This is a genomic window from Glycomyces sp. NPDC050141 (genome assembly GCF_055586545.1).
Genome location: NZ_JBVJHZ010000001.1, coordinates 55,977 through 169,536, shown reverse-complemented (window position 1 = coordinate 169,536; position 113,560 = coordinate 55,977). Strand labels below are relative to the sequence as shown.

Genomic DNA, 113,560 nt, shown 5'->3' with positions numbered 1-113,560 from the left:
GTCGGTGAAGTTCCGGGCGCCCATGAGCTTGGTGAGCTCTTCGTCGAAGTTGTCGTTCACGTAGTGGCGCGTGGCCTCGACACCGGCGCGCTCGATGAGGCTGAACATGCTGCGGTTCTGGTGCGGCAGCACCAGGGTCGCCACATGCCCGGACTGCCCGGCGCGCGCGGTGCGGCCGGCGCGGTGCAGGTAGTCCTTGTGGGTCTTCGGCGGGTCGACGTGGAGGACCATGTCGACGCCGTCCACGTGGATGCCGCGGGCCGCGACGTCCGTGCAGACCAGCGCGTCCAGGCGGCCGTTCTTGAAGCGGTCCAGGACCTTCGAGCGGTCCTGCTGCGACATGCCGCCGTGCAGGCCCTCGGCGTTGACGCCGGCCTCGCGCAGCTCCTCGGCGATGCGGTCGACGGCGAGCTGCGTGCGCACGAACACCATCGTCAGGCCCGGACGGGACGCGACGGCGGCGGTCATCGTGGCCTTGTCGCGCGGGCCGATGAGCATCAGGTGGTGGGTCATGGTGGTGACCGAACCGGCCGGCGGGTCGACCGAGTGGACGACGGGCTCGGACAGGTACTTGCGGACGAGGACGTCGATCTCCTCTTCCAGCGTGGCCGAGAACAGCATGCGCTGGCCGCCGGTGGGGAGCTGGTCGAACAGCTCCTCGACCTCGGGCAGGAAACCCATGTCGGCCATCTGGTCGGCCTCGTCGAGGATCGCCAGCTCGATGTCCTCGAGCGAGCACTCGCCGCGGCGGATCAGGTCGCGCAGGCGGCCCGGGGTGGCGACGAGCATGTCGACCCCGCCGCGCAGCGCGTCGATCTGGCGGTTGAACGCGGTGCCGCCGCAGACGACCTTCATGTCGATGCCGACGGCGTCGCCGAAGGTCTGCAGCGACTCGGCGACCTGGATGGCCAGTTCGCGGGTCGGGGTCAGGATGATCGCGCGGGGGCGCTTGGCCTTGGTGCGGCCGCCCGCGGCGAGGCGCGCGAGGGTCGGCAGGCCGAAGGCGAGGGTCTTGCCCGAGCCGGTCTGGCCGCGGCCGAGGATGTCGCGCCCGGCGATGGCGTCCGGGATCGTCGCGGCCTGGATCGGGAAGGGCGTGATGATGCCCTGCTCGGCCAGCGCGGCGGTGATCTTCTCGGGGAGGCCGAGCTCGTCGAAGGACGGGCCGGTATAGGCCGGGACCTCGTCGGTCTCGACGGTGAACTCCTCGGCGGATTCCGCTTCGGCCGCAACGGCTTCGACGGTCTCGGCCGGGGCGGCCTCGGTGGTTTCCGCGACGGCTTCGGCAGCGGTGTCGTTGGTGCTGTCGTCCGCGGCGGGGGCCTCGGTCACGGCAGCGGCCTCGACGGCCGGAGCTTCGGTGGTTTCGGGGGTTTCAGGAGTTTCGAGTGCAGTGTCGGATTCACTGACGGCAGCATCCGGCACAGTTTGGTCAAGGGTCATGGTTCGCCTTCCGCGAGAACGACTTCGTAAGTGACGCACGTTCCGCGGAGATTTGGTTCACCATGAGCCGACGGTGATGGGGCGGGACGCGCCTGATCGGGCCACTAAGAGGGCCAGCTAAGAACAATAGCCGACCGTGGAGGAGGCTCGCCACCTCTACGGTCGGCTTGTGCCTAGAGACACCATTTCGAAGCCGTGTCGCTTTCAGTTCCGGCCCCGCGGGGACTAGGCGTTCGCTTGCACGCGCTAGGCCTCGAACTTGCGCTGGAACTCGCCTCCGGCGTCGACGATCTCGTACCCGAGGGTGACGTTGATGTCGATCATGGGGGCGTTGACGTCGGCGTTGTCCGTCCAGATGGCACGGATGTGCGGGAAGTTCCGACGCACCAGCCGCAGGTTCACGATCTTCAGGAGCAGGCCGAGGCGGTGGCCGCGGTGGTTCTTGTCGACGATCGTGATGCCCTGGTAGGCGTCCGGGAAGACGCCGTCGTCGTGGATGAACACGCACGTGTTGGCGACGACCTCGCCGCTGGCGCGGTCGCGGGCGACGGTCTGGACCGCCTTCATGCCCATGGCCTCGTTGCGGTCGGCCTTGGCGTTCTTCAGTTCGGCGTCGACGGTCTCGGGTTCGAGTTCGAGGTCGCCGAGCGGGACTTCGGCCATGATCGTGGAGTCGATGCGGGCCATGGTCTCGACGAGTTCTTCGGGGGTGCGCCCGATCCAGGAGATGATCTCGTAGTCGTCCCCGGCGGCGGCCTGGGCCTTCTCCAGGAGGGCCTGCTCGGTGGCCTCGTCGAGGGCGTCGACGTAGCAGCGGCGGTTGATCCAGGTGAGGGCGAGCTTGAAGCCGTGCTTCTCGTTGAACAGCCGCCCGGCCTTGGAGCGTTCGTGGCCGCCTTCCCAGCTCATATGGGTGTCGAGGGTGAGTTCGGTGCGGCCGCGCTCGCGCGCGTACGCGATGAAGTGGTCGGCGAGGGCCGAGCCGATGCCGTTCCGGCGGTGGTCGGGGTGGACGTTGATCCAGGCCCAGGCGAAGTGGCGGTTGGCGCGGTTGGGCATGCCGATGCCGAGGATGCCGACGACCTTGCCGTCCTCGATGGCCGCGAAGTAGGCCAGGTCCTCGTCCGGCGGCGGGTAGCTGAGCCCGGCGATGAAGTTGGCCCGGTGCGGGGCGGGGTTCTCGGGGTGGTCGGCCGCGTGGGTCGCGGTCATGACGTCGAAGAAACCGGAGACGAGGTCGCCGTCCGCGGGGTCGAGTTCGATGATTTCCATGACGTCAGTGTGGACATCGGCGGTGACCTGCGGCAACCGAATTACCGATTCGGTGTGCGGGCGGACCCTCGGTTGCGGCGGGCCCGCCCGCGGCGGTCAGTCGCCGAGTTTGCGCTTGTAGGAGACGCGGGCGTCGACGGGACGGAAGCCGAGCTGGTCGTTGATGGCGACCATGTTGGCGTTGGTGTCGGCGTTGCCGGTCCAGACGGTGTGGACGTGGCCCTGGTGCTCGCGGAGCTGGCGGAGGTTCGCGAGTTTGGCGAGCAGGCCGAGGCGGTGGCCGCGGTGGGCGGGGTCGACGATGGTGATGGCCTGCTGGGCGTGGTCCTGGCCCTCGTGGGCGTAGATGAGGGTGTTGGCGGTGACCTCGCCGGTGGCCTTGTGGACGGCGATGGTGCGGATGATGATGTGGCCCTGGGCTTCGGCGCGTTCCTCGCGGGTGCGCACGAACTCGGCGTCGATGGTGCGGGGGCGCAGGTCGACGTCACCGAGGGGGATCTCGGCGAAGATCTGGGAGTCGATGCGGCCGAGGCCTTCGACGTACTGCTCGGGGCAGCGGCCGGTCCAGGAGACGAGTTCGTAGTCGCTTGCGGCGCCTATCGATTCGTCCCAGAGGCGCGCTTCGGCGGCCGGGTCGAGGGTGTCGGTGCGGAGGCTGCGCTCGATCTCGGTGAGCGCGGCGGTGAAGCCGCGTTTCTCGAGGAACCGCGCGCCGTCGTCGGGGCGGGCGGGGCCGTCTGCGACGGCGGCGCGGGCGAGGACGATGAGTTCGCTGCGTTCCTCCTCCCTGGCGACCTGGAGGAGGTGGTCGAGGAGGGCGGTGCCGATGCCCTGGCGGCGGTGCTCGGGGTGGACGGCCAGCTCGGTCTCGCTGTAGTGCGTGTTCTCTTTGAGCGGCAGGTAGATCAAGAGCAGGCCGAGGACGCGGCCGTCCTGTTCGGCGGTGTAGCAGCGGATCTCGGAGTTCGGCGGCGGGTGTTGGAGCGCTCCGGCGTAGCGCTCGGCGGGGACGGGCGCGTTCTCGGGGGTCTCGGCGGCGCGCACGGCCTCGAAGACCTCGTGGACCTGGCGCAGGGCGTCCGTGTCTTCGGGGTGGACGCGGCGGATTTCTAGGGTCATGCGGCCCCCAGCTTCAGCTGGTACTCGGCGTTGGCGTCGACCGTGGCGTAGTTGAGGAGCTCGTTGATGGCGATCATGGGCGCGTTGACGTCGGCGTTGTCGGTCCAGATGTACTCGACGTGCGGGAAGTGCTCGCGGATCTGGCGGAGGTTCGCGAGTTTGAGGAGCAGGCCGAGGCGGTGGCCGCGGTGGGCCGGGTCGACGATGGTGATGGCCTGGTGGGCGTCGCGGTAGTCGCCTTCGTCGACGGCGACCTCGGTCCAGGCGACGATCTCGCCTTCGGCGTCGAGGGCGACGGCGTGGGCGGTGGTACGGCCTTCGGCGGCGTAGACGGCCTCGCGGGCGCGGAGCTTCTCGGGGGTCATGTGCTCGATCTCCATCTCGATCTCGCCCAGGGGGATCTCGTTGATGATCGTGGTCTCCATGCGGCACATGGTGTCGAGGAGGTCATCGGGGACGGGCCCGATCCACTGGCGCACTTCGTAGGCGTCTCCGGCGGCGGCGAGGGCCTTCGCGTACTGCTCGGCTTCCTTCTCGGGGCCGAGCGGGTCGACGGGGCTGCGGCGGTTGACGGTGGTCAGGGCCTTGGCGTAGCCGCGGTCTTCGAGGAGCTTCGCGAACTCGCCGTCGCGTTCGGGGCCTTCTGCCCAGTAGACGGGGGCGCCGGTGAGGACGGTGGTGCGGCCGTGTTCGGCGCTGACGCGTTCGGCCTGGTCGAGGAGGGCGCTGCCGACGCCGCGGCCGCGGTGGCCGGGGTGGACGGCGCCGAAGCGGAGCATCGCGAGCTCGCGGTTCTCGTCGGTGAAGAAGGTGACGCGGGCGTGGCCGAGGAGCTTGCCGTCTTCGACGCAGGCGTACCAGCGGTTCTCGCGGCCGGGGAAGGCGTGGGTGAAGAGGGCCGTGAAGAAGCGTTCGACGGGGGCGGGGTTCTCGGGGGTGTCGGCGCGGTGCGCGGCGGTGAGGACGGCGAACGCCTGGTCGACCAGTTCGGTGTCGGCGGCGCTGAATTCGATGATTTTCACTGGGACAGTGTGCCGCGCGATGGCGGACGGTCTCAATCGCATATCGGTGGATGCCCGGCTCCTGTCCGTTCGGACAGGTGTGGCTGACCGTTCGTAGGATGCGCGGCGGTGCCCGTTTGCTCGTCTTAGCGGGTATCCACACCGCATCGTCACGATAGAAACGGAACCGACCGTGAGCGGATCGACTGTCCACCCAGGGGCACCGCCCGGGCCCCCGCCCCGATCGCCGCAGAGCGAGTTCGAGGACTTCGTCCGGGCCAGGTCCGGGGCGCTGTACGCCTCGGCGTTCCTGCTCACGGGCGACCGGGGGCTCGCCGAGGACCTGGTGCAGGACGCCCTGGCGCGCACGTGGCGGTCGTGGAAGCGGCTGCACCGCACCGCGAACGCCGAGGCCTACACCCGGCGCACCATGTACCACCTGCACGTGAGCCTGTGGCGGCGAAAGAAGGTCGCCGAGATCGCGACCGAGGCGCTCCCCGAGCGCCCTGACGACGAGCCGGACACGGCGCTGCGGATCGCAGTCCACGCGGCGCTGCTGTCGCTCCCGGCGACGCAGCGCGCCGCGATCGTGCTGCGGTACTTCGAGGACCACACCGAGGCTTCGGCAGCGGCGATCCTCGACTGCCCGGTCCCCACCCTGCGGGCCCGCGTGCAGCGGGGCCTGCGGCGGCTGCGGACCGGATTCCCCGAGCTGGTCCTCGGCGGCGACCCCGGGACGCACCTGGCGCGCTGGGAGACCGAGTTCGCGAACGTGAGAGGAGAGGCCAATGCCTGACTCGATTCGCGAAGTGCTGCAAGGCATCGCAGACGGCGAACCGCCGTCGCGCGACCTGGCCGCCGGAGCGTACCGGCGGGCGCGGTCGATCGCGCGGCGCCGACTGGCGACGATCGCGGTCACGGTGATCGCGGGGCTGGCCATGGCGGGCGGGGCGACGGCCGCGATCGTCGACCGCGACCGGGTCGAGGAACCGCCCCCGGCGGACGACCCCACCGCAATGGTGACCGATCCGGAGACGCCCCTGGAGGAGGACGCGACGCCCACCGGCACGGGCCCGTGCCAGCTGTCCTGGTCCGGTTGGGGGCCTTCGGATTCGATGATCGACCTCGACGGGCTGCCCGACGGACTCGTGTTCGAGGTGCACCAGGACGCCGCCGAATCCCTGCCGACCTTCGTCCGGTTCGAAGGCCAGGAGCCGGTGCCGGTGCTGCAGAACGACGGCGAGTACCACATGGCGCCCGACGGGAGCCGCTTCGTCGTCGGGAGCGCCGACGAGTGCACCGGGACGATCGCGACTCTCACCGGCGACAAGACCGACGGGATCGCGGCGTTCACCGTGCAGTGCAAGCCGTCCTGGTCCCCCGACTCGGACAGGGTGGTGCTCAACCAGGCCGATGCCGAGAGCACCGGGGCCTACGTGCTCGACCTGTCGACCGGCGAGGCCTCGCCGGCCCTGCCCGAGGAGATCGGCTGCTCGCCGCGCTGGTCGGCGGACGGCCAGTACCTGGTCAGCTCGGACGGCTCGGTCGCGATGCGCCCTGACGGGAGCGACCGGACGGAGCTGGCGGGAGCCGGCGTGTGGAACGCGGACGAGGAGTTCACGGGCCTGTCGTCGGTCTCGGCCGACCTGAGCCGGGCGTGCCTGCAGTTCGACGACGCCGAGACGGCGCAGGCCGGGCACACGCAGGCGAACCGCTGCGACCGGTACGTGGACACGGCCACCGGCGAAGAGCTGGAACTGCCCGTGGAGGCGGAGCGCCCGAACGTGGTGTTCCTGGCCGACGGTTCGATGATCGTGTGCGACGACCGGTACGGCCAGATCGTGCTCACCTTGACCGACCCGGACGGGGCCGTGGCGGACACGCTCCAGCTCCCCGGCCAGAGCGCGGGCGGGACGATCCTGCGGGGCTACTACACCGGCTGACCCCGGCATGGAAGAAGCCGCTGTCCTTCGCAATGGAAGGGCAGCGGCTTCGGCTAGTTGGCTTAGAGCGCGCGCAGGTTGGCGGCCTGCGGGCCCTTCTGCCCCTGCTCCACGTCGAACTCGACCCGCTGGTTCTCTTCGAGCGAGCGGTAGCCGCTGCCGGTGATAGCGGAGAAGTGGACGAAGATGTCGGGGCCGTCGCCATCAGGAGCGATGAAGCCGAAGCCCTTTTCGGAGTTGAACCACTTAACAGTGCCTTGCGCCATTACTGCGTTTCCTTGCGATGTTGATGTCCAGGCCCGCCGCCCGCCCGCTCCGGGAACCGGGGCGGCCTGCGGCGCGGCCTGCGTGTGCTGCCATTCCTGGCCTTCCGCCAGTTCGGTGAATCTTCCTCCGAACCGGTTTCTGCACCCTACAATACCCCGGCTCCGTCGAACTGGGTCTTGTAAAGCTCGGCGTACAGGCCCCCGAGGCCAACGAGCTCGTCGTGGGTGCCGGACTCGGCGACCTTCCCGTCCTCCAGGACCACGATCCTGTCCGCCCGCCGCACCGTCGAGAGGCGGTGCGCGATGACCAGGGACGTGCGGCCTTCCAGCGCCGAGTCGAGGGCGCGCTGGACGGCCGCCTCCGACTCGGAGTCGAGGTGCGCGGTGGCCTCGTCGAGGATCACGATCGGCGGGGCCTTGAGCAGGACCCGCGCGATCGCGAGCCGCTGCTTCTCGCCGCCGGAGAACCGGTAGCCGCGCTCGCCCACCACGGTGTCGAGCCCCGATTCGAGGCGCCGCACGGTCTCGCCGATCTGGGCCCGGTCCAGGGCCTCCCAGATCTCGTCGTCGGTGGCTTCGGGCCGGGCGTAGCGCAGGTTCTCGCGGACGGTGTCGTGGAACAGGTGCGCGTCCTGGGTGACCATGCCGATGTGCGCGGCGAGCGAGGCGGCACTGAGCTCGCGCACGTCGAAGCCGCCGACCTCGACCGCGCCCGCGGTGACGTCGTACAGGCGGGGCACCAGGGTCGCCGTGGTGGTCTTGCCAGCGCCGGAGTGGCCGACGAGCGCCACGAGCTGGCCCGGGGCGACCTCGAAGGACACACCGTCGAGGATCTGGCGGCCGTTGTCGGAGCGGTCGGGCCGCGCCAGGTCCTCCAGGCTCGCCAAGGAGACCTCGTCGGCGCCCGGATAACGGAACTGGACGTCTCGGAACGCGATCGAGGAGGCCCCGGCGGGCAGCTCGAGGGCGTCGTCCTTCTCGCGGATGAGCGGCTTGAGGTCCAGGACCTCGAAGACGCGCTGGAAGGACACCAGGGCGCTCATGACGTCGACGCGCACGTTCGACAGGGCCGTGAGCGGGCCGTACAGGCGCGTCAGCAGGAGCGCCAGGGTGACCACGGTGCCCGCGCTGAGCTGCCCGGCGAACACCAGGGCGCCGCCGAGCCCGTACGCGAGGGCCTGCGAGAGGCCCGCGACGAGCGTGAGGGCGACGATGAACGTGCGCGCGTACATCGCGGTGGTGATGCCGATGCCGCGCACCCGGTCGGCCTTGTCCGCGAAGTCCGAAGACTCGGTCGCGGGGCGGCCGAAGAGCTTCACGAGCATCGCGCCGCCGACGTTGAACCGCTCGGCCATCTGCGTGTTCATGGCCGCGTTCAGGTCGAATCCCTCCTTGGTGAGCGCCGCGAGCTTGCGGCCGACCCACTTGGCGGGCACCAGGAACACCGGCACGAGCACCAGCGAGAGCAGCGTGATCTGCCAGGACTGGAAGAACATGACGCCGATGATGAGCGCGACGGCGATGCCGTTCGAGACGAGCCCGGAGAGGGTGCTCGTGAACGCCCGCTGCGCGCCCATCACGTCGTTGTTGAGCCGCGACACGAGGGCGCCGGTCTGCGAGCGGGTGAAGAACGCCACGGGCATCGACTGGACGTGGTCGAACACGACCCGCCGCAGGTCGAAGATGATGCCCTCGCCGAGTTTCGCGCCGTACCAGCGCATGGCGAGGTTCAGGATGCCTTCGACCGCGGCGAGCCCGGCGATGATCGCGGCGATGCGGACGACGCCGCGCTGCGTGCCGCTCGCGCCCGTCAGCTCGTTGACGATGTCGCCGGCGAGGACCGGGGTGGCCACGCCGATCGCGGCGATGAGCGTCACGAGCGCGATGAAGAACGCGATGTCGCGCCGGTAGGGCCGCGCGAAGCGGAGGATGCGGCGCTTCACGCCGCGGGAGAGTGTGACGCCTTTGAGGTCGTCCGCGCGCCGCATGGAGCGCATCGCGTCCCATCCGGCAGGTCCCATCGATGACACCGGGCCTCCTGTGTTCAGGTGTGCGCCCAAGTTCGTCGTCGGCCGCGCTCTCGACTGCCTGCAAGGCGGAGCGGGGGTGGGCTTGGGCAAGCTGCTGTCTAGTCGACACCGTCAACGCCCGGCCCGGCCCGGTTTATTTCCGCGGGCCCTTCCTCGCGCCTCCCCGGGTGCGCAGCTCGGTGCCGGACTCGGCGAGGAGCCGGTGCACGAAGCCGTACGAGCGCCCTATGGTTGAGGCGATGTCCCGGATGCTCTTCCCTTTCTCGTACTCGACGCTCACGAACTCGGTGAGCTCGCGGCGCTCGGTGCCCCTCACCTGCCGGTTCGGGTCGGTCCTGGTGGACTCGGCCGCGGGGAGGCCGGGAACACCACTGCTGCGGGGTGGAACCTCTGGTGCCATGTGTCCTTTCCTATGCACGGAGGGTAATGAAGGTGCGTTGTGAAGTTTGCCGGAGTTTTCTCGCCCGGCGGTCGCTTGTGTCGGATACCCGATAGTTTCGTAACGTGACCGCACCGCAGACCTCATTCACCGACCGGGTCGACGCCCTCGACCCGGCCCGGCGGCGCCATGCGCGCCTGCGGGACGTCGGCATCTGGATCACGCTGCTCGTCGCCACCTTGACGCTGGCGTCGGTCGCGGTCGAGACCTCGTCCGAAGTGGTCGGCCCCGCGACCCTCCCCTGGTGGCCCGCCCAGGACCTGCAGTTCCACGTCACCGCCGGGATGGTCGTCGCGCCGCTGACGGCCGCGGCGGTGCTCGCGGTCGCCTCGCGGCCCGTCGCCGCGCGCATGTCCTGGAACACGCTGCTGGTGCTGTCGTACCTGGCCGCGATCGCGTGGGCCGGGGCCCTGCACACCAATGTGGACCCCACGACGATGACGACGGCGACCGCCGGGGCGCGGCAGGCCGTCGCGCTCCTGGTCTCGTACACCGGATCGCAGGCGGGCCTGGCGATCACCGTCGTCGCGATCTCGTGCCTGGCGGTGCCGCTGACGCTCGTCGCCGTCAAATCGGTGGCCGGACCCGTTGCGGCGCGGGCGCTCTCGCCCGTGCTCATCCTCGGGCCGTGGGCGGCCTGGACCACGCTCGGCATCGACGGGATCTCGGCGGCCGCGTGCGCGGCCGTGCTCGCGTGCGGCGCGGTCGTCTCGGAGCGGAAGGTCCGCGGCGCGGACGCGTTCTGGGGCGCCGCGGCCGCCGGCGGCCTGCTCGGCATCGCGGCGCTGCTCTCGTACGGCGCGGCCTGGTTCGCGGTGTCGCTGCTGTGCCTGTTCTACGCGCGGCGCCGGTCCGCGCAGATCCTCATCGCGGCGGCCTCGGCGCTGGCGGTGCTCGCGCTGGCCGCGACGCTGGGGAACTCGTGGCCGTACGGGCTCGTCGACACCTACAACGCGGCGATCGGCGAGATCGCCGCGCACCCGGGGCAGCTGTGGTGGCTCCTGCTGATGCCCGCGCTCGTGTGCGTGGCCTGCGGCCCGGCGGTCATCGAGAGCCTGCGGCGCTTCGGGTCGAGCGCGGCGTGGCCGCTCATGATCGGGCCGCTGCTGGCGCTCATGATCGCCCCGCTCAGCGGCTCGAACCCCGAGCAGCCCGAGTACGGCTGGATCGCCTTGTGCCCGTGGCTGATCGTCGCCGCGACCGCCCCGCGGATCTACGGCGCCGACGCCGCAGGGAAACCCGGAGCGCCGCGCACCCGCTCGGTGCGCGTGCCCCTGGTGACCGCGGCAGCGGGCGCCTGCGCGGCGATCGTGCTGATGTACTCGGGCTGATTACGCCAGCTCGACCAGTTCCATCAGGTCGTCGGACCACAGGTCCTCGTCGCCGTCGGGGAGCAGGATCGCGCGCTCAGGCCGCAAAGCCTGGACCGCGCCCGGGTCGTGGGTGACCATGACGATCGCGCCGGTGAAGCCGTCGACCGCGTCGAGCACCTGCTGGCGGCTCGCCGGGTCGAGGTTGTTCGTGGGCTCGTCGAGCAGCAGCACGTTCGCGCCCGAGCACACCAGGCTCGCCAGCGCGAGCCGCGTCTTCTCCCCGCCCGAGAGCACGTGCACGGGCTTGTGCACGTCGTCGCCGGGGAACAGGAACGCGCCCAGGATCTTCCGCAGGTCCGCGTCCGGCAGGTCCGAGCCCGAATCGGAAGCGGCCGACTGCATCTGCTCCAGCACCGTGCCGGTGTGGTCGAGCGTGTCGTGCTCCTGCGCGAAGTAGCCGATGCGCAGGCCGTAGCCGGGTTCGACCTGGCCCGTGTCGGGTTCGAGGGTCCCGGCGAGCATCCGCAGCAGCGTGGTCTTGCCCGCGCCGTTGAGGCCGAGGATGACGACGCGGGAGCCGCGGTCGATGGCGAGGTCGACGCCGGTGAAGATCTCGAGCGAGCCGTAGGACTTGGAGAGGCCGGAGGCGGTGAGCGGGACCTTGCCGCACGGGGCGGGCTGCGGGAGCCGCACGTCCGCCACCTTCTCCTGCAGCAGGTCCTCTTCGAGGTTGTCGAGCATTTCCTCGGCGCGGCGGATCATCCCCTTGGCGGCCTTGGCTTTCGTGGCCTTCGCGCCGAGCTTCGCGGCCTGCTTGGTGAGGGTGGCGGCCTTCTTCTCGGCGTTGGCGCGCTCGCGGCGGCGGCGTTCGGCGTCTTCGGCCCGCTGGCGCTGGTAGGCCTTCCAGCCGAGGCTGTAGGCGTCGATGACCGAGCGGGTGGGGTCGAGGAACCAGACGGTGTTGACGACCTCGTCGAGCAGTTCGACGTCGTGGGTGATGAGGACGAGGCCGCCCTTGTGCCCGGCGAGGAAGCCGCGGAGCCAGTTGATGGAGTCGGCGTCGAGGTGGTTGGTGGGCTCGTCGAGCAGGAGGATGCCGTCGCCGTCGTCGGAGAAGAGGATGCGGGCGAGTTCGACGCGGCGGCGCTGACCGCCGGAGAGGGTCTCGAGCGGCTGGGCGAGGATGCGGTCCTCGAGGCCGAGCTTGGAGCAGATGCGGGCGGCCTCGGACTCGGCCTGGTAGCCGCCGCGGGCGGAGAACTGCTCTTCGAGGCGCGAGTAGCGGTTGACGAGCTTGTCGCGTTTGGCGTCGTCGGCGACCTCGGCGAGCGCGGCCTCGGTCTTGGCGAGGTCGGCGATGAGCTGGTCGAGGCCTCGTGCGGAGAGGACGCGGTTGGACGCGGTCTGGGAGAGGTCGGCGAAGCGCGGGTCCTGCGGGAGGTACCCGAAGGGGCCGTTGTTCTCGATCTTCCCCGAGTAGGGCTGGGTGAGGCCCGCGAGGACGTTCATGGTGGTGGTCTTGCCGGCGCCGTTGCGTCCGACGAGGCCGATCCTGTCGCCGGGCTGGATCCGCAGATCGGCCCCGGACAGGAGGATGCGCGAACCGGCGCGCAGCTCAAGACCGGTGGCGGTGATCATGGGGCACTCCTTCAGGCGATGGCGGCCGGAAACGGCGACCGGTGAGGCGGCAGATTTGCCGCAGACTTTCCAAGTTTAGGCGGCGTCGTACGTCACGGTCATGTCGATATGGTCGGTGCCACCATGAGGAGGCGCACGGTCACAATCCGTGTTCAATATCCACCGTTCGGTGGAGGCGCGGCCGCCCCGGGGTGCCGACCTCTTCCGCAAGGGGACCAGTTTGGGCGTTGTATCGCCTGGTCGTGGGCTTGTTGTCCATTTCGGGTCTGTTAGGTTTCCCGGCGCTATGGGCAAACATGACGACACCAGCGAATCTGCTGGCAGAGAAATGACCAGCCGCCGACTCCGGGCCGCTCGTAGGCGCCGCCGTATCCGTCGCGAACGTCACAGTTGGCGTTTCGTGAACGGTGGGCTCGCCGCAGCGATCCTCATCGGCTCCGGGCTCGCCGCCCTTTCGGGGCAGAACGCAGCGGCGCAGGCCGCCGAGGCGGAAGAGCAGCAGAACGACACGGTCGTGCAGACCGACTGGCAGGTCGACACCGTCCTCGCCGGGATGGAGACCGAGTGGAAGGCCGAGCAGGCCGAGCGCGCGGCGGCCGAGCAGAAGGCCGCTGAGGAGGCGGCCGCGAAGAAGGCCGCCGAAGAGGCCGCGGCAGCTGAGGCGGCCCGTGTGGCCGCTGAAGAGGCCGAGCGCGCCGCCGCGGAGGCCGCCGAGGCCGCGAACCCGTGGACGGCTCCTTCGGACGCGTCGATCACGTCCTACTACGGGATGCGCAACGGCTCCCTGCACGGCGGCACCGACTTCGCCAACAACGAGGGCGACGAGATCTCGGTCGTCGGCGCCGGCACCGTGACCTACGTGGGCTACGAGGCGGGCGGCTACGGCAACGTGGTCTACGTCGACCACGGGAACGGGATCGAGACGCGCTACGCGCACGCCTCCGAGGTCCTGGTGAGCGTCGGCGACGAGGTCGCCAAGGGCGACTCGATCATCCTCGCGGGCACCACGGGCAACTCGACCGGGCCGCACCTGCACTTCGAGGTGCTGCTCGACGGCGAGAAGGTCGACTCCCTCGCCTGGCTCGAAGAGCAGGGCGTGAGCGTCGGCTAGTCCTACGGCTTTGCTCTCTCCTATAAGTAAATATGCGGCGGCGGCCTAGGGTTCATCTCCCCTAGGCCGCCGTCTTTCGTTCTAGCGCAACGTGAGCTGCGGTTCCAGGAGGGTCAGGGCGGGGACGTCGAGGCCGTCGAGCTTGCGCGTCAGGTGCCGCACGGCGGTCTCGGCCATGACCTCGGCCGGGATGAGCACGGACGGCAGCTGCGGGTGGGTGCGCTCGGCGACCTCGTCGGGGCCGATGACGACCACGTGGAAGTCCTCCCCCACGCGCTTGCCCGCGTCGGCGAGGGCGTGCATGACGTGGCCGACCGCCGGTTCGTTGTGGACGGCCAGGCCGGTGAGGTCCGGTTTGGCCGCGAGGAGTTCTTTCACGGTGCGCTGCACCGAGACCGGGTCCTCGGGGCAGGCCCAGGCCTCGGCGCTGGGGCCGCCGCGGCCGAGGAACCCGTCGCGGACGCGCAGGGCGAAGCTGGTGCGGCGGGCGTAGACCGCTTCGGGCGCGCCGAGCAGGACCACGTCGCCGCAGCCGCGCTGCGCCAGGTAGTCGACGCAGACGCGGCCCGCGGCCGTGAAGTCGAGGTCCACGCAGGTGAGGCCTTCGGGGTCCTCGGGGATGCCGAGGAGGACGCTCGGGAGTCCCAAGCGGCGCAAGGCGTCCACGCGCGGGTCGGCCAGCTCGACGTCCATGAGGATGAGGCCGTCCACAATGGCCGAGGCGGCGACCCGGGCGAGCCCGGACGGGCCTTCGTCGGCGGTCATGAGGAGCACGTCCTGGTCGTGGCGGCGGGCCTCGGTGACGGCCCCGGACGCGAACTGCATGAGCACCGGCAGGTGCATGCCCTCGCGCAGCGGGAGCATCATCGCGATGACCCCCGCCCGCCGGGAGGCGAGCGACCGCGCCCCGGCGTGCGGGTGGTAGCCGAGGTCGGCCACGGCCGCCATGACGCGGTCGGCGGTCTCCGGGGAGATCGACCGCTTCCCGCTCAGCACATAGGAGACGGTGCTGGCGGCGACGCCCGCGCGGGACGCGACGTCGGCGATCGTGACGCCTCGGCCCGCCATCAGGACTCCCGGCCGCTCTGCTCAGAAGAGAAGCTGAGGGAGGCGAGGCGGACGGGCCCCGACTCGAAGGTCACGTACAGGTCCTTGACGCCTTCGATGCGGCCGAGTTCGACGGTGGCGTCGGTGTAGTCGTAGACGCCGTCGGTGGCCGGGGTGTCGATCTTGGCGAGCACGTCGCCGTCGAGCGGGTCGTCGACGCGCAGCGTGATCTGGGAGGCGTGGCCCGCCACGCGAGCGGTCACAGTGGAGTACTCGGGGTCGAAGTCGCAGTCGCCCAGCATGATCCAGCCGCCCGCTTCCTCGGCGGCGATCACGTCGCCCGAAGTGCGGTCCTCGTCGCGCCACAGAACGCCCTCGTAGAGGTCGTTCGCGGTGGCGGCCAAGGGCTTCGAGAGGTCGCGGGCACCGACCGTGGTGCCGTCTACGCGGACCGACGCGGACAGGACGATGTCCGTGGCGGAGCGGCCGACCATGAGGCGCTGGCGGGACTTCTCCACGATCATGCGGTCGGTGACGTTGTCCCAGTGGGCGAGTTCCGCCACGGGGACGGTGAAGGCGACGGTGCGGGTCTCGCCCGCGGCGAGGCGGACCTTCTCGAAGCGGCGCAGCTGGCGCAGCGGCTGCTTGACGCGGGAGCCGCACTGGTGCGTGTAGAGCTGCACGACCTCGACGCCGTCCCGGTCGCTGGTGTTGGTGACATCGACGTGGACGTTCAGTTCGTCGCCCGGCCCGGCGTGCGCCTTGTCGGCCTTCAGGTTCGCGTACTTGAAGTCCGCATAGGACAGCCCGTGCCCGAACGGGTAGAGCGGCTGGCCGAGATAGTAGAGGTAGGTCGCGTCGGAGGCCACGATGTCGTAGTCGAGCATCGCTGGCAGCTCGGCCGCGTCGGTGTACCAGGTCTGCGGGAGGCGGCCCTCGGGGTCGCGGTCGCCGTAGAGCACATCGGCGAGCGCATTGCCCCACTCCTGGCCCCCGTGGCCCGACCACACCACGGCGCGCGCGTGCTTGGCGGCCCAGTTGGCGGCGTAGGGGTAGGAGGAGGACATGACGAGGATCGTATTCGGGTTCGCCTCGTGGACGTGGCGCAGGAGCCATTCCTGGGCGTCGGGGAGGCGCAGGTCGGTGCGGTCCTCGGTCTCGCGGCCGTTGACGAGCGGGTGGTCGCCGAGGACGGCGATGACGACGTCGGCGTCGCGGGCGAGCTCGACGGCCTTCTCGGCGCCCTTGGAGACGAACTCGAAGTCGAACTCGGCGGCGTCGGCTCGGTTGTCGCTCAGGACGATCCGGGTGTCCTGGAGGGCGAACCACTTTCCGGCCCCGGCGCCTTCGGCGCGGTGGATCTGCTGGACGGCGACCTTGCCGCCTTCGAGCTCGACGATGCGGAAGGTCTCGTGCACGTCGAACTCGTGCGGGCCGACCGAGTCGGCGCCGACGGTCCCGTCGAGGCGGCCGTCCACGTAGAGGCCGGTGGCGGCGTTGCGCGCGGTGTAGGACCAGCCGCCCCAGTCGAACAGGTCGAACTGGGCGGCCGCGCCGGTGGTGTCGGTGATGTCGAGGGCCTTGCCGTCCTCGACGGCGGTGACGTAGCCGCTCTTGTGGCGCAGGCGGATGCGGTCGACGCCTTCGCAGTAGACGACCTCGGCTCGTTCGGCGAGGGCCTGGCGTGCGGTGACCGAATACGGGAGGGTCCCGGAGTACCAGTCCTGCATCTGGAGGTCGGCGAACGGGCCGACGACCGCGATCTTCTTGGGGGACGGTTTTCCGGGGCGCAGCAGGGGCAGGACGCCGTCGTTCTTCAGGAGCGTGACCGACTGGGTCGCGGCCTCGCGGGCGAGCGCCTGGTGCTCGGGCGAGTTGACCGCCTCGGGGCCGATGTGCGCGTACGGGTCCTCGGGGTCGAACTCGCCGAGGCCGAACCGCACGTGGAGGTTGCGGCGCACGGCCGTGTCGATGTCGCCCTCGTCGAGCAGGCCCCGCTCGAGGGCGGTCTCGACGTGGACGAGGACGCCGCGGGAGTCCAGGTCGTCCTGGGTGAAGGAGTCGAGCCCGGCCTTCACGGCCGCGGCGTACGCGGTCGGGAGGTCTTCGAAGTAGCCCTGGAGGATCGCGAGGTTGTTGGGCGCGTATGCGTCCGAGACGATGAAGACCTCGTCGTCGGTCCACGTGCGCAGTTCATCGTTGACGAGGGGGGTGACGTGCGCGGGGCGGCCGTTCACGAGGTTGTACGAGAGCATGACCGCGACCGCGTCGCCGCTCGCCAGTGCCGGGCGGTGGGCGGCGAACTCGTACTCGCGGAGGACCCGCGGCGGCATGTTCGAGGAGGTGGTGCAGCGGTCGGCCTCGTTGCCGTACGCCAGGAAGTGCTTGACGGTGGGGGCGGTCTTCCAGACGCCGTCTCCAGAAGCAGAGCCGTTGTCGCCCTTGAGGCCGCGCGCGTAGGCGGCGCCCATGAGGCCGGTCATGCCGGCGTCCTCGGAGTAGCCCTCTTCGTTGCGGCCCCAGCGAGGGTCGCGCAGGGGGTTGACGGTGGGGGCCCACACGTTGCGGCCGACCTTGACCGGGTCGTCGTGGTTGAAGGCGAGCACCTCGTCGGCGACGGCCGCGCCGACCTGCTCCACGAGCTCGGGGTTCCAGGTCGCGCCCAGGGCGACCACCTGCGGGAAGACCGTGGCCTCACCGAGCCACGCGAGACCGTGCAGCGCTTCGGTGCCGGTCTTGAAGGGGCCCATGCCGAGGCGTTCGGCCGGGCGGTGGTACTGGTGGAGGAGGCCGATCTTCTCGTCGAGGGTGAGACGCGAGAGGAGGTCGGCGACGCGCTCGGCGCGCGGGAGGCTCGGGTCGCGGAAGGCGGGGCGCGGGTCGTGATCGCTCATGGGTTGACTTCCTTGCTGGGACGTCGCTGTCGTGTGAAGGGGCCCGTCGAAGCGCTTCGATGACCGGTCGATTACCGCCTTGGCGGCTTTTCGGAAACAGTCTTGTCGAAGCGCTTCGATTGAGGATGCAAGATTTCTACACCTCAGCTGTGACCGGAGTCAAGCCGGGTGGGGTGCGACAGCGTGCTCGAATGACGGGTTTCGCCCGTTCCGCAGGCGTGCTGCCTGCGGAAACGGACGGGGTAACAATCGTGAAACAGACGCACTAGGAGCCCATCGGCGTGGGCATCCTCCCGGCGTCGATGTCGTTGAGGATGCCCGTGGCCGCGCCGAGCGCGGGGGCCTCGTGGCCGAGCGCGGAGACGACGATCTCGGCCCCGCCCGCGCCGGAGGCGTGGGTGCGGGCGGCGAGCTCGCGTTCGGCGGCCGGGCCGACCCAGGGGCTCAGCGCCTGGTAGTGGCCGCCGAGGACGACCGCCTCCGGGTTGAGCAGGTCGACGGCGAGCGCGATGCCCGCCCCGAGCGAGCGGCCGATGCGGTCCAGGGCCTCGATGACCTCGGGTTCCTCGGCGCGGGCGCGGGTGACCACGTCCTCGACCTCGGCCTCGACTTCCGCTCCGGCGATGTCGTCCGATTCGGACAGTGCCTTGAGGACGGCACTGATGCCCGCCATGTCCTCGACGCGGCCGACGCGGCCGTCCACGTCGATGAGGAGGTTGCCGATCTCGCCCGCGAAACCCGTTGCGCCGCGGCGCAGTTCGCCGTCGACGATGAGGCCCGCGCCGAGTCCGATCTCACCGGTCAGGTAGATCATGTTGGACACCCCGGCCCAGGAGCCGAAGCGCTGCTCGGCGACCGCGCCGAGGTTGGCGTCGTTGTCGGCGGTCACGGCGTACTTGGGGTCGCGCATGGCCTGGCGCAGGCGGCCGGTGAGGTCGAACTCGTCCCAGCCGAGCATCGGCGCGCGCTGCACGACGCCGTCGTTGTCGATCATGCCGGGGACGGCGACGGCGAGCCCGAGGATCTGGCGCCCTTCGGAGTCCATCTTGTCGACCGCGCGCTTGGCGAGGCCCGCGAGCGCCGAGACCGAGCGGCCGGGGGTCGACCCGGCGCCGTCGTGGGCGCGGCGCCAGGACAGGAGCCGGTTCCCGGCGAGGTCCACGGCGACGAGGGTCATGTAGTCCACATTGACCTCCACGCCGAGCGAGGCGTAGTAGCCGGTGTCGACGCTGAGCAGCACCGCGGGGCGGCCGATGTTGCCGATGACCGAACCGGACTCGCGCAGGACGCGCCGCTCGATGAGCTCGGCCACGAGCGAGGAGACCGTGGCCTTGTTCAGCCCGGTCTTCGCGGCCAGATCCGCACGGGAGCAGCGGCCTTCGGCGCGGACCTGGCGCAGCACGAAGCCGAGGTTGTTGGCCCGCACGTCCGTGAAGTCGGCGCGCTTGGCCCTGCCGTGCGCGTCCTCGCCGACGGTCCCGGCCGACTTCGACGCTATGCGCATCGCCATGTGTTCCTCCTGTGCAAGTGCCGGACCCCTCGGCGACGCTTGTGAGTCGCCAGTTGGCATTGTCGTGGATCGCGACCAGGGGTCGTCGGGCGGTCCCTGACCGTTGCGCAGCGAAGCGTTTCACCACAAGAGCCGTTCCCGAATCGTGATGATTCCGCGTCCGTTTCGCCTGACCCCCGGCTTGTGCCGGGTGTCACCGTGCGCTACTTTAGTTTATCGAATAGCCGAACTAATTATCGGCCAGACCCCCCACAAGACCCCCCGTTAGACCCTCACAACTCAGTACGACCGAAAGGACAGCAACGTGGCTACTCCCTCAGACGGGTCGATCTTCCGGCGCCGCTCGCTGCTCAAGGCCGCGGGCCTCGGCGCCGCCGGTGTCGCGGGCCTTCCCGTCATCGCCGCTTGCAGCGACATCGAGTCCGGCGGAGGCAACTCCCAGGAGACCTCCGGCTTCGACTTCCTCCCCGAGTACAAGGAATGGAAGCTCCCGGTCGAACCCGACCTGGTCGGCGAGCCGCCGAACCACCCCTCCGGCTTCACCACCTACCCCGAGCCGGTCCCCGCCCTCGAATCGGTCCCCTCCAACAGCGGCTCGTTCGAGATCACCGTCCCGATGTGGGGCGAGGCCCCCTCCGGCGACGAGCCGTACTTCGCGGCCATCACCGAGGCCAGCGGCGGCACCCAGGTCAACCTGCGCCAGGCCGACGGCATGACCTACGCCGAGACCTCCGTGCAGTGGCTCAACGCCAACGAGTTCGGCGACGGCATCATGTTCTTCACGTGGATGATCGGCTCGCACCCGAACTTCCAGGAGACCGTCGTCAACAGCTTCTACGACCTCACTGACATCGTGAAGGGCGACATCTCCGAGCGCTGGCCGCTCCTCGCGGGCCTCCCGACCGCCTCCTGGGGCCAGTCGGTCTGGTCGACCGACCCGGCCGACCCCAAGACCGCCCGCGTCTTCGGCATCCCCGGCTCGTTCTCCGGCGGCCCCGGCAACGCCGTGTTCGCCCGCACCGACCTCCTCGAGGCCGACGGCCTCGCCCTGCCGACCACCGTGGAAGAACTGCTCGACGTCGCCCGCGCCTGGTCCGACGACGCCGCCGGCCGCTGGGCCTTCGGCGGCCTCGACTACTACACCCCGTCCTGGTTCGGCCTCGCGTCGGCCGACGGCTGGGCGTACATCGACGGCAAGCTCGTCCACAACTGCGAGCGCCCCGAGTTCACCGAGTGGCTCGAGTTCCGCCGCACCGTCTGGGACGAGAAGCTGATCCACCCGGACATCCCGTCGGGCACCCTCGACGGCCAGGCGCTGCACAAGGCCGGGACGATCCTGTTCCAGCTCGACGGCATCTCCTGGTGGCAGGGGTTCGTCGACCAGGTCGCCGCCGAGAGCGCCACCGGCACCATCGCCCCGCTCGGCGCGCTCACCGCCAAGGGCCGCGAGCCGCTGGCCTACGTCAACCAGGGCGTCGACAGCTGGACCTTCCTCAACAAGGACCTCTCCAAGGAGCAGGTCGAGGAGTTCCTCGACTTCTGCAACTTCGCGTCAGCTCCGTTCGGCACCACCGAGTACGAGCTGCTGAACTACGGCGTCGAGGGCACGGACTTCAACTACGGCGCCGACGGCGTCCCGGTCTACACCGAGTCCGGCGCCAAGGTCGTCCAGGCCCCGGTGAACCACAAGACGATCTCGGGCCACGTGCAGCAGTTCATCACCGGCGTGCCCGACATGGTCCAGGCCCGCTTCGAGTACAACGCGTCCCTGAAGGACTTCGCCGAGGTCAACATCTTCGAGGGCATGCGCGTGGAGGGCCCGGCCGACTTCAAGGCCGCGGCCCAGGTCCTCAACGACCAGTGCAACGACATCGCCTACGGCCGCGCGGACCTCTCCACGATCCCGGACATGGTCCAGACGTTCCTCGACAACGGCGGCGAGGCCGCCCGCGCGCACTACACCGCCGCTTACGACAAGCTGCACGGCTAAGACGCCCAGCCGGGCCGCGACCACCGGTCGCGGCCCGGCCCTTCCGTCCCCTGCACAGGCAACTCACCGACTGGACTCTCACAAGCGATGGCAGCACTCCAGACCTCAGCGCCCCCGGCCCCGAACGCGGGGGGCGAACGCCGCACCATAGTGAAGCGCAAGCGGACCGTGGCCCAGCGGCTGCGGCACGACTGGCCGCTCCTGCTCATGACGCTCCCGGCGGTCGCGCAGCTCGCCGTGTTCTTCTACTGGCCCTCGGCCTGGAACGTCATCGCGTTCATGGACTACAGCCCGCACCGCGCCTTCTGGGAGAACCCCCTCGTGGGCTTCGCGTGGTTCGAGCGGCTCTTCGCCAACCCGTACTTCCTCCCCGCACTGCTCAACACGCTGAAGTACTCCTTCGCGAACCTGCTGTTCCTGTTCCCGCTGTCGATCGTGCTCGCGCTGCTCATGCACTCGGTCGTCTCGACGAAGATCCGCAGCGTCTTCCAGTCGGTCGTGTACCTGCCGTACTTCTTCTCCTGGGTCCTCGTCGTCACCGTCTTCGTCCAGACCCTCGGCTCCGACGGCCTGGTCTCGAACTGGCTGCTCGGCTTCGGCGGCGACCGCCTGACCTTCACCTCCAACCCCGACACGTTCCTCTTCCTCGCGTGGCTGCAGTGGGCCTGGAAGGACGCCGGCTGGGGCATGATCATCTTCCTGGCCGCCCTCGCCTCGATCAACCCCAGCCTCTACGAAGCGGCTGCGGTCGACGGCGCGAGCCGGTGGCGGCGCATGTGGCACATCACCCTCCCGGGCATCCGGCCGGTGATCGTGCTCCTGCTGATCCTCCACATCGGCGGCATCCTCACGGTCGGCTTCGAGCAGTACCAGCTCCAGCGCGACGCGGTCGGCTACCAGACCACCGAAGTGCTCGACACCTTCATCTACTACCGCAGCGTCATCGGCACCGAAGGCCCCTCCTTCGGCACCGCGGCCGGCTTGTTCAAGGGCGTGATCGGACTGATCCTCGTCCTCATCGCCAACAGCGTCGCGCACCGCCTCGGAGAGCAAGGGATCTACCAGAAGTCATGACCGCCACCGACATCAAGCTCAAGCCCCGCAAGAAGAACGCCCGCCCCGCCTGGGACGAGGAACCCTCGTGGTTCGGGAAGATCACCAAGGCGCTCTTCCTGATCTGCTACGCGGCGGCCATCGTCCTGCCGATCTGGGCGGTCGTGGCCACCAGCTTCGCCAGCGAGGAGTCGCTGTCCAAGGCGGGCGGCAACCTGCTCCTGATCCCGACCGACCTGAGTCTCGCCGCGTACCAGGAGATCTTCGACGGCGGCGCGCTCACCAAGTCGCTCCTGCTCACCATCGGACTGACGGCGGGCGGCACCGCGCTCAGCATGGTCCTGTCGATCGGCGCGGCGTACGGGCTCTCCCGCCCCGGCTCGCTCCTGCACCGGCCGCTGCTCATGCTCGTGCTCTTCACGTTCCTGTTCGCGCCCGGCCTGTACCCGAGCTTCCTGGTGGTGCAGAAGCTCGGCCTGTTCGACAGCTACCTGTCGATCATCCTGCCGATGGCGCTCAACGCCTTCAACCTGATCGTGCTCCGCTCGTTCTTCATGAACAGCGTCCCCACCGAACTGCTCGACGCCGCCCGCATGGACGGCGCGGGCGAGTTCCGGACCCTGTTCAAGATCGTGCTCCCGATGTCGAAGGCGATCCTCGCGGTCATCGCGCTGTTCTACGCGGTCGGCTACTGGAACATCTACTTCTCCGCCGTGCTCTACATCCCCGGCATGGAGACCCAGCCCATCCAGGTCGTCCTGCAGCGCATGCTCATGTCCACGCAGGGCCTGCCCGGCGCGGCCGCGAACGTGAGCCAGTACCAGACCGCCGCACCGGACTCGGCGCTGAAGATGGCCGTGGTCGTCTGCACGATCGTCCCGATCGTGATCATGTACCCGTTCATCCAGAAGCACTTCACCAAGGCCGTCATCACCGGCGCCATTAAGGGCTGATTTCAGCTCCCCCTGGTGAAAAGGGCCGCTTCCGCACTGCGGAGGCGGCCCTTCCGCGTCCTGACTCGACGGTCGGCGATTGCTACGATGCAGACTGCCGCTCGGCCCTTCCCCTACGCCTCAGAAGAGTCCCGTATGCACCCACGGCTCGACACCCTCGTCAGTGCTTCCCGCAGTGCGCTCGCCAATGCCCTCGACCGCTTGCAGCCGCACGCGAGGAGGCTCGTCCGCGCTTTGCGGCTGAAAGCGCTCATCCGCGTCGTGCGCCGCCGCAAGCGGCTCTCGGCGGTTGTCGCCGCTTCGGCCCTGGCCCTGATAATCGCACTCGTCGTCGCCCTGGCCGGTCCGGACCGGGTCCTCCTGGGCAGGACGGCGGCGGCGCCGCAGTTCGAGGCGCTGCCCGGGCCCGCGCTCGCCGCCGAGGAGATCATCGCCTCGACAGGTGTCAAGGGCGACTTCAGCTTCGTCCTCTACGACTCGGTCGCGGACAAGTACCTCCTCACCTACCGGGCCGACGAGACCCACAACACGATGTCGACCTCGAAGATCTTCATCGCCATCGGGGCGCTCGAGAACGGGGCGGACCCGGCCCAGATCGCCACGATGCTGAGCTACAGCGACGACCCGATCGCGAACTCGCTGTGGGGCGTCGTCGGCGGCCCCGACCTCATCACGGAACTGGCGGGGAAGATGGGGCTCGAGCACACGACGCCCGCGGCGGACTGGGGCCGTTGGGGCGACGTGCAGATCTCGGCCTCCGACATGGTGCGGGTCTACGAGTACGTGATGGCCGAGCTGCCCGAGGACGACCGCACGGTCATCATCGACGCCCTCAAGGCGACCGCGCCGCTGGGTTCGGACGGGTACGACCAGACCTTCGGCATCCCGACGGCCGCCGCGGGCATGGACTGGGCGGTCAAGCAGGGCTGGGGCTGCTGCAAGCCCGACCGGTTCCTCGTCTCGGCCGGGACCATCGGCGCCGACCACCGCTACATCGCGGCGATCTTCGGCGGGTTCGACGAGACGACGTCGACCGAGGAGCAGTCCGCAGCCGAGATGACCGCGATCGCCGAAGCGCTCGTCGCACGCCTCCCGGCGTGAGCTTTCGCCTACGCGGGGAGAGTGAAAGCCGAGTGAGACCGGAGTGAAAGCCGGGGCGCGCACGCTGGTTCGCACAGGAAGCGAACCAGGAGGGCACACCCCATGCGATACGCCATCGAAGTCCGGGGACTGAAGAAGTCCTTCGGCGAGGTCCACGCCCTCAGCGGCGTCGACCTCGCCGCCGCCCCCGGCACCGTCCTCGGGGTCCTCGGGCCCAACGGGGCCGGGAAGACCACGGCCGTCCGCGTCATGTCGACGCTCGCGAAGCCCGACTCCGGGACCGCCCGCGTCCTCGGCCTCGACGTCGTCACCCAGGCCGCACAGGTGCGCGAGCGGATCGGCCTCACCGGCCAGTACGCCGGGCTCGACCCGAACCTCTCGGGCGAGCAGAACCTCGTGCTCGTCGCGCGGCTCCTCGGCGCGTCGCGGCGCCAGGCCAAGGCCCGCGCGAACGAGCTCATCGAGCGGTTCGACCTCGCGCACGCAGCGACCCGCGCGGCGGGCAAGTACTCCGGCGGGATGCGCCGCCGCCTCGACCTCGCCGCGTCGATCGTCCGGCGGCCCGAGGTCTTGTTCTTGGACGAGCCGACCACGGGCCTCGACCCCCAGAGCCGCAACGGGTTGTGGGAAGTCGTGCGCGATCTCGTGGCGGCGGGCACCACGGTCCTGCTCACCACCCAGTACCTGGAGGAGGCCGACCAGCTCGCCGACTCGATCGCCGTGATCGACACCGGCCGCGTCATCGCCTCCGGCACGCCGTCGCAGTTGAAACAGGCGGTGGGCGGGCAGGTGCTGCGCCTGTCCCCCGCGCACCCCGAGGCCGCCGGGCAGCTCGTGCAGCTCGCCGAATGGGCCGTAGGTGTCAAGGCCCGCACCGAGGACGGGGCCGTGATCGTCCCGGTCGCCCACGCGGGCGAGGCCCAGGCCGTCATGGCCCGCGTCGCGCAGGCCGGGGTCGACCTGGCCGGGTTCGGGCTCCACGAACCGACCCTCGACGAGGTGTTCCTCCAGCTCACCGGACACCGGACCAATGAACCCGCGAAGGAGATGGCGGCATGACGACCACTACGGAAACCACCTGGACGACCACGCGCGGGACGCTCGCCCAGTGCGCCACGATGGCGGGCCGCACGCTCGCCTCGATCAGGCACGCGCCCGCGCAGCTGGTCGACTACTTCATGATCCCGCTGATGATCCTCTTGTCCATCACCTTCTTCATGGGCGGCCAGATGATGGGGTCCTGGCAGGACTTCCTGCAGTACGCGGGGCCGACCATCGTGGCGATGGGCCTGTTCTTCTCCGTCACCTCTACGGGCCTGGGCCTGTTCGGCGACATCAAGGACGGCGTCTTCGACCGCCTCACCGCCATGCCCGTGTCGCGGTTCGCGCTGCTCGCCGGGCGAGTCGCCGCCGACATGGTGAAGTACGCGTGGGCGCTGCTCGTCGTCGGCGGGGTCGCGTTCGCGATCGGCTACCGCGCAGAAGGCGGCGTCCTCGGCACGGCCGCGGCCGCCGGGGTGCTGCTCCTGTTCCTGTTCGCCGCTTCGTGGTCGATGGCCCTCGTGGGCCTCACCGCCAAGAGCGAGGAGCAGATCCAGACGTGGATGGTCAGCCTCCTCATGCCGCTCGCGTACACCTCCACGGTGTTCGTGGAGATCGACACGCTCCCCGGCGCGGTCCAGTGGTGGGCCGAGATCAACCCGCTCACGGCCCTCGCGGACTCGATGCGGGTGTTCCTCGACGGCGGGGACCCGGGCGGCGAAGTGCTCGCGCTCTTCGGCTGGTGCGCCGCGATCATCGCGGTGTTCGTGCCGCTCAGCCTGCGGGCGTACCGCCGCAAGCTTGCAGACTGAGCCCCTCGAACGGCTCCGCCGTTATGAACTGAACGGCCAGGTGCTCTGCGCGAGCATCGAGGCGGCCCGGGCCTCCAGGTCCGGGTCGCCTTTCTCGCGTGCGAGGACGATGAGCTGCCGGTAGAGCTGCATCGTGACGTCCGAGAAGCCCTGGAAGCGCGGCAGGTCCGCCTCGGCGTCGAGCAGTTCGTGCAGCGCCTCGTCGAGCCTTCCCATGCGGCGCAGGCAGATCGCGGCCGCGTTCCGGGTGGCGAGGACGTTCTCGGTGTTGCCTGCGAGCTCGACCCGCTCCCGCTGCACCCGCATCCGCGCCAGCATCGCCTCGGGGTCGTCCCCGTGCTCGGCATCGATCCGCCACAGGTGCTCGGCGATCACCGAGTCGGCCAGGTCGGCCCCGAACTCCGCTTCGGCCGCGATCGCCCGCAGCAGCAGGTCGCGGGCGCCCTCGTAGTCTCCGGCGGCCATGCGGTCGGACGCGAGGCCCTGCCAGGAGAGGATGAGCCCGAACCGCTCGCCCAGCGCCTCGAAGATCGCGTTCGACTCGGCCAGCTCCGCCGCCGCCTGCTCGGGACTGCCCGACTGCATCGAGAACTCCGAGACGAACAGGAGTCCGATCCCCCGCACCCACGAATGCGCTTCGACGTCGAGCCCCTGCATGATCGCGCGCAGACCGGTCGCATCACCGGCGATCATCGCCCGGATCATCGGGATCATCTGCAGCAGCGGCTCGACCTCGTAGAGGCCGTGCTCCTCGCTGATGCGCTGCGCCGCAGCGTACTCCCCGTCGATCTCGGCCGGGTCCAACCGCCCCGACCACAGGCCCCAGCTGCCGGCCATCGAGACCTTCGCGCGGTGCAGCGGGTCCACGTCGCCGCCTTCCGGCGGGATCGCGCGGACCTGCCGGGCCAGCTCCATGCCCTCCTCGCGGTAGCCGCGCATCCACCAGTACCAGGAGAGCGGCGCGATCACGCGGTACGCGGTGCGGGCGTTCCCGGCGGCGACCATCCGGCGGATCGCGGCGAAGAGGTTGGCGTGGTCGGTGCCGAGCCGGTCCAACCAGTCGACCTGCTCGGCGCGCATAAGATGCGGCTCGGCCTGTTCGGCGAGGTCCGCGAAGTGCTCGGCGTGCCGCTCGTACCGTTCGGCGGTCTCGCCCGCTTCGGCGAGCCGCGCGGCGGCGTACTCGCGCACGGTCTCCAGGAGCCGGTACCGGCCGCCGGGCAGGCGCTGCACCAGCGACTTCTCGACCAGGCCGGTGATCTCGTCGTCTTGGGCCGAGCAGACCTCGCACGCGGCGGCGAGGTCGGCGCTGCCGCTGAACACCGAGAGGCGCGCGAGCACGAGGCGTTCGGCCGGGTCGAGGAGGTCCCAGCTCCAGTCGACCACCGCGCGCAGGGTCCGCTGGCGCGGCTCGGCCGTACGCGGGCCCTTCGCGAGCAGGCCGAACCGGTCGTCCAGGCGCGCGGAGAGATCGGGGAGGCTCATGGCGCGCAGGCGGGCGGCGGCGAGCTCGATGGCGAGCGGGAGCCCGTCGAGCGCGGTGCAGACCTGAAGGACCGCTTCGGCATTCGACTCGTCGACGGTGAACTCCGGGTCGCTCTGGCGGGCCCGCTCCTCGAACAGGGCGACGGCCGCGTGCGCGCGGAGATCGGCGACCGGACCGGCGTGCTCGGGCAGCGGCAGCGGGCCGACGCCGAGCACGGCCTCACCGGTGATGCCGAGGGCCTCGCGGCTGGTGGCGAGCACCCGCAGGCCCGGGACACGGGCGAGCAGGTGCGCCAGCAACTCGGCTGCGGCGTCGACCAGGTGCTCGCAATTGTCCACGGCCAGAACGAGTTCGCGCCCTGCGAGGGCGTCGGTGAGACGCGTCCGGGGGTCGTCGCTGCGGCGGGCGAGGATCGACTCCCCGAGGCCGATCGCGTCGCCGAACACCTCGGGCAGGCGCCCGGGGTCGGCGACGGGCGCCAGCTCCACGAGCCGCACGTCGCGGCCCGCGTCGGCCAGCCGGTGCGCGGTCTCGACCGCGAGACGGGTCTTCCCGGTCCCGCCCGGACCGGTGAGGGTCACGAGCCGGTTCGCGGCGAGCAGGCCGGTGACGGCGGCGATCTCGGACTCGCGGCCGATGCACGCGGTCAGAGGCTCGGGCAGTCGGTGCGGCTTGTACTGGGCCGCTTGCGGTTCGACGCCCCGGAGCACGTCGAGGTGGGCGTCGCGCAGCACCGTGGACGGGTCGACACCGAGTTCGTCGGCGAGCCTGGCCCGCACGGCCTCGAACACGCCCAGCGCTTCGGCCCGGCGGCCCGCGGCGGCGAGCGCGCGCATGTACCGGGCCGCGTCGGGCTCGTTCAGGGCGTCGGCGTCGTGGCGGGTAGCGAGTTCGGCGAGGACCGCGTCGGCGCCGTCGAGGCGGAGCCTCGCGTCGAGGTGGAGGGCGGCGACGGCGTCGCGGCGCATCGTGAGCCGCGTGCGGGCGGCCTCGGCGAACGGGTACCCGTCGAGGTCGGCGAGGACCGGACCTCGCCAGAGCGCGAGGGCGGCTTCCGCGTCGGTGCGGGCGGCGGCGGGGGCGTCCTCTCTAGAGGCCGTCTCGGCTTGCGCGGCATGGTGCTCGAATGCGGCGAGATCCGTTTCGACCGCGGTGAGCCGGTACCCGCCGGGGCCGTTCTCGAGGCGGTCGCCGAGGAGTGCGCGCAGGCGCGACAGCTGGGTGTGGAGGGCGCCGCTGGCGTTGGCGGGCGGGGCTTCGGGCCAGACGGCGTCGATGAGGGCGGCGGCGGGCACGGCCCGGCCGGGGTCGAGGGCGAGGCGTGCGAGGAGGGCGCGCTGGCGTCCGGCGGGGACCGGGACCTCGGTCCCGTCCCCGTCGAGCACCCGCAACGGTCCCAGCAGCTCCACTCGCATGCGGTCTATCTTGCCGCGCTGGGGATGCCGGGCGGGAGCCGGTCGGCGGAGCGGCGGCGCGGGCTCCCTATTGGAATCTGCTACTTGCATGAACAGGTTGTCACGGCATATCAGTGGTTTATCGGTGCTTTTCTGTCGTGTTCCCGACTGATCGAACATACGGCCCGATCGCGCACGTACTGTCGTTCACAAAACCCCGGAACAGTACGACCCCATGTGAGGTGCGGTGTCCGCCATGGCGATCAGTCTCGATTACCACAACGATTCCCAGTCCCGCACTGCCGAGTCACACGACCCGGAAGGAGAACCCCCCATGAGCGCTGGCCCCGCGGGCGCCCATATCGCCGGCTACTGCGTCGAATTCCGGCTCGAGACCCGCGACAACGGAACCCGGGTCCTCCTCGCCCAGGACCCTGACGGCGTGGCCGCCGCCGTGGCGACGATCGTGGCGGCCGACCTGCTCCAGGTCGCGACCGCGCTCGTGCGCGACCGGCCCGGGTACGAGCCCGGCGGCCGACCCGACCACGGCCTCAAGATCACCGCCGACAAGGCCGCCGAGATCGGCGCGCTCGCGTACTACGGTCCGGGCGGCGAGGACTACGGTCCGGGCGCCTGGGTCACGTTCTCGAACGAGCTACAGGCCCCGCACCTGCGGCTCTACCGGGACATGGACACGGCGAGCACGTTCCCCCCAGACGCCCACATCGCCTTGAGCACCCTGGCGCGGGCGGTGGAGGACTTCCGGGCCACGGGCGGCCTGCGTCCATCGGGCTGCATGTGGCGGCCGAGCACGGTGTGGTGAGTAACTTCCGTTAGACGGGATCGAGGCCCGGCACCGGCCCTGTCTTTGGTTACCCTTGCCCTCTATGAGCATCAGTGACGCCGTGACCGTGCGATTCGCGCAGGTCGGGGACGCGCCCGCGGCCAGCGCGATCCTGAACCACTACATCGCCGGTTCGAACGCCAACTTCCGGACCGATCCTTATACGGCCGAGGAGTGGGCGGCGCAGCTGCGCGACAACGAGGAGCGCTTCCCGTACCTCGTCGCCGAGCACGACGGGGCGGTGGCCGGGCTGGCGTACGCGAGCCCGTGGCGGCCGAAGCAGGCGTACGCGTGGACCGCCGAGTCCACGGTCTACGTCTCCCCGGACCACCAGGGCCTGGGCATCGGCTCGCTCCTGTACGCCGAACTCCTGAAGCGCCTGGAGCAGCAGGGCTTCCGCAGCGTGATGGCGCAGATCTCGCAGCCCAACCCGGGCAGCGAGGCCCTGCACGCGCGCTACGGGTTCGAGCTGCTGGGCAGCATCCGCGACGGCGGGTACAAGCACGGCGCGTGGGTCGGGGTCGGGATCTGGCAGAAGACCCTGGCCGAGCTGGCGGACCCGCCCGCGCCGACGGCGCCGGTCGAACGCTAGTCCCCCGCTGACGGCATTCCCGCCGTAGACTGTGCCGCGCAGTAGTCCCCTCAACTGAAACGGCTTGGCCCACAACAGCATGGAATTCCTGGACACCTTCGACCCGAACAATCTCATCAAGGACGGGCTCAAGTCCCTCGGCGTGCCCGCCTTCCTCATCTTCCTGCTCGCAGCGTGGTGGTTCATCACCGCGTGGATCGAGCAGCTCAAGCAGATCAAAGCGACCGGCGAGAAGGTCGGCAAGGCGATCAGGACCGCCGCGCGTCACGTGGGCGGCTACCGGCCCAAGACATTGCTGGGGAAGCTCCCGCTGACGGCCGCAGTGGTCGGCCTGCAGCTGTTCCTGGCGGCGATCCTGTACGTGGTGGCGTCGCTGTTCTCGGTCATGAGCGACGCGACCGGGCGGTTCCCGGACTTCAACGGGGGTCCTGCCCCGTTCACCGACTGGGGCGGGCTCGTCCGGTACGTGCTCACTCCGGACTGGATCACGGGCGCGTACGTGGTCCTCATGGCGCTGATGCTGTGGATCGCCTACCGGCGCGAGCCGCGCCGTTTCCCGCTGATGGCGACGGCCGCGGCGTTCGCGGCCCCGGCCTCGATTGTGGTGGTGCCGCTGGCGCTCTGCTCACCGTGCCTGGTGCCGTACGCGGTCTTCCAGGCGAAGCAGGAGACGGACATGTACGAGATGATCGGCGAGTCGCCAGAGGCGGCGCGGGCCGCGTGGTGGGATCAGAACGCTTGGATGGTGGTGCTGATCGGGGTCCTGGTGGCCGTGGTCCTGCTGTCCTGGGTGGCGCTGCGCCTGTCGAGCCTGGTCAAGGACACGTGGCTGGAGGCCCCGGACGGCCCGCAGCGGTTCCAATGAACCTCTAATGGTTCTCGCGTGGAATGCTGAGCCGCGACCCCTAATGTTCTGTGCAGGGGAAAGAAACCTCCTGAGGGTGACAAGCCGCAAGGCGAGTATCCAATTGATGGGTGTGGGGTAGAGATCGGGCCCGGAGCTGAAGCTCCGGGCCCGATTTCAACTGTGCCTCTGAACGACACTCGTGCTTAGCGAACGCCGTAGAGGTGCTCCAGGGCGAGCTGGTCGAGGTGCTCGAAGGCCATGCCCTTGGCGGCGAGGCCGTCGACGTCGACCTTGACGTCCTTGAGGTCGGCCCAGGTCTCGCCCTCGCCGAGGGTGGGGATGGCGAGCTGGTCGACGCGGGCGTCCTTGAGGGCCTGCTGGACCTCGGGGTCGGCGCGGAAGGCGCGGACCTTCTCCTGCAGGATCTTGTAGTTGCGCATGCACGCGGCCGCGGAGACCCACACGCCGTTGTCGTCCTCGGTGCGCGGGGGCTTGAAGTCGAAGTGGATGGGGCCGTTGTACTGGCCCTTGGCGATGCCCTCTTCGACGGCGTCGACGGTCCAGAACGCGCCGCCCACGTTGCCCGCGCCGAAGCGGAGGTCCTGGTCGTAGCGCGGACCGGTCTGGCCGTTGAGGTCGATGTGGTAGAGCTTGCCGTGCCACAGCGCCTGGCGGATGCCGGCGGCGTAGTCGAGGCCGGCCATCTCCTCGTGCCCGATCTCGGGGTTGAGGCCCGTGAGCTCGGGCTGCTCGAGCTCGTTGATGAACGCGAGGGCGTGGCCGATGGTCGGCAGCAGGATGTTGCCGCGGGGCTCGTTCGGCTTGGGCTCGATGGCGAACCGCAGGTTGTAGCCCTGCTCGGTGACGTACGCGCCGAGGGTGTCGAAGGCTTCCTTCATGCGGGCCAGCGCGGACTGGATGTCCTTGGAGCCGCCGGACTCGGCGCCTTCGCGGCCGCCCCAGGCGACGTAGATCTCGGCGCCGAGCTCGGCGGCGAGGTCGATGTTGCGCATGACCTTCGAGATGGCGAAGCGGCGCACGTCGCGGTCGTTGTGGGTGAAGCCGCCGTCTTTGAAGATCGGGTGGCTGAAGAGGTTGGTGGTCGCGGTGGTGACCTTGAGGCCGGTCTCGTCGAGGGCCTTGCGGAAGGCCGCGATCTTGGCGTCCTTCTCGGCTTCGGAGTCATCGAAGGCGTACACGTCGTTGTCGTGGAAGTTGACGCCGTAGGCGCCGATCTCGGCGAGCTTGCGCACGGCGCGGTCGGCGCTCATGGCCTCGCGGGTGGCCGAGCCGAAGACGTCCTGAGCCGCCCAGCCGACCGTCCAGATACCGAAGGAGAACTTGTCCTCGGGCACCGGTGCGTATTTGTCGGTCATGATCTGTCCTTTTCCTAGTGATGTGCGGCCCAGGACGAGGTCTCGTCCCGGAGGGTCGCGTACTGCTCAGACACTTCGGCGGCGGCGGAGCCGGTGAGCCGCGCGGTGTCGCCTGTCTTCCACTGCGGCGGGGTCTTGGCGCCCGTCAGCGCCCATGCTGCCTGCTTGGCGGCGCCGAGGGCGACGTATTCGGCCGACGGGGGAACCTCGACGTCGACGCCGAAGACGCTCGGGGCGATCTGGCGCACGGCCTCGGAGGCGGAGGCTCCGCCGATGAGGAGCACGCGCTTCGCCTGGAGCCCTTGGGCGGCCATGGCGGCGAGCCCGTCGGCCTGGGCCGAGAGCATGCCTTCGACGGCGGCGCGGGCGAGGTCTTCGCGGGTCGACGCCGTGGTGAGCCCGCTGATGACGCCCGTGGCACTGGGGCGCTTGGGGGTCCGTTCGCCGTCGAGGTACGGCAGGAGGGTGAGGCCTCCGGCGCCGGGTTCGGCGGCGAGCGCGAGCCGGTCGAACTCGGCGTGGTCCACGCCGAGGAGGGACCGGAACGTGTCGAGGACGCGGGCGGCGTTGAGGGTGCACACGAGCGGCAGGAACCGGCCGGTGGCGTCGGCGAACCCGGCCACGAGCCCGGAGGCGTCGGCGGCGGCCACGTCGGAGACGCCGAAGACGGTGCCGGAGGTGCCGAGCGAGACGGCCACGTCGCCGGGCCCGAGGCCCAGGCCGAGCGCGGCTCCGGCGTTGTCGCCGGTGCCGGGTGCGACTGCCGCGCCGGAGGCGGTGCGGCCGACGATCTCGTTCGGGGCGGCGACGCGCGGGAGCGCGAGGTCGCGGCCGAAGGCCTGGACGAGGCGTTCGCGGACGTAGCCGCCTGTGGCGGGCGACCAGTAGCCGGTGCCGGAGGCGTCCGAGCGGTCGGTGGTCGCCTCGGCCGCGGTGACGCCGCGAAGCTTCATCGTGAGCCAGTCGTGCGGGAGCATCACTGAAACAGTTTTCGCCGCGTTTTCGGGCTCGTTCTCGGCGAGCCAGGCGAGTTTCGTGGCGGTGAAGGAGGCCGCGAGGACGAGGCCGGTGTCGGCGGCCCACGCTTCGGGGCCGCCGTGCTCGGCGGTCAGGCGCTCGGCCTGCGGGGCCGAGCGGGTGTCGTTCCACAGCAAGGCCGGGCGCACGACCTGGTCGTCCTTGTCGAGGGCGACCATGCCGTGCTGCTGCCCGGCGACGGCCACGGCCTCGGCCCGGTCGAGCAGGCCTTTGCCGGCCTCCTGCAGTGCCTCCCACCAGGCTTCGGGCGGGCACTCGGTCCCGTCCGGGTGGGAGGCGCGACCGGAGTCGACGATCTCGCCCGTTTCGGCTTCGACGAGCAACACTTTCGTCGACTGCGTCGACGAGTCGACTCCGGCCACCAGTGTCATCTACTTACGCTCCAGCTCCACGTTCGCGGGCTTGCCCGCAACATCCATGACGCTCACCTTAGCGATGTCCGCCGGGCCGGTCGCACTCAGGGTCACAACAGTTTCGGAAACTGTTTCAAGAGACACGGTCGTGTCGCCGTCGACGTCGCTGATCGTGATGCCGCGGTCCGGCACACCCCAGACCTCGAGGGTGATCGCCTCGAACGCGCCGTCGCCCACCGTCGCGCCCGGCGCGACGCGCGGCACGATCGCGCCGTAGCGCACGAACACCGGGAAGGTCTCCAGGCCGTGCTTCGTGTCGATGTAGCGCCCGCCCTCGTGGACCTCCTTGGTCCAGTAGTCGATCCACCGGCCCTCGGGCAGGTACACCTTGCGCTCACCGGACGGGTCGTTCACCGGCGCGACGAGGAGGTCCTTGCCGAAGCGGTACTCCTGGTCGGCGTTCCACGAGACCGGGTCCGACGGGTCGTCGACGTTGAGCGCGCGCAGCACCGGCTCGCCCGTGCGCGAGGCGTGCACCGCCGCCGAGTAGATGTACGGCATCAGCGAGTACCGCAGCCGCAGCGACTCCACCGAGAGGCGCTCGGCCAGCTCGGAGAACTCCCACTGCTCGCGGGTGGTCGTCCCGTGGTAGCGCAGCAGCGGCGAGAGCGCGCCGAACTGGGCCCAGCGGATGTACAGGTCGTCGGTGGGCGTGCCGTTGAAGCCGCCGGTGTCGTGCGACCAGAACGGGACGCCCGACAGGCCGTGCGAGAGGCCGCCGCGGATGGTGCCGCCCAGGCCCGCCCAGGTGGTCTGCACGTCGCCCGACCACTGCGCGGAGTGGCGCTGCCCGCCGAGGAACGACGAGCGCGCCCAGACGAGGTCGTGGCCGTTGACCTCGCGGGTCACCTCGACCACCGCGTCGTTGTAGAGGAGCGTGTACACGTTGTGCAGCTCGGTGCCGGTCATGCCGTTGAACGCCACCGCGTCGGCGGGCACGCCCTCGGCGAAGTCGGTCTTGTACAGCGCCGCACCGGCCTGCAGCGGCCCGCGCAGCAGGTCCTTCCACCACGCCACCGCGTCGGGGTTGGTGAAGTCGACGATGCCGCTGGCCTGGTGCGAGCCGTGCCAGACGTCGGCCACATAGGTCTCGCCCTCGGCGTTGCGCAGGAAGTACCCGCGCTCGTCGCCCTCGGTGAACACCGGGGACTTGGCCGAGATGTACGAGTTCATCCACAGGCAGACCTTGAAGCCCTGCTCCGCGAGCTCGGCGAGCATCCGCTCGGGCTCGGGGAAGTTCTCGCGGTCCCACTGCATGTCCGACCAGTGCGGCTCGTGCTGCCAGAACGTGTCGAGGTGCAGCACGTCGCAGGGGATGCCGCGCTCGCGGATCTTCTTGGCCCGCTCCATGACCCGCTCCTCGGAGTCCACGAAGAAGCCCGAGGAGATCCAGGTGCCGAAGGCCCACTTCGGGGGCAGCGCCGGACGGGAGGTCAGGCCGTCGAACCGGTCCAGGACCTCCGCGGGGGTGCCGCCGAGCACGAAGTACTCGAGCGCGTCGTCGGGCACGATGAACTCGACGGCCGCGTGCGTCTGCTGGGCCATGTCGAACTCGACGGGCGCACCGGAGTTGACGACGATGCCGTAGCCGCGGTCCGAGACGTACACGGGCGCGTTCTTGTACATGCGGATCGACTCGGAGCCGAACGCGTCGAAGTTCCACATCAGCGGGCGCTGGCCGCGCGCGTTCAGCGGCGCGAACCGCTCGCCGAACCCGGCGAATGCCTCGTCCGGTGCGGCCGTGAAGGACTCATGGAACGCCACGGCCTTACCGTCCACAAGGGACCGGCCGAACGGGAGGGTGCGCAGGCGCCCGGAGATGTCCTCCTCGCCGGGGTTCTGGGCGACGAGGGTCTTCCCGGCGGCGTCGGTGTACTTCAGGGACCAGGCGCCGAGGGTGGCGACCGCGCGCACGGCGCCCGCGTCCACGACGACCGTGTCGCCCTCGACCGTGACCTTCGCGTCGGCGTAGGAGCCGGGGCGGACGAGCTCGATGATCTTCTCGGCGGCCGGGCGGGCGGCCGGGTCGGCGGTCAGGCGGGTGCCGATGACGCCCTCCCCGGCGGCCGCGATGGCGACGTACAGCTCCTCGCCCGCGCTCGTGGCGGCCTTGAGCAGGACCGCGTCCGGGAAGGTCTTGACGACCTCGGCGCTCGTGACGGCCGAGAGACCCTGCTCGCCGACGGCTCGCTGGGGAAGCTCCGGAGGGTCGGCGACGAAGAACTCGCGGGCGACCAGCGGCGGGCGGTAAGGCATTCGAGGCTCCAGCCTGTTGAGGGTACGGACGACGGCGCGGCCGGGGTGGGTCGGCACGACGCTCATTAGTTTATCGACTATCCGAACAAATTGCGACCGGGGGCACAGGGATTCCGCAGGCCTTTCCCGCGCCCCGCGCGGAAGCGGGATTTCCCGCACCCGCACGCCCCGTGCGACGAGTCGCCCGCGCCGCGGGCGCGGGAAAGCTACCCTGGGCGGTGCGACCGCCCGAAGCTCACTGTCGCGCACCGCTGTTCCGAGCCGCCGCCAAGAGCCCAGCCCGATGCGAGGTACCGAGATGTCCACCGTCCGCTCCAGCCTTTCCGACGAGAACCGCGAGACCACCGCGAAGGCCCTGCAGGGCGCGCTCGTCGACCTCATCGACCTCTCCCTCGTCGGCAAGCAGGCGCACTGGAACGTCTACGGCAAGAACTTCCGCTCGCTCCACCTCCAGCTCGACGAGATCGTCGTGTCGGCCCGCAACGCCGCCGACCTCGTCGCCGAGCGGGCCATCGCCATCGGCGTCAGCGCCGACGGGCGCGCGGCCACCGTCGCCGACACCTCCTCGGTCCCCAAGATCCACGACGGCCAGATCAGCGACACCGAGGTCGTCTCGCTGTTCATCGAGGCCTACGCGGCGATCATCGCCAACATGCGCGAGCGCATCGAGGTCACCGAGTCGGCCGACCCGGTCACCCAGGACCTCCTCATCGGCGTCACCGCCGAACTCGAGAAGCAGAGCTGGATGTTCCAGGCCGAACTGGCCTAGCGGCAGCGGTGAGGGCCGGGACGCTTGCGGCGTCCCGGCCCTCACCTGTGCGAAGAGACTGGTCTAAGCGGGCGTGCACGTCACCGTGGGGACGGAAGCGGTCGAGCCGTCGTTCTTGGTGATGTTGAACCCGAACGTCGTCGACTGCCCGGCCGCGAGCGTGCCGTTGTAGGCGGCGTTCGCGCCGTTCACCGTCGCCCCGGTCAGGGTCCCGGTCACGCTCCAGGCGTTGGAGATCCGCTCCGAGCCCGGCCAGGTCCACGTCACGTTCCAACCGGTCAGGGCCTGGTTGGCCGTCACTGTCGCCGAATAGGTCGCGCCGGTGTTCCACGGGCTCTGGACGGCCAGCACCGCGGTGCAGCCCGAGCCGGTGGGCGGGGGCGTGGTGGTCGCGGGGTTCGAGGTGGCCGGGGTCGTGGTCGGGTTCCCGGTGCCGTCGCCGCCGAGGGCGTTCAGCGTCGAGGTGTACGCGGGCTTCTTGGAGAGGTCGTCGTTGAACAGCAGCGGCGCACCGTAACCGGGGAAGACGCTCGGGACCCAGGAGTCGCCGTCGCGCAGGCCCCACACCGTGACGCCGGAGCAGTCGGCGAGCTCGGCGCACATGGCGACCACGCGCTCGTAGTCGGCGGCCTGCTGCGCGAGCTCGGTCGAGTCGGCCGGGGTCGGGAGCCGGATGTCCAGCTCGGTGATGCGGACCTTCAGGCCCAGGTCGACGAAGCGCTGCAGGTTCGCCTCCATCGTGGAGGGCACCTGGCCGAGGATCAGGTGGGACTGGAAGCCCACGCCGTCGAGCACGTTCTGCGCCTTCAGGCCCTGGGCGATGGTGTAGATCCGGTCCGACTTCGCGTTGTCGGCCTCGATCGAGTAGTCGTTGATGTACAGGTCCGCGTTCGGGTCGGCCGCACGGGCGGTCTGGAACGCGGTCGTGATGTACCCCTCGCCGAGTCCGTTGAGCCAGAACGAGGAGCGCAGGGCGCCGTTGGAGTCGCTCACGACCTCGTTGACGACGTCCCAGGAGTCGACGCGGCCCTCGTAGCGGTTGGCGAGCGTGTTGATGTGGTCGACCATCGCGGTCTGCAGGGCCGTGCCGGAGAGGTTCTGCACCCACGAAGGGGTCTGGCTGTGCCACACGAAGGTGTGGCCGTGGACGGTCTGGTTGTTGTCCTCGGCGAAGTCCACGATGGCGTCGGCCTGCGTGAACGTGTAGTTGCCGTCGGAGGGCTCGGTGGCGTCCCACTTCATCGCGTTCTCGGCGGTGAGCGAGTTGAATTCCGAGGCCACGGTGTTGCGGTAGGACTCGTTGTTCATGAGCTGGGAGTAGGACACGGCCACGCCGATGTCCTTGCCGAGGGCGTCGGCCGCGCCGCGGAGGGTGGTCTGGGCGCTCGCGAACTGGGTCGAGAGCCCGATGCCGAGCGCCGCGGTCGCGACGGTGACGACCCCCGCGATCACAGCGCGGCGGCGTTGACGGGATTTCAGCACGGAATGCTCCTCAGGGTGGTGCCGCGCCGTGAGGGTACGAGGCTGTTCGAAGGATGGGCCCCAGCGGGAGCGGAGCGCTCCCAGCGAGGTGAGCACAGCCTAGCCGGAACATAGATGCTGGTCAATACCGACGCTCGCCGGATGAATTTTCGTCGAACCGACGAGAATAATCTCGTCATGATGACGATAAAGAAGTATCCTGTGAATATGACACCCCTGCAAGCGAAACCCGCATACCACCGCCCGATCCCCTGGCAGGTCCTCGCCGCGCTCGCGCTCATCTGCGGCAGCATCCTGTCACTGGCCGTCCAGGCCTCCCTCCTCTTGAACCTCCGCGGAGCGCTCCCCGAGCCCGGCCCGCAACTGGTGCTGGGCATCCTCATCGGCACCGCGATCGCCGCGCTCGCCAGCACGGTCCTCGCCGTGGGCATCGCCGCCCGCCAGAACTGGGCGAGGGTCCTGGAGATCGCGCTGTGCGTCCTCTGCTGCTTCTACAACCTGCCCGCCGCGGTCGGCTTCAGCATCGCGCCCGTGCGGACGAGCCTGGGGTTCGACGGCGTCGACGCACTCTCGGCCTACGGCGCCCTCACCCTGTGCCTGGTGCTGCTCTTCCTGCTGCACAACGAGAAAGCCGCGGCTTACACGTACCGGGGCGGCGGGGCGAGCTGGCCGGAGGAATGACGAAGGGCGGGTCCGCCCAGAGCAGCCGATTTGTAAGCGCGGCTTCGCCGCGCTTACAGGCTGTTCTTCCGGGACCCGCCCCTCACTCTCGGCTTACTTGGCGACGATCGAGACCATCTTGCCCGCCACCACGATGACCTTCTTGACGTCCTTGCCCGCCAGGTTCGCGGCCACCTTCTCCTCGGCCAGCGCGGCGGCCTTCACGGCCTCCTCGTCGGCTCCGGCGGCGACCTCGATGCGCCCGCGCACCTTGCCGTTGATCTGCACCGGGTAGGTGACGGTGTCCTCGACCAGGTGGCGCTCGTCGGCGACCGGGAAGTCCACGTAGGCGATGCCGCCCTTGTGGCCCAGGCGCTCCCACAGCTCCTCGGCGATGTGCGGGGCGATCGGCGCGGCCATGGCGACCAGGGCCTCGGCGGCCTCGCGCGGGACCGGGTTCAGGCCGGTCAGGTGGTTGTTCAGCGTGATCAGCTTGGCGACGGCGGTGTTCATCCGCAGGTTCTCGTAGTCGTCGCGGACCCCGGCGATGGCCTTGTGCAGTTCGCGCAGGGTCTCAGGCGTCGGCGCGGTGTCGGCGACCGTGACCTCGCCGGTCTCCTCGTCGACGATGTTGCGCCACAGGCGCTGCAGGAACCGCTGGGAGCCGACGATGGCGCGGGTCTCCCAGGGCTTGGAGTCGGCCAGGGGGCCCATCGACATCTCGTAGACGCGGAAGGTGTCGGCGCCGTAGGACTCGCAGACCTCGTCGGGGGTGACGACGTTCTTGAGGGACTTGCCCATCTTGCCGTACTCGCGGTTGACCTTGGCGCCCTTGTAGGTGTAGACGCCTTCGGACTCTTCCTCGACCTCTTCGGCCGGGACGTAGACGCCGCGGTCGTCGGTGTAGGCGTAGGCCTGGATGTAGCCCTGGTTGAACAGGCGGCGGAAGGGCTCGCGGCTGGAGACGTGGCCCAGGTCGAACAGGACCTTCTGCCAGAAGCGGGCGTACAGCAGGTGCAGGACGGCGTGCTCGACGCCGCCGATGTACAGGTCGACGCCGCCGACGTCCTCGGCGTCCTGCGGGCCCATCCAGTAGGACTCGTTGGCGGGGTCGGCCAGGGTCGCGGCGGCCTTGGGGTCGGTGTAGCGCAGCTCGTACCAGGAGGACCCGGCCCAGTTGGGCATGGTGTTGAGTTCGCGGGTGTAGGTCTTGGGTCCGTCGCCCAGGTCCAGTTCGACCTCGACCCAGTCCTTGGCGCGGCCCAGGGGCGGCTCGGGGGCGGAGTCGGCGTCTTCGGCGTCGAAGGTCTTGGGCGAGAAGTCGTCCATCTGCGGCAGGGCGACGGGCAGGTGCTCGTCGCTCAGGGCCACGGGCAGGCCGGTCTCGTCGTAGACGATCGGGAAGGGCTCGCCCCAGTAGCGCTGGCGGCTGAACAGCCAGTCGCGCAGGCGGAACGTCGTGGCGCCTTCGCCGCGGCCGTGCTCGTTCAGCCAGTCGATCATGCGGGCCTTGGCGTCGGCGACGGCCAGGCCGTCGAGGAAGCCGGAGTTGACGCAGGTGCCGGTGCTGCTGGTCAGCACGGCCTGGCGGTCCCATTCGGCGCCTTCGGTGAGGACCTGGACGATCGGGATGCCGAAGGCGGTGGCGAAGTCGAAGTCGCGTTCGTCGTGGGCGGGGACGGCCATGATCGCGCCGGTGCCGTATCCGGCCAGGACGTAGTCGGCGATGAAGACCGGGACCGTGTCGCCGTTGACGGGGTTGGTGGCGTAGCCGCCGGTGAAGACGCCGGTCTTGGTCTTGGCGTCGGCCTGGCGCTCCACGTCGGTCTTGGCGGCGGCCTGGGCGCGGTAGGCGGCGACGGCCCCGGCGGGGGTGTCGTGGCCGCCGGTCCAGGCGGCGGGGACGCCGGCGGGCCAGGACTCGGCGGTCAGGGACTCGACCAGCGGGTGCTCGGGGGCCAGGACCATGTAGGTGGCGCCGAACAGGGTGTCGGGGCGGGTGGTGAAGACGCGGATGTCCCCGGCGTAGGTCGCGAAGTCGACGAACGCGCCGGTGGACTTGCCGATCCAGTTGCGCTGCATCGACTTCAGGGACTCGGTCCAGTCCAGGCCGTCCAGGTCCGACAGCAGGCGGTCGGCGTAGGCGGTGATGCGCATCATCCACTGCTTCAGGGTGCGCGTGTAGACCGGGAAGTTGCCGCGCTCGGAGCGGCCCTCGGAGGTGACCTCTTCGTTGGACAGCACGGTGCCCAGGCCGGGGCACCAGTTCACGGGCGCTTCGGTGACGTAGGCCAGGCGGTGGCCGTCGATGACGCGGCGGCGCTCGACGCTGCTCAGCTCGGACCACGGGCGGCCGTCGGCGGTCGGGCGCTCACCGGACTCGAAGGCGTTGATCAGTTCGCTGATCGGGCGCGCCTTGTCGGCGTCGGTGTCGTACCAGGAGTTGAAGATCTGCAGGAAGATCCACTGGGTCCACTTGAAGTACTCGGGGTCGGTGGTGGCGAACTCGCGGCGGTTGTCGTAGCCCATGCCGACCAGGCGCAGCTGGCGCCGGTACCGGTCGATGTTCTCGGCGGTGATCTCGGCGGGCTGGCGGCCCGTGGCGATCGCGTACTGCTCGGTGGGCAGGCCGAACGCGTCGAAGCCCAGCGGGTGCAGGACGTTGAACCCGGCCATGCGCAGGTAGCGCGAGTACGCGTCCGTGGCGATGTACCCCAGCGGGTGGCCCACGTGCAGGCCCGCGCCGGACGGGTACGGGAACATGTCCATGACGAACTTCTTGGGCGCCCCGGCGCGCGGGTGGTCCGGCTCGGCCAGGGCCCCGGACGGGTTGGGGGCGCGGAAGGTCTGCTCGGCCTCCCAGCGCTCCTGCCAGCGCGGTTCGATCGCGTTGGCCAGCTTGGCGTCGTAGCGGTGTGCGGGTTCGGTCATGGCTCGTCCTGTGGTCCGGTGATGGCTTCGGGTTCGGGCTGCGGTTTCCGGGTATGAACCCTAGACAGCAAAAAACCCCTGGCATGCAGGGGTGGCCGTGTCGGTTCTCTCCGACACGGCTATCTAAGGAGCACGGAAGCCCGGGACATGCGACCAGTGTAGCGGAGTGGCGCTGCGGTGGCGCGTGACATAGGGTCTGGGCGCGTCCGAGTAGGATGGCGGACAGGCGACCGTAACGCGGGACGGCGTGTCAGGTCGCGCATTTCCGCAGACTTTCCCCCCGGGAGGACCATTGACCTTCGAGTCGTCCCCAGGCCAGCCGCCGCAGGCCCCCGCGCCGCTCTCCCCGCAGGAGTTCAAGGCGACGGCCGAGGGCATCCTGACGAACGTCGAGTGGGTGATCGAGGGCAAGTCCCACACGATCAAGCTCGCGCTCGCGGTGATGCTCGCGGAAGGCCACCTGCTGCTGGAGGACGTGCCGGGGGTCGGCAAGACCCAGCTGGCGAAGGCGCTGGCCCGCTCGGTCGACTGCTCGGTGCGGCGCATCCAGTTCACGCCGGACCTCCTGCCTTCGGACGTGACGGGCGTGAGCATCTTCGATCCCGAGAAGCGCGACTTCGTGTTCAAGCCGGGCGCGATCTTCGGGAACCTGATCCTGGGCGACGAGATCAACCGCGCCAGCCCCAAGACGCAGGCCGCGCTCCTGGAGTGCATGGAGGAGCGGCAGGTCACGGTCGACGGGAACACGTACAAGCTGCGCAGCCCGTTCATGGTCATCGCCACCCAGAACCCGGTGGAGATGGAGGGGACGTACCCGCTTCCTGAGGCGCAGCGCGACCGGTTCGCGGCGCGCCTGGCGATCGGGTACCCGGACGTGAACGCGGAGCTGGCGCTCCTGGACCGCCGCGAGGAGTACAACCCGCTCGACGCGCTGCGGCCGGTCGCGGACGCGGAGATGATCGTGCGGATGATCGCGGCGGCGCGCGCGGTGCACATGGCGCCCGAGCTGAAGCGGTACGTGGTCGACCTGGTCGCCGCGACGCGCACGAACGCGCAGGTCCGGTTGGGAGCGAGCCCGCGGGCGACGCTGCAGCTGCTGCGGTGCACGCAGGTGCTCGCGGCGATGGACGGCCGCGATTTCGCGTTGCCTGACGACGTGCAGCAGCTGGCAGTGCCGGTCCTTGCGCACCGGTTGATCCCCACGACGGAGACGACGATGGGCGGCGGCGACACGAAGGCGATCGTGTCGGACATCCTCCGGCACGTCCCGGTGGTGTCCCACCCGGGGAGGTATTAGGCGTGGAGCTCACCGGGCGCGGCAAGACTCTGCTGGCGGTGAGCGTGGTGGTCGGGCTCGTCTCGCTGGTGGTGGGCGAGGGCGACCTGCTGCGCGCGGCGCTGCTGGCGTTCATCGCGCCGCTGGGCGGGCTCGTGCTGCTGCGCTGGTCGCGGCCGTCGCTGGAGTCGAACCGGGTGCTGAACCCGGCGCAGGTCGAGGCGGGGCAGCCCACGCAGGTGCGCCTGGGCATCCAGAACACGGGCCGGGCGCGGCCTCCGGCGCTGATGCTGGAGGACCGCATCCCGTACCGGCTGGGGAACCGGCCGCGCCTGGTGCTGGAGAAGCTCGCGCCGGGCGCGCGGAGCGTCGTGAACTACACGATCACGCCGGGCACGCGGGGCGCGTACGAGCTGGGGCCTCTGACGGTGCGCACGTCCGACCCGTTCGGGCTGGCCGTCTCGGTGCAGGAGTTCCCTTTGACGACCGAGCTGATCGTGACCCCGCGCATCCAGCCGCTGCGGAGCCTCCTGCTGCCGGGCGGGGCCGGGATGTCCTCGGGCGAGTCGGCGGCGCACGCGGTCGCGATCACCGGCAACGACGACATCGCCGTGCGCGAGTACCGCCACGGCGACGACATGCGGCGCGTGCACTGGAAGGCCAGCGCGCACCGCGGGCAGCTCATGGTGCGCCGCGAGGAGCAGCCGTGGGAGAACAACGCGGCGATCCTGCTGGACGTGCGCCGGGGCGCGCACCGCGGGGAGCTGTCGAGCTTCGAGTGGATGGTGGACGCGGCCGCTTCGGCGACGGTGCGGCTCTCGCGGGACGGCATCGACCCGTGGCTGATCACCGCGCACCGCGATTTCGAATGCCGCCAAGGCGATTACAGCCAGGCGATGCGGTACCTGGCGACGGTGGCCGCGGCCCCCGAGGCGCCGGTGTCGCACATGGTCGAGAAGGCCCAGCGGCCGCGTTCGGTCTCCGGGATCGTGGCGTTCCTAGGGCATTTGAGCCCTGAGGACGCGGCGACGCTGGGGCAGCTGGCGAAGCGCGGCGGGGCGTGCACGGCGCTCGTGGTCGACCCGGTGCGGTGGATTCCGAAGGCGCCGTCGAGCCGGCAGGACCCGCGCGAGCGGGCGTTCGCCGAGCAGCACGTCGCGGCCGTCTCGACGCTGTCGAACGCGGGCTGGCAGGTGATCCCGGTGGTCGCCGGGACCGAGCTGCGCCGGGTGTGGACCCGCCTGGGCGCGTGGAGGACTCTCGCATGAGCGGACAGCGGCACGCCACGATGGTCGCGGCCGCCACCCTGGCCCTGACGCTGACGCCGCTCATCGGCATCTTCGAGGGCCTGGGGTGGACGGTCCCGGTGCTGCTCACCCTCACGGTGATCGCGACCTGCGGGTCGCTGACGCGCGCGGCCGGGCGCGGGCAGGGCCTGCAGACCGCCGCGATGTGCGCGGGGCTGCTGGTCGTGCTGACCGCCGGTTTCGGGGACGGCACCGGCTTCCTGTTCATCATCCCGATGCCGGACACGTTCGCGCACTTCGGCGCGCTCGCCGGTGAAGGCGTCGCGGGGATCGTCCGGGAGGCCCCGCCGGTGGCCGCCGAGGGCGGCATCCTGTTCCTGACGCTCCTGGGGATCGGGCTCGTCGCGATCCTCCACGACATGTTCGTGGTCGGCCTGCGCACCCCGGCGCTCGCGGGGCTGACGCTCCTGACGATGTACCTGGTGCCGGTCTCGGTCGCGCCGGACGCGACGGCCTGGTTCTGGTTCATCCTCCCCGCCGTCTCGTACCTGTGGCTCCTCGCCGACGACAACCTGCGGCGCGTCTCGGCGTTCGGGCACCGGTTCACCGGGACGGGCCAGCTCGTGTCGCAGCGGTTCCCCTCGCCGATGGCGCGCACGGCCCGCTGGTCGGCGACGGGGTTCATCGTCGCCACGCTCCTGGCGCTCACCGTCGTCCCGACCAACACGTCCGGGTTCATCGACCGGGTCGCCGACGGCTACGAGGGCGGCGGCGACGCCGGGCTCGGCGACGTCAACCCGTGGGCGCAGCTGTCCGGGTCGCTCAACCGGCCCGAGGAGGTCGACGTCCTGCGCGTCGCGACGGACGATCCGAACCCGCGCTACCTGCGGATGCACGTCCTCGACGAGCTCACCACGGACGGCTTCGGCCCCAACGACTACGAGAGCGGCGAGCCCCTCGGCACCCTCGCCGACAACGCCTCCGGCGACGGCGACGTGTACACCGCGAGCATCGAGAACCTCGCGCTGCAGGCCCCGGTCGTGCCCGTCTACGGCGACCCGGTCGACCTCTCGATCGAGGGGAGCTGGGTCGTCGACGACGAGACCGACGTGATCAACGGCGACGGCACCGACATGGGCGACGTCGACTCGTACTCGCTCTCCTATGTGGACTGGGAACCGGACGCGGCGGTCCTCGCCGGCGCCGACGGCATGGACTCCTCCGACGACCGGTGGGAGTCCAACACCCGGACGCCCGACGTGCCCGAGCTGACCGAGATCGTCGACCGCGAGCTCGCGGGGGCGACCACCGTCCACGAGAAGGTCCTCGCGGCACTCGAGTACCTCTCGGTCGGCAACGGCTTCCAGTACTCCCTGGAGACCACCGACGCGGGCAACGACGAGGCCATCCTCGACTTCCTCGAGACCAAAGAGGGCTACTGCCAGCAGTACGCGGCCGCCATGGCGTGGATGCTGCGCGAGGCCGACGTCGCCGCGCGCGTCGTCATCGGCATGTCCCAGGGCACCCGCGACGGCGAGGACTGGGTCCTCACCAGCCACGACTACCACGCGTGGGTCGAGGTCTACTACGACGGACCGGGCTGGGTCACCTACGACCCGACCCCGGTCTCGGGCGTGCCCGGCGCCGTCACGTTCCCGTGGGCGACCGAGCCGCTGCCCGAGGACGAGCAGACCGCCGAGCCCGGCGCGACCACCGAGCCCGGCACCGAACCCAGCGAAGGCGCCAGCACCGCCCCGGCCGACCCCTCCGAAGGGGCCCCCACCACCGAAGGGCCCACCGCGCAGGCCGCAGACGGAGGCTCCGGCGGCGGCTTCGGGTTCAACCCGGCCTGGCTGCTCCTGCTCCCCGCCCTGGCCCTCCCGTTCCTGCCCGCCGTATGGCGCGGCCTCCTGCGCCGCCGCAGACTCGACCCGGCCCGCGTCACCGCCAAGACCGCGTGGGACGAGACCCTCGACCTCGCCCTCGACTACGGCGTGGGCCTCAGCGACTCGCTCACCCCCAGGCAGGCCGCCGGGGTCCTCGCCCAGGCCGCCCCCGCCGCCAGGGAGGCCGCGACCGCCCTCGGCGCGGCCATGGCCCGCCACCGCTACTCCCCCCACGGGGCCGACCCGGCCGGGCTCGCCGACGCCGTGCGCGACCTCCACTCCGAACTGGACAAGACCGCCGAGCCGCGCCGCCGCTACAAGGCCGTGTTCTGGCCCGCGTCGCTCCTGGCGAAGCTCTCCGCGAAGCAGGCCGAGGAGAGCGCCCGCCTGGCCCGGCGCTCCGCCAGGGCCACTGACCGGGTCCGCTCCGCAGTGCGGCGGCCGCGACGTTCGAACAGCCGCAAGGACCGGTCTGTCACAGGCCGCCCTTAGGCTGGCGGGCATGTACAGACGCGGCGCTGCCGAGAGCGACGGTGCACTCACCGAGACCGGCTACACCCAGCCGACCCTCGACAGCCTGGGCACGGCCCTGTCCGAGGTCGTGTTCTGCGTCGTCGACCTGGAGACCACCGGCCTCGCCGCCGACGCGTGCGGCATCACCGAGATCGGCGCCGTCAAAGTCAAAGGCGGCGAGGTCATCGGCGAGTTCGGGACCCTCGTCAACCCCGGCGAGTCCATCGACCCGCGCGTCACCCGCCTCACGGGCATCACCGACGCGATGGTCGCCGACGCCCCCGGCATCGAAGCGGTCCTCCCCGCGTTCCTCGAGTTCGCGCACGGCGCCACCCTCGTCGCCCACAACGCGGGCTTCGACATCGGGTTCCTGCGCCACGCGTGCGAGCTCACCGACACGCGCTGGCCCCGCCCGCCCGTCATCGACACCGTGGTCCTGGCCCGGCGCCTCACCGAGAAGAGCGAGGTCCCCAACCGGCGGCTCGGCACCCTCGCGCGGTTCTTCGGCTCCCCCGTCACCCCCAACCACCGGGCGCTCGACGACGCCCGCGCCACCGTCACCGTCCTGCACGCCCTCATCGAGCGCGCCTCCGGGCACGGCGTCACGACCGACGCCGAACTCGCCGAGTTCTGCCGCGCCATCCCCTCCGAACTGCAGCGCCGCAAACGCCACCTCGCCGACGGGCTCCCCCACGGCCCCGGCGTCTACATCTTCCGCGACGCCGACGACCGGGCGCTCTACATCGGCGTCTCGGTCGATGTCGCCGCCCGCGTCCGCTCCTACTTCTCCGCCGCCGAGCAGCGCCGCCGCCTGCGCGACATGCTCGCCTCCGCAGAACGCGTCGAGGTCATCGAGTGCGCCCACCGGCTCGAGGCCGGCGTCGCGGAGCTGCGGCTCATCTCGGGCGGCAAACCGCCCTACAACCGGGCCGCGAAATTCCCCGAGCACCGCTCCTGGGTGCGCCTCACCGACGAGCCCTACCCGCGCCTCCAGGTCTCCCGCACCCCGCCCGGGCCCGGCGCGCCCCGGCTCGGCCCCACCTCGGGGTCGCAGGCGCAGGCCGCGATCGCCGCGATCGAGGCGGCCCTGCCGATCCGCTCGTGCCGCACCCGCCTGTCCCCCAAGCGGTTGTCGCCCACGTGCGTGCTCGGCGAGATCGGCAAGTGCGTCGAGCCGTGCCGCCACACCGTCTCCGTCGAGGAGTACGCAGCGGTCGCCGAACGGGCCGCCCGCGCCATGGACGGCGACCCGGCCCCGGTCGCGGCGGCCGTCACCGAGCGCCTCGCCGAACTCGCGGCGGCCGAGCGGTTCGAGTCCGCCGCCGAGAAGCGCGACGAACTCGGCGCGTACCTCCAACTCGCGGCCGCCACGCACCGCACCAGGAGCCTCGTGGCGGCCGGGGAGATCGTCGCCGCGGGCCGGGCCAAGGGCGGCGGCTGGGAGGTCGCCGTGATCCGCCACGGGCTCCTCGCCGGGGCCGTCCGCACCCCGCCTCGGGCCGACCCGATGCCGCACATCGCGAAACTCCGCGAGACCGCCCGATCCGTCGACCCGCTCGCCGACGTCGCCGACGCCGCCCACGCCGCCGAGACCCGCCTCCTCCTCGAATGGCTCGCCCGCCCCGACGTCCGCCTCGTCATGGTCGAGCACCCCTGGGCCAGCCGCCTCGACGGCGCCGAACGCTGGAACGGCACCGTCCCCCACGACCCGTCCCCCTGGCGCCGCAGCACCGGCGAACGCTGACCACATACTGGGACCGCCCCGTGGACTTTCCGCTGTCCCAAGCGAACCCAGCGTGCCAACTTCTGAGACCGGCGCAACTGCGCGAATCGGACGTGAGTCGTCTCGCATTCATTTGCGGCGCTTGGGGTTTCCGGCAAGCGCTCGACACGGGTACTGTGTGTCATCCGCCGATAGCGGCGGCCCTGCCGAAATCCGACAGTGTCTAGTGTCGATTCTCTCCAAGAATCGTTGTACATCTAGAATGCGGTCAACCTTGGGCATCGGAGGCTTTCATGTTGCGCGCATTGCTTTCCGCTACTCGATCTGCCAAACCCGACGACCCGTGGGACCTCGCGGGGAAGGTGGCGCAGCTCGAAGCGGCCCACCGTGCGCACTGCGAGCAGCCCGACATGCTCCTCGTCCGCCGCGCCTACCGCATCGCCGAGCAGATGCACCGCGGCCAGGCCCGCCGCTCCGGCGAGCCCTACATCACCCACCCGATCGCGGTCTCCACCATCCTCGCCGAGCTCGGCGTCGACACCGCGACCATCGCGGCCGGGCTCCTCCACGACACCGTCGAGGACACCAGCTACTCCCTCGAAGCCCTCCGCGGCGACTTCGGCGACGAGATCGCCGTCATGGTCGACGGCGTCACCAAGCTCGACAAGATCCACCTCGGCTCCGCCGCCGAGGCCGAGACGTTCCGCAAGCTCGTGCTCACCGCCGGGCGCGACATCCGCGTCATGGTCATCAAGCTCGCCGACCGCCTCCACAACATGCGGACCATCAAGTTCAAGAAGCGCCCCAGCCAGATCCGCATCGCCGAGGCCACCAAGGACGTCCTCATCCCCCTCGCCGACCGGCTCGGCCTCTACGTCATCAAGCGCGAACTCGAGGACATCGTCCTCGAGACCCTCGAACCCGAGGTCTTCCAGCGCATCCGCGAGCACCTCGGCTCCGACACCGACCGCAACCGCCAGGTCGCCGCCATCGCCCCCCAGGTCCGCCGCGCCCTGCGCGAGTTCAAGGTCGCCGCGCGCCTGCTCGACCGGCCCCGGCACCCGTACTCGATCTACCGCGAGATGCAGAAGCACCCCGGCACCGGCCCGGCCGACCCGCCGCGCCTGGTCATCGTCGTCGACGGCCCCGCCACCGACTGCTACGCCGCGCTCGGCGCGATCCACAAGCTCTGGAAGCCCGTCGGCGGCAAGTTCCGCGACCTCATCGCCGCCAAGAAGTTCAACCTGTACCAGTCGATCCACACCGCGGTCGCCGGACCCGGCGGCCTCCCGATCGAGTTCCTCATCCGCACCAAGGAGATGCACGAGACCGCCGAGGTCGGCATCGTCGCCGGGCTGCGCCAGTCCGGCTCCAACCCGGTCGACTTCCAGCTCCCGTGGCTCCAGCGCCTCCTCGACTGGCAGCACGAGGTCGCCGACTCCGGCCAGTTCCTCGACTCGCTCCGCTGCGACCTCGCCGACCAGGACATCCTCGTCTTCACCCGCGACGGCGAGCAGCTCATGGTCCCCAAGTCCTCCACCCCCGTCGACGTCGCGTACTGCTCCGGCCCCGCCAAGGGCCACCGCCTCATCGCCGCCTACGTCAACGGCGAGATCGCCCCGCTCGCGCAGAGCCTGCGCGACGGCGACACCGTCGAGCTCGTCCTCACCAACGAACAGCCCTACGGCCCTTCGAAGCAGTGGCTCGACCACGCCAAGACCCCCGAGGCGCAGCTGCACATCAACGACTGGTTCGGCGCCGTCGAGGACGTCGACTCCACCGGCGAGCTCCCCGTCATCCCCATGCAGCGCTTCGAAGACGAACTCAAAGCCGGAAAGAACCGCCTGTGGCGGTCGCTGATCGCCCGCGGGCGCGGACTCTCAGGCGAGCAACCGCTCCACGGCGTCGCGTCCTCTCTGGGCTTCCCAGACCTCGACTCGCTGTACCTCGCGCTCGCCCGGGAGAAGCTCGACCCGGACGAGCTCGCCGACAAGCTCATCACCACCGTCGACCGCTACTGACCGCAGCGCGGGCGCCCGCTCAGCCGTGCACCCACACCCGGAGCGGGCCGATCGGCTCGAAGCCGTGGCGCACGGCCGCATCCAGGTCGTCCCCGTGCTCATAGCCGACGACCGGCATGTCGGGGAACAGCCGGTGCACCGCCTCCAGCACCACGGGCCAAGCCGACTCGGGCCCGTCGGCGGCAGTGAAGACGTTGGAGATGCCGACGACCTCCTCGCTGCGGCTCGCGACGGCTCCGGCGAGGACGCGGTAGTCCTCATCGCAACCGAAGAGCACGAACGTGTCCGGGTCCTCGAGCAGCTCGGGCCGGAACAGGTCGGCATGGCCCTCCCCGCCGTCCCAGGCGGCCGCCCACTCGCGCAGCGTCTCCGGTTCGGCCACCGCCTCCCAGGAGAGGCCGGCCGCGGTCGCGGGCGGGCCCGCCGGGCGGTGCATCCACTGCGCCTCGAACAGCACCCGGAACCCCGCCGGGGCCAGGTCGAGGTCGGCGAAGCTGTCCTTGACGGAAGCGCCCGGCGAGACGGTGTCGATCCGGGACACCAGCACGCCCGGGTCGACGCCCGGTGCCAGCGTCACCGCGTCGGGGTAGAAGAGCGGCGTCCGGAAGGGCGCCGCCCAGGCGTCCGGTCCGGACACGCTCGGAATCCCGTGCGAAAGGCTCATGGACGCACACCATTCCGCGTTGTTGCGCGCGGCGGCCTGGATCTGGGGGTACTGCGGCATCGTCACGAGAACGCATCCTAGCCCGCCCAGCCGAAAGCGGGGCCGCACCTTTCGGTGCGGCCCCGCTTCGCTTGTCTCGCTTAGTGCTTGCCCGACTCGATCTCGTCGCGCCGCTCGGCGCGGCCGTCCTCGGACGGCTCCTCGATCGACTTGAAGAAGCCCTTGTCGGCGGGCGGCAGCGCGCCGATGCGGTTCATCTTCTTCGGGACCACCCAGCCGTTGTACTCCAGCTCGGTGTGGCCGTGCTCGTCCGGCTCCGCGAGGGGCTGGTGCACCTCGTAGAAGCGGCCGTTCGGGTCGCGCATCAGGATGCCCGTCTCCAGGCCGTGCGCCAGGACCTCGCGGTCGTGCTGCTGCAGGCCCAGGCAGATCCGGTACGTCACGTAGTACGCGATGATCGGCAGGACCACGAGGCCGATGCGGCCCGCCCAGGTCATGGCGTTCAGGCTGATGTCGAACTGCTCGGCGACGACGTCGTTGCCGCCGGAGATCACGCCGATGATCCAGAAGACCACGACCATGACGCCCAGGCTGGTGCGGCCCGCGTTGTCGCGCGGACGCTGCAGCAGGTTGTGGTGCCCGCGGTCCTTCGCGAAACGGCGTTCGAGCGCCGGGTACAGCAGCGGCAGCATGACCGAGAGCCCCATGCCCACGATGCCCGGCCAGAACACCGGCGGCAGCGTGAAGTACGGCGGGAACCGCAGCTCCCACGCGGGGAACAGGCGGATCAGGCCGTCGAGGTACATGACGTAGAAGTCGGGCTGCGAGGCCGAGGAGACGACCGAGACCTCGTACGGGCCGAACAGCCAGATCGGGTTGATCTGGAACAGCCCGGCCATCGCCCCGAGGACGCCCCAGATGAACAGCATGAAGCCGACCTGCTTCATGACGTAGTTCGGGAACATCCGGAAGCCGACCACGTTGTGCTCGGTGCGGCCCGGTCCGGGCCACTGCGTGTGCTTCTGCGCGAACACGAGCCCGATGTGGACCACGATGAGGCCCAGGATGAGCAGCGGGAACAGGAACACGTGGATGATGTAGAGCATCGAGATCACGCTCGTGCCCGGGAACTGGCCGCCGAAGAGCGCGGCCGAGGCCCACGGGCCGATGAACGGGATCGACTCGGTCATGCCCTCCATGATGCGAAGACCGGTGCCCGAGAGGCCGTCGTCCGGCAGCGAGTAGCCGAAGAAGCCCTCGAAGAAGCCGAGCCAGAACAGCACGATGCCGATCATCCAGTTCGTCTCGCGCGGCGCGCGGAACGCGCCGGTGAAGAAGATCCGGAGCATGTGGACCAGGATCGAGGCCATGAACAGCAGCGTCGACCAGTGGTGCATCTGGCGCATGAACAGGCCGCCGCGCACCTCGAACGAGAGGTCCAGCGCCGAGTGGTACGCCTGCGACATCTCGATGCCCTGCAGCGGCACGTACACGCCGTTGTAGGTCACCTCGACCATCGAGGGCTCGAAGAAGAGCGCCAGGAACGTGCCCGAGAGCAGCAGCAGGATGAACGAGAACAGCGCGATCTCGCCCAGCAGGAAGGACCAGTGGTCCGGGAAGACCTTGTTGAACAGGATTCGGGCGGGGAGCGCGAGCTTGAAGCGGTCGTCGAGCTCACCGCCGGCCTTGGTCAGCAGGCTGTCGCTCGTGCCTTTGCGGCGTTTCACTTCTCATCCTCCTCGGGGAGGGACGGGCGGTTCCAGAACGCCGGCCCCGGGGGCACCAGGAAGTCCGACTTGGCGACGAAGACGCCCTCTTCGTCCACGGTGAACGGCAGCATCGGCAGGTGCCGCGTGGCCGGGCCGAAGACGGGTGCGGCGTTGTCGATGACGTTGAACTGCGACTGGTGGCACGGGCACAGCAGGCGCTGGCTCTGCTGCTCGTAAAGGCTGGTCGGGCAGCCGACGTGGGTGCAGATCTTCGAGTAGGCGACGAAGTTGCCCCACAGCGCCTCGGCGTCCTGGTACATCGGGTACAGGTTCTTGCGCAGCGTCGCCGCGTCGGATTCCCGCAGGTGGATGAGCAGGACCGGCGAGGTCGGGAACTGGTTGGTGGCGCCGTGCGGCAGGGCCGGGTAGATGGTGATCTGACCTCCGACCGAGACCATGTCCGGGCGCACCAGGGCGCCGTCCTTCATCATGAAGCGGACCGGCTCGCCGTCGTTGTACTTCTCGGCGTTCCAGCCGGTGACGGTGAGCATGTCGCCCGGGTCCTTGATGAGCGCCCCGAGGGGCGCGATCGCGGCCAGGCCGAGCGGCGCGGCACCCAGGAGGGCGGCCTTCACCAGGAACGGGCGGCGCTTGACGCCGATGTCCTCGCCCATGTTGTCGACGGTGGCCTCGGCGATCTTGCGGTCGTCCGAAGAGGACCCGCCGTCGTGGCGGTCCTGCACGAGCTCCTCGATCGGGAGGAGCTTCTTCGCCCAGGTGAGCACGCCGACGGCGAAGAGCAGCAGCGAGAGTCCGAGCGTGGTGCCGAGCACCGGCGTGTACCAGGTCTGGAGGTCGCGCCAGGTGGCCGCGCCTTCATACTCCCAGGGCCACCAGATGTAGGCGACCACGAACGCGGTGGCGAAGAACCCGGAGAACAGGAACAGTCCGCCGACGATGCGCTCCATGCGCTTCTCGGCCTGCGTCCCCGGCTTCGCGAAGCGCGGCTCGTAGTGAATGATCTCGATGTCGTCGCGACGCAGGCCCTCTTTGTAGACCTCGAAGCGGCTGAGCTTCGGGTTGCTCAGGTCCACCGGTTCGGGCGGGTTGCTGTCGTTGTGGGCACTCACGATTTACCTGCAATCCAGAGCGTGGTCAGCAGGAGCGCGGTCATGCCGACCAGGAAGATGGCCAGTCCTTCGGTGGCCGGTCCGAAACGGCCGAGAGTGAACACGCCGCCCGGGTCCTTGTCGTCGTTCACGAGGTACTGGACGTAGGCGATGAGCTCGGCCTTCTGTTCGGGGGTGAGCTCGTTGTCGGCGAAGACCGGCATGTTCTGCGGGCCGGTGAGCATCGCCTGGTAGATCTCGTCGTTGGTGACGCCCTCAAGGGAGGGCGCGTGCGCGCCCGAGGAGAGGGCGCCGCCGCCGCCGGCGTAGCCGTGGCACGAGGAGCAGTTGACGCGGTACAGGTCGCCGCCCGCGGCCACGTCGGCCTCTTCGACCATCGCCTCGAGGTCGTCGGGCATGCCCGCGCCGCCGCCGAGGTACTCGATGTACGCCCCGAGCCACTCGGCCTCTTCTTCGGTGAAGACCGGGTAGTTCGTGCTGGGGGCCTGCGCGCCCTGCGCGGCCATCGGCATGCGGCCGGTGTTCACCTGGAACTCGACGGCAGCGGAGCCGACGCCGATGAGGCTCGGTCCGCGCCCTTCGACGCCCTCGCCGTTATCGCCGTGGCAGGAGATGCAGCTGGTGTCGTAGAGCTCCTGGCCCTTGACGGCCTCGGAGTCGATCGCGTTGGACTCGGCCTCCTGGGCGTACAGGCTCGGGGAGAACGCCGAGTAGAGCCCTCCGACGATGACCAGTGCGCCGGTGAACCTGGCCAGCGCGCCGAGGCGCTTGCGCCAGCCTCGCCGGCGTTTTCCTGATGCAGCCACGGTTGTTGCCTCACCTTTTATCTAGCTCTCGGACCGGGCCGGGCCCCTGTGAGGTCCCGGTTCGGCCGGCGGCCGCCTTCCGGGCGGCGGCCGTCGCATTTCTCGGATGCGGCTCCGGCGCTTGGCCGGGGCCTGACTTGCTTTGGGCCGGTTCACAAGGGACCGGCCGAGGTGTTAGTACTGGGCCATCGGAAGGAAGTAGATCACGGCGAAGAGCGCGATCCAGACCACGTCGACGAAGTGCCAGTAGTAGGACACCACGATGGACGCGGTGGCCTGGGCGGGGCTGAAGCGGCCCATCGTCGTCCGGATGAGGTAGACGATGAACGCGACGAGGCCGCCGGTCACGTGGAGGCCGTGGAACCCGGTGGTCAGGAAGAACATCGTCCAGTAGCCGTCGGCCGAGATCGAGTGGCCTTCGGTGACCAGGTTCCGGTACTCGTTCACCTGGCCGAGCACGAAGACCAGGCCCATGACGAAGGTGACCGCGAACCACAGGCGCAGTTTGTAGACGTCGCCCCGCTCAGCGGCGAAGACGCCCAGCTGGCAGGTGATCGACGAGGCCACGAGGATCACGGTGAAGACGAGCGCGTACGGGATCTTGAGGTGCTCGTATCCGGCTTCGTACATCTCAGGCGCGGCGGCCTGGATGGAGAAGTACATGGCGAACAGGCCCGCAAAGAACATCAGTTCGCTGCTCAACCACACGATGGTGCCGACACTGACGACGTTGGGCCGCGTCAGTGAGTGGATACGGCTGGGGTCGATAGTTGCTTCGGCGGCAGTCACGCGCACATTATTACGGTCCGGCGGGCCCAAGCTGCGCATGGGGTGTGTTTTTCGCGCGTGTCGCGCGGCGGTAGGCTCCCAGGCTCTTCACACCGTGTGCCCAGGTCATTCCAGGTCGGGCCAATGTGGGCACTGGTTCGGGGGGAAGTGGCCGCGCCGGTCTTCCCATTTCAGTGTGGCCGGTTTAATATGCGAGGCGTGAGTATCTCAACGTCTGAGTACGCGGTCCTGCTGTACAGCCATCGACCCGCGGTCATCGAGCAGATGCGCTCGGCGATCGGCGAGGAGCCGGTGGAGGGGGTGAGGATCGAGTACGCCGTCGCGGGCGGGTACGACGAGGCGGTGTCGCTCATCGACAAGTACGCCGTGGACCTGGTGCTGCTGGACGGCGAGGCGCAGCCTGCGGGCGGGCTGGGGATCGCCCGGCAGCTGCGGGACGAGTTCGACGAGCCGCCGCTGCTGGCGGTCGTCGTGCAGCGGGCCGCCGACAGGTGGCTTGCGGCGTGGTCCCGGGCGGATGCCGTGCTGATGCACCCGCTTAACCCCGTGACAACCGGGCAGACGGTAGTAGACTTGCTGGTCAGCCGCGCAGAAGGCGTGGCACCGGCGCAGCGCGCCGCCTGACCTCCCCCTTTCAGGAGACCTTATGTCCAGCCCGACCTGGCCTGACGTCCTCGGGCGTCTTTCGAACGGCGACCACCTCGATGAGGCCAGCGCCGACTGGGCGATGGCCGAGATCATGGCGGGGAACGCCGATCCGGCGCAGTTGGCGGCGTTCGCGGTGCTGCTGCGCTCGAAGGGTGAGACGGCCGAGGAGATCGGTGCGATCGCGGGCCGGATGCTGTCGGAGACGACGCGGCTGGACCTGTCGGACCTGGGTGTCGCGGTCGACATCGTGGGGACGGGCGGCGACGGCTCGAACTCGGTGAACATCTCGACGATGGCGGCGATCGTGGTTGCGGCGACGGGTGTGCCGGTGATCAAGCACGGGAACCGCTCGGCGTCGTCGAGCGTGGGTTCGGCGGACCTCTTGGAGGCGCTGGGCGTCGACTTGGATGCGACGGCGGAGCGGGTCGAGGCGTCGGTGCGGGAGGTCGGGATCGGGTTCGCGTTCGCGCGCACGTTCCACCCGGGGATGCGGCATGCGGGGCCGGTGCGGGCCGCGCTGGGTATTCCGACGGTGTTCAACCTGTTGGGGCCGTTGACGAACCCGGGTCAGCCCGCGGCGGGCCTGATCGGCTGCGCGGACCCGGTGAAGGCGCCGTTGATGGCGCAGGTGTTCGCGGCGCGGGGCGCTTCGGTGTTCGTGGTGCGCGGTGACGACGGCCTGGACGAGATCTCGACGTCGGATACGACTTCGGAGTGGATCGCCTCGGGCGGTCGGGTCTCGCAGGGTTCGATCGACATCACCGAGTGGGGTCTGGAGAACGCGGGTCCGGATGCGCTGCGCGGCGGTGATATCGAGTTCAACACGGCGGTGGCGCGCGAGGTGTTCGCGGGCGGGAACCGGCCGGTGCGGGACGCGGTGCTCATCAACGCGGCGGCGGCGCTGTCGTCGCGGCAGGGCCTGATCGACGGCGTGGACCTGCATGACGAGAAGACCCGCAAGGGGTTGATCGAGTCGAACCTGGTGTTGGCCGCGAAGGCGATCGACGAGGGCAAGGCGACCGGGCTGATCGAGCGGTGGGCCGCGTTCAGCAAGCAGTAATAGGCAGACGTCAAGGGCGGGAGGCGCGTTCGCGCCTCCCGCCCTTTTTCGTGTTCGTCTACGTGTACTTCTTGAGCTCGTCCTCGGAGGGGAGCGTGCTCGGCTTCGACTGGGGCAGTTCGGTCCTGATGAGGATGCTGCCGCATTCCTCGCAGCGCAGCACCTCGTCGATCGGGGCGGCCTTGATGGGGACCATGTCGCCCGGGGACTTCTCGACCCGGCAGGAGCCGCAGCGGCGGCCGACGAGTTCGGCGGCGGCGACGGGCTGCTTGGCGTGGATGCGCTCGTAGAGCTCGACGAGGCGGTCGGGGATGTTGATGACGAGCGCTTCGCGGGTGGAGGTCGCGTCGGCGGCCTCGGCGTCGATCTCGCCTACTTGGCGGCCCCGGTCGGCGTCAGCGTCGGCGAGGACCTGGCGGGCCTCCTCGACCTGGCGGCGCAGGTCGGCGAGTTCGGCGTCGAGGGCCTCGCGGCGCTCCATGAGCTCGAGCTCGTCGTCTTCGAGGACGCCTTGGCGGCGGGCGAGGGACTCGAGTTCGCTCTGCAGCCCTTCGAGTTCCTTCGCGGTGGCGGCGCCTGAGGCCATGCGGGCGCGGTCGGCGTCGGCGCGCTTGGTCACGAGTTCGACTTCGCGTTCGACGCGTTCGATGTCGCGGTCGAGGTCGGCGAGGTCGCCGGTGAGGTTGGCGGCCTTGTCGGCGAGGGCCCGCTGGCGCTGGACGGCCGTGGCGTAGGCCGGGTCGGCGTCGAGTTTCTTGCGGCGCTGGCCCAGCTGGGTGAGCTGGGTGTCGACCGCCTGGAGTTCGAGCAGTCGGCGCTGATCGAAAAGGTCGGCTTTCAACCTAGTTCACCCCGGTTTTCTGGTGGATGGTCCACGGGTCGGTGTCGAGGTCGGAGACGAGGACGTCGTCGACCAGACGGGACAGTTGCTCGGCAACGATATCGAGCCACGGTCGCTCGGTGGCCCAGTGGGCGGCGTCGATGAGGGCCGGGCCGCTCCGGGCGAGGTGCTCGCTGGCCGGATGGTGGCGCAGATCGGCCGTCAGGTAGGCGTTGGCGCCGGCCGCGGCGGCGTCGGCGAGGTAGGAGTCGCCTGCGCCGCCGCAGACGGCGACGGTGCTGATCTGCCGGTCGGGGTCGCCTGCGGCGCGGACGCCGCTGACGGTGGCCGGGAGGGTCTTGGCGACCTTGTCGAGGAGCGCGGCGAGGGTGAGGGTCTCGGGGAGTCGCCCGATGCGGCCGATGCCGCGTCCGGTCCCGTGGTGCTCGGTGTCGGTGAGGGGCCGCAGGGGGCGGAGGTCGACGAGGCCGAGGCGGTCGGCGAGGGCGTCGGAGACGCCGGGGTTGGCGACGTCGGCGTTGGTGTGGGCGACGTAGAGGCCCATGCCGGACTCGATGAGGGTGTGGACGAGGTCGCCCTTGTAGTCGGCGGCGGGGTCGAGGCTGGAGACGCCGCGCAGGAGGAGGGGGTGGTGGGCGACGATGAGGTCGCAATCGTTCTCGATGGCTTCGATGACGGTGGCGGGCACGACGTCCACGACGCAGAGGATCTTGCGGACCGAGTTGCCGCCGCGTCCGCAGACGAGCCCGACCCGGTCCCAGTCCTCGGCCCAGCGGCGCGGGTACAGGTCGTCGAGGGCGGCGGTGATCTCGCTCAACGTGCGCATCCTTGCAGTTTAGGGCTGTGCCCGGAGCTCGAGCAGCGTGGCTCCGGGCACAGCCTGCGCTCGGCGAAGCTTGCGAGCCGTAAATTTGGCCCGCACCAGTGCCGGTGCAGCCGATGGATGGCTAGTTGAGGGCGCCTACCTCTTCCGCGAGGCGGCGCAGTTCCTGGCCGGGTTCGCCTTTCGTGCGGTGCAGGATCTGGTCGATGAGCTCGATGGCGACCGGGCGGCAGCGGACCTCGGCCGGGGCGTGGCGGTCGGCGGTGACGAGGTGGCGGCTGGCCCGCTCCATGTCCCCCACCTGGACGCACGCCCGCGTCATGTCGAGGTGGTGGTGCGAGCGCCGCTCGGCGACGAGGTCGGCGAGCGCGGCGGGCGGGATGCGGTCGTGGACGGCGAGGGCGTCGCCGCCTTCGCCGAGTTCGACGAACGCGGCGGCGCGGTGGAGCATGACGTTGGTCGGCCCGAAGGACGTGTAGTAGTAGTTGGCGTCGCGGCCGAGGATGTTGGCGGCGCGGGAGGCGCTGTCGAGCAGGTCCTCGCTGGTGGTGCTGTCGCCGCCGAGCGCGGCGGCCATGGCCCCTTGGAGCAGGAGCGCGCCGTAGACGCTGATCTGCGCGGGGCTGGAGCGCTCGCCGCCGGACTCGGAGATGAGGCCGTGGGCGACTTGGACGTTGAGGTCGAGCGCGGCCTGGTAGCGGCCGAGCGCCCTGAGCGCGTTGGCGACCCGGGTGGTCGCGATGCCGGCCAGGAGCGGGTCGTTGCCGCGGTTGGCGGCGGAGATGGCGCGGTCGGCGGAGAGCCAGGCGAGCTGGGCCTCACCGAGTTTGCGCAGGACCGTGGAGGCGATCTGGTAGACCTGCGTCATGAGTTCGGCGGCGTCGGCGCTGGTGCCGCCGACGGGCCGGTCCTCGGCCACGGGGGTGTCGCGCAGGAGCTGGATGAGCGAGCGGGCGACGACCGGGTAGTGGCCCTTCTCGAAGGCGAGCCAGCAGTAGTTGACCGATCCGCGCAGTTCGGGGATCGGGGTCGGTTCGATCGGGGCGGCTTCGAGGAAGCGGCCGAGGCGTTCGTAGCGTTCGAGTGACTGGCGGATGGACTCGACCTCGACCTGGTCGAGGCAGCCGCCGAGCCCGGGGCGGCGCTTCGGCTCGCGGCCGAGGAGCTGCCCGGCGTCGACGCTGAGCGCTTCGGCGAGTTCGGTGATGACGGAGTACTTGTCGAGGCGGCGGACGCCGCGTTCGATCTTGTCGACCCAGCTCTTGGACTTGCCGATCCGGTCGGCGAAGACCTGCTGGGACATGCCGCGGCGTTGTCGCCAATAGGCGACGCGCCGTCCCATCGGTTGCGTTTCGGACTCCATGTCAGACCCCACCGTCTATATAGGAGTTGGATGCGGATTTCGAGGACGTGCACTTGCTGTTCGGTTGTGGCGGCCGTTCCTCCGGCCATGAGTCACGGCCGCCGTGCCGGTGCGCCGGGCGGTTGTCAGCTGTGCCCGGTTGTCTTGACCCGCACGAGGTCCGGTGCCTTCTCGGGGGCTTTGCCCTTTGCAGACACCGGGTTTGTCGCCTGTGGCGCGCCGACACTAACTGTTTACCGCCTTTTCCCTTCCGGCACAACGGCCGCCAACTGCCAATATCACGCTGCGCTCGACACCGCTTACAGTCTTGCTCGGGCCCGGAGGCGAGTAGTCGCCTATCTGGGGTTATGCCGGGTTTCGGTCGCCCGTTAGCGGGAAAACTGCACATGCAACGTGTCGATTCAAGGGCCTGACTCGTTGTGTCAGATATGAGACACAACCGAGTCGTCGCGCGCCGCGAACATCGACGCGCCTTCCGCAGGGCCTTCGTCACCGCCGCCGTCGCCACCGCGTCGGCGGCCGTACTGGGCTACGCGATCGCCTTCTCGCCGCTCGCCGGATGGGTCACCATGGGCCTCGCCGCGGCCGCGGTAGCGACCCTCTGGGTGGAGTCGCGCTTCAGCCGCGCCGACTCGGCCCCGCCGGTCACCCGGGTGTACTTCGTGGGGCAGCAGCCGGGCGACAACTGACTTTCGCAAGGCCGGGTACACGGACAGCGGGGGGCGCTCCCCCAGGCGGCCGCCGCGTCTCGTTAGCGAGTTAGTTGAGGCGGACCACCAGGCACTTGCCGCCCTGGTAGACGCCGCCGTCGACGTTGAGGACGAGGCCGTCGCAGTAGCGGCGGGCCTGCGTGACCTGGCTCGGCTCCAGCTCGGTCGTGTCGGGGATCGTCGAGTGGCCGTGCACGAGCTCCTCGCCGCCGTACGAGCGGAGCATCCCGCGCACCCGCGCGGGGCCCTCAGGCCCCATGAACTCGTGGCGGCGCGTCAGCTCCCGGAACAGCTGCCACCACTCCTCGGGCTCGTCGGCGGCCATGATCTTGCGGACGGCCGAGTTCACGGCCTCCTCGCTGCGCCCGTACCCCAGGTACGACTCGGTGTCGGCGTGCACGAGCAGGACCTTGTCGGCGACATGCAGGACGCGGCGGGTCTCCAGCCACTTCACCTCGTCGTCGGTGAGGTCGCCCAGCTCGTCCTCGAAGCCGCCGTTGAGGACCCACCAGTGCAGGAACTGGCGGTCCTGGCCGTCGACGTCGGTGAAGGCCACGTCGCCGAAGCGCCGCGAACCGAGCAGCAGCACCTCGTGGTTGCCGATGAGGGTGTCGACGTGGCCGCCCTCGGCGGCCGCCTGCCCGGCGAGCTTGCGCAGCAGCCGCACGACGGCCACGCCCTCCTCGCCGCGGTCGAACAGGTCCCCGAGAATCCACAGGCGAGCATCGCCGCCGGTCCACTTGGCGTCCTCGTCCACCAGTCCGCGACCTCGCAGCGACTCGACGAGCGCGTCGTAGTGGCCGTGGATGTCGCTGGCCACGAACAGCGGACTGGTTTCAGACATGGGCTCGATATTAATCCTGCGCGGGGCCGTGCGGTGAAGTTGCGGGCCGCTCTCCTCTCCGGGCCTATCGCACTTGCCGGACGGCAAGGGCCCGGAATAGGATTCGGCCACCGCCATTTCTCTCAGCGAGGAGCCTCCGTGACCGAGAACCCGTTCCTGTCCCCTTCCGAACTTCCCTACCAGCTCCCGCCGTTCGCGGCGGTCGCGACCGAGCACTATCTGCCCGCGTTCGAGCAGGGCATGGCCGAGCAGCTGAAGGCCGTGGACGCCATCAGTGCCGACCCGGAGGCGCCGACGTTCGCGAACACCGTCGTGGCCTTGGAGCGGTCCGGCCTGGGCACGCTGAAGCGGGTCGGCCTCGTGTTCTTCAACAAGACCTCCTCCGACACCAGCGACGAGCTCAACGCGATCGAGTCCGAGATCAGCCCCAAGCTCGCCGCGCACGCCGACAAGATCCTGCTGAACGCGGACCTGTTCGCGCGCATCGAGGCGGTCTGGGACCAGCGCGACAAGCTGGGCCTGGACGAGCAGGACGAGCGGCTGCTGGAGCGGTACCGGACCGAGTTCGTGCGCGGCGGCGCCGCCCTCGACGACGGCGGCAAGGCGCGGCTCGCGGCGATCAACACCGAGCTGGCGGAGCTCGCCTCCAAGTTCAACCAGCAGATCCTCACCGACATCAACGACGCGGCCGTGCACGTCACCGACCTCGCCGAGCTCGACGGGCTCGGCGAGGACCAGATCGGGGCCGCCGCGTCGGCCGCGAAGGAGCGCGACCTCGACGGCTGGCTCATCACGCAGTCGAACTTCTCGCGCCACCCGCTCCTGGAGGACCTGAAGGACCGGGGCCTGCGCGAGCGGCTGTACAAGGCCACCATCGGGCGCGGCGCGGGGAACGCCGAGACGCTGCTGCGGATGGTGAAGCTCCGCGCCGAGAAGGCGCGGCTGCTCGGCTTCGAGCACTTCGCCGCGTACATCGCAGCCGACCAGACCGCCGGGAACCCCGGGATCATCGCCGAGCGCCTCGCCGGGCTCGCCGAGGCCTCGGTGCGCAACGCCCGCCGCGAGGCCGGGGAGCTGCAGGAGGTCATCGACGCAGGCGACGGCGGCTTCGAACTGGCCGCGTGGGACTGGTCGTTCTACGCCAAGCAGGTGCGCCAGGCCAAGTACGGCTTCGACGCCGAAGCGCTCAAGCCGTACCTCGAACTCGACCGCGTCCTCGTCGACGGCGTGTTCTTCGCGGCCGGGCAGGAGTTCGGGCTCACCTTCGAAGAACGCAAGGACCTTGAGGGGTACCACCCGGAGGCCCGGGTGTGGGAGGTCTTCGACAGCGGGGAGTCCCTGGGCCTGTTCGTGGGCGACTTCTTCACGCGCGACTCGAAGAAGGGCGGCGCGTGGATGAACCCGCTCGTCGTCCAGTCGGACCTGACAGGCGACAAGCCCGTCGTGGTGAACAACCTCAACATCGTCAAGCCCTCGGAGGGGCAGCCGGCGCTCGTCACCGTCGACAACGTGACGACCCTGTTCCACGAGTTCGGGCACGCCCTCCACGGGCTGCTGTCGGCCTGCCGCTACCCGAAGACCTCGATGACCTCGACGCCGCGCGACTTCGTCGAGTACCCGTCGCAGGTCAACGAGATGTGGGAGGACTGGCCCGAGGTCACCGCGAACTACATGCGCCACTTCGAGACCGGCGAGGCCGCCCCGGCCGAGCTGATCGCGCAGTGGAAGGCCGCCGGGAAGTTCGGCGAGGGCTTCGCGTCCACCGAGTACCTGGGCGCGGCCCTGCTCGACCAGGCCTGGCACCGGCTCTCCCCCGAGGACGTGCCCGAGGGCGGCGACGACGCGCACGCGGTCGTGGAGGCCTTCGAGCGCAAGGCCCTCGAGGACGCCGGGATCTACATGGCCGAGATCGCCCCGCGCTACCGCTCGGGGTACTTCGCGCACATCTCGATCGGGTACGCCGCCGGGTACTACTCGTACATCTGGTCGGAGATCCTCGACGCGGACACCGTGGAGTGGTTCAAGGAGCACGGCGGCCTGACGCGCGCCAACGGCGACCACTTCCGCGAGACGCTGCTCAGCAAGGGCGGCTCGATCGACCCGATGGAGTCGTTCCGCCGCTTCCGCGGCCGCGACGCCGACATCGAGCCGCTGCTTGAGCGGCGCGGTTTGAAGTAGACGAGAAAGTGGGCCCGGAGCTTCCGCTCCGGGCCCTTTCGTCTACAGCGCCAGGGACTTCTCCCAAGGCGAGGGCACCGGGAAGTACGACTCCAGGAACCGCCGCATCAGGTCCGAGCGCTCCTGCGCGACCTCTTCGGGGAGCCCGGCGTCGTTGATGCAGAACGTGTCCCGGTCCCGGCGCTCCAGCAGCAGCTCCAGCCGCTCGGCCACGTCGGGCATCCCCAGCTCGACGTAGGCGTCCTCGGCCTCGCCGACGACCGCGCGGCCGGTGAAGCACGCGTAGTAGTGCTGCAGGGTCACCGTCGAGACGTCCGTGACGTTCCTGAACGCGCTCCTGGCGGTGCGCGCCAGGTCCTCGGTGAACTCCTTCTCGACCTCCGCGAGTACGGTGCGCTGCAACGGGTACGGCACGTGCTTCATCATCCGCGAGATCGTCCGCCCGAACGCCCGCTCCAGCAGCGCCCGGTCGTTCTTGAACGCCGCGTTCGGCGGCGAGTCGGCCGTGCTCACCGGGTCCATCCCGATGAACGTCTGCGCCGGGAAGAACCGCGCGATCCCGCTGGGCTCGAAGAACAGGCGCGGGTCGAGCGGCTTGCCGACGAACATGTCGTCGTTGAAGTACAGGAAGTGCTCCGAGAGCCCCTCGATGCGGTGCAGCTGCGTCTCGATCGCGTGCGAGTTGAACGTGGGCAGGCAGTCCGGGTCGTCGAACAGGTCCCGGTGGTCGACCACGGTGATCCCCGGCGCGTCCGCGTCGAGCCAGTGCGGGCGCTGCCCGTCGGTCACCAGGTACACGTGCCGCACCCACGGCGCGTTCAAATGCAGGGAGCGCAGTGAGAACCGCAGCTCCTCGCGGTCGTGGAAGCGGGCCGCGTTCGCCGACTCGGCGTGGTACGGCGACTGGTCGGCCTCGGCGCGGCGGCGCAGCCACGCGTGGTCGGCGCCGTCGACCCAGGTGTAGACCGCGTCGATCGGGAAGTCCACGAGGTCGAGGCCGGGCAGGGCGAACTCGGGCCGGGTCGCCACGCGCGGCAGCCCCGCGCGGGGGCCGCCCGCCAGCGCCGTGAAGAGGCGCCCGGGGGCGGTGACCCGGGCGCCGTCGTCGCGGACGAGCGGACTGACGCGGTTGTGCCTGGGCGCCAGGAGGTGTCCGTCGCCGGTGGCGGTCCAGAACTCGACGTCGCAGCCGTAGTCGGCGCCGAAGAGGAGTTCGCGGGCGGGGTCGGTCCAGAGCCAGGAGGCGCGGACCATCGGGACGTCGCCCATGTCGGCGCGGCGGGCCCACTGGGGGCGGTTGAGGCCGAGTTCGGATTCGCGGAAGGCGGGTTCGGGGGTGGAGAGGCGGCCGCCGGTGGAGTCGCAGAGGAGGGCGAGGGCGGTGAGGACGCGCTGGCGGTCGGCGGCGCTGGCGGCGAGGACGGGGCGGGTGAGGCTGAAGCCGGGGACGGCGAAGGAGTCGACGCCGGCGGCGGTGAGGATCGCGGTGACGATCTCGAGGTTGCGGCGCCAGACTTCGAGGGGGGTGGGTTCGGCGAGGGTGTAGGCGGGGCGGATCTCGCCTTGGTGGAGGAGGTGGGCGGCGGTGAGGTCGGAGAAGTAGCCGTAGGGTTCGGTGACCTCGGTGCGGGCCTTGGTCTTCGGAGATTCGACAGGGTCGGTGAGTTCCACCGCTTCGTGCAGCGGGGGGATGATTTCGGGCGCTCGGGTTGCGATGCGACGGTCATTGTCTGCGAACAATCGACACCTCCTGACACTCACGGCTTTCGCCGTTCCGGGGTGGACCGGGGCTGGGACCGGCAAGGGTGCAGGCAGGTCGTCATCGACCACGCCTGAACGTCACGTGGCCGGACATTGACACTGCTACCAACAGTAGGCCACAGGTCGGTGACAGCATCGTGTCAGATTCGCGTCGGGGACGTCAACCGCAACGGGCGCCGCCTGAGGCGACGCCCGTTCACAGATTGAGTTCTCTACTCCCCCAAGGGGATTCGCGCAACGTGTTCCCAGGTGTACGTTGCGGCGTCCTCGGATTGGATGACTCGGACGAGATCCACTCCACTGACGGTGATTTCGGTCCTACCGGGACGGACGTCGCGGAGCTTGTTCTGGATGGCGCCGCGGCGGGGGTGGACGTCGGTGTCGGCGGAGCGGTAGGAGAGGGAGACGTGGCCCGGTCCGCCGCAGGGGCGGCCGTGGTCGCCTTCGACGATCTCGTTGATCCCGTCGACGCAGGCGTCCACGAGCCGGCGGAACGCGGTGTCGGGGAACGTGTCGAGCATGATCGCGCCGGTCGCGGCGAGCGCGGGGCCGATGGTGAGCGGGAAGGCCCTGATCTCGGCGGCCTTCTCGCGGAGCCGGTGGATCAGCTTCTCGCGGGTCGGGTCGTCGATCCGGGCGGCGTCGCACTCGACGGAGGCGACGGTGGCGTGGAGCCATTCGAGCGGGACGGGCTTGTCGCCGTCGGCCCGGTCGATGACCTCGCTGTAGGACTCGGCGACCGCCTTGACCTGGTCGAGGTCGGTCAGGTAGACGTGGAGCTTGGTCCATCCCTCGGGCCAGCGCTGCCCCGAGTTCGGGGCCTTGGGTCCGGTCGCAGATGTGTTCACTGCTGCATCAATGCCTTAGCGCGGTTCAGGTGCGGCGCCGCCCGGGCGGGCGGTGCCGTCGGTCGTTCCACCGGTAGTTCTGGTAGCACCGTCCGGGGAGTCTACCCAGTTGGCGCGACACCCAACAGGCGGTTGTCCGGCGCGTCACGCCTGGGTGTCGGGAAGGGTGCGCGCAGGTGCACGACCCGGTCGACGACGCCTTCGGGGAGCGGCCGGTGGGTGATGACGATGGTGGTCTTGCCTTCAAGAGCGGCCGCGGCGGTGCGGAGTACGCGTTCGGCGGTGGCGGCGTCCAGGTGAGCGTCGGGTTCGTCGAGGACGAGCACTTCGCGGTCGGCGAGGAGGCAGCGGGCGAGGGCGATGCGGCCGCGTTCGCCGCCGGAGACGGCGCGGCCGTGTTCGCCCAGGCGCGTCTGGAGGCCTTCGGGGAGCGCTTCGAGCCAGTCGCGCAGGCCGGCCCAGCGCAGGGCGCGGGCGAGGTCCTCGTCGAGGGCGGCGGGCCGGGCGAGGCGCAGGTTCTCGGCGAGCGTGGTGTCGAAGACGTGGGCGTCCTGGGAGCAGAGGCCGACGGTGCGGCGGATGTCGTCGCCGTCGTACTCGGCGAGTTCGACGCCGCCGAAGCGGAGGCTCCCTTCGTAGGGCAGGAAGCCCATGAGGGCGGCGGCGAGCGTGGACTTGCCGGAGCCGGAGGGGCCCATGATGGCGACGCGTTCGCCGGGCTGGACGGTGAGGTCGAAGCCGTGCAGGGCGGGGGCGTCGGCGCCGGGCCAGGTGACCGAGAGCCGTTTGATCTCGATGAACGGCGGCCCGCCGAGGGGGTTGGGTTCGTACTCCATGGGTTCGACCGGGTCGGGGCGCGGTTCTTCGGCCTGGGTGATCTCCAGGAGGCGGCGGCCGCAGGCTTTGGCGACGGCGGTCTGCTGCGCGGCGGCGGGAAGGGCGAGGACGGGTTCGAACGCGGCGAGCGGGACGAGCGCGAGACATGCGAGGAGGACCCCGTCGAGGGTCCCGGCGTTGACTGCGGGGATGCCGGTCCAGAGTGCGCCGACGACGGCGAACGCGAGGGCGAGGAGCCCGGCGGCTTCGCCGAGTCCGGCGGTCCAGGCGATGCGGGCGTGGGCGCGGCGCAGGCGTTCGTCGCCTTCGAGGACCCGTTCCAGCGCTTGCGTATCGGTTCCGGCGGCGACGAGTTCTTCGCGGCCGTGGAGGGCGGCGCGGACGCCTTCGGTGAGGTCGCCGCGTTCGCGGGCGGTGGCGCGCACCGCGTACCGGGAGGACCAGGTGGCGAGCGCGGGGCCGATGAGCGCGGCCGCGAGCAGGCTCGCGCCGAGGACGATCCCGGCGGCGGGCAGGAGCGTGACCTGGAGCGCGGTGGCGCTGACGGCGACGATGACCGCTGCGGCGAGCGGCAGGGCGCCGCGCAGCCACCGGTCCCCCACGCCGTCGACGTCGTCGACGAGCCGGGCCTGCAGGTCCCCGGAGCGCCACACGGGGACTCCGGCGGGGGCGAGGCGGACGAGCTTGCGCCACACGGCGATCCGCAGCCGCTCCAGGCCCCGGAACGCGGCGTCGTGCGAGACGAGCCGTTCGGTGTAGCGCAGGACGCCGCGGCTGATGCCGAACAACCGCACCGAGGTGATCGCGACCATCAGGTACAGGATCGGCGGCTGCTCCCAGGCGCGCGAGATGAGGTACCCGGAGACGGCCAGGAGCGCGAGCGCGCTCAGCTGCGCGAGGGCGCCGAGGACCGCGCCGAGGGTCAACCGCAGGGCGATCGTGTTCCGCAGGAGCTTCACCAGTCCACCTCTCTGTCGGCGATCGCGCGCACCGCGGGGCGGTGGGAGGCGATCAGGACGGTCCGCCCGTCGCGGTAGGGCGCGAGCGAGTCGAGGACGGCCTGCTCGGTGTCGCCGTCCAGGTGCGCGGTCGGCTCGTCGAGGAGCAGCACCGGCGGGTCGAGCAGGTCGACGCGGAGCAGGAACCGGGCCAGGCCGACCCGCGCGGCTTCACCGGCGGAGAGCCCGGAGCCGTCGGCGGCCACGGTGCGGGTCGCGGCGGGCGCGTGCGCGGCCGCGATCGCTTTGGCCACAGCCGGATCGGAAGCGCCATCAGGTACGGCGAGGCGCACGTTCTCGGCGACGGTGCCGTCGATGAGGACCGGCCGCTGCGGGAGCCACGCGATCGAGCGGCGTACGGCGGTGAGGTCGAGGTCGGACAGGTCGGTGTCGTCGAACGCGATCGTCCCCGAGACGGGCCGCCGGAATCCGACGAGCGAGGCCATGAGCGTGGACTTCCCGGCGCCCGAGCGGGCGGTGAGCACGGTGGTCTGCCCGGCCGGGATCGTCAGGCTCAGCTCCGGGAGCGGCTGGCGGCCCGGGTAGGCGAACACGGTGCGGCGGAACATGATCGTGGGCGCGCGGCCCAGCGGCGTGCGCATCGTGCGGGACGCGGTGATCGCCGTAGCGTTCGGGTTCGCTTCCCCGGACGCGACCGGGGCCTCGCGCTCCTCAACGTGTTCGGGGGTCTCGGCGAGGATCGCGAAGACCTTCTCTGCGGCGGCCAGGCCCTCGGCGCTGGAGTGGTAGTGCGCGCCGACGTTGCGCAGCGGCAGGTACGCCTCCGGGGCGAGGATCAGCACGAGCAGCGCGGTCTGCAGCCCGGCCGCGCCGGTGAGGCCGCCTTCGACCAGGTCGACGCCGACGGTGACCGCGACGACCGCGACCGACAGGCTCGCGGCGAGTTCCAGGACCAGCGCCGAGCAGAACGCGATGCGCAGCAGGGACATCGACCGGCGCCGGTACGAACCGGTGGTGACCTCGATGGCCCCCGTCTGCTTCGCGGCCCGCCCGAACGCCTTCAGCGTCGGCAGCCCGGCCACGAGGTCCGCGAAGTGGTGCGCCAGATGGGAAGTGGACTCCCACTGCCGTTCGGCGCGGGTGCGCGTATAGAGGCCGATGAGGATGCCGAACAGCGGGATCAGCGGCAGCGTCACGAGCACGATCAGCGCGGCGGGCGGGTAGGCCACGAGCATGACGACGAGGACGCCGACAGGGACGACCACCGCGAGCACCAGCTGCGGCAGGTACCGCGCGAAGTAGTCGTCCAGCGCATCGATACCCCGCACCAGCAGCGCGGCGGTCTCGCCGGAGTGGCGCTCCCCCGCCGGCAGGCGCATGAGCTGTTCGAGCGCCTGGCGGCGCAGCCCGGACTTGACGCCCGCGCTCGCGCGGTGCGCGGCCGCTTCCTGGACCGAGGCGAAGAGCGCCCGCGCGGCGAGCACCGCCGCGAGCGCGATCAGCTGCGGCGCAAGCGCATCGAGGCTTTCGCCTCCGGCGAACGCGCCCGCGATGAGGCTCGCCGTGAGCCACGCCCCGGCGACGACGCACGCGGTGCGCACGAGCCCGAGCGCGGCGCACAGGCCGATGTAGACGGACGCGCCCTTGGCGCGGTGGAGCAGGCGGCGGTCGAAGCCGCCCTTCGTGCGGGGCGGGGCGAGCTGCGTCATGCGGCGGGAATCCGTTCTACGACGACACGTTTGCGGAACACCCAGTAGGTCCAGCCCTGGTAGAGCAGGACCACCGGCAGGAACACCAACGCGGCCCACGTCATGATCCCGAGGGTCTTGTCGGTGGCGGAGGCGTTCTCGTGCGTGAGGCTGTTGGCGACATCCGAAGTGGACGGCAGGACGTTCGGCCACAGCGCGCAGAACAGCGCCGCCGAAGCCAGTCCGATCGTCAAGGCGGTGGCCGCGAAGGCCCAGCCGCTGCGGCCGGTGTAGTCGAGCGCGAGGCCCGCCACGAGCGCCAGCACCGCGAGCACGATGAGCACCAGCGTGGCCCAGTTCCCGTGCGCCGCCTGCGTCCAGATCAGGAACGCCAGCGCGGGCACCGCGGTGGCCGCGCCGAGCTTGATCCCGATCGCGCGGGCGCGCTCGGAGAGGTCCCCGGTGGTGCGCAGGTGCAGGAAGTACGCGCCGTGCGTGGTGAAGAGCAGCAGCGTCGTCAGGCCGCCGAGGAGCGCGTACCCGTTGAGCAGGCCCCAGACCGAGCCGGTGTAGTCGAAGTTCGCGTCCAGCGGCACGCCGCGCACGATGTTCGCGACCACGACGCCCCAGAAGAACGCCGGGATCGCCGACCCGGCGGTGATGCAGAGGTCCCAATTGCGCCGCCACCGGTCCGTGTCGCCCTTGCCGCGGTACTCGAACGCGACGCCGCGGATGATGAGTCCGATGAGGATTGCGAAGAGCAGCAGGTAGAACCCGGAGAACAGGCTCGCGTACCAGTGCGGGAACGCCGCGAACATGGCCCCGCCCGCGGTGATCACCCAGACCTCGTTGCCGTCCCAGACCGGGCCGATCGTGTTGATCATGGCGCGCCGCTCGCGGTTGCCGCGCCCGAGCACGGGCAGCAGGACGCCCACGCCGAAGTCGAAGCCCTCCAGGATGAAGTACCCGGTGAACAGGACCGCGATGGCAATGAACCAGACCGTCGTCAATTCCATGCTGCGCCTTCCAAAGCAGTGTCCTCAGGTGTCAGTAGGCGAAGGCCATGGGCTTGTCCGGGTCCGAAGGGCGCGAGGACGCGATCGCGTCCTCCTCGCTCGGCGGGCCCGCCTTGGCGTACTTCAGGAACAGCTTCAACGCGACCACCGCGAGCACGAGGTACACGAGGGTGAACCCGATGAACGAGAACGCGACGGTGGCGGTGCCGACGCGCGGCGAGACCGCCTCGCTCGTCTCGTAGAGGCTGAACACGACCCACGGCTGGCGGCCCATCTCCGTGAAGATCCAGCCCGCGCTGTTGGCGAGGAACGGGGTCACGGCCATCCACATCGCGACCGGCCAGAACAGGCGGTGCTCGGGGAGGCGGCCGCGCCGCGTGAACCACCAGACGATGACGGCCATGGCGACCGCGAGCATCCCGAAGCCGATCATCGCCCTGAACGACCAGTAGGTGAGCGGGATGTACGGCGCGTACTCCCCCGGGCCGTACAGGGCCTGGTACTGGGCGTTGAGGTCGTTGATGCCCTGCACCTCGCCGTTGAACGAGCCGGTGGCGAGGAACGAGAGCAGCCCGGGGATCTCGATGATCGGCGTGCCGCGGCTGCCGTCGAGCGACCCGATGGTGAGCACGGAGAACGGCGCGTTGTACGTGGTCTGGTAGAGCGCTTCGGCGGCGGCCATCTTCATCGGCTGCGTCGCCGTCATGACCTTCCCGAGCGAGTCGCCCGAGAACACGAGCCCGAGGCCGCCGACGATCGTGGTGAGGATGCCCAGGCGCATCGCGGGCCGGTGCACGTCCAGGTCGCGGCGGTGCATGAAGTGGTAGCCGGAGACGGCGACGACGATGGTGCCGGCCGTCAGCCAGGCGGCGAAGATCGTGTGCGGGAACGCGGCGAGGGCGACCGGGTTGGTGAGGACGGCGCCGAAGTCGGTGAGCTCGGCGCGTCCGGCGGTCTCGTTGAGCTGGTAGCCGACCGGGTTCTGCATGAACGCGTTGGCGGCGAGGATGAAGTAGGCGCTGGCCATGGTGCCGAAGGCGACGAGCCAGATGCACGCGAGGTGGATGCCGGGCTTGAGGCGGTCCCAGCCGAAGATCCACACGCCTATGAACGTCGATTCGAGGAAGAACGCGACCAGGGCCTCGAACGCGAGCGGCGCGCCGAAGACGTCGCCGACGAAGCGCGAGTAGGCCGACCAGTTCATGCCGAACTGGAACTCCTGGACGATGCCGGTGACGACGCCCATGGCGATGTTGATGAGGAAGAGCTTGCCCCAGAACTTGGTCGCGCGCAGGTAGGCGTTCTTGCGGGTGGTGCGCCACAGGGTCTGGAGGATCGCGACGAGGAGCGAGAGGCCGATGGTGACGGGCACGAAGAGGAAGTGGTAGACGGTCGTGACCCCGAACTGCATCCGGGCCAAGTCGAGTACGTCCATATCGCCCCAATACGATCGCGCGGTGAGTGCCCAAGTGTGATTATCGTGCCATTTCGCCCGTTCTCAGGGGTTGAAACGCGCGACTGCACGGGTTTTCGGGGCCCGGCGGCGCGAGGGACAATTGCCCGGGCAGTCGAGAGGATGAGGGGTGACCATGCGGACAGTCGCGGTGCTTGGCGCGGGGAAGATGGGGCAGGCGATCGTGTCGGGCCTGCTGCGGGCCGGCTGGTCCGGCGAGTCGGTGACGGCGACGGCGCGCAGCGCCGAGCGGGCCGCCGAGCTGCGGGAGGCCTACGGCATCCGGGTCGAACCGAATGCGGAGGCGGTGCGGCACGCCGATGTCGTCGTGGTCGCGGTGAAACCGCAGGACGCGGGGGCGCTCTTGGAGGAGCTGAACGGGGTGTTCGACGGCGGCGCGCCCGTCGTGAGCATCTGCGCGGGCCTGCCGGTGGCGTTCTTCGAGAAGCGGCTGCCGGACGCGACCCCGGTCATCCGGGCGATGCCGAACACCCCGGCGCTCGTCGACGAGGCGATGACCGTGCTCTCGCCGGGGACGCACGCGAGCGCGGCGCACCTGGCGGCGGTCGAGGAGCTGTTCAAGCCGCTCGGGCGCACGCTCGTGGTCGACGAGAAGCACCAGGACGCGGTCACGGCGATCTCCGGTTCGGGGCCCGCGTACTTCTACTACCTGGCCGAGGCGATGACCGAGGCCGGGGTTCTCATGGGACTGCCGCGGGCGATCGCGAAGGAGCTGGTGACGCAGACGTCGCTCGGCGCGGCCCGGATGCTGCGCGAGAGCGGGCAGTCGGCGGTGGACCTGCGCGAGGCCGTCGAGTCCCCGGCGGGGACGACGATCAGCGCGGTGCGGCAGCTGGAGAACCACAGGGCGCGTTCGGCGGTGACCGACGCGATCGAGGCGGCGCGGGACCGGGCGCGGGAGATCGCGGAGGAATATGCGTGATGGCGATCAAGCGGGGGAAGTTCGCGGAGCTGGACGGCGCGACGGTGTACGCGATCGCGCGGCTGCGGCAGGAGGTGTTCGTGGTCGAGCAGGAGTGCGCGTACCCGGACCTGGACGGCTACGACCTGGACGCGGAGACGGTGCACTTCTGGGTCGAGGGCGATGGGCCGACGGAGGCGGTCGCGACACTGCGGGTGCTGCGGGACGGCGACCACTGGAAGATCGGCCGGGTCTGCACCGCGCTCGCGGCGCGCGGGACCGGGTTGAGCGCCAAGGTGTTCGGGGCGGCGGTGGACTTCCTCGGCCCGGAAGCGGAGATCACGCTCGGCGCGCAGGTCTACGCGGCGGGCTTCTACCGCCGGTTCGGCTTCACTGAAGAGGGCGAGGAGTACGACGAGGACGGCATCATGCACATCACGATGCGCCGTCCTGCGGAGTAAAGCCCGGGAGCGGAATCCCGGATCTAACATTCCGCTCCCGGACGCCTTGTCCCCCTTAGGCCTCGGGGAGGGGCTCCAACTTCGTCGGGTCGACGACGCCCCAGTAGGCCGACTTCGCCTGGAGCCGGTCGTCGAAGAACAGCGGCGCCTCGTGCGGGCGCGACACGGGCCAGCTCCGCAGCCACGAGACCGCGTCGTACAGGCCCCACATCGTCACCGACTCCAGGTCGTCCGCGCGCTCGCGCAGCACCTCGAACAGCTCCTTGTAGTACCAGCCCTGCGCGACCAGCCGCTCCGGCGGCGTCGCGGGCAGGCTCTCGGTCATCTCGTTCGAGAGCGACACGTCGAGCTCCGTGACCGCCTGCAGCACACCGAGCTCGCGGAACAGGTCGATCGACTCGCCCAGCAGTGCCGGGTCGCGCCGGTAGTCCACATGCGCCTGGTGCCCGATGCCTTCGACCGGCGCGCCCTCGCACTTGAGGTGCTGCACCAGGTTGAACATCGCCTCCCGCTTGTCGGGGAACTCCGTGTTGTAGTCGTTGATGAACAGCTTCACGCTGCGCGGGAAGGCCTTCCGGGCGATCTTGAACGCCTTCTCGATGTACTTGGGCCCGCCGAAGATCTCGTACCAGCGCGAGTGGCGCAGCCCGTCGGGCTGCTCGGGGTCGACGACCTCGTTCACGACGTCCCACGCCCACACGCGGTCGCCGTAGTGCGCCGCGATCGCGTTGACGTGCTTCTCCAGGCGCTGCAGGATGAGCTGCTGGTGCGCGCGGGTGTTCTGCAGCGGCTCGCCGTTCGCGTCGAGGAACCACCAGGCCGGGGTCTGGTTGTGCCACAGCAAAGTGTGGCCCCAGATCTTCATGCCGTGGGCCTCGGCGAAGTCGACGATCTGGTCGGCCTTGGAGAAGTCGAAGACCCCTTCGACCCGCTGGATCGCGTCCGGCTTCATCTGGTTGCCGGTGGTGACCTGCGCGAAGTGCTTCGCGAGGAGTTCGGCGGGCTTGCCGGCCACCTCGGGCGGTTCGACGGCGCAGCCGAACGTGAAGTCGGCGGCGAGGAAGTCCTTGAGCGGCGGCAAGTCCTGGATCTCCGGTTCTGCGATGCGGGTGAGCGTGAAGTTGTCGAGGAGGATCGGGGTGAGGCTCGAGGCGGACTCGACGTAGAACTGGAGCCGGTCCGCGGCCTGGCTGATCGAGTACGTGCCGGAGAACTCGGTCCAGGCGGCGTCGGTGACGGCGGTGTTCCACTTGACGCCCTCGTAGTTCGAGGCGCCGCCCGCGTCGCGCTGCACGGTGGTGCGCAGGTCGGCGGCGGTCTCCCCTTCGGGCAGGCGCAGGTAGACCTTCAGCTGGTACCGGACGCCGACCTCGATGTGCGCGGTGATGTCGATGGCCGCGCCGTTCCAGGTGGCGGTGCGGCCGGTGATGAGGAGCCGCTGCTCGGGGTCGACGGCGACTGTGGCGGCGCCGCGGCCGGTCCAGCCTTCCGCGGTGCCCGAGGAGAAGTCGGTGGACAGGAGCAGGTCGTCGGCGTGCGCGGGACTCGCGGCGAGGGCGACGAACCCGGCCGGGAGGAGGGCGGCGCCGCCCGCGGCTGCGGCGGCCGTGAGCACGGAGCGGCGGCTCGCGGCAGGGGTGAGGGAGGGGTGGGACATGCGTTGCGCTCCTTTGCGAACGATAGGTCCGGCCGCTCCATCAGGGGGTCGAGGAGCGACCGGAGAGCACTTTGAGATTCCGAAACTCTCGGAAACTTTCATTCAAAGTATTGATATGTTACGATCCTCGCATCGGGGCTGTCAAGGCGCCGATAACCACTGCGGCGGAGATGTGAGGGGCTCTGCCGCAATGAAGAAAGGGGACCGGCCTGACGGCCGGTCCCCTCAAAACGTCGTAGCGGCTACTCGCCTGCGCTATTCACCCTCGGGCTGCTCGATGAGCGACTGGATGTACAGCGCCTCGCCGATCTTCTCGAGGATCTCCAGCTGCGTGTCCAGGTAGTCGATGTGGTGCTCCTCGTCCTCGAGGATGCTCTTGAAGAGGTCCCGCGAGACGTAGTCCTTGACCGCCTCCATGTGCTCGATGCCGCGCTTGAGGCGGTCGATCGCCTCCACCTCGATCAGGCGGTCGCACTCGAAGATCTCCTTGACCGTGGAGCCGATGCGCAGCGGGGACAGCCGCTGGTAGTTCGGCATGCCGTCAAGGAAGAGAATCCGGTCGGTCAGGACCTCGGCGTGGCGCATCTCGTCGATCGACTCGGACCTGGTGTACTTCGCGAGCTTGGTGTAGCCCCAGTTCTCCTGCAGCTTCGCGTGCAGGAAGTACTGGTTGATCGCGGTCAGCTCCGCCGTCAACTGCTCGTTGAGGAATTCGATGACCTGCTTGTCGCCCTGCATTGCAATCCGTCCTTCCCGGTCCGTCAAGTGCCGGCTCCGTGTCCGACGATCTCAGACTAGGACCAGGTGAGGGGGTATTTCCAGCCAGGAATGCCTAAAATAGGACAACCTATCCTAACGGAGGACATCCTAAAGCGTCCGTCATTTCCGTAGAATCCGGTGACTGAGGGAAGGCTTAGGCCGCCGCTGGCACTGAGGACGTGAAGTAGCTCTCGATCATGTCGACCAGGCGCTCATGGCAGGTGCCGCAGCTCGTGCCGGCGTCGCAGGCCTCGCCGATGGCCTCTTCAGTGTGCGCGCCAGCGCTGATGCAGTCACGGACCTCGGTCTCGTGAACTGCATGGCAGATGCAGGCGTACATGCACCGACCTCCGGGAAGGTAAGGCTCGACTAATGAAGGCATGCCTAACCTACCCTGCGTTTCGGGCGTTCGGCAACCCCCGAACCGGTGGATCACCCGAGCCCGAACGGGCGACCCGCGCCCCACCGGGCGCGGGCCGCACCGGTGCTATCGGACCAGCTCGCTGAGGACCTTCACGGCGTGCTCGATCCCGGCGTCGTCCACGTCGAGGTGGGTGAGCATGCGGCCCCAGTCGGGGCCGAGGACGGAGATCCTCACGCCCTGCTCGGCGGCGGCCTGCGCGACCTTCGCGATCTCGGGGATGCGCAGGAGCACGATGTTGGTCTCGACCTGGGCGGCCTCGCAGATGCCGAAGGGTTCGAGGGAGCGCGCGAGGCGCTTCGCACGCGTGTGGTCCTCGGCGAGGCGGTCGATGTGGTTGGCGAGGGCGTAGCGCCCGGCCGCGGCGAGGAACCCGGCCTGGCGCATGCCGCCGCCGAGGCGCTTGCGGATGACGCGGCCGCGCTGGGCGCGTTCGGCATCGGTGATGAGCAGCGAGCCGACGGGCGCGCCGAGGCCCTTGGAGAGGCAGACGGAGACGGTGTCGAAGAGGGCGCCGTACTCGTGGAGCGGAACGCTGTGGGCGGCGTGGGCGTTCCAGATGCGGGCGCCGTCGAGGTGGAGGCCGAGGCCGTAAGCGTCGGCGAGGGCGCGCAGGGCGCGGAGCTCCTCGATCGGCTGGACGGTGCCGCCGCCGATGTTGTGGGTGTTCTCGACGGCGATGGCGCGCGTGACGGTCACGTAGGGGTTGGGGCGGTTGATCATCGGTTCGATGAGCGCGGTGTCGAGGCGGCCGTTCGGGGCGGACCAGGTGCGGGTGGAGATGCCGCCGAGCGCGGCGGCGGCGCCCATCTCGAAGTTGACGACGTGGGCCTTGACGTCGCAGAGCAGTTCGTCGCCGGGAGGGACGAGGAGCTGCAGGCCGATCTGGTTGGCCATGGAGCCGGTCGGGGTGAAGACGGCGGCTTCCTTGCCGAAGAGCGCGGCGGCTTCGGCTTCGAGGGCGTTGACGGACGGGTCTTCGCCGTACACGTCGTCGCCGACGTCGGCGCTGGTCATGGCGGCGAGCATGGCCGGGGTCGGCCGGGTCACGGTGTCGGAGCGGAGATCGACGATCATGGGCCGACCCTAACGCGGTCAGGTCCGGTCGCGGACGAGCCCTTCGAGGACGAGGCCGAGCAGCTGCGTCCGGGCCCGCTCGGGCGCCCAGTCGTGGTGGCGGCGCAGGTGCACGTAGGGCCAGCACACGGTGTTGAAGACGAGGTCGGCGGCTTCCTCGGCGTCGGTCTGGGGCGTGAGGGTGCCGTCGGCGGCGCCGTCGAGGATGATGCGCACGAGCGGTGAGACGACGTCCTCGCCGGGTTCTGGGAACAGGCCGGTCTCGTGGAACGCGGTGTCGAAGGCGGTGAGGAGCGCGAGGTGGCGGTCGAAGACCGCGCACATGGTCTCGAGCGCGAGGCGGAGGCGGTCGCGGGCGGTGCCAGTGGCGGTGAGGACCGGCCACAGCGATGCGCGGTAGTCGGTGATGAGGCGGCGCACGAGGGCCTTGCGCAGTTCCTCCTTGCCGCCGACCTGGCGCCAGAGGGTGGCGCGGGAGACGCCGGCGCGGTCGGCCACGTCGCCGAGGGTGAGCCGGTCCCAGCCGGTCGTCCCGATCACGTCGGCGGCGGCGTCCAGCAGCTTCTCGTCCATCGGGCCCCCTTCTCGCGGCGCCACACCCCGTGAAACACCGTGTTGCATATTCTGTAACGGTCGGTATCATCATGGCATGTCCCTTCGGAACCACCTGGTCGACACCACCCCATTGCGGATCAGCCGCGACTTCCGCTGGCTCTACATCGGCCGCACCGGGCTCCTGGTGGGCGCCATGCTCACCGAGACGGCCCTGATCTGGCAGATCTGGCAGCTCAGCGGCTCGAACCTGGCCGTCGGCGCGGCCGCCGCCTCGGGCGGCGTCGGCATCGTCATCGGGCTCCTCGTCGGCGGCGTGCTCGCCGACCGGTTCGACCGGCGGCGCATCCTCGTCACCGTCCGGGTGCCGGGGCTCCTGGTCTCGGTGGCGCTCCTGGTGAACGCCCTCCAGGACGAGCCGCTGCTGTGGTTCCTGTTCGCGGCCGTCGTCGCCGACACCTTCCTCGCCGGGCTCAGCATCCCGGCCTCGTTCGCGGCCGTCCCGTCCCTCGTCGGCCAGGAGAACGTCGCCAGCGCCTCGGCCCTGAACGGCCTCACGGGCCAGCTCACGGGCGTCGCCGGTCCGGCCCTCGCGGGCGTGGTGATCGCGGCCGGCGGCACCGAGTGGTGCTACGGCCTCAACGTGCTCGGGTTCGTCGTGTTCGCGGTCGCGATGCTCTTCGTCGGGCCGATGCCGCCCGACCACGGCGGCGAGGACGACGCGGAGAAGGACTCGTACTCGCTGAAGGACGCGTTCGCGTTCGTGCGGCGCAACAAGGTCGTGGCCGGAGTGCTGCTCATCGACATCATGCCGATGCTGTTCGCGTACCCGAAGGGCCTGTTCCCGGCACTCGCGACCGAGCAGTTCCACGGCGGGTCGGTGGCGTTCGGGCTGCTCTCGGCGGCCGCCGGGGTCGGCGCGTTCCTGGCCGCCGCGTTCAGCGGGAAGGTCGTGAAGAGCAGGCGGCCCGGCACGGTCGTCATCATCGCGGCGAGCCTGTGGGGCGCGGCCATGGTCGGACTCGCGCTGTCGCCTTGGCTCGCACTCGGACTCGTGTTCCTGGCGATCTCCGGCGCGAGCGACCTCGTCTCCGAGGTGCTGCGCACGGGCCTGCTCCAGAACCACACCCCGGACCGGCTGCGCGGACGCGTCACGAGCCTGTGGCTCGCGCAGGCGACCGTGTCCCCCGCGCTCGGCAACCTGCAGGCCGGGGCGCTCTCGGGCCTCTTGGGCCTCGGCGGCGCGATCCTCGCGGGCGGCGTCGCCTGTGTCGCGGGGGTGGCGGTCGTCGGCTGGAAGCTCCCGGCGTTCCGGCGCGCGCCCATGGAGGCCCCGCAGCCGGAGGCCGCAGCGGTCTGAGGAGGCGCCGTCTAGTAGGGGTTGTCGCCGTTGCCGATGCCGAGCACCGGCAGGTACATCCGCTCGCCGTCGGCGGTGAAGCCGTCGTAGACGATGTCGAACAGGTCCTGGATGCCGAAGGCCCGCAGGGCGTCCACCATCATGTGGGCGGCCTGGTTGGTGGCGGTGCGGTCGGTCGAGTTGAAGCTGCGCGACCAGTTCGGCTGCGTCCCGCTCGGGGCGCGGAAGCCCATGCTCGGCAGGTTCGACAGGCCCGAGCGCCAGGCGCCGCTCACGGCGGCGCTGGCCTCGACGCGCAGGCCGCCGTCGACGAACGCGGCGACGTACCTAGCGGACCAGTCGCCGGTGCGCAGCAGCACCGTCCCGGCGGTGTCGACCACGGGCACGTCGGCGGACATGTCGGCCAGGAGCGAGGAGAGCCGCTCGGTGAACTCGCCCATGTCGGTGCAGGCGGGCTCGGGCGGGCGCTGGCCGGTGCGGGCGTAGGCGGCCCAGCCGGAGACGTCGCCCTTGCCGACCGCGTGCGCTTCGAGCTGCTCGAACAGCTCGGGCGAGAGCAGGCGCAGCGTGACGCCGCCGTGGAAGCGGCGCAGGTGCAGCTCGAAGATGAGGCCGTCGCGGTACCAGCGGATCCAGGGGCCGCCGTCGCCGCCGCGGATCTCGGGGGCGCCGAGCTCGCTCATCATGGTGCGCAGCACTTCGCGGAAGATGAGGGTGCGGTGCTGCTCGCCCTGGCGGCCGCGTTCGGCCGAGCGCAGGACCATGACCTCGATGGAGTAGAAGTCCGCGCGGCCCGCGACCGGAGTCTGGGGCGGGACCGAGTCCGCGATGGCGTTGCCGGTGTCGTAGCCGGTCTCGGCACGCCACATGCCGATGTCGACCTCTGCAGAGCGCACCTGCCAGCCGAGGTCGGTCATGGCGCGCTGCAGGTCCGCCTTGTTCCAGCGCCCGAAGTCGGTCTTTCTGGCCCGGCGGAGCAGGTCGACGAGTTGCGCTTCACTGATCCGGTGTGTGCCGAGCATCCGTTACCGTGCCAATCCGTCCGTAGGTGGGGCTGCGGGCGAAGCCCGGCGTGCCACTGCGGTTAGGGTAGCCTTGCCTGCGGTAGCGGGTCGAGAGGTGAGGGTTGGCAGTTGTCCGATACTGTGCGGCAAGACACGCTTGTCAGCCTACTAGGCGGCAAGCGCGGGGCTTTCGACGCCACCGCCCCGGTGGTGGTGTTCATCCTCACCTGGATGCTCACCGGTAACTCGATCGCTTGGGCCGCTGGGGCTTCACTGCTCTCGGCGGGGTTGATCGCGATCGTGCGGCTGCGGCAGCGGAAGAAGCCCCGGGCCGTCATCCTCGGGCTCCTCAGCGTCGCCGTCGCCTGCCTCATCGTCCTCTACACCGGACGCGCGCAGGACATCCTCCTCCCCCGCATCGTCTCCAACGCCGCCAGCGCCCTCGTCTGGGCCGGCTTCATCGTCTTCCGCCGCCCGCTCCTCGGCCTCATCGTCGGCGGGCTCCTGGGCCAGAAGACCCGCTGGCGCCGCGACCCCGACCTGCTGCGCGCCTACAGCGCCGCGTCCTGGGTCTGGGTGGCGATGTACGCCCTCCGCGTCGCGATCCTCACCCCGTTCTGGAACAGCGAGGAGGAGCGCCTCGCCGTGGTCGCGGGCGGCGTCGCCCAGGTCGCCCTCTCCTGGCCCCTCCTCGTCCTCTGCCTCATCGTCAGCGGCTGGGTCATCCGCGCAGTCCTCCCCAAAAACCACCCCGGCATCCGCCACCCCAGAGACCCGGCAGCCGCCGCAGAACCGGAACCGACCGCCCCGTAACCCGGTTCCCTTCCGCCCCACACGGAACGAAGACCAGTCGGCTTCCCGACACCACGCGTTTCAGCCTGATGATCGCCACGCGAGCACTCATACACTCGACTGGTATGGAGAGCCCGCATCAAGTTCTTTGGAGTCCGCTCCTCAGCGATGAGGACCAGGATGCACTCAAGCCGGAAGCGCACGTGGTCACATACCCCAAGGGCTCGACCCTGGTGAAGGCCGGCGAGCACTCCGACTACGTCGTCTACCTCCGCTCCGGACATGTGAAGTCATGTACGCAGGACCCCCGAGCGATCTTCGGCATCCACGGCCCAGGCTCGATGATGGGCGAGCTCGCTCCGCTCACAGGCGAGCCGAGGTGTGCAGACTTGGTCGCACTGACCCCGATAGTTGTACTGCACATTCCCGGCGATGTGTTCCTCAAGCTGCTCGAGTCAAACCCGCAGCTTCACCTTGCGCTGACGCGCCGACTCGCGAAACGGGTCCGCGAGCTGGGTGAAGTCCAGGAAGAGTCATTCCTGACGAGTGAGCGGCGACTCGCCCGGGCTCTACTCAGAATCATCGATTCGGGCATCGGAACAGAGGGCAAGAACGGTTTGATGATCGCCGGTTTCAACCAGTCCGACCTCGCCGACCTGGCCCGCCTCTCGCGCGAATCGGTCTCAGGCGTGCTCAAACAATTCAAGGCCCGCGGCACCGTCTCGACCGGACGAGAGCGCTTCACCATTCACGACATCTCCGCAATCGAAGCGCTCGCCATGCGCCGCGATCGCTCGCTTCTCTAGCACTTGAACGGACCAATCCACTCGCTCAAAGCAATCGGCAGACGGGAACCCGCCGCAGTGAACAGAATCCGGGGAGAGGTCTACAACGGCCTCAAGCTGATCGACCTGCTCCGCTCGCATGTCCCGGTGGACTTCGATCCCAACGAATTTCTCATCGCAGGCAGCGGACGCCTTTGGGCGGGAGGCATCACCTCCTGCCTGTCCGACCTCGACCTCCTAGTCCGGCCGGGCAGCGAAACCTGGCGGCGGGCAATGGAGCTCGCATTCGAGCACGCAATGATCTTCGACGCTGCGCCGTTGCGGTCGAGCATGTACACCGGAGACAAGATCGCTCGGCTGTACGGCGGCCTGATTGAAGTCTGCCAAACCTGGCTCGTGCCAGGCAGCGACACCGAGGCGCTACTCGGCCGGGCCGAATACATCGATGGCTTGAAGTATCTCCCCATGTCAGAGGTTATCTCGTACAAGCGCTGGCTCAATCGGGAGAAGGACCGAGCCGATCTCATTGTGATCCGCCACTACCGCGACAGCCGCTGACCGACCTCGCTACTCCTCTCACAACTTCGCAATGCCGTTCAACGCAAGTACCTATCGAAGGAGGTCACCGTGGTCACCCCACCTCCCGAGGTCGCCAGGACCGCACTCGACGAGATCTACCGGCAGATCGACCACGCTCGTGTCAACGTGTCCCACGCTGACACGAAGGCGGCGTTGTTGGCCGCAGGGGCCATTCCCATCACGGCGCTGCTGCTTGCGGCGCCCTCGTTAACTGAGCACATCAGCATTTCGAGCGTCCTCGGATGGTCGGGCGCGGCAACCATGCTCGTCGGCATCGGCTTCCTGGGGGCCGCAGTTTGGCCGCGGCTTGCGGGGCGCACTGGAATCCGGTTCGGCGCCCACCACACCCCGGACGAGATCGTCGAGTCGACCACACGGTATTCACAGGAACCCGAGCAGCAGCTGTCCGACGCGGCCGAGGAACTGTCGATGCTCGCCACGCTTGCTCTCGACAAATTCCGTAAGGTGCGGGCGGCCATGATCTGCTTCGCCATCGCCGCGCCGCTCATGGCCATAGCCGCGATTGGGTTCGCCGTGTCTGGCTGATCCCTGTAGACCCGGTCAGACCATGAAGCCGGCGGGACGGTCGTCCAGGGCCGCGAGCATGGCGCTTCAGGCTTCTCGGATCACCGCGCATTCGCCGGGTTGCAGGGGGTGTCCGTCGGTCCAGTCTTCTCCTGTGAGGAGGTTTCGACCCTTCGCGGGGATCGGTACCGGGTGTTTGCCGTGGTTGATCGCGAAGGCGTAGGTCGTGCCGTTGTCGTGTGAGCGGCGGACCAGTTCGAGGCCTTCGGGTAGGTCTGACGCGATGCCGAGGTCAGCGAGGAACGGGTCGAGGTCGGCGAGGCGGGTGGCGAGGTACCAGACTTCGCCGCGGCCGAGCTTGCGGCGGAAGACGGCCCCGGTCTCGGGATAGTCCTTGAAGGACACGACGGTCTCGGCGTCGACCGCGTGCGTGACCTCGGACCAGGTCTCGCCTTCCCAGCCGTTCTCCAGGGAGACCTTGTCGCCCTGCTGGATCGGGACGAACTCCTCGACCCGGATGCCCATGAGGCCGCCGAGGGCGCCCGGCAGGCCCGGGTGGACGCGGTCGTTCGAGTCGACGATGCCGGAGTAGGGGCCGACGACGAGGGTGCCGCCGTTTTCCACGTACGCGCGCAGAGCGGTGTCGTCGTCGAGGAGGTACAGGTGCGGCGCGAAGACGTACTCGTAGCCGCTCAGGTCCCACTCGGGGTTGGCGAGGTCGGTGGTGACGCCGCGGCGCCACAGGGCCGCGTGCCAGCGCCGCAGTTCCGGGTACGTGTCCATGTCGGCGGAGGGCTGACCGGGGGTGTTCGCGGCCCAGCAGGAGTTGAAGTCGAGGAGGATCGCGGCGCGGGAGTCCACTGTCGAGCCTTTGATCTCGGCGAGGTCTTTGAGCCAGGCGCCGAACTGCTTGACTTCGCGGAAGACCTTGGTGTCGGTGCCGCCGTGGGGGACCATCGCGGAGTGGTAGCGCTCGGCGCCGTAGCGGGAGGCCCGCCACTGGAAGAACATGGCGCCTTCGGAGCCTCGGGCCACATAGGAGAGTGAGTGGCGGAGGAGGTCGCCGGGGCGCTTGGCGAAGTAGCCGCGGCGCCAGGCGGAGGAGTTCGAGGACTGCTCCATGAGGAGCCAGGGGTCGCCGGCGGCGAGGCCGCGGGAGGCGTCGGCGCCGAACGCGGCCTGTTCGGGCCAGGCGATGTCGTCGTCGGGCAGGAGGTAGTGGTCGGTGGCGACGAGGCGGTTCGGGCCCGTCATGTGCTCGCCCCAGCGGTGGTAGTCGATGCCGCTGAAGTTGCCGGTGACCATGGCGTTCGTGGTTATGGGCTTGTCGGGGCTGTGCTGCTCGATCGCGGCGGCCTCGGAGCGGAAGAGCGCTAGGAGCGCGTCGGAGCTGAAGCGGCGGAAGTCGAGGACGAGGCCCGGGTTGGGGGTCTCGGCGCAGATGCGCGGCGGGAGGACCTGGGTCCAGTCGCTGTAGGTCTGGGACCAGAACGTGGTGCCCCACGCGGCGTTGAGGCCGTCGAGGTCGCCGTAGCGGGCCTGGAGCCAGGCGCGGAAGGCGTCGGCGGCGTAGTCGCAGGTGCAGGAGCGGTAGTACTCGTTGCCGACGTGCCACATGGCGAGCGCGGGGTGGTGCGCGTACCGCTCGGCGAGGCGGGTGGCCATGTCGACTACGGCCGCTTGGAAGACGGGGGCGTGCGGGCAGTATTCGGCGCGCGCGCCGGAGTTGAGGCGGATGCCTTCGGGGTTGACGGGCAGGGTCTCGGGGTGGGCCTGGGAGAACCACGGCGGCGGGGACGCGGTGGAGGTGGCGAGGTCGGCTTTGATGCCGCCTGCGGCGAGGAGGTCCATGATGGCGTCGAGCTGCGTGAAGTCCCACTCCCCCGGGCCGGGGTTGACGCTGGCCCAGGCGAAGATGTTGACGCTGACGAGGTTGACCCCGGCCTCCTGCATGAGGCGGACGTCCTCGTCCCAGACCTCGCGGGGCCACTGCTCGGGGTTGTAGTCGCCGCCGTAGGCGAGGCCGTTGAGGTGGGGGATGATGTCGGTGTTCCTATGTGCCACAGGTGATTCCTTCGGTGTTCGGCACGGTCGGGTGGTGGTACTCCGCGATTTGATAGCGCTTTCCGGCTATGGTCTGGTGGATTCTGCCTCCACGATCCCCTGCAAGTCAAGCGCTTCGCGGCGCACGCAGCGGGCGCCGTCTTCAAGCGGGATCGGGCCGTGCGAGCACCGGTCCTCCGCATAGGCGCAGCGGCGCGCGAACGCGCAGCCCGGCGGCGGGTTGGACGGGTCGGGCAGTTCGTCCGGGAGGAGGATGCGGCCCTTGCGGCCCTTCAGGGACGGGTCCGGGACCGGCACCGCCGACATGAGCGCCTCGGTGTACGGGTGCTGCGGGCGCTCATAGAGCGCGCCGGTCTCGGCGAGCTCGACGACCCGCCCGAAGTACATGACCGCGACCCGGTCGGCCAGGTTCTCCACGACGGAAAGGTCGTGCGAGATGAACAGGTAGGTCAGGCCGAACTCGGCCTGGAGTTCCCTGAGCAGGTTGAGGATCTGCGCGCGCACGGACACGTCGAGCGCGCTCACCGGCTCGTCCGCGACCACGAGTTCGGGCCCGACGATGAGCGCGCGGGCGATGTTGACGCGCTGGCGCTGCCCGCCGGAGAACGAGTGCGGGTACCGGTCCATGTAGTCGGGGCTGAGCCCGACGCGGCGCATCATCTCGGCGATCCGGTCCTCGAGCTCGGAACCGCGGGCCTCGCCTGTGGCGACGAGGGGGTCGCCGATGATCTGGCGCAGGTTCATGCGCGGGTTGAGCGAGGAGAACGGGTCCTGGAAGACCATGCGGATGCGCCGCCGTGACGCGGCCTGCTCGCGGCGGCTCATCTGGGTGAGGTCGCTGCCGTTGTAGCGCAGCGACCCGCTCGTGGCCTGCTGCGCGCCGACGATGGTGCGGCCGAGCGTGGTTTTGCCGCAACCGGACTCGCCGACCAGGCCGAGGGTCTCGCCTTTGTAGAGGGTGAGGTCGACGCCGGAGACGGCGTGGATCTCGACGGTGGGTCGCCCGAGGAGGTTGCGGCGCACAGGGAAGCGCACGTGGAGGTCGTCGATCTCCAGCAGCGGCTGTTGCTCGCTCATGCGGCGGCTCCTTCCGAGTCGGTGTACAGGACGCACTCGGCGGTTCGGCTGCCGAAGTCCACTTCGGGCGGCGCTTCGGCGTCGCACGTGCCCGCGATCGCCTCGGCGCAGCGCGGGTGGAACGAGCAGCCGTTCGGCCGGTGCAGCGGGTTCGGCACCGCGCCGGGGATCGTCGGGAGGTCCCGGCCCCGGTCGCGGCCGAGGACGGGCACCGAGGCGAGCAGGGCCTTCGTATACGGGTGCTTCGGGTCGGCGAAGAGCTCGTCCACACTGGCCCGTTCGACGACGCGGCCGAGGTACATGACCGCGACCTCGTCGGCGAGCTCGGCGACCACGCCGAGGTCGTGGGTGATGAACATGACCGCCATCTGGTGCTCGGCCTGGAGCGCGCGGAGAAGATCGAGGATGCGCGCCTGCGTCGTCACGTCCAGGGCCGTGGTCGGCTCGTCGGCGATGAGCAGGGACGGGTTGGCGCACAAGGCGATCGCGATCATGGCGCGCTGGCACATGCCGCCGGAGAGCTGGAACGGGTAGGCGTCGATCCGCTCGTGCGGCTTCGGGATGCCGACCTGGCCGAGCAGGTCGATGGCCTTCTCGCGGGCGGCCCGCTTGTCGAGGCCCGTGTGGATGCGGATGGTCTCGATCAGCTGCGCGCCGATGGTGCGCAGCGGCAGCAGCGAGGCCATCGGCTCCTGGAAGATCATGCCGATGTCGCCGCCGCGCAGTTTCGCGAGGCGTTTGTCCTTCACGTCGAGCGAGAGGATGTCGAAGGGCTCCTCGCCGCCGCGCCAGGTGATCTCCCCCGCGTCGATCGCGCCGGGGGTCTCGACCAGGCGCAGGATCGAGCGGGCCGTGACCGACTTGCCGCAGCCGGACTCGCCGACCACGCAGAGGGTCTTTCCAGCGTGGACGGTGAGGTCGACGCCGTCGACGGCCCGGACCTGGCCGTCGTAGGTCTTGAAACTGGTGTGCAGGCCCTTGATTTCGAGCAATGCGTCATTCATCGCGCCGCCTAATGCTTGTACGGGTCGGCGGCGTCGCGGAGGCCGTCGCCGACGAAGTTGAACGCCAGCACCACGAGCACCACGCACAGGCCCGGGATGAGCAGCCAAGGCGCGCCCGAGAGCACGCTCCACTTGCTCGCATCCTGGAGCTGTACGCCCCACGAGACGGCCGGCGGGCGCAGGCCCATGCCGAGCCACGACAGCGCGGTCTCGGCCAGGATCATGCCCGGGATCGACAGCGACAGCGCGGCGATGATGTGCGAGGAGAAGCTGGGCAGCATGTGCCGGAACATGATCCGGCCGTGGCTGGACCCGTCGAGGCGCGCCGAGGTCACGAACTCCTCGCTCCTGAGCGCGAGGAACCGCCCGCGCACCTCTCGGGCCAGGCCCGTCCAGGCGACGAGCGCGAGGATCGTGGTGATGATGAAGTACCGGCCCACCGGGCCCATCTGCGCCGGGAGCGCCGCCGCGAGGCCGAGCCACAGCGGGATCGACGGGACCGACATGATGAGCTCGATGACGCGCTGCACCGCGTTGTCGATCCAGCCGCCGAAGTAGCCCGAGACCGCGCCGAGCACGATGCCGAGCAGGAACGCCAGCATCACGCCGATGATGCCGACCGAGGCCGAGACGCGGGTGGCGTACACGACCTGGCTCAAGAGGTCCTGGCCGTCGGTCGTGGTGCCCCACAGGTACATCGGGTCCTCGGGGTCGACGGGCCCGAGGAGGTGCCGGTCCATCGGGATGAACCCGAACAGCTCGTACGCCTCGCCTTTGACGAAGAACCCGACGTCGATCCGGTCCTCAGGGTTCGGCTCGTACGTGATCCGCAGCGAGCGCGGGTCCTGTTCGGACGTGTAGCCGTCCACGTGGAGCCCGAAGCCGCTGTCGCTCCAGAGCTTGAGCACCTGCGGCGGCGCGGTCGTGTACTCCGAGTCGCGATGCCGTGCGTCGAACGGGGCCACGAACTCGCACAGCGCGATCACCACGAGCATCCCCGCGAGGAGCCAGGCCGAGACGAGCGCGAGCCGGTGCTTCTTGAAGGCCCACCACACGAGCTTGCGCTGCGGGGCCCGGGTGCGCACGGCCTCGGCGAGGTCGGCGGCGCCCTCTGATTCCTTCAGTGCCATCGGAACCTCACCTGTTGCCGAGTCGGATACGGGGGTCGAGCCAGCCGAGCAGCAGGTCCGATATGAGCGTGCCGATGACGGTGACGACGCTGAGGACCATGATCACCGACCCGGCCAGGTACATGTCCTGGGATTTCAACGCGCCCAAGAGGATCGGGCCGAGCGTCGGCAGGCTCAGGATCTGGCCGACGACGATGTCGCCGACCAGGAGCATCGGCAGCACCCACCCGATCGTGGAGACGAACGGGTTGAGCGCCACGCGCAGCGGGTAGCGGCGCAGCAGCGCCCCTTCGGGGACGCCGCGGGCGCGCGCCGCCGTCACGTACGGGCGGCGCAGCTCGTCGAGCAGGTTGTTGCGGATGATCCGCACCAGCCCCGCGACGCCGCCCGTGCCGATGACGACCATGGGAATCCACAAGTGGCCCAACAGGTCGAGGAGCTTCCCGAGGTTCCAGGACGCGTCGCACCACTCCGGCGAGCACAGTCCCGAAGGGACCGACCCGGCCCAGGTCACGCTGAAGTAGATGAACACCAGCGCGATCAGGAAGTTCGGGGTGGCGAGCCCGAGGAAGCCCACAGTGGTCACCGCGTAGTCCCCGATCGAGTGCTGCCGCACCGCCGAGTACACCCCGATCGGGAAGGCCATCGCCCACGTCACCAGGAGCGTGATGAGCGAGACCGCGATGGTCCAGCCCAGGCGCGGGGCGATGACGTCCTCCACGGGCTTCGAGTGCTCGAAGGACATGCCGAGGTCGCCGTGGAGGACGATCTGCGTGATCCAGTGCCAGTACTGGGCGAAGAGGTTCCCGTCCAGGCCGTAGCGCTGGCGCAGGTTCGCCACGTCGGCCTCGGTCAGGCCCTGGCCCATGACGTTGTACTTGGCCTGGAGCGCGGTCACGTAGTCGCCCGGCGGCAGGCTGATGATGACGAACACCACCAGCGAGATCGCGAGCAGGGTGGCCGCCATGTAGAGCGCGCGGCGGCCCAGGTATCGCACCACTGTGGACTCCCTATTCCTCTGCGGCCGCTGCTATTCCGACTCCAGCCACCACTGCTCGGGCGCGGCGGGCCCGGGCGTGCCGTAGGAGGGGTTCTCCGGCATGGGGCCGCCGAAGTTGTGCAGGCGCTTGGAGACGACCGCCCACGAGCCCTGGCCGCGGACGGTGCCGATCGCGTAGAACTGCTCCTTCGCGACGGCGAGGATCTGCTTGAAGATCTCCGCACGGGCGGCCGGGTCGGCCTCGGCGAGGAACTGGTCGTACAGGTCCTGCTGCTCGACGACGTGCGCGGGCGGGGGCTCGACCATCTCGTCGTCCTGGGCGCCCTTGAGGGTGTAGTGCGCCGACCACTGGCGGGCGAAGAGCGCGCCGCCGGAGGGCCCGCCGCACATGTACCACTGGACTGCGGTGGTCTCGTCGATGTAGCCGCCGTCGCCGGTCCACACGGTCAGGTCGTACTGGTTCTCGTCGATCCCGGCCTGCCAGTTCTCGCGGGGCTGGCCGTTGACGTGGAGGGTGACGCCGACGGCGGCCCACATGTCCTTGATCATGTCGAGCGCGTCGAGCCAGACGGTGCCGAGGAGGGCGTCGTCGGCCACCGTGGCGGTGAACTCGAGCGGGGTGCCGTCAGCCGAGGCGCGCACGCCTCCGGCGCCCGCGGCGTACCCGGCGGCGTCGAGGGTCTGGGCCGCGAGGTCGGGGTCGAACTCGAGGTACTGGGTCGCGAACGCCTCGTCGTAGAAGTCCGAGTCGGGCCTGGGGGCGGCCTGGCTCGGCTCGCCGACGCGGCTCCAGAGCACGTCGATGAGCTCCTGGCGGTTGATCGCGTGCGACATGGCGACGCGGAACTGCTTGTCCTGGAAGACCTTCCGCAGACCGGGGTCGGCGTGGTTCATGTTGAACGCGAGGTTCATGTCGCTCGAGTAGGTGCCTTCGAGCTCCACGATCGTGTAGCCCCCGGCCTCCTCGCCGTCGACGGCGTCGGCGCGGTGGGCGTTGTCGTTGAAGTGGCGCGAGTGGAACTCGTAGTCGCCGTTGACGGCGTGGGCGAACATCGTCTCGACGTCGGCGATGATGTTGAAGCGGACCTCGTCGAGGTACGGCAGCTGGCTGCCCTCTTCGTCCACCTTCCAGTAGTAGGGGTTGCGCTCGAAGAGGGCGTAGTCGGCGTCGGTGACCGGCTTCTTGCAGACCCACGGGAGCAGCGTCGGGAGGTCCGGGTTCTCCCACTGGAAGTTCCAGAGGTTGCCCAGGGCGGTGAAGCGCGCGACCCAGCCGTCGTAGCCCTCGGCGACGGCCTCGTCGTCGGCGGCGGGGTTGTAGGTGGGGTGGAACTGCTCCAGGTAGTGCCTGGGGTACATGGTGAAGCGCTGCCCGGCGACCCCGGCGGCCATGTCGTCGCGGAACAGGGGCTTGGGGCCGGTGAAGCGGACGATGAAGGTGTGGTCGTCGACGACCTCGAGCTCGGCGGGCGTGCCGTCCAGGCTGGAGAGCTCCGGCGGGACTGCGGCGGTGAGGTCGGCGTTGAGGTTGACGTCGGCGTAGGCGAACTCGACGTCCGAAGTGGTCAGCGGGGTCCCGTCGGACCACTTGACCCCTTCGCGGAGAGTGATGTGGAACTCGGAGGCGTCGGCGTTGGCCTCGAACGCGGAGGCGACGTTCATCCGGATCTCGGTCCAGTCGCGGGAGCGCTCGAGCAGGTGGCCGTCGTTGACCGTGCGCCACAGCCACGGCCCGTCGGAGGCGCCGGTGACGGCGCTGTTCCAGGTGCCGCCGTAGCGGCCCATGTCCTCGGCGACCTTGACGACGAGCGGTTCCTTCGGCAGGCGCTCCTCGACGGGCGGGAGGTCGCCGGCTTCGACGCGCTCGGCGAGCATCGGGGCTTCCTTGCCCTTGTCGCCGCCGCCTTCGCCGGAGTCGTTCTCGGTGGAGAAGAAGCTGCATCCGGCGGCGGACGCGGCGAGGGCGGCGCCGCCGGAGAGGACGAGGCCGCGGCGGCTGAGGGCGGGGTCGGGCCACTGGAGGTTCTTGGCGGACAGGCTGGAACGGGGCTGCTGAGTGCTCATCGGTGAGCGCTCCTTCCGGGTTCAGACGGCCGGGGGCCGGAGGGGGTGGTGGCGCGGCCCTGCACGGCCGCGCCGATTATCGAAACTATTTCCGGAAAAACTCCGGAAGTTACCGGTAATAGCGGTGAGGTTACGGCACCGCAAAATCGGGGTCAAGGCTGGTAAGTCGCCACGAAGGTCACGATAGCGTCACGATTGGCAATCGCATACAAGCTCATCACTACTGAACAAGTACTGAACAGTTTCGATTGTTTCGGTGATGCCCGCGATACTTAAGGCAGTGATGTCCATCGATGCAGCTAGGGGCGCTGGCGGTGGCTCGGCAGGCCCCGCTTGTACGCGTCCCAGAGGCTGCGGATCACGAAGATCTTCTCGTCGAGCTCGTCGTCGACCGAGAGGACGCGGCCCGAGTACGGGGCCTGGAGCCGCCACGGCTTCTGCTCGGGGTCGAGGAGGTAGACGACGGGCACGGTCCGGCTGGCGCGGCGCTCGGCCCGGATGTCGGCGATGTCGGTCCACGCGGCGAAGCGCTCGGTGTGCTTCTGGGAGGCGACGGCCTTGAGCGGGTGGATGCCGCGCTCGTCGAGCACGACCCCGCGGTTGCGCGCGCCCGCGTAGGCGACCCCGATAGCGACGGCGATCGCGAAGAGGAACAGCGCGAGCAGGGTGTAGTGGTACCAGTGGCCGACGGCGAGCATATAAGCGACGGCGGGGACGAGGGCGGCGACGAGCGAGAGGCCGGAGAGGAACAGCGCCCGGCCGAGCACCTGGCGCGTCGTCGGACGGAATGTGATCTTGACGGCCACGTCCACCCCCACCAGGCTTGTGCCGCTGCTGTTGAGGTGATCGTGCCACGTTCGGCGGGCACGTCAAGCGACAATCCGACAGAAACCGGACCGGCCACTTTGCGTCCCCCGCGCCCGGGTGTGTCAGGCTGGTGCCATGACGAGTACCGATGCCTCCACCGGTCCGATCCTCGGCGCCCAGCGGCGCGGCCGCAGGCTGCGGGTCCGCCGCCCGGCGGCGGTCACCGGCGCGGCCTTCGTCGCCTGGCTGACGGTGACGCCGCTGTCGGTGGCGCTCATCGTCGAGCGGCCCGTGTGGGGCGTGTTCTCGGCGGTCGTGGGGCTCGCGCTCCTGCTCGCGCCGGTCGCGGTCTCCATGTGGGCGTGGCGCTCCGGCATCGACGTCACCAGCGAGGGCATCTCCGTGCGCGGCATGTTCACCAGCCGCACGATCGCCTGGAAGCACATCGACGGCTTCGCCACTGGCAACGAGGGCGTGGCGGCCATATTGGACGACCAGTCCCAGGTCCGCCTCGACCCCCTCAAGCCCGAGAACCTCCCCCAGGTCCTGGAGATCGGCGGCCAGGAGCTCAAGTCCGAGGGGACCGAAGAGGACTAGTAGCCCTCGCTGACCACGTTCTCCAGGGGCCCGCCTGCGGCGAAGCGGCGGATCTGGGGGCCCACGGGGGCGTAGGCGCGGTCGAGTGTGCCGTCGACCGAAGCGCCCGCGTGCGGGGTGATGAGGGCGCCTTCGAGGTCCCACAGCGGGTGGTCGGCGGGCAGCGGTTCGGGGTCGACGACGTCGACGGCGCAGCGCAGGCGGCCCGAGGCGACCTCGGCGACGAGGGCGTCGGTGTCGACGATCGGGCCGCGCGCGGCGTTGACGAGCAGCGCGCCGTCCTTCATGCGGGACAGGAACTTCGCGTCCACGAGGCCGCGCGTGGCGTCGGTGAGCGGCAGGATCAGGATGACGATGTCGAAGTCCGGCAGGAGCGTCTCGATACGGTCGATCGGGTGGACGCCCGGGCGTTCGCGGCGCGCCACCTTCTCGACCTCGACGCCGAGCACGGTGAGCACGTCGGCGACCTTCTCGCCGATGTCGCCCGCACCGACGACCAGGGCCCGCTTGCCGACCGCGGTGGTCGTCCACTCGACTTTCCATTCGTGGCGGGTCTGCTTGCGCGCGAAGACGTCGAAGCCGCGCATGGAGGCGATGACCGCGCCGATCGTCCACTCGGCGGTGACACCGGTGTGGACGCCGCGCGCGTCGCACAGGACCACGCCGGGCGGGACGGCCGGGACCCAGACCTCGGCGCCCGCGCTGAGCAGCTGGATCGCTTTGAGGGAGGTCATGTCCCGCAAGGGGGTCGTGACCTTGGACTGGGCGAGGAACGGCGGGACCCAGAAGTCGAGGGAGGCCGGGTCGGAGGGGTAGTCGCCGCGCCCGTCGTAGACCTCGACCTCGACGCCTTCGGGAAGCGCGCCGAGCATGGCGCGCCCCTGCTCGTGTGCGATCCAAACCTTCACGGCGCATCCTCTCGGTCGGTGTCGCATATCCTATAGGATCTTGGGCGGGGGTTGGCGGCGGGCGAATCGGGGAACCGGTGGGGCGTGGAAAACAGCGCGTCAGCCGCGTCGGCCCGAGACTATAGTCTTGGGCCCATGCTGCGCAGGTTGCTCCCGGCCGCGGCGGCCGCCGCCGCCGCACTCACGCTCGCCTCGTGCTCCTTCGGCGAGCCGCCCGAGCCCGAGGTCGGCGAGCCCCCGAACCTCCCGACCCCCAGCGGCGCACCCGAAGAGCAGACCTCGTTCATGGACGTCGTCGCCGAAGGCCTCGACGTCCCGTGGGGCCTGGAGTTCCTGCCCGACGGCACCGCCGTCGTCGGCGAGCGCACCACGGGCCGCATCCTCACCATCCCCCTCGCCGAGGACGGCACCGCGGGCGAACCCGCCGAACTGGCCACGGTCGCAGTGAGCGACATCGGCGAAGGCGGCCTCCTCGGACTCGCCGTCTCCCCCGAGTACGCCACCGACTCGATCATCTACGCGTACTACACCACCGACACCGACAACCGCATCGCGAAGATCGACACGTCCTCCGACGCCGCCCCCGAACCGATCCTCACCGGCATCCCCCTCGGCCCCGACCACAACGGCGGCGCCCTCGAGTTCGGCCCCGACGGCTTCCTCTACGCCGCCACCGGCGACGGCGGCGACGGCGAGAGCGCCCAGGACCCGGAATTGCTGGGCGGCAAGATCCTCCGCATCACCACCGCGGGCGAACCCGCCGCGGGCAACCCCTTCCCCGACTCGCCCGTCTACACCCTCGGCCACCGCAACGTCCAGGGCCTCGCCTGGAACGCCGCCGGGCAGCTCTACGCCACCGAGTTCGGCGAAGACGCCGCCGACGAGGTCAACCTCATCGAACCCGGGAACAACTACGGCTGGCCCTGGTTCGAGGGCGCCGACACCGAAGCGGCCTACGCCGACCCGGCCCTGACCTGGGAACCGTTCGAGGCCTCCTGCGCCGGAGCGGTCTTCCTCGACGACACCCTCGTCACCGCCTGCCTTCGCGGCCAGCGCCTCTGGACCGTCCGGTTCGACGAGTCCGGCACCCCCGCATCCGAGCCCCAAGCGACCGCTGTCAACGAGTTCGGTCGACTACGATCAGTCGCCATGGGCCCCGACGGGATGCTCTGGGTGACGACCTCCAACCGCGACGGCAACTGCACCGAGGAGCGCGGCTGCACCCCGGACGAGGCCGACGACCGCATCATCCGCTTCTCCACCAGCTACGCGGCCCAAGGCCGGGTCTAGGCAGCACGACGCACCGCGAGAGGAAGGCCCGAGGATGAACGACCGGCTCGCCGCCGCACTGCACCGCATCGAGGACGCCGCGAAGTCCTTGTGGCGCAGATCGAGAGCGGGCTGGACGCGGCTCAGGCGGTCCCAGCGGGCCCGGCAGGTCGCCGTGGTCGCCGCGATCCTCTTCGTCGGCACCGGCGCTGCCGCGGGCGGCCTCGCGCTCGTCGGCGGCACCAAGGCCGACATCGGGCCGTTCGACACCACCGTGTCGCTGCACCCCGACCTGTCGGGCGAGACCGTCGTGACGATCCCGCCGCTGGGCGACGTCATCTTCGACAGCCACGACGGGCCCGTGGGCCTGAACCTCAGCCTCGACTCGGTCGACCCTGAAGAGGCGCAGGACATCATCAACACTCCCGGCGGCGTCACCAGCGCCTCCAAGAGCCTCGCGTCGGACGTGACCGACGCGGTCGTGCGGGTCGTCGCCGAAGCGCTCGCGATCGTCACGCTGTGCGGGCTGCTCGTGGGCGCGCTCGCGTTCCGCACCATGCGGCGGGCGCTGCTCACCGGGCTGACCTCGCTCGCGGTGACGGCGGCGCTCATGGGGTACGCGGCGACGACGATGCGCCCGGAGTCGATCTCGCAGCCGCGCTACGAGGGCCTGCTCGCCTACGCGCCCAGCGTGGTCGGCAACGCCGAGGACATCGCCGTGAACTACGAGGAGTACGTGGCGAACCTGCAGAAGTTCGTCACGAACATCTCCGAGTTCTACGCGCTGGCGATGGACATGCCGCAGCTGGGCATCCAGGACGACTCGATCCGGGTCCTGCACGTCTCCGACATCCACTTGAACCCGTCCGCCTGGCACCTCATGGAGTCGGTGGTCGACCAGTTCGACATCGACGCGGTGGCCGACACCGGGGACATGAACGACTGGGGCTCGGAGCAGGAGGCCGAGATCTTCTCGCGGGGCGTGGAGCAGATCGACGTGCCGTACGTGTTCGTCAAGGGCAACCACGACTCGGTGACGACGGTGGCCGCGCTCTCGGCCTACGACAACGTGGTCGTGCTCGACGGCGAGGTGCAGGAGATCGCAGGGCTGCGGTTCGGCGGCGTCGCCGACCCGCGGTTCACGCCGGACAAGGGCGCGCAGCCGTCGAGCGAGTACGCGCAGCAGATGCTGACCGAGTCGGGCGAGCGGCTGGCGCAGGCCGTCACCGAGGCGGGCGGGGCGGACGTGGCGATGGTGCACGAGCCGCCGATGGCGTTGCCGCTCACGGGGATCGTGCCGCTGGTCCTGGCCGGGCACACGCACGAGCGGGCCGTGCAGGACCTCGGGGACGGCACGATGCTCATGGTCGAGGGCTCGACGGGCGCGGCCGGGCTGCGGAACTTCCAGTCCGAGGACCCGATGCGGATGGAGATGGACGTCCTCTACTTCGACCCGACGACGAAGGCGCTCACCGCGTACGACTCGATCTCGGTGGGCTCCGGCACGGAGACCGATGTGACGCTCGACCGGACGGTGATCCCGACTGAGGACCAGGTCGACGAGGCCGAGATCCAGGGGGAGACCGCGACGCCGACGCCTTCGGGCGAGTTAGCGGACGTGCGCGAGCAGGTGCTCGTGGAGCGATGCGAGGTCGGTCTGGGCGAGTTCGCCGGGGCGGGTCGCCAGGTAGAGGGTGTTGATCGGCGGGATCTCGGGTTCGAAGAGGAGCACGAGTTCGCCCGCGGCGAGGTCGTCGGCGCACAGGTAGGTCGGGAGCACTGAGATCCCGCCGCTGGCTTTGACGGCCGCGAGCACGCCGCGCAGGTCGGGGACGACGATCGCGGGGGCCACGGTGGACACCGAGTCGAAGACATCGCGCCAGTAGCGGCGAACGATCGGCAGGAACTCGGCGTAGGCGATGAGCGGCAGGCTCTCGAGTTCGCGCGGGCCGTGCTCGGCGAGGCGTTCGGCGGAGATCCGGGAGGCCAGGTCGGCCGAGGCCACGAGGGCGAACTCCTCGTCGACCAGGGCGGTCGCGGTGACGCCGCGCAGGCGGGGCCGGACCGTGGAGACGACCAGGTCGAAGTCGCCGCCCGCCAGGCGGGTGAGCAGTTCGTCGGCGAGGCCGAACTCGAACCGCAGGCGCAGCCCCGAGGCGGTGAGGTCGCCGACGGCGGGCAGGACCCGGTGGGTGAGGAACTCGACGGGCCCGCCGACGTGGAGCGGCCGCCGGTCGAGCCGCTGCTCGCCGAAGTTGCGTTCGAGGACGCCTTCGAGGACGGCCATCGGGCCGCGGATCTCGCGGATGAGGCCTTCGGCGGCGGTGGTGGGGCGGACTCCGGCGGGCGTGCGGTCGAAGAGCTGGCGGCCCAGTTCCTTCTCGAGGTTGCGGACCTGCTGTGTGACCGCGGGCTGCGAGAGTTCGAGGCTCTGCGCGGCCTTGGTGAACGAGCCGAGCCGGTAGACGGCCGCGAAGGTCCGCAGCCAGCCCAGTTGCACCGCCACGCCGTCCCGCCCCCTCGAGTCCCTTGTGTCCATTGAGGAAGCACGCAGTGCGTTCAGTCCCCTGGAAGAGGCTACTCGACTCGGGCAACGGGAGCGGCGCGGCGGCACGGCGGTCAGACCGGCTGGCCAGTCGGGCGGATCACGACCGTGTTGACGTCGGTGCCCGCCGGTTGGGCCAGGACCCACGCGATGGACTCGGCGACCTGGTCGGCCGCGAGCACCGGGCCGGGCGGCATGCCGGTGGGCCGGTTGTCCCAGAACGGGGTCTCGACCTTGCCCGGCGCGATGAGGCTGACGCCCACGCCGTCGGCGGTCACCAGCATCCGGGTGTTCTCCGCGAGCCCCGAGACGGCCCATTTGGTGGCCGAGTAGACGTTCCCGGGCGTGTGCTTGACGCCCGCGACGCTGCCGACGAACACGATGCGGCCCTTGGTGAGTCTGAGGGCCGGGAGGGCCGCGCGGACGAGCAGGGCGGGACCGAGCACATTGGTCAGGACCATGTCGCGCCACTGACCGGGGTCGCCGTCGGCGACGGTGTCGTGCGTGGAGAAACCGGCGTTCGCCACGGCGTGGTCGAGCCTGCCGAAGCGGCCGACGGCGGCTTCGACGGCCGCTTCGACCTCGTCGTACTCGTCGGGCCGGGCGGTCACGGTCAGGAGCCGGTCCGGGTCCCCGGCGCGGGAGGCGAGCTTCGCCAGCCGCCCTTCGTCGCGGCCCACGGCCGCCACCAGGTGGCCGCGTCCGAGCAGCAGCAGGGCCAGCGCGGCCCCGATGCCGCCCGAGGCCCCGGTGATGAGCGTGACCGGTGCGTTGTCGTTCATGGGTTGTCCTCGTTCCCTTTCGGTGTCGGGTGTCAGGAGGCGCCGATGCCGCCGGGGTAGCGGCCCGTGCGGGCCCATTCGGCGATCGCGGCCCGGTCCTTGGCGTCGACGTACTCGATGCGGACGCCGAGGAGGTCGGGCGCGGTGATGAGCGCGAACGGCACGGCGTCGGCCTCGGTCCGGAAGTAGGCCTCGACGCCGATGCCTTGCGCTTCAAGCTTTTTGAGGCGGCCGGCCATGTCGTCCTCCCACACGCCGTAGTAGAGGATCTTCCCGGCGTGGCCGAGCGAGGTGATGCCGTCGCCGTCGGCCTGGATGAGCTCGAAGTAGGGCTCCTGCGTGCGGGAGAAGGCGGCGGTCATCTTGCCCGGGTGGGGTTCGGGGTCCTCCAGGCGCGGGATGTCGAAGACGGCGGGCTCGGTGAACTCGATGCCGAACACCTCGCTGTATCGGGCGGTCGCCGCGCCGAGGTCGGGGACGACGACGCCGATGTGGAAGAAGGAGTCCGGGAGGCGCGGGGCCGGGTCCACATTGCGGTAGACGTTGACCTCGGGCGGCTCGCGGAGGCAGTCGAGCAGCCCGGGGATGAAGTCCCGCAGGTAGTCGGTGCCTTTGTGGAGTTCGAGCGCGGCCTCGTCGCGGTACTCCTCGACGACGAGGCGGTCGAGGGGGTCGGCCTCGGACTTGACGTAGTCGAAGCGGAGGCACCCGGGTTCGTTGGCGAGGATGTCGGCGGCGAGGCCCGCCATGAGGGCCTCGAGTTCGGTTTCCTTGCCGGGCTTGACGAGCTGGCGTGCGGTGACGGTGATCATTGCGGTTTCCCTTCGGTGGTCAGGCGGGCTTCCGGCGCGCGCCGGCGACCCAGATCAGGGCGGTGAGCCCGGCGGCCGCGAGCACGATGCCGGAGCCGCTCAGGGTCGCCATGGTGCCGAGGACGGCGACGCCGAGCGCGGACCCGGCCTGGCGTCCGGCGTTGAACGCGCCCTGGCCGGTCGCGGCCAGTTCGCGGGGGGCCGACCCGGCCATCTCGGCGGTCGCGGCGGGGATGGCCATGGTGCTGCCGACGCCGAGCGCGATCTGCGCGGCGACGATGAGGACCGGTGAGGCGTCGGGGCCCGCGAAGATGAGCAGCGCCCCGGAGAGCGTGTCGAGGGCGAGGCCGGTGAGGATCACGGGCCGCGCGCCGAACCGGGCGGTGAGCCGCCCGGCCACCCACGGCAGGAAGCACATCGGCAGCGTCATGGGCAGGAATTCCAGGCCCGTGCGCAGCGGCGAGAGGCCGCGTTCCTCGACCATCCACTGCGTCAGCGCGAACAGCACGCCGTAGAAGACGAACGAGGCGACGACACCGGCCACGATGGAGGACCGGACGCGGCTGAGCGAGAACAGCGCGGCGGGCAGGACCGGGGCGGCGACCCGGCGCTCGACCGCGACCAGCGCCGCGAAGGCCGCTGCGGCCAGGGCGACGGCGATGACCGGCAGCGGCCGGTCCCAGCCGCCGGTGCCCGCGTCGATGAGGCCGAACGTGAGCGCGGTGAGCCCGAGGGTCGACAGGGCCAGCCCGGCCCAGTCCACGGGTTTGCCGGTGCCCGAACGGTTCTCGGCGAACGAGCGGGCGGCGAGGTAGGCGGCCAGCGCGATCGGCGGGTTGACGAGGAAGACCAGCCGCCAGTCGCCGTACTCCACGAGGGCGCCGCCGATGAGCGGGCCGGTGATGAGGCCGATGCTGGTGATCGCGGCCCACGCGCCGATCGCGCGGGAGCGGCGGGCCGGGTCGGGGTACATGGCGGCCAGGAGCGCCAGGGAGGTCGGCACGAGGCCCGCGGCGGCCACGCCCATGACGGCGCGTCCGGCGATGAGCCAGCCGATGGACGGCGCGAGGGCGCACAGGGCGCCGACGACCGCGAAGCCCATGAGCGCGATGCGGTAGACGCGGCGCGGGCCGAGCCGGTCGGCGACGGAGCCTGCGGCGAGGAGGAGCCCGGCGAACACGACGGTGTAGGCGTCGACCGACCACGGCAGGGCCGCGGCGGGCGCGTTCAGGTCGCCGCGGAGGTCGGGGAGGGCGACGTTGAGGATGGAGGCGTCCAGGAGCACCAGGAAGTTGCCGGCGACGATGCCCGCGAACTTGAGCCTGGTGCCGGGCGGGCCCGCCGGCGGGGCGGCCCGCCGGGAGGTCTCGTCGGCGATGGTCATGGGTGTGTCATCTCCATGGTTGAACGGCAGAGCCGGTGGGCGGCCGCCCCGCCGGGGCGGGGCGGCCGCCGCTTCATTTGCCTGCGGCGTTGATGAATCGGGGCCCGTAGAACACCGGGGCGTCGAGGTGGGTGTACTCGGCGAGCGTGCGGTGCTCGCGCGGGTAGAGCCGGGCGAGCCGCTCGACGGCCTGCTCGGGGACCTGGTGGCGCATGATGTTGAAGCACGAGCGCACGCGCATCTGGTCCATCTGGGTGACGGCCGCGCCGAGGCTCGGCCACCAGGTCTCGGCGGGCCCGTTCCAGGCGTCGTCGAGGGCGGCCATCATCTGGGTGTAGGCGTCGTCGAAGCCTTCGAGCTCCTTGCGGACCTCGGCGGCGTCGGGGTCGGCGGCGAGGACCGCGTCGTACCCGTCGGCGGGGACGGCGAGGGTGTTGATGACCACGGGCCAGGCGATCGCCTCGCCGCGGAAGAACCGCTCCTCGCTGTCGGGGCCGATGCCGGCGTCGTCCTCGGGTTCGAGGTAGCGGCGGCCGTAGCGCAGTTCAGCGAACCGCGCGTAGTGGGAGCCCTCGCGCTGGAAGGCCTCGCCTGCGGCGATGGTGTCGGCGCCGGCGCCCTCGCCCTGTTCGGTGATGAGGTCGAGGGCTTCGAGGAACCGCTCGACCGGGTCGGCGTCGTCGGGTTCGAAGACGGGGTAGCCGAGGTTGCCCCCCACCTGGTTGGCGGGGCCTCCGGCGGCTACAGCGCGGCGCACGTCCGCCGCATGGGTTTTGACGGCGTCCCGGATCGCCTCGTAGAACGAGCCGATCGTCGGGTACGGGGAGCGGCGCTCCGGTTCGGGGAGCATGAACTCCGGGGCCTCCAGTCGCATGAAGTTCTCCAGCTGGGGTGCGGAGAGCTGTGCCAGGACGACCGGCAGGTCCGGGGCGACGCCCCCGGGGAGGCCGCGCCCGGTGTAGGACGGGGCCAGGTCGCGGAGGTTCGGCGAGGCGCCTAGGGCGGCGACCATGTTGGCCGCCGTGGCCATGTGGACCATCTCCTCCATGAGGACGCTGCGGATGGTGTTGTAGCTCGGGTAGTTCTGGACTTCGAGCGAGTACATGGCCGCGCAGTAGAGCGGCATGGTGGCGTGCTCGAGGCTGATCGCCGTCTGCAGCGCCCCGCGTATCCAGTCGAGGTCGCGCAGGTCGGCGGGGGTGATGCGCGGTGGCATGTCGTCCTCCTAGGCCGCGGCCGCTTCGGGCTTGGGCAGCAGCATGTCCTGGAAGAAGTCCTGGAAGGACGCTTCGAGGTCGGGGTGCTGGTAGAACTCGGGGCCGATCTCGTCGAAGATGACGTCGCCGATGCCGCCGAGGGTGTCGAACATCATCGAGACGATGGTGCCGACCTCGCGTCCGAAGTAGTGGGACACCATGGCGACGGTGCCGCCGTTGATGCCGTAGGACCCGGTGAAGGTCCAGGTCCGGGCCCGGGGGTTGCCGATCCACATGCGACGGGCGACGGGCACGTTGAAGCCCTCCTCCCGGAGCCCGCGGGCGACGGCGGCGACGCAGGTGACCGGGTCGGAGTCGAGGACGCCGGCGCGGGCGATGACGCCGACGCCGGAGCAGTTGGCGGCGATGACCTTCCCGGCGTCGCGGTGCTTGCGGATGATCTTGTGGAGCCGCTCGTCGTCGGTGAGGGCCCCGGAGCCGACGCCGCCGGGGATGTAGAGGACGTCGTAGAGGTCGTTCTCGCCCAGGAGGGCGTCGGGCACGACCTCGGTGCCCATCTGCATCTTGATGACGCCGGGGTTGAGCCCGACGAGCCGGACGTCGAGGCGGCGGGGCTGGACCTCGCGCTGCCAGGGGGCGATGCTGCCCGCCAGGACCATGGCGGCGCCCTTGAAGATCTCGAGCGGGGTGATGGTGTCCTGTTCGCTGCAGGCCTCGTATCCGAGGACGGCGATCGAGTCGATCGCATTGACGGGTCCGAGGTTCTTCGATTCCAGATTGCTGCGAGTGCGCATGATTCGTACCGGTTTCCTTCGGCGATGGATTCGGCGGCGGCGATTGCCGCTCCGCACGATTACGAAGTCAATCCCGGATGGTCGCGGTTTGGCAAATAACAAAACCTTCAGGGGGCATAGGGGAATTGCCACTGGAGCGCGCTAAAGGCCGAAAAAATGGCGATGTGATCTAGATCTTATTTCGGAACGATATGCAACTCGGGCTTGCTACCTGCACTCATAGCAGTATCTTCATCCACCTCAAGGTTTCTTCATTGGACGGCCCCGCTCAGTCCTGTTTCCATGAACGAGCAAGGACACCAGGCGGGAATCCTCGCCGCGATTGAGATGAATGCGTCTCAGATTGAGGTGAACCAGCAATGTACAGGCAATCGACACCGCAAGTCGCGGCGCCCCCAGGGGCGCGCATCAACCGGCCGGTTCCGTTCCCGGTCACGGCCCGCGATATCGAGAGGCTGCAAGGGCTCGCCGAGTCGGGGATGCGGGCCGGCATCGAGCACTTCGACGCCGACACCTACCTCGACAACGTCATCCCCAAGCCGTGGGGGTACGAGTACCGGGCCTATGTGGACGATTTCTTCGACTGCTGGGCGCTGCACATCGAGTCGCCGCACGCGACCTCGACGCACGTCCACCCCCGGAAGGTCACCTACCTGCTCTGCCTCGCCGGGCAGGGCGTCACCACCGGGCTCTCCCAGAGCGTGGAGATCAAGGCCGGCAGCGCGCTGTGCATCGCGCCCGGCGCCTTCCACTCGACCCGCAGCACGGGCGACGAAGCCCTGCAGCTCATCGAGGTCGAGACGCCCCGCAACAAGTTCGACCTGATGCGGCTCCAAGACGGGTACCAGCGCGCCGGCGAGCCCTACGAGGCCGACCACGCCGACGCGCCGCACCCCATGCGGCCCGTGCGCGGCCGCCCCCACGCGCGCATCCGCCGCACCGCCCCCGACCGGCGCACGCACTTCGCGGTGCGCACCGGCTACGACGTGTTCTACCGGCGCTCGGAGGGCGACATGTTCTACGTGCCGCTCTCCCTCTCCGGAGCCGTCCAGCGGGACGTCGACATCCTCACCGGCGAGGACGGGCGCCGCCCCGACACCGACACCGCATACCTCGTCGTCAACCGTCCCGACCACAAGGGAGGCATCCCCTCATGACCCGCAGCGCAGTCATCATCACCGGCCCCGGCTTCCAGGACCACGACGTGGTCTACACCTACTACCGGCTGCTTGAAGAGGGCTGGCAGGCCGACATCGCCACCAAGAACGGCGAGGGCGTCATCGGCAAGTACGGCGTCCCACTCCCGATGGACAAGACCGCCTCGCCGCTCGTCGGCTTCGACGACCTCGACACCGCCGAGTACGACGCGGTCATCCTCACCGGCGGGCACGAGGCCCCCGACCGGGTCCGCCAGGACCGGCGGGTGCTCGACTTCCTCGCCGGCATGGACCGGGAGGGCAAGGTCGTCGCGGGCCTGTGCCACGGCCCGTGGATCATGGTCAGCGCCGGAGTCCTCAAGGGCCGCAAGGCCTGCGCGTACATCGGCCTGCGCGACGACGTGATCAACGCCGGGGCCGAGGTGGTCGACAGCGACGTCATCGTCGACGGCAACATCATCACCTGCTCGTACTACGCGTACGTCGGCACGTTCATGAAGGCGGTCTTCGAGACCGTCGAGAAGCTGGACGCCTGATGCTCGTCCTCGACTTCGACGGCGTCATCGCCGACGCGTTCGAGGAGTGCGCGGCCGTGACCTGGCTCGGGGTCCACCCCCGCCCGGCGCTGCTCCTGGCCGACGACGTCATCGCGCGGATGCCGGCGTCGTTCACCGAGCGGTTCCGGACGGTGCGGCCCTTCAGCCGCACCCTCGGGCACTTCATGGTCGCGCACGAGCTCGGCGCGGAGACCATCGCGGACCAGCGGGAGTTCGACCGGCGCTTCGCCGGGATCGACCCGCGGGCCGTCGAGGCCTTCGCCGCGAACGCCACGGCGGCCCGCGACCGGCTCCGCGAGGCCGACCCGGCGGCCTGGGCCGCGATGCACACGCTCTACCCGGGCATCGCGGACCTGATCGCGGGCGCCGGCCCGGTCGCGATCGTCACCGCCAAGGACGAGCCGTCGGTCCGGGAGATCCTGGCCGCCAACGGACTCGGGCAGTACATCGGCGCCGTGTCGGGCGAATGCCACGACAAGGCCGCCGAAGTGCGGCGCCTGTGCGCGGAGGCCGGGATCGGCACCGGCGAGGCGGTCTTCATCGACGACAACCTCGACAACGTGCTCCGCGTCCGCGAGACCGGCGCCAGGGCGCTGTGGGCCCGATGGGGTTACAGCACACCGGACCAGGCGGCGCGAGCCGCCGCCCTGGGCGTCGAGGCCATCGGCCTCGGCGACCTGCCCGAAGCGGCCGCCGCTAGGGCCTGAAGGACACCGGCGGCCGGGCGCGCGCCCGGCCGCCGGCCGATAGAGAAACACACTCGAAAGGGAAACCCATGAGCAAGAAGGTCCTGCTGGCACTCACCAGCAACGGCGAAATCGGCGACACCGGCCGCAAGACCGGCTTCTACATCTCGGAGGCGGCGCACCCGTACCGGGTCTTCAAGGACGCGGGCTTCGCGGTCGACTTCGTCTCCGTCAAGGGCGGCGAGCCGCCGCGCGACGGGTACAAGGAGGACGACCCGGTCCAGAAGGACTTCCTCAACACCGAGGACGCGCGCCTCAAGTCGACCCCGAGCCCCGCCGAAGTGGACGCGGCCGAGTACGACGCGATCTTCTACGTCGGCGGGCACGGCACCATGTGGGACTTCCCCGACTCCGAGGAGCTGGCGTCCCTCGCCGCGCGAATCTATGAGGCCGGGGGCGTCGTCGCCGCCGTCTGCCACGGCCCCTCCGGGATCGTCAACATCAAGCTCTCCGACGGCTCGTACCTGGTGGCGGGCAAGAAGGTCAACTCCTTCACCGATGAGGAGGAGGTCGCGGTCGGCCTCGACACGACCGTGCCGTTCCTCCTCCAGGAGCGCCTGACCGAGCTCGGCGCGAAGTGGGAGGGCGGCCCGAAGTTCGGCGAGTACGCCGTCGCCGACCAGCGGCTCGTGACCGGCCAGAACCCCGCCTCGGCGGAGAAGGTCGCCAAGCTGGTGGTCGCCGAGCTGTCCTGACGCCCGGCTCCGGCGCCCGGTCCCGGCAGGGGCCGGGCGCCTGCTTTTTCCGGGGACCCGCGGTGGCGGGCGCCCGATACCCTCTGGGCACGGTCCCCTCCGCTGTTCACGGTCTCTCGGAGGGCACCTGTGCACCTGAACCTGCTCCGCACCTTCATGTTCGTCTACCGGACGGGCTCGTTCTCCCGCTCAGCGATCCACCTCGGACTCTCCCAGCCCGGCGTCACCGCGCAGATCCGCAATCTTGAGAAGCAGCTCGGCTGCGACCTGTTCGACCGCACGCCGCAAGGCGCGGCGCCGCTGCCGCAGGCCGACGCGCTCGCCACCGACATCGCCGCCCACATGGACGCCCTTGAGACACTGTGGAACCGGCACTCAGACGGCAACAGCGGCACCGAACCCACGGTCTATCTCGCCGGACCGGCCGAGCTGCTGGGCATGGCGGTCATCCCCGCGCTCCACGAGTGCCTGTCGCTCGGCATCCGCGTCCACGCGATCCACGGCCTCCCGGACACGCTCCTCAAGGGACTCGGCACGGGCCGGTACGACCTCGTCGTCTCCACCACCAAACCGGGCCGCAGCGACCTCTCCGCGGTTCCCTTGGTGGACGAGCAGTTCGTGCTCGTCGCCCCTGCCGGGTACGAGCCGCTGCGGGGCGTCCCGGCCGAGGCGCGCGCCACCGGGGACTTCCCGCCGGAGTGCCGGGTCATCGCCTACGCCCCCGACCTGCCGGTGGTGCGCCGCTACTGGCGGGTCGTCTACAACCGGTTCCCCGACCTCACCGGGTCGATCGTCGTCCCGGACCTGCGCTCGGTCCTCAACGCCGTGCGGGCCGGACTCGGGATGTCGGTGCTGCCGACCTACCTGTGCAAGGACGCGCTCGACGCCCGCGCCATCGAGATCGTCTACCACCCGCCGAACACCCCGTTCAACACCATCTACCTGGTGCGGCGCCGCTCCGCGAAGGCCGATATCGCCACGGGGCGCGTCCACGAGGTGCTCGTGCGCGCCGCCCGGTCCTGGTGAGCCGCCGATTTCCTGAGGTCATCTTGAGTTAACCCGGGGTTCAGTCCGAGTCGCCCCGGTTTCACTCATCGCGTTCCCAACGACAAGGAGCGCCGATGAGCGGAACAGGCATGCCGCCTGACACCAGTGATCCGGGCCAGCTGCGGCGCACGGCCAGCGCGCTGCACTCGTTCAACCGGTTCGAGATCAAGTACCTCCTCTCGTATGAGGAGGTGCCGCGGCTGCGCGAGGAGCTGGCCGCGCGCATGGAGGCCGACCCGTTCACGACGCGCGGCGGGTACCCGGTGACCAGCCTGTACTACGACTCGACGTCGCTGCGGTACTACTGGGAGAAGATCGAGGGCCTGCGGTTCCGCCGCAAGCTGCGGGTGCGCGCGTACGGCGACCGCCACGAGCTCACCGACGACACCCCGGTGTTCATCGAGATCAAGCAGCGGGTCAACCGGGTCACGCAGAAGCGGCGCGTCAGGGTCCCGTACCTCTTGGCGCGCAAGCTGTGCGATGAAGCGGTCCTGATCGACCACTCCCCCGAGCAGCGGCCGTTCCTCGAAGAGGTCATGGGCCTGGTCGAGGGGCACGGGCTGCGGCCCACCGCGATCACGGCGTACAACCGCGAGGCCTACCTCGGGACGGACGCCGACCTGGGCCTGCGCGTCACGATCGACCACCGGGTGCGCGGCCGCGACCGCGACTTCCACCTCGGCGCGGAGGTCGAGAACCGGCTCATCATCCCGCCGCACAAGGCGATCGTCGAGGTCAAGGCCAATGAGAGGGTCCCGTACTGGGTCACCGACACGGCCGCGCGCCTCGGCATGTCCGTCGTGCGGATCTCCAAGTACTGCCAGAGCATCGAGGCGCACGGCCTGGCCCCGCGCTCGGTGTTCCACCTGCCCGTCGAGGACGACTACGCCGTCCGCGCGAACCCCGCACCCGTCTCCGCCTCCGTCTAGATCCAGAAAGCAGCCATGGACTTCCTGACCAACTTCAACGACCTCTCGGCCGAGTTCAGCGTGGCGGACATCGCCATCTCGCTGACCCTGTCGTTCCTGCTCAGCTGCGTGATCGGCATCGTCTACCGCCGCACGCACCAGAACGTCTCGTACAGCCAGTCGTACGTGCAGACCCTCATCATCATGGGCGTGGTCATCGCGGTGATCATGCTGATCGTCGGCTCGAACGTGGCGCGCGCGTTCGCGCTCGTCGGCGCCCTGTCGATCATCCGGTTCCGCAACGCGCTCAAGGAGACCCGCGACGTCGGGTACATCTTCCTGGTGATGGGCGTGGGCATGGCCTGCGGCACCCGGTTCTACCTCCTGGCAGTCATCGCCACCGTCGTGGTCTGCCTGGTCATGCTCATCATGCACCGCTTCAACTGGTTCGCGCACAACGTGCAGCGCCAGGTCGTCAAGGTCCACGTGCCCACCGACGACGACTACTCGAACCAGATCGACGACGTCCTGATCCGCAACACCGACGAGTTCGAGCAGGTCAGTATCGAGACGATCCGCGGCGGCGCGCTCATCGAGATGACGTACACCGTGCGCCTGAAGAAGGGCAAGAACGCGGCCGGGCTGCTCGGCGACTTGCGCGACGTGACGCAGGGCCAGCAGGTCACGGTGCTGACCGGTTACGACCAGACGGACCTGTAGCCATGGGCGCCAGGAGCATTCGTCACCGGATTCCGGTGAGCCTCCGGCACTACTGGAAGCTCATCGCGGGGTCGGTCGGGCTCATCGCGGTGCTCACGCTGGTGGTCGGGACCGTGCGGGCCACGGCCCTGGTCTACTCGGACGCCAACGAGGGGTTCGTGGTCACCAACGACATCCAGGGCACGGTCGACCTGTTCGACACGAGCGTCGCGCACGAGATCAGCCTGTCGTACAGCGACGCGGACTTCGAGGAGATGCAGGCGACCTTCGAGGAGTCCGGCGAGAAGGAGTGGATCAAGGCCGACATCACGATCGACGGCGTGACCATCTCCGACGTGGGCATCCGCCTCAAGGGCAACTCGACGCTGTCGGCGCTCGGCGGCGGGATGACCATGGGCGGCAACGCCGAGGACGGGGAGCAGCAGTTCCCCGGCGGCGGCGAGATGCCCGAGGGCATGGAGCTCCCTGAGGGCATGGAGATGCCCGAAGGCATGGAGATGCCGGCCGACGGGGGCCAGATGCCCGGCGGCGGCATGGGCGGCGGCTCCGGTTCGTCGGTCAGCTTCGACTCGCCGGAGGGCCTGCCGTGGCTCATCGACTTCTCGAAGTACGTCGACGGCCAGGTCTACCAGGGGAACCAGCAGATCAGCCTGCGTGTGGAGTCCGCGATGGGCGGCAGCGGATCGACCTTGAACGAGGCGGTCGCGCTGGAGCTCATCGAGGCCAGCGGGGAAGCTACCTACGACTGGAACTACTCGACGGTGTCGGTCAACGGCTCGGAGGGCGTCACCCGCCGGGTCGTGGACATCATGGACGTGACCTGGGCCGAGGAGGAGTACGGCGAGAGCGCCGGGGTGCTCTACAAGGCCCTGTCCACGGGCAGCTTCGAGTACCAGGGCGAGGACCCCGACGACTACGAGGACGACTTCAAGCAGGTCAGCATGGAGGGCTCGGCGGATGTGCAACCGCTCGTGGACTTCCTGAAGTGGCTCAGTGAAGCCGACGACGCGACCTTCGACGCGGAGCTCGGCGACTGGGTCGACATCGAGTCGTTCGCGAACTACACGGCCCTGCAGAACCTGCTCACCAACGGCGACGACATGGCCGGACCGGGGAAGAACTTCTACCTCTGGTACGACTACGGGACCGGGCTCATCAGCATCGTGACCTGGGACGTCGACCTGACGCTCCAGACGGCGGAGCTCGCGCCGGACGAGACCGCCTCAATCGGCGGCGGCATGGGCGGCGGCGGGTTCCCGGGCCAGGAGCAGGCCACCGAAGAAGCCGCGACCGACGAGACCGCAACGGCTGAAACGCAACAGCAGGGCCAGATGCCCGGCGGCGGCGAGATACCGGAAGGCATGGAGGAAGGCGGCATGGGCGGCGGCGGCATGGGAGGCAACGAGCTCAAGGAGCGGTTCCTCGCGTCCGAGGCCTTCCAGGACGAGTACATGGCGGCCTACAACGAGCTGTACGACTCGCTGTTCGCCTCCGGCGCGGCCCTGGAAGCGGTCGACACCGCAGCGGCTGCGGCCGAAGCGAACGGGGCCGACGTCGCCAGCGCGGCCGAGACCCTGAAGGCGACCATCCAGCAGCGCACCGAGTTCCTGGCGACGGAACTCGCGGCCGAATAACGACGAAGGCCCTGACGCGGCACGGCGGCAGGGCCTTCGTCATCGCTGTTCAGCCGGTCAGCGCAGGCCCTAGGACGACGGCCGCCACGCCGAAGTAGATGAGCAGGCCGGTAGCGTCGCACAGCGTCGAGACCATCGGAGCCGAGATGACGGCCGGGTCGATGCCCACTTTCTTTGCCAGGAGCGGCAGGAACGAGCCTACGAACGTCGACCAGGTGCAGATGCACAGCAGGGTCACGGCGATGATGAGCCCGATGTCCCAGCCGTAGAGGAACCCGACGACCGGGCCGCCGATGACCGCCAGGATGATGCCGAGCACGAAGCCCACACGGGCTTCGCGCCAGATGATCTTGAAGACGTCGGAGAAGCGGACCTCGCCGACGGCCATGGCGCGGATGATCGTGACCGACGCCTGCGAGCCCGAGTTCCCGCCGGTGCCGGTGAGCAGGGAGATGAACAGCGCCAAGACGGTCATGTTCGCGAGGTAGCCCTCGAAGGTGTTGAGCACGGTCACCGTCAGCGAGGCGCTGATGGCGAGCACCGTGAGCCACAGGGCGCGCTTGCGCGCGAGCATGAACACGCCCGCGGAGAGGTACGGCCGTTCCAGGGGCTCGGCCGCACCGGCGAGCGTGGCGTCCTCAGTGTCCTCGGCTTCGAGGACTTCCATGGCGTCGTCCCAGGTGATGAGGCCGACCAGGCGCTCCTCGTGGTCGACGACCGAGAGCGCGATGAGGTTGGCCTCCTGGATGAGGCGGGCCGCCTCTTCCTGGTCGGTGTCGGTCGAGACCTGGTAGTGCTCGTCCGCGATGAGCTCGTGGACGGGCGTGTCGGGGTCGGCGCTCACGAGGTCGGCGAGGGTGACGGTGCCGAGGAGTTTGCGGTGGCCGTCGGTCACCGGCAGCACGTCGAGGTGGCGGGGGCGTTCGCGCAGGTGCCGGATGCGTTCGATCGCGGCGGCGGCGGTCATGGAGGCGCGCAGCGACACGAAGTCGGGGGTCATGATGCGCCCGGCGGACTCGGGTTCGTACCCGAGGAGCTGGGCGGTGGTGCGCCGGTCGGCGGCGCTCAGCTGGGACTGGAAGCGGGTGGCGACCTTCGCGGGCATCTCGTCGAAGAGCTTGGCCCGGTCGTCCGCTTCCATCGAGTCGAGCAGGTCGCGCACGAACTCGGTCTTGAGTCCGTCGAGGAGTTCCTGCTGGTGGACGGTGTCGAGTTCTTCGAAGACGGCGAGCGCGCGGTCCTTCGGGAGCAGCCGGAAGCGCAGGGCCTGGTCGGCCAGTTCCATGCGGGGCAGTTCTTCGGCGAGTTCGACGGTCGAGGTGTCGGCGAGTTCCAGACGGAGTGCCGCGAGCTCGTCTACCGCCGCGGGCGAAATGGGCTGAATGAGCTGTGCCATGTCAGCCACCTCCTAAACACGAGGAAAGGGCCGTGCCCTTAACCCGCGAAGGAAGTGCAGGTCAGCCCGTCCGCTCCAATGTAAGAGGACGCGGGGCACGGTAAAAGGAAAACAGGGAGAACACGTCGGTATCTCGACTAGATCCGGGGTCATCGCCCATGGTCTCCACCTCCTTCGGCCGCACTTCTGCTGACGCGCTCAAGGGTAGCAATCACTTGTGAACAACATCGCTCTCTGGGGTGCCCAAAGACTCGCGGCTCACACTGGGAGTGAACGGACAGGAAACGCAAAAAGGCCGGATCTGACGACCCGGCCCCTCGCGTGTTCGCCTAGCTCAGCTTGTCCAGGATGATCTGGCGGACGGTGCCCGCGTCGGCCTGGCCCTTGGTGGCCTTCATGACCGCGCCGATGAGGACCCCGGCGGCGGCGTGGGTGCCGCCGCGGATCTTGTCGGCGACGGCCGGGTTCGCGGCGATGGCCTCGTCGACGGCGGCTTCGAGCGCCCCGGTGTCGGAGACGACTTCGAGGCCGCGCTTGGCGGCGACGTCGGCCGGGTCGCCTTCACCGGCGAGCACGCCGTCGATGACCTGGCGGGCCAGCTTGTCGTTGAGGCGGCCGTCGTCGACCATGCCCTGGAGTTCGGCGACCTGCTTCGGCGTGATCGCGAGCGCGGCGAGTTCGTCGCCGGACTCGTTGGCGCGGCGCGAGAGCTCGCCGAGCCACCACTTGACGGCACCGGACGGCGTGGTCCCGGCGTCGACGGTGGCCTGGATCAGGTCGACCGCGTCGGCGTTGACGACCGACTGCATCTCCTTGTCCCCCAGGGCCCAATCGGCCTGGAGTCGCTCGCGGCGCTTGCGCGGGAGCTCGGGGAGTCCGGCGCGCAGCTCCTCGACCCACTCGCGGGAGGGCTCCATGACGGCCAGGTCGGGCTCCGGGAAGTACCGGTAGTCGGTGGCTTCCTCTTTGGAGCGTCCGGCGCGGGTCTCGCCGGTGGTCTCCTGGAAGTGGCGGGTCTCCTGGAAGATCCGCGTGCCCTCGTCGAGGAGCGCGGACTGGCGGCGCACCTCGTAGCGGACGGCGCGTTCGACCGAGCGCAGCGAGTTGACGTTCTTCGTCTCGGTGCGCGTGCCCCACTCCTCGCCGGGCAGGTTGAGCGAGAGGTTGACGTCGCAGCGCAGCGACCCCTGCTCCATGCGCACGTCGGAGACGCCGAGGGAGCGGACGATGTCGCGCAGTTCGGCGGTGTAGGCGCGGGCGACCTCGGGGGCGAGGGCGCCGGTGCCGGGGACGGGCTTGGTGACGATCTCCACGAGCGGGATGCCGGCGCGGTTGTAGTCCACAAGCGACTCGGTGGCGCCGTGGATGCGGCCGGTCGCGCCGCCGACGTGGAGGGTCTTGCCGGTGTCCTCTTCGAGGTGGACCCGCTCGATCTCGATGCGGTACTCCTTGCCGTCCACGACCACGTCGACGAAGCCGTTCTCGCACAGCGGCT

The 113,560-nt window shown here is 69.9% G+C and carries 95 protein-coding genes and 1 pseudogene (2 of these 96 only partly in view); 42 read left to right on the top strand and 54 right to left on the bottom strand.

Features of this window, described 5'->3' with window-relative positions; translation table 11 throughout:
• The 4 genes from ACZ60M_RS00735 to ACZ60M_RS00720 form a co-directional block, all read right to left on the bottom strand.
• Positions 1-1,443, bottom strand: partial view of a DEAD/DEAH box helicase gene (locus ACZ60M_RS00735; RefSeq protein WP_465413286.1) — the 5' portion only. Its footprint begins 741 nt before the window's first position; only the first 1,443 of its 2,184 coding nucleotides appear in the window; it begins with the start codon at positions 1,441-1,443; its stop codon lies beyond the left edge, outside the window.
• A 246-nt stretch (positions 1,444-1,689) separates the two neighbouring features.
• Positions 1,690-2,715 (bottom strand): GNAT family N-acetyltransferase, encoded by a 1,026-nt coding sequence (locus ACZ60M_RS00730; protein ID WP_465413285.1) that lies wholly within the window; start codon positions 2,713-2,715, stop codon positions 1,690-1,692.
• A 96-nt stretch (positions 2,716-2,811) separates the two neighbouring features.
• Positions 2,812-3,834, bottom strand: coding sequence for a GNAT family N-acetyltransferase (locus ACZ60M_RS00725; RefSeq protein ID WP_465413283.1), 1,023 nt, complete (start codon positions 3,832-3,834; stop codon positions 2,812-2,814).
• Entirely contained in the window at positions 3,831-4,856 is a 1,026-nt protein-coding gene (locus tag ACZ60M_RS00720) for a GNAT family N-acetyltransferase (protein ID WP_465413281.1), read from the bottom strand. Before ACZ60M_RS00720 ends, ACZ60M_RS00725 begins: the two co-directional genes overlap by 4 nt.
• A gap of 172 nt (positions 4,857-5,028) precedes the next feature.
• Between ACZ60M_RS00720 and ACZ60M_RS00715 the strand changes: the two genes are divergently transcribed.
• Together ACZ60M_RS00715 and ACZ60M_RS00710 are read left to right on the top strand one after the other, a co-directional pair.
• Entirely contained in the window at positions 5,029-5,631 is a 603-nt protein-coding gene (locus tag ACZ60M_RS00715) for a SigE family RNA polymerase sigma factor (RefSeq protein ID WP_465413279.1), read from the top strand.
• Positions 5,624-6,778 (top strand): hypothetical protein, encoded by a 1,155-nt coding sequence (locus ACZ60M_RS00710; RefSeq protein ID WP_465413277.1) that lies wholly within the window; start codon positions 5,624-5,626, stop codon positions 6,776-6,778. The genes ACZ60M_RS00715 and ACZ60M_RS00710 overlap by 8 nt, the downstream gene beginning before the upstream one ends.
• 62 nt (positions 6,779-6,840) lie before the next feature.
• Here ACZ60M_RS00710 and ACZ60M_RS00705 read toward each other — a convergent pair whose 3' ends face one another.
• From ACZ60M_RS00705 to ACZ60M_RS00695, 3 genes are all read right to left on the bottom strand, one after another.
• The gene (locus ACZ60M_RS00705; protein ID WP_465413275.1) at positions 6,841-7,044 is read right to left on the bottom strand and encodes a cold-shock protein; all 204 of its coding nucleotides are present in this window, start codon (positions 7,042-7,044) and stop codon (positions 6,841-6,843) included.
• Positions 7,045-7,190: 146 nt separating this feature from the next.
• Positions 7,191-9,065 (bottom strand): ABC transporter ATP-binding protein, encoded by a 1,875-nt coding sequence (locus ACZ60M_RS00700; RefSeq protein WP_465413481.1) that lies wholly within the window; start codon positions 9,063-9,065, stop codon positions 7,191-7,193.
• Between the two features lie 142 nt (positions 9,066-9,207).
• Positions 9,208-9,474 (bottom strand): helix-turn-helix domain-containing protein, encoded by a 267-nt coding sequence (locus tag ACZ60M_RS00695; protein WP_465413273.1) that lies wholly within the window; start codon positions 9,472-9,474, stop codon positions 9,208-9,210.
• 104 nt (positions 9,475-9,578) lie between these two features.
• Between ACZ60M_RS00695 and ACZ60M_RS00690 the strand changes: the two genes are divergently transcribed.
• Positions 9,579-10,844: a hypothetical protein gene (locus ACZ60M_RS00690; RefSeq protein ID WP_465413271.1), complete on the top strand. Its 1,266-nt coding sequence runs from the start codon at positions 9,579-9,581 to the stop codon at positions 10,842-10,844.
• Here the strand turns inward: ACZ60M_RS00690 and ACZ60M_RS00685 are convergent, their stop codons facing one another.
• A complete protein-coding gene (locus ACZ60M_RS00685) occupies positions 10,845-12,464 on the bottom strand; it encodes an ABC-F family ATP-binding cassette domain-containing protein (RefSeq protein WP_465413269.1) in 1,620 nt (539 codons plus the stop codon). It lies immediately after the preceding gene.
• Positions 12,465-12,864: 400 nt separating this feature from the next.
• On the opposite strand from ACZ60M_RS00685, the gene ACZ60M_RS00680 reads away from it, so the two are divergent.
• Positions 12,865-13,575 carry a M23 family metallopeptidase gene (locus ACZ60M_RS00680; RefSeq protein WP_465413267.1) on the top strand — a complete coding sequence of 237 codons (711 nt, stop codon included), beginning with the start codon at positions 12,865-12,867 and terminating at the stop codon, positions 13,573-13,575.
• An 81-nt stretch (positions 13,576-13,656) separates the two neighbouring features.
• Here the strand turns inward: ACZ60M_RS00680 and ACZ60M_RS00675 are convergent, their stop codons facing one another.
• The 3 genes from ACZ60M_RS00675 to ACZ60M_RS00665 all read right to left on the bottom strand — a co-directional run bounded on the left by ACZ60M_RS00675 (position 13,657) and on the right by ACZ60M_RS00665 (position 19,026).
• Positions 13,657-14,643, bottom strand: coding sequence for a LacI family DNA-binding transcriptional regulator (locus ACZ60M_RS00675; protein ID WP_465413265.1), 987 nt, complete (start codon positions 14,641-14,643; stop codon positions 13,657-13,659).
• Entirely contained in the window at positions 14,643-17,516 is a 2,874-nt protein-coding gene (locus tag ACZ60M_RS00670) for a glycoside hydrolase family 3 C-terminal domain-containing protein (RefSeq protein WP_465413263.1), read from the bottom strand. Before ACZ60M_RS00670 ends, ACZ60M_RS00675 begins: the two co-directional genes overlap by 1 nt.
• Positions 17,517-17,781: 265 nt before the next feature.
• Entirely contained in the window at positions 17,782-19,026 is a 1,245-nt protein-coding gene (locus ACZ60M_RS00665) for an ROK family transcriptional regulator (RefSeq protein WP_465413261.1), read from the bottom strand.
• A gap of 304 nt (positions 19,027-19,330) precedes the next feature.
• Between ACZ60M_RS00665 and ACZ60M_RS00660 the strand changes: the two genes are divergently transcribed.
• The 6 genes from ACZ60M_RS00660 (at position 19,331) to ACZ60M_RS00635 (ending at position 25,976) form a co-directional block, all read left to right on the top strand.
• A complete protein-coding gene (locus ACZ60M_RS00660; protein WP_465413259.1) occupies positions 19,331-21,016 on the top strand; it encodes a type 2 periplasmic-binding domain-containing protein in 1,686 nt (561 codons plus the stop codon).
• A gap of 87 nt (positions 21,017-21,103) precedes the next feature.
• Positions 21,104-22,090, top strand: coding sequence for an ABC transporter permease (locus ACZ60M_RS00655; protein ID WP_465413258.1), 987 nt, complete (start codon positions 21,104-21,106; stop codon positions 22,088-22,090).
• A complete protein-coding gene (locus ACZ60M_RS00650; protein ID WP_465413256.1) occupies positions 22,087-23,022 on the top strand; it encodes a carbohydrate ABC transporter permease in 936 nt (311 codons plus the stop codon). Before ACZ60M_RS00655 ends, ACZ60M_RS00650 begins: the two co-directional genes overlap by 4 nt.
• 135 nt (positions 23,023-23,157) lie before the next feature.
• A complete protein-coding gene (locus tag ACZ60M_RS00645; RefSeq protein ID WP_465413254.1) occupies positions 23,158-24,123 on the top strand; it encodes a hypothetical protein in 966 nt (321 codons plus the stop codon).
• 102 nt (positions 24,124-24,225) lie between these two features.
• Complete coding sequence (locus ACZ60M_RS00640) at positions 24,226-25,182, top strand: ATP-binding cassette domain-containing protein (protein WP_465413253.1); 957 nt, start codon at positions 24,226-24,228, stop codon at positions 25,180-25,182.
• Entirely contained in the window at positions 25,179-25,976 is a 798-nt protein-coding gene (locus tag ACZ60M_RS00635) for an ABC transporter permease (RefSeq protein ID WP_465413251.1), read from the top strand. Before ACZ60M_RS00640 ends, ACZ60M_RS00635 begins: the two co-directional genes overlap by 4 nt.
• 21 nt (positions 25,977-25,997) lie before the next feature.
• Here the strand turns inward: ACZ60M_RS00635 and ACZ60M_RS00630 are convergent, their stop codons facing one another.
• Complete coding sequence (locus ACZ60M_RS00630; protein WP_465413249.1) at positions 25,998-28,877, bottom strand: BTAD domain-containing putative transcriptional regulator; 2,880 nt, start codon at positions 28,875-28,877, stop codon at positions 25,998-26,000.
• A 313-nt stretch (positions 28,878-29,190) separates the two neighbouring features.
• Between ACZ60M_RS00630 and ACZ60M_RS00625 the strand changes: the two genes are divergently transcribed.
• From ACZ60M_RS00625 to ACZ60M_RS00615, 3 genes are all read left to right on the top strand, one after another.
• Positions 29,191-29,679 (top strand): Imm1 family immunity protein, encoded by a 489-nt coding sequence (locus ACZ60M_RS00625; RefSeq protein ID WP_465413247.1) that lies wholly within the window; start codon positions 29,191-29,193, stop codon positions 29,677-29,679.
• Between the two features lie 64 nt (positions 29,680-29,743).
• Positions 29,744-30,292 carry a GNAT family N-acetyltransferase gene (locus tag ACZ60M_RS00620; RefSeq protein ID WP_465413246.1) on the top strand — a complete coding sequence of 183 codons (549 nt, stop codon included), beginning with the start codon at positions 29,744-29,746 and terminating at the stop codon, positions 30,290-30,292.
• 79 nt (positions 30,293-30,371) lie between these two features.
• Entirely contained in the window at positions 30,372-31,157 is a 786-nt protein-coding gene (locus ACZ60M_RS00615; RefSeq protein WP_465413244.1) for a hypothetical protein, read from the top strand.
• Between the two features lie 185 nt (positions 31,158-31,342).
• Here the strand turns inward: ACZ60M_RS00615 and xylA are convergent, their stop codons facing one another.
• The 3 genes from xylA to ACZ60M_RS00600 are packed head-to-tail and all read right to left on the bottom strand — an operon-like array spanning position 31,343 to position 36,222.
• Complete coding sequence (gene xylA, locus ACZ60M_RS00610) at positions 31,343-32,515, bottom strand: xylose isomerase (RefSeq protein WP_465413242.1); 1,173 nt, start codon at positions 32,513-32,515, stop codon at positions 31,343-31,345.
• Positions 32,516-32,529: 14 nt separating this feature from the next.
• Complete coding sequence (gene xylB, locus ACZ60M_RS00605) at positions 32,530-33,924, bottom strand: xylulokinase (RefSeq protein ID WP_465413240.1); 1,395 nt, start codon at positions 33,922-33,924, stop codon at positions 32,530-32,532.
• Entirely contained in the window at positions 33,925-36,222 is a 2,298-nt protein-coding gene (locus ACZ60M_RS00600) for a TIM-barrel domain-containing protein (RefSeq protein ID WP_465413238.1), read from the bottom strand.
• A 298-nt stretch (positions 36,223-36,520) separates the two neighbouring features.
• Here ACZ60M_RS00600 and ACZ60M_RS00595 point away from each other — a divergent pair, with 298 nt between their 5' ends.
• Positions 36,521-36,991 (top strand): Dps family protein, encoded by a 471-nt coding sequence (locus ACZ60M_RS00595; RefSeq protein ID WP_465413236.1) that lies wholly within the window; start codon positions 36,521-36,523, stop codon positions 36,989-36,991.
• 63 nt (positions 36,992-37,054) lie between these two features.
• Here ACZ60M_RS00595 and ACZ60M_RS00590 read toward each other — a convergent pair whose 3' ends face one another.
• Positions 37,055-38,473: an endo-1,4-beta-xylanase gene (locus tag ACZ60M_RS00590; RefSeq protein ID WP_465413234.1), complete on the bottom strand. Its 1,419-nt coding sequence runs from the start codon at positions 38,471-38,473 to the stop codon at positions 37,055-37,057.
• 207 nt (positions 38,474-38,680) lie between these two features.
• On the opposite strand from ACZ60M_RS00590, the gene ACZ60M_RS00585 reads away from it, so the two are divergent.
• A complete protein-coding gene (locus ACZ60M_RS00585; protein ID WP_465413232.1) occupies positions 38,681-39,154 on the top strand; it encodes a hypothetical protein in 474 nt (157 codons plus the stop codon).
• Between the two features lie 93 nt (positions 39,155-39,247).
• Here ACZ60M_RS00585 and leuS read toward each other — a convergent pair whose 3' ends face one another.
• On the bottom strand, positions 39,248-42,064 hold the full coding sequence (leuS, locus tag ACZ60M_RS00580) for a leucine--tRNA ligase (RefSeq protein ID WP_465413230.1): 2,817 nt from the start codon (positions 42,062-42,064) through the stop codon (positions 39,248-39,250).
• A gap of 292 nt (positions 42,065-42,356) precedes the next feature.
• Between leuS and ACZ60M_RS00575 the strand changes: the two genes are divergently transcribed.
• The 5 genes from ACZ60M_RS00575 to ACZ60M_RS00555 all read left to right on the top strand — a co-directional run bounded on the left by ACZ60M_RS00575 (position 42,357) and on the right by ACZ60M_RS00555 (position 50,730).
• Positions 42,357-43,361: an AAA family ATPase gene (locus tag ACZ60M_RS00575; protein WP_465413228.1), complete on the top strand. Its 1,005-nt coding sequence runs from the start codon at positions 42,357-42,359 to the stop codon at positions 43,359-43,361.
• Between the two features lie 2 nt (positions 43,362-43,363).
• Complete coding sequence (locus ACZ60M_RS00570; RefSeq protein ID WP_465413226.1) at positions 43,364-44,608, top strand: DUF58 domain-containing protein; 1,245 nt, start codon at positions 43,364-43,366, stop codon at positions 44,606-44,608.
• Entirely contained in the window at positions 44,605-46,965 is a 2,361-nt protein-coding gene (locus ACZ60M_RS00565; protein WP_465413224.1) for a transglutaminase TgpA family protein, read from the top strand. Before ACZ60M_RS00570 ends, ACZ60M_RS00565 begins: the two co-directional genes overlap by 4 nt.
• A 10-nt stretch (positions 46,966-46,975) precedes the next feature.
• Entirely contained in the window at positions 46,976-48,730 is a 1,755-nt protein-coding gene (locus ACZ60M_RS00560; RefSeq protein WP_465413223.1) for a DEDD exonuclease domain-containing protein, read from the top strand.
• A 272-nt stretch (positions 48,731-49,002) separates the two neighbouring features.
• Positions 49,003-50,730: a RelA/SpoT family protein gene (locus ACZ60M_RS00555; RefSeq protein ID WP_465413221.1), complete on the top strand. Its 1,728-nt coding sequence runs from the start codon at positions 49,003-49,005 to the stop codon at positions 50,728-50,730.
• A gap of 19 nt (positions 50,731-50,749) precedes the next feature.
• Here ACZ60M_RS00555 and ACZ60M_RS00550 read toward each other — a convergent pair whose 3' ends face one another.
• The 5 genes from ACZ60M_RS00550 to ctaE all read right to left on the bottom strand — a co-directional run bounded on the left by ACZ60M_RS00550 (position 50,750) and on the right by ctaE (position 55,828).
• On the bottom strand, positions 50,750-51,454 hold the full coding sequence (locus ACZ60M_RS00550) for a hypothetical protein (protein WP_465413479.1): 705 nt from the start codon (positions 51,452-51,454) through the stop codon (positions 50,750-50,752).
• Positions 51,455-51,534: 80 nt separating this feature from the next.
• Complete coding sequence (gene qcrB / locus ACZ60M_RS00545; RefSeq protein WP_465413219.1) at positions 51,535-53,121, bottom strand: cytochrome bc1 complex cytochrome b subunit; 1,587 nt, start codon at positions 53,119-53,121, stop codon at positions 51,535-51,537.
• Positions 53,118-54,233: a cytochrome bc1 complex Rieske iron-sulfur subunit gene (gene qcrA, locus ACZ60M_RS00540; protein WP_465413217.1), complete on the bottom strand. Its 1,116-nt coding sequence runs from the start codon at positions 54,231-54,233 to the stop codon at positions 53,118-53,120. The genes qcrB and qcrA overlap by 4 nt, the downstream gene beginning before the upstream one ends.
• Complete coding sequence (gene qcrC, locus ACZ60M_RS00535) at positions 54,230-55,039, bottom strand: cytochrome bc1 complex diheme cytochrome c subunit (protein WP_465413215.1); 810 nt, start codon at positions 55,037-55,039, stop codon at positions 54,230-54,232. The genes qcrA and qcrC overlap by 4 nt, the downstream gene beginning before the upstream one ends.
• Before the next feature lie 174 nt (positions 55,040-55,213).
• Complete coding sequence (gene ctaE / locus ACZ60M_RS00530) at positions 55,214-55,828, bottom strand: aa3-type cytochrome oxidase subunit III (RefSeq protein ID WP_465413213.1); 615 nt, start codon at positions 55,826-55,828, stop codon at positions 55,214-55,216.
• 204 nt (positions 55,829-56,032) lie between these two features.
• Here ctaE and ACZ60M_RS00525 point away from each other — a divergent pair, with 204 nt between their 5' ends.
• Both ACZ60M_RS00525 and trpD read left to right on the top strand, forming a co-directional pair.
• Positions 56,033-56,452 carry a hypothetical protein gene (locus tag ACZ60M_RS00525; RefSeq protein WP_465413477.1) on the top strand — a complete coding sequence of 140 codons (420 nt, stop codon included), beginning with the start codon at positions 56,033-56,035 and terminating at the stop codon, positions 56,450-56,452.
• Between the two features lie 22 nt (positions 56,453-56,474).
• Complete coding sequence (trpD, locus tag ACZ60M_RS00520) at positions 56,475-57,536, top strand: anthranilate phosphoribosyltransferase (RefSeq protein ID WP_465413211.1); 1,062 nt, start codon at positions 56,475-56,477, stop codon at positions 57,534-57,536.
• 58 nt (positions 57,537-57,594) lie between these two features.
• Here the strand turns inward: trpD and ACZ60M_RS00515 are convergent, their stop codons facing one another.
• The 3 genes from ACZ60M_RS00515 to ACZ60M_RS00505 form a co-directional block, all read right to left on the bottom strand.
• Entirely contained in the window at positions 57,595-58,377 is a 783-nt protein-coding gene (locus ACZ60M_RS00515) for a zinc ribbon domain-containing protein (RefSeq protein ID WP_465413210.1), read from the bottom strand.
• Between the two features lies 1 nt (position 58,378).
• The gene (locus ACZ60M_RS00510; RefSeq protein ID WP_465413208.1) at positions 58,379-59,203 is read right to left on the bottom strand and encodes a Nif3-like dinuclear metal center hexameric protein; all 825 of its coding nucleotides are present in this window, start codon (positions 59,201-59,203) and stop codon (positions 58,379-58,381) included.
• Positions 59,204-59,324: 121 nt separating this feature from the next.
• Positions 59,325-60,563, bottom strand: a complete 1,239-nt coding sequence (locus ACZ60M_RS00505; protein WP_465413206.1) for a helix-turn-helix domain-containing protein — start codon at positions 60,561-60,563, stop codon at positions 59,325-59,327.
• Between the two features lie 428 nt (positions 60,564-60,991).
• On the opposite strand from ACZ60M_RS00505, the gene ACZ60M_RS00500 reads away from it, so the two are divergent.
• Entirely contained in the window at positions 60,992-61,252 is a 261-nt protein-coding gene (locus ACZ60M_RS00500; RefSeq protein WP_465413204.1) for a hypothetical protein, read from the top strand.
• Between the two features lie 70 nt (positions 61,253-61,322).
• Here the strand turns inward: ACZ60M_RS00500 and ACZ60M_RS00495 are convergent, their stop codons facing one another.
• On the bottom strand, positions 61,323-62,117 hold the full coding sequence (locus tag ACZ60M_RS00495) for a metallophosphoesterase (RefSeq protein ID WP_465413202.1): 795 nt from the start codon (positions 62,115-62,117) through the stop codon (positions 61,323-61,325).
• 138 nt (positions 62,118-62,255) lie between these two features.
• On the opposite strand from ACZ60M_RS00495, the gene ACZ60M_RS00490 reads away from it, so the two are divergent.
• Positions 62,256-64,295, top strand: a complete 2,040-nt coding sequence (locus tag ACZ60M_RS00490) for a M3 family metallopeptidase (RefSeq protein ID WP_465413200.1) — start codon at positions 62,256-62,258, stop codon at positions 64,293-64,295.
• Between the two features lie 42 nt (positions 64,296-64,337).
• Here ACZ60M_RS00490 and ACZ60M_RS00485 read toward each other — a convergent pair whose 3' ends face one another.
• From ACZ60M_RS00485 to ACZ60M_RS00460, 6 genes are all read right to left on the bottom strand, one after another.
• Positions 64,338-65,966, bottom strand: coding sequence for a stealth family protein (locus ACZ60M_RS00485; RefSeq protein WP_465413198.1), 1,629 nt, complete (start codon positions 65,964-65,966; stop codon positions 64,338-64,340).
• A 302-nt stretch (positions 65,967-66,268) separates the two neighbouring features.
• Positions 66,269-66,904, bottom strand: a complete 636-nt coding sequence (locus ACZ60M_RS00480) for a 2'-5' RNA ligase family protein (protein WP_465413196.1) — start codon at positions 66,902-66,904, stop codon at positions 66,269-66,271.
• Between the two features lie 101 nt (positions 66,905-67,005).
• Positions 67,006-68,700 (bottom strand): thiol reductant ABC exporter subunit CydC, encoded by a 1,695-nt coding sequence (gene cydC / locus ACZ60M_RS00475; RefSeq protein WP_465413194.1) that lies wholly within the window; start codon positions 68,698-68,700, stop codon positions 67,006-67,008.
• Positions 68,697-70,409: a thiol reductant ABC exporter subunit CydD gene (gene cydD, locus ACZ60M_RS00470; RefSeq protein WP_465413192.1), complete on the bottom strand. Its 1,713-nt coding sequence runs from the start codon at positions 70,407-70,409 to the stop codon at positions 68,697-68,699. Before cydD ends, cydC begins: the two co-directional genes overlap by 4 nt.
• A complete protein-coding gene (gene cydB / locus ACZ60M_RS00465) occupies positions 70,406-71,404 on the bottom strand; it encodes a cytochrome d ubiquinol oxidase subunit II (RefSeq protein ID WP_465413190.1) in 999 nt (332 codons plus the stop codon). Before cydB ends, cydD begins: the two co-directional genes overlap by 4 nt.
• A 31-nt stretch (positions 71,405-71,435) precedes the next feature.
• Positions 71,436-72,839, bottom strand: a complete 1,404-nt coding sequence (locus ACZ60M_RS00460) for a cytochrome ubiquinol oxidase subunit I (protein WP_465413188.1) — start codon at positions 72,837-72,839, stop codon at positions 71,436-71,438.
• A 154-nt stretch (positions 72,840-72,993) separates the two neighbouring features.
• Here ACZ60M_RS00460 and proC point away from each other — a divergent pair, with 154 nt between their 5' ends.
• Both proC and ACZ60M_RS00450 read left to right on the top strand, forming a co-directional pair.
• A complete protein-coding gene (proC, locus tag ACZ60M_RS00455) occupies positions 72,994-73,800 on the top strand; it encodes a pyrroline-5-carboxylate reductase (RefSeq protein ID WP_465413475.1) in 807 nt (268 codons plus the stop codon).
• The gene (locus tag ACZ60M_RS00450) at positions 73,800-74,240 is read left to right on the top strand and encodes a GNAT family N-acetyltransferase (protein ID WP_465413186.1); all 441 of its coding nucleotides are present in this window, start codon (positions 73,800-73,802) and stop codon (positions 74,238-74,240) included. Before proC ends, ACZ60M_RS00450 begins: the two co-directional genes overlap by 1 nt.
• Before the next feature lie 55 nt (positions 74,241-74,295).
• Here the strand turns inward: ACZ60M_RS00450 and ACZ60M_RS00445 are convergent, their stop codons facing one another.
• The 5 genes from ACZ60M_RS00445 to ACZ60M_RS00425 form a co-directional block, all read right to left on the bottom strand.
• Positions 74,296-75,897, bottom strand: a complete 1,602-nt coding sequence (locus ACZ60M_RS00445; RefSeq protein WP_465413184.1) for an endo-1,4-beta-xylanase — start codon at positions 75,895-75,897, stop codon at positions 74,296-74,298.
• A 255-nt stretch (positions 75,898-76,152) separates the two neighbouring features.
• The gene (gene bfr / locus ACZ60M_RS00440) at positions 76,153-76,635 is read right to left on the bottom strand and encodes a bacterioferritin (protein WP_465413183.1); all 483 of its coding nucleotides are present in this window, start codon (positions 76,633-76,635) and stop codon (positions 76,153-76,155) included.
• A 175-nt stretch (positions 76,636-76,810) separates the two neighbouring features.
• Positions 76,811-76,996 carry a (2Fe-2S)-binding protein gene (locus ACZ60M_RS00435; RefSeq protein ID WP_465413182.1) on the bottom strand — a complete coding sequence of 62 codons (186 nt, stop codon included), beginning with the start codon at positions 76,994-76,996 and terminating at the stop codon, positions 76,811-76,813.
• A gap of 147 nt (positions 76,997-77,143) precedes the next feature.
• Entirely contained in the window at positions 77,144-78,151 is a 1,008-nt protein-coding gene (locus ACZ60M_RS00430) for a threonine aldolase family protein (protein WP_465413473.1), read from the bottom strand.
• A 21-nt stretch (positions 78,152-78,172) separates the two neighbouring features.
• Positions 78,173-78,727, bottom strand: a complete 555-nt coding sequence (locus ACZ60M_RS00425) for a TetR/AcrR family transcriptional regulator (protein ID WP_465413181.1) — start codon at positions 78,725-78,727, stop codon at positions 78,173-78,175.
• A 76-nt stretch (positions 78,728-78,803) separates the two neighbouring features.
• On the opposite strand from ACZ60M_RS00425, the gene ACZ60M_RS00420 reads away from it, so the two are divergent.
• Entirely contained in the window at positions 78,804-80,066 is a 1,263-nt protein-coding gene (locus tag ACZ60M_RS00420; protein WP_465413180.1) for an MFS transporter, read from the top strand.
• A gap of 11 nt (positions 80,067-80,077) precedes the next feature.
• Here ACZ60M_RS00420 and ACZ60M_RS00415 read toward each other — a convergent pair whose 3' ends face one another.
• Positions 80,078-81,088, bottom strand: coding sequence for a TY-Chap domain-containing protein (locus ACZ60M_RS00415; RefSeq protein ID WP_465413179.1), 1,011 nt, complete (start codon positions 81,086-81,088; stop codon positions 80,078-80,080).
• Positions 81,089-81,199: 111 nt separating this feature from the next.
• On the opposite strand from ACZ60M_RS00415, the gene ACZ60M_RS00410 reads away from it, so the two are divergent.
• From ACZ60M_RS00410 to ACZ60M_RS00395, 4 genes are all read left to right on the top strand, one after another.
• Positions 81,200-81,883 (top strand): DUF3159 domain-containing protein, encoded by a 684-nt coding sequence (locus ACZ60M_RS00410; RefSeq protein WP_465413178.1) that lies wholly within the window; start codon positions 81,200-81,202, stop codon positions 81,881-81,883.
• Positions 81,884-81,987: 104 nt separating this feature from the next.
• Entirely contained in the window at positions 81,988-82,668 is a 681-nt protein-coding gene (locus tag ACZ60M_RS00405) for a Crp/Fnr family transcriptional regulator (protein ID WP_465413177.1), read from the top strand.
• A 57-nt stretch (positions 82,669-82,725) separates the two neighbouring features.
• Positions 82,726-83,205, top strand: coding sequence for a hypothetical protein (locus ACZ60M_RS00400; RefSeq protein WP_465413176.1), 480 nt, complete (start codon positions 82,726-82,728; stop codon positions 83,203-83,205).
• A 69-nt stretch (positions 83,206-83,274) separates the two neighbouring features.
• Positions 83,275-83,772, top strand: coding sequence for a Pycsar system effector family protein (locus ACZ60M_RS00395; protein WP_465413174.1), 498 nt, complete (start codon positions 83,275-83,277; stop codon positions 83,770-83,772).
• A gap of 66 nt (positions 83,773-83,838) precedes the next feature.
• On the opposite strand, the gene ACZ60M_RS00390 is transcribed toward ACZ60M_RS00395, so the two are convergent.
• The 7 genes from ACZ60M_RS00390 to ACZ60M_RS00360 all read right to left on the bottom strand — a co-directional run bounded on the left by ACZ60M_RS00390 (position 83,839) and on the right by ACZ60M_RS00360 (position 92,896).
• A complete protein-coding gene (locus tag ACZ60M_RS00390) occupies positions 83,839-85,815 on the bottom strand; it encodes a beta-galactosidase (RefSeq protein WP_465413172.1) in 1,977 nt (658 codons plus the stop codon).
• Positions 85,816-85,881: 66 nt separating this feature from the next.
• A complete protein-coding gene (locus tag ACZ60M_RS00385) occupies positions 85,882-86,892 on the bottom strand; it encodes an ABC transporter ATP-binding protein (RefSeq protein ID WP_465413171.1) in 1,011 nt (336 codons plus the stop codon).
• Positions 86,889-87,896, bottom strand: coding sequence for an ABC transporter ATP-binding protein (locus ACZ60M_RS00380; protein ID WP_465413169.1), 1,008 nt, complete (start codon positions 87,894-87,896; stop codon positions 86,889-86,891). Before ACZ60M_RS00380 ends, ACZ60M_RS00385 begins: the two co-directional genes overlap by 4 nt.
• 8 nt (positions 87,897-87,904) lie before the next feature.
• Positions 87,905-89,026: an ABC transporter permease gene (locus tag ACZ60M_RS00375; protein ID WP_465413167.1), complete on the bottom strand. Its 1,122-nt coding sequence runs from the start codon at positions 89,024-89,026 to the stop codon at positions 87,905-87,907.
• A gap of 7 nt (positions 89,027-89,033) precedes the next feature.
• The gene (locus ACZ60M_RS00370) at positions 89,034-90,026 is read right to left on the bottom strand and encodes an ABC transporter permease (RefSeq protein ID WP_465413165.1); all 993 of its coding nucleotides are present in this window, start codon (positions 90,024-90,026) and stop codon (positions 89,034-89,036) included.
• A 30-nt stretch (positions 90,027-90,056) separates the two neighbouring features.
• Positions 90,057-92,090 carry an ABC transporter substrate-binding protein gene (locus tag ACZ60M_RS00365; protein WP_465413163.1) on the bottom strand — a complete coding sequence of 678 codons (2,034 nt, stop codon included), beginning with the start codon at positions 92,088-92,090 and terminating at the stop codon, positions 90,057-90,059.
• Between the two features lie 299 nt (positions 92,091-92,389).
• Positions 92,390-92,896: a hypothetical protein gene (locus tag ACZ60M_RS00360; RefSeq protein ID WP_465413161.1), complete on the bottom strand. Its 507-nt coding sequence runs from the start codon at positions 92,894-92,896 to the stop codon at positions 92,390-92,392.
• Positions 92,897-93,032: 136 nt separating this feature from the next.
• Here ACZ60M_RS00360 and ACZ60M_RS00355 point away from each other — a divergent pair, with 136 nt between their 5' ends.
• Positions 93,033-93,494, top strand: coding sequence for a hypothetical protein (locus ACZ60M_RS00355; RefSeq protein ID WP_465413159.1), 462 nt, complete (start codon positions 93,033-93,035; stop codon positions 93,492-93,494).
• On the opposite strand, the gene ACZ60M_RS00350 is transcribed toward ACZ60M_RS00355, so the two are convergent.
• Entirely contained in the window at positions 93,491-94,402 is a 912-nt protein-coding gene (locus ACZ60M_RS00350) for a 2-hydroxyacid dehydrogenase (protein ID WP_465413157.1), read from the bottom strand. The two genes, ACZ60M_RS00355 and ACZ60M_RS00350, sit on opposite strands and share 4 nt — an antisense overlap.
• 135 nt (positions 94,403-94,537) lie before the next feature.
• Between ACZ60M_RS00350 and ACZ60M_RS00345 the strand changes: the two genes are divergently transcribed.
• Together ACZ60M_RS00345 and ACZ60M_RS00340 are read left to right on the top strand one after the other, a co-directional pair.
• The gene (locus ACZ60M_RS00345) at positions 94,538-95,692 is read left to right on the top strand and encodes a PQQ-dependent sugar dehydrogenase (RefSeq protein WP_465413155.1); all 1,155 of its coding nucleotides are present in this window, start codon (positions 94,538-94,540) and stop codon (positions 95,690-95,692) included.
• 34 nt (positions 95,693-95,726) lie between these two features.
• Positions 95,727-97,049: pseudogene (locus tag ACZ60M_RS00340) on the top strand (metallophosphoesterase family protein); the annotation flags it as partial.
• A gap of 231 nt (positions 97,050-97,280) precedes the next feature.
• Here the strand turns inward: ACZ60M_RS00340 and ACZ60M_RS00335 are convergent.
• The 6 genes from ACZ60M_RS00335 to ACZ60M_RS00310 form a co-directional block, all read right to left on the bottom strand.
• A complete protein-coding gene (locus ACZ60M_RS00335; RefSeq protein WP_465413153.1) occupies positions 97,281-98,177 on the bottom strand; it encodes a LysR family transcriptional regulator in 897 nt (298 codons plus the stop codon).
• A 113-nt stretch (positions 98,178-98,290) separates the two neighbouring features.
• On the bottom strand, positions 98,291-98,998 hold the full coding sequence (locus tag ACZ60M_RS00330; protein WP_465413151.1) for an SDR family oxidoreductase: 708 nt from the start codon (positions 98,996-98,998) through the stop codon (positions 98,291-98,293).
• Positions 98,999-99,030: 32 nt separating this feature from the next.
• Positions 99,031-99,810, bottom strand: coding sequence for an antibiotic biosynthesis monooxygenase (locus tag ACZ60M_RS00325; protein WP_465413149.1), 780 nt, complete (start codon positions 99,808-99,810; stop codon positions 99,031-99,033).
• 19 nt (positions 99,811-99,829) lie between these two features.
• Positions 99,830-101,194: an MFS transporter gene (locus ACZ60M_RS00320; RefSeq protein ID WP_465413147.1), complete on the bottom strand. Its 1,365-nt coding sequence runs from the start codon at positions 101,192-101,194 to the stop codon at positions 99,830-99,832.
• Positions 101,195-101,267: 73 nt separating this feature from the next.
• Positions 101,268-102,410, bottom strand: coding sequence for a ferritin-like domain-containing protein (locus tag ACZ60M_RS00315; protein ID WP_465413145.1), 1,143 nt, complete (start codon positions 102,408-102,410; stop codon positions 101,268-101,270).
• 9 nt (positions 102,411-102,419) lie between these two features.
• Complete coding sequence (locus tag ACZ60M_RS00310; RefSeq protein ID WP_465413143.1) at positions 102,420-103,205, bottom strand: DJ-1/PfpI family protein; 786 nt, start codon at positions 103,203-103,205, stop codon at positions 102,420-102,422.
• A gap of 359 nt (positions 103,206-103,564) precedes the next feature.
• Here ACZ60M_RS00310 and ACZ60M_RS00305 point away from each other — a divergent pair, with 359 nt between their 5' ends.
• The 8 genes from ACZ60M_RS00305 (at position 103,565) to ACZ60M_RS00270 (ending at position 110,669) form a co-directional block, all read left to right on the top strand.
• On the top strand, positions 103,565-104,362 hold the full coding sequence (locus tag ACZ60M_RS00305; protein WP_465413141.1) for a cupin domain-containing protein: 798 nt from the start codon (positions 103,565-103,567) through the stop codon (positions 104,360-104,362).
• Complete coding sequence (locus ACZ60M_RS00300; RefSeq protein ID WP_465413139.1) at positions 104,359-104,898, top strand: type 1 glutamine amidotransferase domain-containing protein; 540 nt, start codon at positions 104,359-104,361, stop codon at positions 104,896-104,898. The genes ACZ60M_RS00305 and ACZ60M_RS00300 overlap by 4 nt, the downstream gene beginning before the upstream one ends.
• Positions 104,898-105,626 carry an HAD family hydrolase gene (locus ACZ60M_RS00295; protein WP_465413137.1) on the top strand — a complete coding sequence of 243 codons (729 nt, stop codon included), beginning with the start codon at positions 104,898-104,900 and terminating at the stop codon, positions 105,624-105,626. Before ACZ60M_RS00300 ends, ACZ60M_RS00295 begins: the two co-directional genes overlap by 1 nt.
• A gap of 68 nt (positions 105,627-105,694) precedes the next feature.
• Positions 105,695-106,360, top strand: coding sequence for a type 1 glutamine amidotransferase domain-containing protein (locus ACZ60M_RS00290; protein WP_465413135.1), 666 nt, complete (start codon positions 105,695-105,697; stop codon positions 106,358-106,360).
• 129 nt (positions 106,361-106,489) lie between these two features.
• A complete protein-coding gene (locus ACZ60M_RS00285) occupies positions 106,490-107,386 on the top strand; it encodes a LysR family transcriptional regulator (RefSeq protein WP_465413134.1) in 897 nt (298 codons plus the stop codon).
• 95 nt (positions 107,387-107,481) lie between these two features.
• Positions 107,482-108,336: a VTC domain-containing protein gene (locus tag ACZ60M_RS00280; RefSeq protein WP_465413132.1), complete on the top strand. Its 855-nt coding sequence runs from the start codon at positions 107,482-107,484 to the stop codon at positions 108,334-108,336.
• A 15-nt stretch (positions 108,337-108,351) separates the two neighbouring features.
• Complete coding sequence (locus ACZ60M_RS00275; RefSeq protein ID WP_465413130.1) at positions 108,352-109,035, top strand: DUF4956 domain-containing protein; 684 nt, start codon at positions 108,352-108,354, stop codon at positions 109,033-109,035.
• A 35-nt stretch (positions 109,036-109,070) separates the two neighbouring features.
• Positions 109,071-110,669 (top strand): CotH kinase family protein, encoded by a 1,599-nt coding sequence (locus tag ACZ60M_RS00270; protein ID WP_465413129.1) that lies wholly within the window; start codon positions 109,071-109,073, stop codon positions 110,667-110,669.
• A 49-nt stretch (positions 110,670-110,718) separates the two neighbouring features.
• Here ACZ60M_RS00270 and mgtE read toward each other — a convergent pair whose 3' ends face one another.
• Together mgtE and gatB are read right to left on the bottom strand one after the other, a co-directional pair.
• Positions 110,719-112,065, bottom strand: a complete 1,347-nt coding sequence (mgtE, locus tag ACZ60M_RS00265) for a magnesium transporter (protein WP_465413127.1) — start codon at positions 112,063-112,065, stop codon at positions 110,719-110,721.
• 329 nt (positions 112,066-112,394) lie between these two features.
• Positions 112,395-113,560, bottom strand: the 3' portion of a protein-coding gene (gatB, locus tag ACZ60M_RS00260; protein WP_465413125.1) for an Asp-tRNA(Asn)/Glu-tRNA(Gln) amidotransferase subunit GatB. The gene runs 322 nt beyond the window's last position; only the last 1,166 of its 1,488 coding nucleotides appear in the window; its start codon lies beyond the right edge, outside the window; it ends in the stop codon at positions 112,395-112,397.

What these genes read in the sequence shown, in the direction of transcription:
- ACZ60M_RS00385 (WP_465413171.1), bottom strand. Translation starts at nt 86,892, where the DNA reads ATGAGCGAGCAACAGCCGCTGCTGGAGATCGACGACCTCCACGTGCGC.
- ACZ60M_RS00620 (WP_465413246.1), top strand. Translation starts at nt 29,744, where the DNA reads ATGAGCATCAGTGACGCCGTGACCGTGCGATTCGCGCAGGTCGGGGAC.
- proC (WP_465413475.1), top strand. Translation starts at nt 72,994, where the DNA reads ATGCGGACAGTCGCGGTGCTTGGCGCGGGGAAGATGGGGCAGGCGATC.
- ACZ60M_RS00320 (WP_465413147.1), bottom strand. Translation starts at nt 101,194, where the DNA reads ATGACCATCGCCGACGAGACCTCCCGGCGGGCCGCCCCGCCGGCGGGC.
- ACZ60M_RS00600 (WP_465413238.1), bottom strand. Translation starts at nt 36,222, where the DNA reads ATGCCTTACCGCCCGCCGCTGGTCGCCCGCGAGTTCTTCGTCGCCGAC.
- ACZ60M_RS00310 (WP_465413143.1), bottom strand. Translation starts at nt 103,205, where the DNA reads ATGCGCACTCGCAGCAATCTGGAATCGAAGAACCTCGGACCCGTCAAT.
- ACZ60M_RS00425 (WP_465413181.1), bottom strand. Translation starts at nt 78,727, where the DNA reads ATGGACGAGAAGCTGCTGGACGCCGCCGCCGACGTGATCGGGACGACC.
- ACZ60M_RS00275 (WP_465413130.1), top strand. Translation starts at nt 108,352, where the DNA reads ATGGACTTCCTGACCAACTTCAACGACCTCTCGGCCGAGTTCAGCGTG.
- ACZ60M_RS00375 (WP_465413167.1), bottom strand. Translation starts at nt 89,026, where the DNA reads ATGGCACTGAAGGAATCAGAGGGCGCCGCCGACCTCGCCGAGGCCGTG.
- ACZ60M_RS00615 (WP_465413244.1), top strand. Translation starts at nt 30,372, where the DNA reads ATGGAATTCCTGGACACCTTCGACCCGAACAATCTCATCAAGGACGGG.
- ACZ60M_RS00460 (WP_465413188.1), bottom strand. Translation starts at nt 72,839, where the DNA reads ATGGACGTACTCGACTTGGCCCGGATGCAGTTCGGGGTCACGACCGTC.
- ACZ60M_RS00435 (WP_465413182.1), bottom strand. Translation starts at nt 76,996, where the DNA reads ATGTACGCCTGCATCTGCCATGCAGTTCACGAGACCGAGGTCCGTGAC.
- ACZ60M_RS00725 (WP_465413283.1), bottom strand. Translation starts at nt 3,834, where the DNA reads ATGACCCTAGAAATCCGCCGCGTCCACCCCGAAGACACGGACGCCCTG.
- ACZ60M_RS00330 (WP_465413151.1), bottom strand. Translation starts at nt 98,998, where the DNA reads ATGAACGACAACGCACCGGTCACGCTCATCACCGGGGCCTCGGGCGGC.
- ACZ60M_RS00315 (WP_465413145.1), bottom strand. Translation starts at nt 102,410, where the DNA reads ATGCCACCGCGCATCACCCCCGCCGACCTGCGCGACCTCGACTGGATA.
- ACZ60M_RS00505 (WP_465413206.1), bottom strand. Translation starts at nt 60,563, where the DNA reads ATGGAGTCCGAAACGCAACCGATGGGACGGCGCGTCGCCTATTGGCGA.
- xylA (WP_465413242.1), bottom strand. Translation starts at nt 32,515, where the DNA reads ATGACCGACAAATACGCACCGGTGCCCGAGGACAAGTTCTCCTTCGGT.
- mgtE (WP_465413127.1), bottom strand. Translation starts at nt 112,065, where the DNA reads ATGGCACAGCTCATTCAGCCCATTTCGCCCGCGGCGGTAGACGAGCTC.
- ACZ60M_RS00420 (WP_465413180.1), top strand. Translation starts at nt 78,804, where the DNA reads ATGTCCCTTCGGAACCACCTGGTCGACACCACCCCATTGCGGATCAGC.
- ACZ60M_RS00305 (WP_465413141.1), top strand. Translation starts at nt 103,565, where the DNA reads ATGTACAGGCAATCGACACCGCAAGTCGCGGCGCCCCCAGGGGCGCGC.
- cydB (WP_465413190.1), bottom strand. Translation starts at nt 71,404, where the DNA reads ATGGAATTGACGACGGTCTGGTTCATTGCCATCGCGGTCCTGTTCACC.
- ACZ60M_RS00355 (WP_465413159.1), top strand. Translation starts at nt 93,033, where the DNA reads ATGACGAGTACCGATGCCTCCACCGGTCCGATCCTCGGCGCCCAGCGG.
- ACZ60M_RS00345 (WP_465413155.1), top strand. Translation starts at nt 94,538, where the DNA reads ATGCTGCGCAGGTTGCTCCCGGCCGCGGCGGCCGCCGCCGCCGCACTC.
- ACZ60M_RS00380 (WP_465413169.1), bottom strand. Translation starts at nt 87,896, where the DNA reads ATGAATGACGCATTGCTCGAAATCAAGGGCCTGCACACCAGTTTCAAG.
- ACZ60M_RS00325 (WP_465413149.1), bottom strand. Translation starts at nt 99,810, where the DNA reads ATGATCACCGTCACCGCACGCCAGCTCGTCAAGCCCGGCAAGGAAACC.
- ACZ60M_RS00295 (WP_465413137.1), top strand. Translation starts at nt 104,898, where the DNA reads ATGCTCGTCCTCGACTTCGACGGCGTCATCGCCGACGCGTTCGAGGAG.
- ACZ60M_RS00705 (WP_465413275.1), bottom strand. Translation starts at nt 7,044, where the DNA reads ATGGCGCAAGGCACTGTTAAGTGGTTCAACTCCGAAAAGGGCTTCGGC.
- ACZ60M_RS00500 (WP_465413204.1), top strand. Translation starts at nt 60,992, where the DNA reads ATGAGACACAACCGAGTCGTCGCGCGCCGCGAACATCGACGCGCCTTC.
- ACZ60M_RS00290 (WP_465413135.1), top strand. Translation starts at nt 105,695, where the DNA reads ATGAGCAAGAAGGTCCTGCTGGCACTCACCAGCAACGGCGAAATCGGC.
- ACZ60M_RS00670 (WP_465413263.1), bottom strand. Translation starts at nt 17,516, where the DNA reads ATGAGCGATCACGACCCGCGCCCCGCCTTCCGCGACCCGAGCCTCCCG.
- ACZ60M_RS00665 (WP_465413261.1), bottom strand. Translation starts at nt 19,026, where the DNA reads ATGGCGATGCGCATAGCGTCGAAGTCGGCCGGGACCGTCGGCGAGGAC.
- xylB (WP_465413240.1), bottom strand. Translation starts at nt 33,924, where the DNA reads ATGACACTGGTGGCCGGAGTCGACTCGTCGACGCAGTCGACGAAAGTG.
- ACZ60M_RS00675 (WP_465413265.1), bottom strand. Translation starts at nt 14,643, where the DNA reads ATGGCGGGCCGAGGCGTCACGATCGCCGACGTCGCGTCCCGCGCGGGC.
- ACZ60M_RS00685 (WP_465413269.1), bottom strand. Translation starts at nt 12,464, where the DNA reads ATGATCACCGCCACCGGTCTTGAGCTGCGCGCCGGTTCGCGCATCCTC.
- ACZ60M_RS00445 (WP_465413184.1), bottom strand. Translation starts at nt 75,897, where the DNA reads ATGTCCCACCCCTCCCTCACCCCTGCCGCGAGCCGCCGCTCCGTGCTC.
- ACZ60M_RS00655 (WP_465413258.1), top strand. Translation starts at nt 21,104, where the DNA reads ATGGCAGCACTCCAGACCTCAGCGCCCCCGGCCCCGAACGCGGGGGGC.
- ACZ60M_RS00595 (WP_465413236.1), top strand. Translation starts at nt 36,521, where the DNA reads ATGTCCACCGTCCGCTCCAGCCTTTCCGACGAGAACCGCGAGACCACC.
- ACZ60M_RS00365 (WP_465413163.1), bottom strand. Translation starts at nt 92,090, where the DNA reads ATGAGCACTCAGCAGCCCCGTTCCAGCCTGTCCGCCAAGAACCTCCAG.
- ACZ60M_RS00510 (WP_465413208.1), bottom strand. Translation starts at nt 59,203, where the DNA reads ATGCGCACGTTGAGCGAGATCACCGCCGCCCTCGACGACCTGTACCCG.
- ACZ60M_RS00625 (WP_465413247.1), top strand. Translation starts at nt 29,191, where the DNA reads ATGAGCGCTGGCCCCGCGGGCGCCCATATCGCCGGCTACTGCGTCGAA.
- cydD (WP_465413192.1), bottom strand. Translation starts at nt 70,409, where the DNA reads ATGACGCAGCTCGCCCCGCCCCGCACGAAGGGCGGCTTCGACCGCCGC.
- ACZ60M_RS00495 (WP_465413202.1), bottom strand. Translation starts at nt 62,117, where the DNA reads ATGTCTGAAACCAGTCCGCTGTTCGTGGCCAGCGACATCCACGGCCAC.
- ACZ60M_RS00560 (WP_465413223.1), top strand. Translation starts at nt 46,976, where the DNA reads ATGTACAGACGCGGCGCTGCCGAGAGCGACGGTGCACTCACCGAGACC.
- leuS (WP_465413230.1), bottom strand. Translation starts at nt 42,064, where the DNA reads ATGACCGAACCCGCACACCGCTACGACGCCAAGCTGGCCAACGCGATC.
- ACZ60M_RS00635 (WP_465413251.1), top strand. Translation starts at nt 25,179, where the DNA reads ATGACGACCACTACGGAAACCACCTGGACGACCACGCGCGGGACGCTC.
- ACZ60M_RS00300 (WP_465413139.1), top strand. Translation starts at nt 104,359, where the DNA reads ATGACCCGCAGCGCAGTCATCATCACCGGCCCCGGCTTCCAGGACCAC.
- ACZ60M_RS00700 (WP_465413481.1), bottom strand. Translation starts at nt 9,065, where the DNA reads ATGGGACCTGCCGGATGGGACGCGATGCGCTCCATGCGGCGCGCGGAC.
- bfr (WP_465413183.1), bottom strand. Translation starts at nt 76,635, where the DNA reads ATGCAGGGCGACAAGCAGGTCATCGAATTCCTCAACGAGCAGTTGACG.
- ACZ60M_RS00405 (WP_465413177.1), top strand. Translation starts at nt 81,988, where the DNA reads ATGGAGAGCCCGCATCAAGTTCTTTGGAGTCCGCTCCTCAGCGATGAG.
- ACZ60M_RS00645 (WP_465413254.1), top strand. Translation starts at nt 23,158, where the DNA reads ATGCACCCACGGCTCGACACCCTCGTCAGTGCTTCCCGCAGTGCGCTC.
- ACZ60M_RS00450 (WP_465413186.1), top strand. Translation starts at nt 73,800, where the DNA reads ATGGCGATCAAGCGGGGGAAGTTCGCGGAGCTGGACGGCGCGACGGTG.
- ACZ60M_RS00415 (WP_465413179.1), bottom strand. Translation starts at nt 81,088, where the DNA reads ATGCTCGGCACACACCGGATCAGTGAAGCGCAACTCGTCGACCTGCTC.
- ACZ60M_RS00695 (WP_465413273.1), bottom strand. Translation starts at nt 9,474, where the DNA reads ATGGCACCAGAGGTTCCACCCCGCAGCAGTGGTGTTCCCGGCCTCCCC.
- ACZ60M_RS00630 (WP_465413249.1), bottom strand. Translation starts at nt 28,877, where the DNA reads ATGCGAGTGGAGCTGCTGGGACCGTTGCGGGTGCTCGACGGGGACGGG.
- trpD (WP_465413211.1), top strand. Translation starts at nt 56,475, where the DNA reads ATGTCCAGCCCGACCTGGCCTGACGTCCTCGGGCGTCTTTCGAACGGC.
- ACZ60M_RS00280 (WP_465413132.1), top strand. Translation starts at nt 107,482, where the DNA reads ATGAGCGGAACAGGCATGCCGCCTGACACCAGTGATCCGGGCCAGCTG.
- ACZ60M_RS00555 (WP_465413221.1), top strand. Translation starts at nt 49,003, where the DNA reads ATGTTGCGCGCATTGCTTTCCGCTACTCGATCTGCCAAACCCGACGAC.
- ACZ60M_RS00585 (WP_465413232.1), top strand. Translation starts at nt 38,681, where the DNA reads ATGACACCCCTGCAAGCGAAACCCGCATACCACCGCCCGATCCCCTGG.
- ACZ60M_RS00550 (WP_465413479.1), bottom strand. Translation starts at nt 51,454, where the DNA reads ATGCCGCAGTACCCCCAGATCCAGGCCGCCGCGCGCAACAACGCGGAA.
- ACZ60M_RS00710 (WP_465413277.1), top strand. Translation starts at nt 5,624, where the DNA reads ATGCCTGACTCGATTCGCGAAGTGCTGCAAGGCATCGCAGACGGCGAA.
- ACZ60M_RS00650 (WP_465413256.1), top strand. Translation starts at nt 22,087, where the DNA reads ATGACCGCCACCGACATCAAGCTCAAGCCCCGCAAGAAGAACGCCCGC.
- ACZ60M_RS00640 (WP_465413253.1), top strand. Translation starts at nt 24,226, where the DNA reads ATGCGATACGCCATCGAAGTCCGGGGACTGAAGAAGTCCTTCGGCGAG.
- ACZ60M_RS00565 (WP_465413224.1), top strand. Translation starts at nt 44,605, where the DNA reads ATGAGCGGACAGCGGCACGCCACGATGGTCGCGGCCGCCACCCTGGCC.
- ACZ60M_RS00730 (WP_465413285.1), bottom strand. Translation starts at nt 2,715, where the DNA reads ATGGAAATCATCGAACTCGACCCCGCGGACGGCGACCTCGTCTCCGGT.